Genomic DNA, 115,343 nt, shown 5'->3' on the forward strand with positions numbered 1-115,343 from the left:
CGGCCGCGATCAGGCGCGTGTTCGGCAGCAGCAGCCCGGCAGCACCGATGCCGGACAGGGTGAGGAAGGTACGACGGTCCACGGCGGTTCTCCGTTGAAGGCCAGCGGCACGGCTCCCCGCCGCGCCAGCCCCCGAGACTGGCCCGTGCAGGCGACGGCGGTCAAGGGGGCAGTGCCGGCCTGGCGTCAGGCAGCTCCAACTGCAAAGCGGAGACATCGGCATCGTCGGCAGGGCCGTGGCGCGAAGGCAATGCGGGCATGCCAGGCTCGGCCGCCGTCACCGCAGCGACCGAAACGTCGTTCGCAGATGATCGACAAACACCGGCGGATTCTCCATTGCCGCAAAATGTCCGCCCCGCTCCGCTTCGCCGAAAAAGCGGAGGTCGGCAAAGCGTCGCTCTGCCCAGCGCCGGGAAATGCGCACCTGCTCCCCGGGAAACATGCTGATGCCGGTGGGTGTGGGCATTGGATGCGAAGGCATCTCCGCCATCGCCTCATGCGCGGCTTCCCAATACAGGCGTGCAGAGCTGGGCCCTGCGTTCGGGAGCCAGTACAGCATGATGTCGTCGATGAGGTGGTCCAGGGCGAACACGTTCTCCGGTTCGCCGTCGCTTTGTGAGACGTCCTGAAAGAGTGCATAGATCCATGCAGCCAGGCCCACCGGGGAGTCAGCCAAACTGAAGCCCACCGACTGCGGCCGTGTGCTTTGCAGCTTCATGTAGCCGGAAAATTCCGTGTAGTAGCGCTGGGCGTCTTCCAGCATCTTCTGCTCGGCCGGTGTGGCTTCGGCGATGTCCTGCGTGCTGGGTTCGAACATCACCATGTTCAGATGGAGACCCCGCAAGCCGGGCGGCTGCATGAATCCAAGCGCGGTGGTGATCGCACTGCCCCAATCGCCGCCCTGTGCGGCCCAACGCTCGCCATAACCCAGACGGCGCATCAGTTCGACCCATGCGGCAGCCGTGCGCCCGACGCCCCAGCCACGGGCGGTTGGCTTTGCAGAGAAACCAAAGCCAGGCAAGCATGGGATGATGAGATGGAAGGCGTCCGACGCCTGCCCGCCATGGGCCACCGGGTCGCTCAAGGGGCCGATCACCTCGCGGAATTCGAGCACCGATCCGGGCCACCCGTGCGTCAGCAGCAACGGAAGCGCGTCTGGCTCCGGCGAGCGGACATGCAGGAACTGGATCTCCAGTCCATCGATCGTGGTACGACTGCTGTTCCAGCCGTTCAATAACCGCTCGGTCGCACGCCAGTCGTAGCCAGACTGCCAGCGGTCCACCAGGCGCCGGATGCGCTCGCTCTGTGGGCCTTGGCTGCGGTCCTCCACGGTTTCCTTGCTCGGCCACCGCGTTTGCCTGAGCCGGTGTGCGAGGTCATCCAGCTCGGCTTGTGCAACCTGGATGTGGAACGCTGCAATGCCATCGCGCATCTCAAGACTCCCGTACATAGGTATTGGCCAGTGTCTGGCGGGCTGTTTGCCAGGAGCGCGCACCGTAGCGATCGTTATCCAGTGGGACCAGTTTGCCGCGCCCGCTCATCATGTCGCGCAGGTATTGCATGCCCTGCCAGGGAGGGAAGGGGTCATCGCTTGCGGGCGTGAGTGCACGCACCGCACTGATGATGGCCGACATCGTCCCCAGCCCGCCCGGCCTGAGCGTGCGATAGCGCTGCCCGGTGAGTTGGGTGAGCAGTTGCGCGATGTCGTTGGGCGAAATGCTGTTGCCGGCAATGCGCAGGTCCCGTGGTGCCGTGGAATCCAGTGCGGCCGCCGCCGTGTAGCGGGCAACGTCATCTTTGGCGGTGAAATCGAGCTGCTGGTTGGCGTCGCCAAAATGCATGACGCGACGGCCCGGCACCACGAGGCGCGCACTGCCCTCGAGAAGCTCCAGAAAACCGCCGCACAGAACCGAGGTGGCCGCGATCGGCGCGGCATCCAGTTGGTCTCTGAATCGGCGCCGGAAATCCAGGTTTCGATTGTCGCCCGGCCGCGTCTTCGTATAGTCCAGCGAGAAATCAGACGGGATGAAGCGAGGCACGCCGGCGCTGACCGCTGCATGCAACAGCTTTCCCTGTTGACCCAGCATGACGTCTTCCAGACCGTTGAGCGCGGAAACGACACATGCCGCGTTCCCGACCGCTTCACGCAACGAGTTGGCGTCTTCCATCTCGACGTAGCGGATCGTGATGTTCCTGCGTTGCAGGGCCGCAATACGGTCCTTGCCTGCGCCTTGCCGAACAAGCGCAACCACCGCGGCGCCCTGGTCCTGCAGGGCAAAGGCGATGCGGCAACCCAGGTCGCCGGTGGCGCCTGCAACAACGATTGGGGATCTCACATCTGACGTCACGGCTTGCCTCTCGCTTGGGTCTTTTGCGCCAACGACGGCAACGGGAACTGCAACAGAAGATGCGAGCTGTCTGTCACGCAGCACCCAGGCCATTCGCCGGCTTGGCAGACCACGCAGCGAATAACTGAACGATAACGTTCAGTTGATGGCAATGCAAGCGGCGTGTAAGTTTTCGTGCATGAAAGCGGTCAAGCAAAAATCAAAAGGCGGACGGCCGCCACTCGATAAGGCGGGTGATGTCGAACGGCGCTTACTCGATGCGGCACTGCAACTCTTCCTGGAACGCGGGTTCGAGCACACCTCGTGCGAGGACATCGCGCGGCTGGCAGGCGCGGGCAAGGCAAGCCTTTACGCGCGCTATGCCAACAAAGACGCCATCTTCGAGGCGGTGGTCCGTCGCGATGTCGACACCCAGCCGCTGCCTGCCGCAGCCAGCGTCCCCATGGATCTGGAGGCGCGCCTGAGACACGCAGGACAAGGGATACTTGCGCATGCATTACAGCCCCAGACGGTGGCCATGATGCGCCTGGTCGTCGGCACCTCCATTCGCGCGCCAGCGCTTGCCGCTGAAGTCAACCGTATCGGCTGGGAGGGCGGGCTGCGGCGGGTGCAGATGACGATCCTGGACGGCCCGGATCAACCGGCCAATCCGTCTGCGTTGGCAAGCCACTTCGTCGACCTGGTCTTTGCCCCGCATCAACTGCGCGCGCTGCTGGGCGAGCACCCGGATGATCTGATCGCCACCGCATCGGCGCGTGTGGAGTGGGCGCTTGCACTTCTCAAGGATGCTGGCCAGCTGGAGACCGGAAGTCCTCAGTGACACCCTGGAATTGCAGGAATCCTTGAACAACGCAACGGAACGCCGCGACTTGATGGCGTATTCCGCGTGTCTCCGGCACGCGCATGTTGTCCCTGCTCGCAGCAGCGACGTGGGACTTCTCAATGCTGCGGCATGTGAGGTGATGGATCACTTTTTGAAGTCGGTAGGACGTTCCAGTTGGTAGATCGCCTCACCCAGGTCGTCCAGCTTGCTGGCAACGATGGCCTGCGCATCGTAGACGCCCCGATTGTAGAAATAGGCCCCCACCTCTTCGGCGAAGAAATCCAGCAGAAACTCCGCATCGAAGCGGCCGATCTGCTGCTTCAGTTCCTCGCTGAAATACAGCTGGATCTTGCGCGTGATCGCCGCCCGCTCGCCTTCGGTGAATTTGATTTCGGTCATGGATGCTCTGGTTGGCTCAACTACGGTATCGGGGCGATGTGCGTTGCGACACAGGCAGCTCGGGGCGATGGCTGGCGGTTGAACCCAAGCGCTTGCCTGGTCGGCATCGAGATGAAGGGTCAGATGGCAACCGGCCAACCGGAAGGCCTGCCTGCCCGAAGGTAGTCAAGGTATTCGGACTCGGCAATCCCGAGGTTGGTCCAGCGCGTAGGGTCCGCCGCCAGGAATGTGCTGGCATACGTCACGGCAGCAGCAGCGTCCGCAAAGATGGCGGCAGGGGCACAGGGTCCGTCTGGCTCGAAATATGCGAAGTCATATAGATCCGAATAGTCTTCGCTGCCAACGTCCTCGACGTCATACACCCATACCTCGATGCAATTGTTTGCCGGCCGTAACTCGACATGGCGAATGTATGCTGCATCGACTGGACTTTTTCCGAGGAACTGCTCGACCGACCTGCTGCGCCGCAATGTGGCTGCAAGATCGATCGGTGAAAGATGTCGCATACAGGCTCCCTGCCTTCAAACTGCCGCTGCTCCTCAAATAAACGAGCCGCGCCGCGATGCGGCGTCGGCTCGACCGTGTTCACTTGGACTGACTTGCCGCGCGTTTGAAATACGCCGTGCGCATCACCGGGTTGCCGTCCTTGAAGTACGCTTCAATCTCGGTCATGACCTTGCCGTCGGCACTGACCGTATAGGTGCGTGTGGATGCCGGGACACCTTGATACATCAACTGCATCACCAGCACGCCGGGCTCGGGCATTTTGACTGCGGCGCGATCCACCAGGTAGGTGCCCGAGGCCTTGCCCGGTGTGCCGTCCAGCAACAGCGTGGATTGCGCCTGCAGCGTCTTGTTGTCGTGTTCGATGATCTCGGCGTTGGTGGCCCACTTGTTGCCTGGAACCTGTTTGAACTCCAGGACGACACGTTTGGGTCGTACCGCTGCCGGCATCGGCAGGCTGCTGGTATCCAGCAGCCAGGTTCCGACCAGTGGCGATGGCGCGGTTGATGCGGAGAAGGCGGGTGTGGCCTGCAACATGACGGCAGCCACCAGTGCAACACATGCGGTCTTCATGTGAACTCCCTGATCGATATGTGATCCCTGTGGGCAGTCAGGCGACTGCTTGCAAGGCATTGCGCGTAGAGATCGACTTCCCGTAGACCGTCCCACTCCGGCCCGAGGGCGATACTCACCGCTGCCCGGTGGTGAGTCAACTGACGGCAGGATGTGGCTGCTGGCGCAGTTCTCGTCGCTCTGCAGACCATCATTGATTGCGTGATCAGCCGTGGTCACAAACAAAGACACCCGCACGGGGCGGGTGTCTGGCATGCGTCAGCGCGGCGTGTGGCTTGCGCCGAAAGTTCAGCCCTGCGCCTTGTCGAACTCCACGTGATAGCGCGTGGCCTCATTCACTTCGTTCTTCGAACCCAAGAACACCGGCACGCGCTGATGCAGCTGTGTCGGCTGGAGGTCAAGGATGCGCTCGCGCCCGGTGGTGGCCGCGCCGCCGGCCTGTTCCACCAGCATGCTCATCGGGTTGGCTTCGTACATCAGGCGCAGCTTGCCCGGCTTGGACGCGTCCTTCTTGTCCCAGGGGTAGATGAAGATGCCGCCGCGGGTGAGGATGCGGTGCACGTCGGCGACCATGCTGGCAATCCAGCGCATGTTGAAGTCCTTGCCGCGGGTGCCGTCCTTGCCGGCCAGCAGGTCGCTGACATAGGACTGCATGGCCGGTTCCCAGTGGCGCTGGTTGGACATGTTGATGGCGTATTCGGCGGTGTCTTCGGGCACGCGCATGTTGGCCTGGGTCAGCAGGAAGCTGCCTTCCTCGCGCTCCAGGGTGAAGGCGTGGGTGCCGTGGCCGAGCGTGAGGACCAGCATCGTGCTGGGGCCGTAGATGCAGTAGCCGGCGGCAACCTGCTGGGTGCCCGGCTGCAGGAAGTGCTCGTCGCCGGGCTTCTCGGTGCCCTTGGGCGCGCGCAGCACCGAGAAGATGGTGCCCACCGAGACGTTGACGTCGATGTTGGAGCTGCCATCCAGCGGATCGAACAGCAGCAGGAAATCGCCGCTGGGGTACTGGTCGGGCACCGGCTGGCTGTGATCCATTTCTTCCGACGCGCACGCAGCCAGGTGGCCGCCCCAGGCGTTGGCTTCGAGCAGGATGTCGTTGCTGAGCACGTCGAGCTTCTTCTGCGCCTCGCCCTGCACGTTACCGGTGCCGGCATCGCCGAGCACGCCGCCCAGGGCGCCCTTGCTCACGGCGATGGAAATGCGCTTGCAGGCGCGCGAGACGATGGTGATCAGCTGGCGCAATTCCGGGTCGATACGGCCGGCGTGTTGCTCTTCGATCAGGAAGCGGGTCAGCGAGGGACGCGACATGGGAGCGGGCAGCCTGTGTAGGAAGTGGTCCGCCATTGTCGCCATTGCGCCGTTAGATTTCGATCACTGGATGCGCGTTTTGCAGCAAACCTGATCGAACATGCGCGAATGTGGTGCCCAAGACTGGGGTTGCCGACATGTACCACGAGGTCTTGGCGCAGCTCTGCACATGCGCAGAGGCGGTGAATCACCCACAAAAAAACCGGGAGGCTGGCGCGCTCCCGGTTTGCCGGCGTCGGCCACGGTGGCCGATCGCGATGCGCTACATGCGGCTGACGGTGGCCACGGCCTGTGCCACGTAGTCCAGGTTGCGCTGGCTCAGCGCGGCCACGCAGATACGGCCGGTGCCGACGGCGTAGATCGCGAATTCCTCGCGCAGGCGGTCCACCTGGGTCCTGGTCAGGCCCGAGTACGAGAACATGCCGGCCTGGCGCTGGATGAACTCGAACTCCGGCGCGCCCAGCGTGGCCAGCTTGGCCACCAGGCCCGCACGCAGGGCGTGGATGCGCTCGCGCATCTCGGTCAGCTCCTGCTCCCACAGATCGCGCAGTTCCGGGCTGGTCAGCACGCCGGCCACCAGGGCGGCGCCATGCGTGGACGGGCTGGAGTAGATCGTGCGGATGATGCGCTTGACCTGCGATTGCACGGCCTTGGCTTCGGCCGCAGTGGCCGAGACCACCGACAGCGCGCCCACGCGCTCGCCATACAGCGAGAACGACTTGGAGTACGAGCTGGCGACCACGTAGCTGTCGATGCCTTCGGCAGCGAGCAGGCGCACCGCGTAGGCATCGGCCTCGATGCCTTTGTCAAAGCCCTGGTAGGCGATGTCGACGAACGGGAACAGGTTGCGTTCCTTCAACAGCCCGGCAACCTGCTTCCACTGTTCCTTGCTCAGGTCCGCGCCGGTCGGGTTGTGGCAGCAGGCGTGCAGCAGCACCACCGTGCCGGGTTCGAGTTTTGCCAGGTCGGCGAGCATGCCGTCGAAGTTCAGCCCATGGCTGGCGGCATCGAAATAGGTGTAGTCCACGACCTCGAAGCCGGCCGCGCCGAACACCGCGCGATGGTTTTCCCAGCTCGGGTTGCTGATGGCGATGGTGGAGGTGGGCAGCAGTTTCTTGAGCAGGTCCGCGCCCACGCGCAAGGCGCCGCTACCGCCGACGGTCTGCGAGGTCGCCACGCGGCCGGAGGCCACCAGCGCCGACTCGGCGCCGAACAGCAGCTCCTGGGTGGCCTTGTCGTAGGCGGCCAGGCCGTCGATGGGCAGGTAGCCGCGCGGTTTGGCGTCCAGCGCGAGCTGCTGCTCGATCTTGTGCACGGCGCGCAACAGCGGGATGCGCCCGTTTTCGTCGTAATAGATGCCCACGCCCAGGTTGACCTTGTTGGGGCGGCTGTCGGCGTTGTAGGCCTCGGTCAGGCCCAGGATGGGGTCGCCTGGAACCTGTTCCACGTTTGCAAAGAAGGACACGGCATGACTCGCTGAAGGACGAAAGAGTGAGGGACTTCCGGGATGCTCGGCCGCGGCTGGGCCAAACCACTTCATCGTAGCAGCCCATGGCCGGCGTAGCATGCTTCGTTCCGTACGCAACGATGCGGCCACAGTACGGATGAGGGACACTACGCCCATGCCCAGACTTACCTTGTTGGCCGCCGCCTGCGGCCTGTTCGCCACGAGCGCCGCGCCGCCCGTCCTGGCCGCCGATCCGGTGCCGCCCGCCTCCACGCCGATCCAGCGATTGCCCACCGTGCAGGTGGACGCCGCGCGCGTGCGCGGGGTGGACGACTTCGACCTGCCGGCCTCCTTCACCGTGGTGGCAGCCGACGACGACAATCGCCGCGGCGCGCAGGTGTCCGAGCTGCTGGACGGCATCCCCGGCCTGGTGGCGCGCGATCGCCAGAACTACGCGCAGGACACCCAGCTGTCGATCCGCGGCTTCGGCGCGCGCTCCACCTTCGGCGTGCGCGGCGTGCGCCTGCTGGTCGACGGCATCCCGGCCAGCATGCCCGATGGCCAGGGCCAGCTCTCGCATTTCAACGTGCTGGGCGCCGAGCGGGTGGAAGTGCTGCGCGGGCCGTTTTCGGCGCTGTACGGCAACTCCTCCGGCGGCGTGCTGCAGCTGTGGAGCGCCGACGGCGCGCCGGGCGACCCGTGGCGGCTGCGCGCCACCTACGGCAGCAATGCCACCGTCAACACGGGTGCGCAATTGCTCGGCCAGCAGGGCGCGGTGCACTACAACTTGGCCGCCAATCATTTCGAAACCGACGGCTTCCGCGCCCATAGCCGCGCAAAGCGCGATTCGGTCAACGCCAAGCTCGGCTTCGATCTGGCCGAGGGCCGCCGGCTGGACCTGGTGCTCAACTATCTGGACGCACCCGACGCGCAGGACCCGCTCGGCCTGACCCGCGTGCAGTTCAATGCCGACCCGGCGCAGGCCACGGCGGTGGCCACCCAGTTCAACACCCGCAAATCGGTGCGCCAGTCGCAGGCCGGCGCCATCTTCACCCAGCAGTTCGACAGCCAGACGCTGCGGCTGATGGCCTACGGCGGGCAGCGCAGCGTGGAGCAGTTCCTGGCGATCCCGGTGGCGGTGCAGCGCAACCCGCTGCATTCGGGCGGGGTGATCGATCTGGACAGCAATTACGAAGGTGCCGACGCACGCTGGGCCTGGCAGGGCGAGGCGCTGGGCCGGCCGTTGCAGCTGACCGTGGGCGCGAACGTCGATCGCCAGCGTCAGCACCGCACCGGTTACGAAAACTTTGTTGGCGATACGCTCGGCGTCAAGGGCGCGCTGCGCCGCAACCAGCGCGACCAGGTCGAGAACGTGGACCAGTTTGCGCAGGCGTGGTGGCAGTGGAGCGACCGCTGGTCCGCCTTGTTGGGCGTGCGGCATAGCCAGGTGCGCTTCGACTCGGACGACCACTACATCCTCGGGCGCAACCCCGACGACAGCGGCCAGCGCGATTATTCGGCAACCACGCCGGTGGCCGGCATCGTGTTCCGTGCCGCCGAGGACCTGCGTTTCTATGCTTCGGTCGGGCGCGGCTTCGAAACGCCCACCTTCAACGAGCTGGGTTATCGCAGCGATGGCGGCGCCGGCCTGGCGCTGGATCTGGGCGCGGCGACCAGCCGCAATTATGAGATCGGCAGCAAGTGGCGCGCGCAGAGCGGCGCAGCGGTGGAAGTGGCGCTGTTCCGCGCCGACACCGACGACGAACTGGCCGTGGCCAGCAACACCAATGGGCGCAGCACCTATCGCAACATCGGCGCCACCCGCCGCCAGGGCGCGGAGCTGAGCTGGAATCAACCGGTGGGCACCACCCAGCAGCTGCAGCTGGCCTACACCTTCGTCGATGCTACCGTGCGCGATGGCTACCTCACCTGCGCCAGCAGCGGCTGCGCCACGCCCACCGCACCGGTGGCCAGCGGCGCGCGCCTGCCGGGCGTGCCGCGCCAGCAGCTGTTCGCGCGCTGGCAGTGGCAGCCGCTGCAATGGCAGTTCGCCGCCGAAACGGTGGCCTCCGACGCCACCGTGGTCAACGACCTGGCCAGCGCGCGTGCGCCCGGCTACGCGCTGGTCAACCTGGAAGCCTCCCGGCGCTGGACCACCACGCTGGGTGGGCTGCGCACCTTCGCCCGCATCGACAATGCGCTGGACCGGCACTACATCGGCTCGGTGATCGTCAACGACGGCAATGGCCGCTATTACGAACCCGGTCCGGACCGCACCTACACGGTCGGCCTGCAGTGGGATTTCGGCGGCTGAGCCACCCGCAGGCGGTGCGCATTCAACAACACGCACCGCCCGTAGGAGCGCCCCCGGGCGCGACAAAGCCGTCCCGCCAACGCGCGCGTCGTCACGGCGATGCGCTCCAACAAACGGTCGGCCTGCAGCGTGATTTCGGCGGCTGAGCCACCCGCAGGCGGTGCGCATTCAACAACACGCACCGCCCGTAGGAGCGCCCCCGGGCGCGACAAAGCCATCCCGCCAACGCACGGTCTGCCATCGACACGCCACTGACCACCACACCAGGCCCCACCATGATCGTCATCGATCACGCCCCCGCAGACTGGTTTCTGCTGCGTGCGGACAATCGCTACTGGCTGGACATCAACTGCACGATCTCGGCCACCGGCTTCTCGCTCCTGCTGGCGTTGAACGCAAAAGAGCAGGCCGACGTGCTGGCAGACGGGCATGCCGCCTGCGCACGGCTGGCCGCACAGGTGCAATGGCGGCCGCACGATTTTGCCGCGCGTGATGCCAGCGCCAGCCACGGTGCGCAGGTCATCGCAGCGGTGCGGGCGTGGCGCGCGTCAGACGCCCGCAACGCGCGCGCATGAACCCATCGCGCCGGGCAAACCGCTTGCGCTGTTCGCCACGCGCGGCTGCAATGCGCCGCGTTGATGCAGCGGTGACTGCCGGTGATGCGATGCACTAAGCTTGCAAGCGCACTCCCTGCACAAGGATGTTTCCGTTGAACACGCGCTACGCCCCGATCGATTTCAGCGACAAGCTCGCCCTGCTGTCGCAGCACTGGTCCCCGCGTGTCGTCGCGGAAATGAACGACTACCAGTTCAAACTGGTCAAGCTGCAAGGTGCGTTCGTGTGGCATCAGCATGCGGACACGGACGAGGTGTTCATCGCGCTGGACGGCAACATGACCATCGAGTTTCGCGACGGCGTGGTGGCGCTGTCGGCCGGGCAGATGCACGTGGTGCCCAAGGGTGTCGAACACCGCCCGGCGGCGGAGCACGAATGCAGCGTGCTGCTGGTCGAGCCGCGCGGCGTGGTCAATACTGGCGATGCGGGCGGCGCCTACACTGCAGACAACGACGTCTGGATTTGATGGTTGTGCAATGCGTGCTGGTGCACGGCGGCCGATCCGGCGCCTGGTTGCGGAGCCCTTGCCGCGTGCACGCAATGATGCGCTGCAGCGCAACGTCCACCACGGCACGGGGAAACACGGCTGCGCTGCAATGACGCAGCGCAACAGCGCATGACATGACATTGCGCTAGCGCTCGCGCGGGTATACACGTGCGCATCGGACCACCTCCGCAGGAGACCATGATGAACGCGCTTGCCTCTGCAAAACCGCTCAACACCGACCCGCAGTCCATCTTCAAACCGCGTTATGACAACTTCATCGGCGGCCAGTGGGTGGCGCCGCACAGCGGCCAGTACTTCGACAACACCACGCCGATCAACGGCAAGGTGCTCACCTCGATCGCGCGCTCCAACGCGCAGGACATCGAAGCCGCACTGGATGCGGCGCATGCGGCCAAGGACGCCTGGGGCAAGACTTCCACCACCGAGCGCTCCAATGTGCTGCTCAGGATCGCCGACCGCATCGAACAGAATCTGGAGCTGCTCGCCTATGCCGAGACCTGGGATAACGGCAAGCCGGTGCGCGAGACGCTCAATGCCGATGTGCCGCTGTGCGTGGATCACTTCCGCTATTTCGCCGGCGCCATCCGCGCGCAGGAAGGTGGCATCTCCGAGATCGACAGCGACACCATCGCCTATCACTTCCACGAACCGCTCGGCGTGGTCGGACAGATCATTCCGTGGAACTTCCCGCTGCTGATGGCGTGCTGGAAGCTGGCACCGGCGCTGGCCGCCGGCAACTGCGTGGTGATGAAGCCGGCCGAGCAGACCCCGGCCTCGATCCTGGTGTTGATGGAGGTGATCGGCGACCTGTTGCCGCCGGGCGTGCTCAACGTGGTCAACGGCTTCGGGCTTGAGGCCGGCAAGCCGCTGGCCAGCAACCCGCGTATCGCCAAGATCGCCTTCACCGGCGAAACCACCACCGGCCGGCTGATCATGCAATACGCCAGCCAGAACCTGATCCCGGTGACGCTGGAGCTGGGCGGCAAGTCGCCCAACATCTTCTTTGCCGATGTCATGGCCGAAGACGACGATTTTCTCGACAAGGCGGTGGAAGGCTTCGTGCTGTTCGCCTTCAACCAGGGCGAGGTGTGCACCTGCCCCTCGCGCGCGCTGATCCAGGAATCGATCTACGACAGGTTCATGGAAAAGGCGCTGGCACGCGTGGCCGCGATCAAGCAGGGCAACCCGCTCGATCCCAACACCATGGTCGGCGCGCAGGCCTCCAGCGAGCAGCTGGAAAAGATCCTGTCCTATATCGACATCGGCAAGCAGGAGGGCGCGCAGGTGTTGATCGGCGGCGAACGCAACACACTCGATGGCGAGCTGGCCGAGGGCTTCTACGTCAAGCCGACGGTGTTCAAGGGCCACAACAAGATGCGCGTGTTCCAGGAAGAGATCTTTGGCCCGGTGGTGTCGGTGACCACCTTCAAGGACGAGGCCGAGGCGCTGGCGATCGCCAACGACACGCTGTACGGCCTGGGTGCCGGTGTGTGGAGCCGCGATGCGTCGCGCCTGTATCGCATGGGCCGCGCGATCCAGGCCGGGCGCGTGTGGACCAACTGCTACCACGCCTATCCGGCGCATGCCGCGTTCGGCGGCTACAAGCAGTCGGGCATCGGCCGCGAGAATCACAAGATGATGCTCGACCATTACCAGCAGACCAAGAACCTGCTGGTGAGCTATTCGCCGAAGGCGCTAGGGTTTTTCTGATGCGTAGGCCTGCTACTGCTCGACTGCAATGCGTGATGGATCGGGCACAGGAACGCCGGGCCGCTGCACCGGCTGTTCATGAACCGCGCACGCGCGAATTGACCTCGATCAAGGCACGGCGTCCTCAAGGCGCCTAGGGTGGGCCGCACTATCAGTGCGGAGTGCAGCATGGACACGACAATGAAAGCGGCGGTGGTGCGCCAGTTCGGCGCACCACTGGTGATCGAGGAAGTGCAGGTGCCGCGGCCCCAGGCCGGCGATCTGCTGGTCAAAATCCAGGCCTGCGGAGTCTGCCACACCGATCTGCACGCCGCGCAGGGGGACTGGCCGGTCAAGCCGAATCCCCCATTCATCCCCGGCCATGAGGGCGTGGGCTATGTGGTGGCGGTGGGTGCGGGTGTGCGTCACGTCAAGGAAGGCGACCGCGTCGGCATCCCGTGGCTGTACTCGGCCTGCGGGCATTGCGAGCACTGCCTGGGTGGCTGGGAAACCTTGTGCGAGGCGCAGCAGAACAGCGGCTACTCGGTCAACGGCGGCTTCGCGCAGTACGCGCTGGCCAATGCCGATTACGTCGGGCATCTGCCCGCCACCCTGGGGTTTGTCGAGGTCGCGCCGATCCTGTGCGCGGGCGTCACCGTCTACAAGGGCCTGAAGGTCACCGATACCAAGCCGGGCCAGTGGGTGGTGATTTCCGGCATCGGCGGGCTCGGCCACATGGCAGTGCAATATGCCAAGGCGATGGGAATGAACGTGGCCGCCGTGGATGTGGACGACGCCAAGCTGGCACTGGCCAGGCGCCTGGGCGCCACGGTGACGGTCAATGCGCGCACCACCGATCCGGTGGCGTACCTGAAGAAGGAAATCGGCGGCGCACACGGCGCGTTGGTCACCGCGGTATCGCCCAAGGCCTTCGAGCAGGCGATCGGCATGGTGCGGCGTGGCGGCACGGTGTCGCTCAACGGCCTGCCACCGGGCCAGTTCCCGCTGGACATCTTCGGCATGGTGCTCAATGGCGTGACCGTGCGCGGCTCGATCGTCGGCACCCGGCTGGACCTGCAGGAGTCGCTGGCCTTCGCCGAGCAGGGCAAGGTCGCGGCGACCGTGGCCACCGACACCCTGGACAACATCAACGAGGTGTTCGCGCGCATGCACGCCGGAACGATCGAGGGGCGTATCGTGCTCGACATGGCGGCCTGACCGCGCCGCAGGAGGCAGACGATGCAGGGCACCACCACGCAGACAGACCCGCCGTTGCAGGTGATGGCCACGCTGGCGGCGTTGCAGTTGATCGACACGCTGCGCGCACGCCACGGCGATGTGCTGTTCCATCAATCCGGCGGCTGCTGCGATGGCTCCTCGCCGATGTGTTTCCCGGTGGGCGACTTCATCGTTGGCGACCGCGACGTGCTGCTGGGCGAGATCGGCGGCGCGCCGTTCTACATCAGCCCCTCGCAGTTCGAATACTGGAAGCACACCCAACTGATCATCGATGTGGTGCCGGGGCGCGGTGGCATGTTCTCGCTGGAAAACGGCGAGGGCGTGCGCTTTCTGGTGCGCTCGCGCCTGTTTGCCGATGAGGAGTTCGCCCAGCTGCAGCGGGCAGGCCGGGCGTAACCCTGGCCCGCCTGGCGGTGCTGCCGGGCGGGGAATCAGCCCGCTGGTTTCAGCGGTCTGCCACGGTCGACGGCGCGGTGCCAGGCTTCTTGGCCGGGGTGTCGCCATCGGCGGGAACCAGCGTGTCGGGCGCATCGCCGGCACCGCGGTCTTCATAGTGTTCGGCATCGCGCTTGCCGTGCTGTTCGCCCGGCTGGGTCGGTTGGTCGCGCAGTGGGTCGCGGGACATGCGGTGCTCCTGGTCGTGGGGATGGATGCGCAGTTCACCGCGCGCCTAGTGAAGGGGACGCAGTGGCTGCTGCAGACGCACGGCTCACGCATGGATCACGGTGGCCGCGCTACAGCTATGGGTCAACTCATACAACACCCGGAGTCACACGCCGATGGCACGACCGATCTGGACCGGAACGCTCTCGTTCGGCTTGCTCAATGTGCCGGTGTCGTTGATGTCGGGCGAGCGCAAGGTGGATCTGCATTTCCGCATGCTCGATTCGCGCGACAAGAAGCCGATCCGCTTCGAGCGCGTCAACGCCGACACCGGCGATGAGGTGCCGTGGAAGGAGATCGTCAAGGCGTTCGAGTACGACAAGGGCAGCTATGTCATCGTCGAGGAACAGGACATCCGTTCGGCCTCGCCGGAAAGCCACGAAACGGTGGAGGTGGAAACCTTTGTCGATGCCGCCGATATCGACCCGCGTTACTTCGAAAAGCCCTACATCCTGGTGCCGGGCAAGAAGGCCGAAAAAGGCTATGTGCTGCTGCGCGAGACGCTGCGCGACACCGGCAAGGTGGGCATTGCCAAGGTGGTCATCCGCACGCGCGAATACCTGGCCGCGGTGATGCCGCAGGGCGATGCATTGATCCTGCTGCTGCTGCGCTACCAGCAGGAAGTGGTGGACCCGCAGGACTTCAAGCTGCCGGCCGGCGCGGTGGGCGAGTACCGCATCACGCCCAAGGAACAGGAGATGGCCAAGCAGCTGATCGAGTCGATGTCCGGCACCTGGCAGCCGGAGGATTACCACGACGAGTTCCGCGGCAAGCTCGAGCAGATCCTGCGCAAGCGCATCCAGGCCAAGGGCGGCACCACCACCGTGGATGTCGAGCCACCGCAGCACGAAGACGCCAGCACCAACGTGGTCGACTTCATGTCGCTGTTGCAGAAGAGCCTGCAGGCCAATACGCGCACGCCGGCCAAGAAGAGCAGCACGCCGGCAACCGGGTCGGCCAAAAAGACCGCCACCAAGAAAGTGGCCAAGAAGGCCACCAAGAAGACCGCGGCCAAGGCCACCAAGGCCACCAAAGCCAACGCCAGCAAGGCGGCGCCGCGCCGCAAGGCCGGCTAGGCCCCGCCCATGTCATTGCACGATTACAACGCCAAGCGCCGCTTCGACCAGACCCCGGAACCGGCCGGCGACACGCCGGCGCGCGCCAGCAAGCAGCCGATCTTCGTCGTGCAGTTGCACCACGCCAGCTCGCGCCATTACGACTTCCGGCTGGAAGCCGACGGCGTGCTCAAGAGTTGGGCCGTGCCGAAGGGCCCATCGTTGCGCGTGGGCGAAAAGCGCCTGGCGGTTCAGGTGGAGGACCACCCGCTGTCGTATGCCAGCTTCCAGGGCGATATTCCGCAGGGCCATTACGGCGCCGGGCATGTGGATGTGTTCGACCACGGGCATTGGCAGTGCGAAGGCGATGCGTTGGCGGCACTGGAAGCCGGCAAGCTGGAATTCGAACTGCAGGGCAAGTTGCTGCGCGGCGGTTTTGCATTGGTGCGCACGCAGATGCGCGGCGGCAAACCGCAATGGCTGCTGTTCAAGCGCAGCGATGCGTACGCCGCGGATCTGGATGCCGATGCGCTGGTGGCGCAGCAGGCCGCCGGCGCATCGGCTGCAGTGACGCCGGCAACCCGTGCCAAGGCCAGCCGGGCGCGGCGCGCGCCGGCAGCAACGGCGAGCGCCGAGACAACTGCAGCCGGCAAACGCGCGCGCCCGGTGCGTGCGGACACCAGGCAGTGGCGTACCCGCGCCCTGGCGCTGGACGGCGCGCGCGATGCGCCATGCCCAACCGAGCTGCGCGCGCAACTGACCTTGCTGCGCGAGCAGGCGCCGGATGGCGAGCGCTGGTTGCACGAGATCAAGTGGGACGGCTACCGCCTGCTGGCCGACATGGTCGATGGCCAGGTGCAGCTGCGCTCGCGCAACGACCAGGCCTGGACGCAGCGCTTCCCGGACGTGGTGCGTGCAGTGCAGGCCCTGCCGGTGCGCGATGCGCGCCTGGATGGCGAGCTGGTGGTGCTGGATGCGCAAGGACGCAGCGATTTCTCGGCATTGCAACGCGCGCTCGATGGCAGCGTCACGCAGCCGCTGCGCTACATCGTGTTCGACCTGCTCGGCGTGGCCGGAGTGGATCTGCGCGACACCCCGCTGCTGCAACGCAAGCAGTTGCTGCACGACGTGCTGGGCGATGTGCCGGGCACGCTGGCGTTTAGCGACCATGTGATCGGCCACGGCCCGGAGGTCTTTGCGGCCAGCGCCGGCACCGGCTGGGAAGGCATCGTCAGCAAGCTCGCCGATGCGCGGTATCGCGAAGGGCGCAGCGCCGATTGGGTCAAGACCAAGCACGAAGACAGCGACGAGTTCGTGGTGGTGGGCTACACCGACCCCAAGGGCGCGCGCAGCGGCTTCGGCGCCTTGCTGATGGCGCAACGCGAGGGCAAGACGCTGCGTTATGTCGGGCGCGTGGGCACCGGCTTCGACGATGCCTTGCTGGGCAAGATCACCGCGCTGTTGCAGGCGCTGCACAGCGACACCGCCACGCTGGAATTGCCGACGCACATCCCGGGGCGGCCACGCGATGTGCATTGGGTACGACCGGTCCTGATCGCCGAGGTCGCCTTCCGCGGCTGGGCGAAGGAAGGCCTGCTGCGGCAGGCCGCATTCAAGCGTCTGCGCGAGGACAAACCCATGAGCGAGTTGGGCGGCGACCGCGCCGCGCCGGGCAAGGCGCGTGCTGCAGGTAAAGGCAGTGCTGCGACCACGGCCGCCGCGCCTGCGCGCAAGGCGGCGAGTAAAAAAACGTCGAGAACGACGGTCGACCCATCCACCAGCACTGCCAGCAAGCGTGTGCGGTCCACGGCATCGAAGACGACCGCGACCACGACATCCAAAAAGGCTGCAGCGTCCACGTCCACGGCCTCCAAATCCACGGCGTCCCAGTCCACAACATCCAAATTCACGTCCACGTCGACGGACGGCATCACCATTACCCATCCCGAGCGGGTGGTGTTTCCCGCAGCGGGCATCAGCAAGGGCGATGTGGCCGACTATTACCGCGCAGTGGCGCCGCTGGTGCTGGCAGAGATCGCACGCCGCCCCTTGTCGCTGCTGCGCTGCCCCGATGGCGCCGGTGGCGACTGCTTCTTTCAGAAGCACGAAGGCCGCCACCTGGGCACGCATATCAAGGCGATTCCGCTGCAGCAGAAGAGCGGCACCGAGGATTACATCTACGTCGAGGATGCCGCCGGCCTGCTCGAGCTGGTGCAGATGAACACGCTGGAACTGCATCCCTGGGGCGCGCAGGTCGACGATGCGGAGCATCCGGATCGGCTGGTGTTCGACCTGGACCCGGGCGACGGGGTGTCCTGGGCCGACGTGGTGGCGGCCGCGCGCGACATCCGCGCCAAGCTGCGCAGTGCCGGCCTGGAGAGCGCGGTGCGCCTGTCCGGCGGCAAGGGCCTGCACGTGGTGGTGCCGATCGTGCCGGAAGCGGACTGGGAGCAGGCGCGCGATTTCTGCGAGGCCTTCGCCCAGGCGCTGGCCACGCACGCCCCGGACCGCTACGTAGCCACCATGAGCAAGGCCAAGCGCCACGGCGTGATCTTTGTCGACTGGCTGCGCAACGGGCGCGGCAATACCAGCGTGTGTTCGTGGTCGCTGCGCGCACGCGAAAAGGCCACCGTCGCCGTGCCGCTACGCTGGGAAGAACTCGGCAAGATCAGCGGCCCGGATGCCTTCCCGATGGACAAGGCCCTGCAGCGTGCCAAGCGTCAGCGTGCAGATCCGTGGGAATCGGTGCTGGCGTTGCAGCAATACTTGCCCACCGGCGACGACAACCACTAAGAGCAGCCAACAAGACGACTGCGCCGCCACCAGGCGGGCGCGGTCGAATTTGGGATCGGCATACATCGCGGCTCCTGCGCGCAGCCCGTACTGACCCGACGACTGCTCGCTACGTTCATTCGATCAGACACGCATCACGCACACAGCCTGACCATGCGCACCGACCCTCACGACAGGTCCTTGCCCGCGCACCGTCGCGTAAGCGCCTACATGGACGTACTTGCGGCGTGTCCTGCGAGGGTGGGCGGGCAAGGGCCCTGCAGCCAAGTCGCAGACCACCCGCTCTCAGCCACCAACGCATCCCAAATCCCAAATCCCGCATCCCATCAAGGCGAGACCGCGTTCTCCCGCGTCACCCGGCTCAACGCATCGCTGCTGATCTCGGCAATTGAATGGGTGCCGGTCAGGGTCATCGCCACGCGCATCTCGCGCTCGATCAGGGTCAGCAGATTCTCCACGCCGGCCTGGCCGCCGGCCGCCAGCGCATAGACGAACGCGCGCCCCAGCAGCACCGCATCGGCGCCCAGCGCCAGCATGCGCACCACATCCAGGCCGCTGCGGATGCCCGAGTCGGCCAGGATCTTCAGCTGCCCCTTCACCGCATCGGCAATGGCCGGCAATGCCCGCGCGCTGGACAGCACGCCGTCGAGCTGGCGGCCGCCATGGTTGGACACCACGATGCCGTCGGCGCCGAAGCGCACCGCATCGCGCGCATCGTCCGGGTCCAGGATGCCCTTGATCACCATCGGCCCGGTCCAGAATTCGCGGATCCATTCCAGGTCTTTCCAGGCGATGGACGGGTCGAAGTTGGCGCCCAGCCAGCCGATGTAGTCCTGCAGGCCGGTCGGGCTGCCGCGGTAGGTCGAGATATTGCCCAGATCGTGCGGGCGACCCAGTAGGCCCACGTCCCAGGCCCAGCGCGGATGCGTCACCGCCTGCAGCATGCGCCGCAGCGACGCGTTGGGCCCGCTCATGCCCGAGTGCGCATCGCGGTAGCGCGCGCCCGGCGTGGGCATGTCCACGGTGAACACCAGCGTGGTCACCCCGGCCGCCTTGGCGCGCTCCAGCGCGTTGCGCATGAAGCCGCGGTCCTTGAGCACGTACAGCTGGAACCACATCGGCCGCGTGATCGCCGGCGCCACTTCCTCGATCGGGCACACCGACACCGTGGACAACGTAAACGGGATCCCGCGTGCGGCCGCCGCGCGCGCGGCCTGCACTTCGCCGCGCCGCGCATACATGCCGGTCAGCCCGACCGGCGCCAGTGCCACCGGCATCGCCAGCGTCTCGCCGAACAGCTCGGTGCCCAGGCTCAGGTCCGACATGTTGCGCAGCACCCGCTGGCGCAGCGCGATATCGGCCAGATCCGCGACATTGCGCCGCAAGGTGTGCTCGGCGTACGCCCCGCCATCGATGTAGTGGAACAGGAACGGCGGCAGGCGCGCCTGCGCGGCGGCACGGTAGTCGGAAGCGGCGGAAATGATCATCGAAGACGAACGGCAGCGGCGGGGTAGCCGCTGAGTGTAAGACCATCGGTGTGGCCGGTGGACCGCTGCGCGATCTGCAGGACGCAAGCCCGGCAAGGCCCAGCGCAGTGGTGCTGCGCCGCAGCCTTATCAACTCTCACCACACCAGCGGCAGCAGGCGCCGGCTCTGCGCTGCATAAGCCGGGTAAGCCAGCGGAAACGCACGCTGCAATGCGGCCTCTTCGATACGGATGCGGTGCAGGAAGACCCAGGTCACCGGCACCACGATCGCCGCCACCGACAACGCATTGCCCATGCCCAGCGCCAGCCCGTAGAACGCCATCAGCGCGCCGGTATAGGAGGGATGTCGCAGCCAGCGATACGGGCCGCTGCGCACCAGCTGGTGATCGGGCTGGATGGTCACATCCACCGTGAACCAGCGCGCCAGCACCTGGATGGCCCACACGCGCAACGCCAGCCCACTGCCGATCAAGGCGCAGCCGGCCCATTGCAGCGGCGCGCCCCAACCCTGCGGCCAGTGGGCCAGGCCGCTGTAGGCCAGTGCCACCGCAACGGCCACCGCCGCAGACAACACGCGCCACAGGTGTTGCAGGGTGCCTTGATCGTGCGCGCCACCGTCGCCGGCACGGCGGCGGCGACTGAGTAGCAGTTCGTAGCCGCCCCATAACAGATTGAGCGCAAGAAACAGACTGGAAGCGGACATGGCGTGGCTCCGTGGCGATGGATGGGCTGGTGATGCCAGTGTGCGCACGCGCCGCATGGATCGCAGGAGCCGCAGGTCATCGATCGCACCTGCCGGAAGTCACTTTCTGCAGGCGCACCATTGCCGAGCGGCCACGCGGCCGTCAGCATCGCTGCATGCATTCTTCCCTGAGTCATCTCTCGCATCCGCTGCGGCTGGCCGGTGCGTTCACCATTGCGGCGGTGGCGTTGTCGTTCATGCCCGATGCGTCACCGCAGGGCGCCTGGCGCTGGGGCGTGCTTGCCGGCTTCACCGCCTTGTTCCTGCTGCACACCGTGTTGCCGTCGCTGCATGCCTTGCGCACTGCCGCCACGCTGCTGCAGGCGGTCCTGGCCTTGCTGCTGGTGTGGATGGAGCCGCGTGCCGGCACCGCCCCGGTGCTGCTGGTCATGCTGGTGGCGCAGGCGGGCATGACCTGGCCGCCGGTGCGCGTGCTGTTGCTGGCGCTGGCATTGAACGCGGGCATGTATGCGCTGCTGGTGCAGGCCGGGTTCGAGCGCCCGTGGCTGATCGTCGGCATCTACGCCGGTTTCCAGGCCTTCGCCGCGCTGACCGCGCATTACGCGCGCAGCGCCGAGCGTGCGCGCGATGCGCTGGCCTACGTCAATGCCGACCTGCTGGCCACCCGCGCGCTGCTGGCCGACAGCGCGCGCGATGCCGAGCGCCTGCGCCTGGCGCGCGAGTTGCACGATGTGGCCGGGCACAAGCTCACCGCCATGCGCATCAACCTGCGCCTGCTCGGTGCCGACCCGGTGCTGGCGCGGCGCGACGAGGTCGCGGTGGTGGAGCAGCTGTCGGCCGAACTGCTGTCGGACATCCGCAACGTGGTGCAGTCGCTGCGCGACGATCAGGGCCTGGACCTGCAGACCGCCTTGCGCGCGCTGGCCGCACCGTTCCCGCGCCCGGCGCTGCGCCTGCAGATCGACCCGGCCGTGCGCATCACCGATGCCCGTGTGGCCGAGCTGCTGTTGCGGCTGGTGCAGGAGGCGCTGACCAACGCGGTGCGGCATGCCGACGCCAACGAGGTCGCGGTGCACCTGCAGTGCGTGGATGCGCAGCTGCAGGTGGACATCTGCGACGATGGCCGCCGCGCCGAGCGCATCCGCGAAGGCAACGGCATCACCGGCATGCGCGAACGCCTGGCCGCCCTGCACGGGCAGCTTGAGCTTGGCCGCACGCCCACTGGCGGCATGCACCTGATGGCGAGGCTACCGGCATGAGTGCCCATCGCATCGCGCTGGCCGACGACCAGATCCTGGTTCGCGCCGGCCTGCGCGCGCTGTTGCAGCAACAGGGCGTGGAGGTGGTCTGCGAGGCCGACGACGGCCAGGGCCTGCTGGACGCGCTGGTCAGCACCACCGTGGACGTGGTGCTCAGCGACATCCGCATGCCCGGCGTGGACGGCATCCAGGCGCTGCAGCAACTGCGCGCCCGTGGCGACCGCACCCCGGTGCTGCTGCTGACCACCTTCGACGACAGCGACCTGCTGCTGCGCGCCACCGAAGCCGGCGCGCAGGGCTTCCTGCTCAAGGACGCCGCCCCGGAAGACCTGCGCGAGGCGATCGAGCGGGTGGCCCACGGCGAGACCCTGCTGCAGCCGGTCAGCACCGACCCGGTGCGGGCGCGCTACCAGTTCCGCGACCAGCAGCCCCCGCGCGAGACCTTCAGCGAGCGCGAGGTGGCGATCCTGCGCCTGCTCGCCGGCGGCTATTCCAATAAGGAGATCGCCCGCACCCTGTTCCTGGCCGAAGGCACGGTGAAGAACTATGTCTCCACCATTCTGGAAAAGCTCGGCACCCGCGACCGCACAAGGGCGGTGTTGAAGGCGATCACGTTGCGGGTGATTTGAGGGCGGGGATTGGGGAGTCGGGAGTGGGGAGTGGGGAGTGGTCAGAGCGGACTCGGGAATCGGGAATCGGACACGATCTCATCAGGTTGCATGACGTTGTTTCATAAGGAATTTGCCGGCTTCGGAAGGATTGGGCAACAACCGTAAGGTTGCCGTCAGGTCGTGTGGGCGGCCAGGCGGGAAGGTCGTCCGGCGGCCACCGAGGTCGCTCGGGGACGCGCCGCGCTCCGGTCCGCTGCGGAGTCCGTCATGCGCCTGGTCCGGTATCTGTTCGTGTTGATCGTCGTGCTGTCCACCAGCGCCTGGGCGGCGCCCACCCAGGCCGACTTGCCGAGCGCCTGGGTCCAGGCCGCACTGCACACCCAGTCGCCAACCGAGCGCGACCTGCGCGTCGGCGTGGCGCTTTGCGACCTGACCGCGCAGGGCGCAGTGGCCCGGACCTGCGACAGCTTGTCCGCCCCTACCGACCAGGGCGGTTGCAGCCCGGGCCCGGCCTGTCGGTCATGGGCAGGGCGCGGCGTTGGCAGCATCCATCGCATCGGTACCGGCATGCCCGGCACGTGGTCTAGCCGCGGCCAGTTCAAGGTGGCTTTCAGCAACGGCTCCGAGCGCGATGACCGGCTGCACCCGGTGGCGCCGCACTGCACTACCGGCCTGGCGAACGCGCCGGCCGGCATCCAGCCGCGCGTGCGGGACTGCGTGGGATAAGTAAGAACGTTGCCAGGCGACGCGGGCGACACCACGGCAGGCCTGCCTGCGCCATCTATGGTTGGCCGGAGCGCCCGGCAACGCGTACGCCAGCCAGCTCGCAGCGAGATATATCGCGACCGCCAGGAGTCTCCTCCGTGGCAACTGGTCCAGTGTGCAGGTCGACCTTAGGTACCTGCGGCAGTGGCTTGGCCATCGCTGGCCCAAGTCCCGTGCATGCGCACGCTATGCCGCGCCAACGCACTGCATCAACACACCGCAACAACACACCGCAACAACACACCGTCTGGCGGATAGCCGCCAGACGGTTGTCGACGCAGGGCTTACGGCCGGGGCGGGGTTTCCTGCGGGTTGATCTGCGGATCGTTGCCCACCTGGGGGTCACAGCTGAACCAGGTCTTCTTGTCCTTCCGGCTTTCGTCCTCGACGATGATGGTCAGGAAGATCAGGGTCGGGACGCTATTGGCATTGGTGACCTGCACGCTGCGGCCGTCGGGGCTGATCGTGGGTTGCCCGATCTGTTTCAAGGCATCGGAACTCAGCAGGCTCCTGATCTTGAAATGCCGGGGGACGACGTCTTCATCGAAGTAATAGTGCAGCGTCGATGCCTTGTCGTGCTTGTCCACAATCAGCAGGTCCGGGGCGAAGCTGTAGAAATACTCGCCGGCACCGGTGTTGCCGCCAAATCCCACCCGCGCCACCGTGAGCTTGATCTTGAAGTCCGTCATGAGCTGTCCTGTTCCTTGAAAAGCGGGGCATAGAGGGAGACGAATCCCGGGTGGCGGTAGCCCGCGTGATACAGCCATCCGAGCTGTTGCGTAACGGCGCTGCGCTGGCCCAGATGCACCTGTGCGCGAATCCAGGGGTCCAGCAGGTTCTTGTCGCGGCTGTTGCCGATGTCCTTGCCCAACACCGCCACCGCGCGCTGCCACGCCGCGCGTGCGCCGGCTGCGTCGCCGGCGGCGGCCTGGTGTTCGCCCTGCCAGACCAGCGCCTGGGCCAGCGCGGCCAGGCCGAGCAGATCGTCGGGCCTGGCGCGGTGCAGGGCATCCAGTTGCGCAACGATCGGCGCCAGGCCATTGGCGTGGTTGCCCGCACGCGTGCGCTGCACGCGCTCAAGGCGCAGCGCGATGATGGCGTCCAGCCACTGCCACTCCGGCAGCGGTTGCGCCTGTGTCAGCAACCCGGCCATGGTCTGGCGGGCGCGCTCGAGGTGCCGCACCGCCAGTTCGGGCTGCCCGTCCAGCGCGGCCATCCAGCCAACCTGGGCGTCGGCATGCGCCAGATCGCGGCGCCAGGCGACATTGTCCGGCTGCAAGGCCACCAGCGCCTGCAGCATGCGCAGGCTGTCCTGCGCATCGGTCTGCGCCTGGTGCAGCTGGCCGCGCGCCAGTGCCAGGTTGGAGACGCGGATCAGTGAGCCGGCCAGACGCCTGCGCCAGGCATGCGCGTCGGGATCGTGGTCGACCAGCACACGCAGCATGGCGATCTGCTCGCGGTAGCCCTGCTCGGCGGGAGCCAGCGAGCCCTGCATTTCCTGCGCCAGGCTCAGCCAGGACAGGCTGTCCACCAGCTCGTAGCGCAGCGCCGCGTTGTCCGGTGTGCGCGCCAGTAACTGGCGCTTGAGGGCGATCGAGCGTGCAAACAAGCCGATCGCCGCGCCGGTCCGGCCTTGCTCCTTGGCCAGCGTGCCAAGGTTGTTGAGGGCGTAGGACAGCTCCAGTTGCCAGTGCGGATCCTGCGGCGCGGCGCGCACCAGCTGTTCGCAGGCGGCCAGGTACTGCGACCAGTAGCGTTGTGCCACGGGCAGCTGCTTGCTCCGGTAGGCAAGATCGCCCAGCCAATACGCGGTCTGCCCGGTTTCGGCGTGCGCCTCCAGCGACGCCGGTGCACGTGCACGCGCCTGCTCGGCAGTGGCGGCGGCACGCGTGAATGCCGCCTGCGCCTCGTCCAGCTTGCCCTGGTTCATCAGCACCTCGCCGGTGGTGCGCAACGCACGGGCGTGGTTGATCAGATCGCCTGTCTGCATGCTCGCGCTGGGCAGGTCTTCCAGGTAGCGCAGCGCGCGGCTGCCCACGCTGTCGAGCAGCTTGAGGTTGCCCACCGTGCGCAACTGCTCGGCCAGGTCGCCCAGCATGTAGCTCACCAGTTGCTGGGCCTGGTCGCGCCGTTGTTCGGCCACCTGCTGCGCTTGCCGCGCCTGCCAGCCCAGCAGCATCGAGGCGCTCGCCAGCACCACCAGCAAGGTCGCTGCCGCTGCATACAGGCCGCGGCGGCGCCGTTGCGAGCGCTCGCAGGCATGCAGGAACGCGTGATCCAGCGCATCCAGATCCTGCGGCATGCGCCGCGCCGCCTCGCGCGCTTCGCTCAACGGGCGGCCGCTGTTGAGCAGGTGATCGCTGCGCCGGCCTTCGGCAGCCCAGCGCTGTGCGGCGAGCTGCAACCGCTTGCGCGCCTGCAGCAGACGGCGGTTTTCGTGGATCCACTCGGCCGCGCGCGGCCATTGCCGCAGCAAGGCCTCGTGCGCGACCGCAAACCCCGGCTCGCCGGCCACCAGCTCGCTGACGAACAGGCGCGCCTGCACGAAGGCATCCACCAGCACGCGCGCTGCGCCATGCGCCGGCAGGGCCGACCACAGCGCACGCCGCGCGGTCACCGCATCGCTGTCGGGATGGATCACGCTCAGCAAGCTCAGCACCTGGCCCAGCGCCGCCTGTGCGGCAGCCGGCAGGGCACGGAAGGTGTATTCGGCATGGTGCGCCAATGCGCCTTCCAGCCCGCCCAATGCGCGGTAGGCGGCAAAGGTCAGCAGCCCGTCGTCGCTGCGTTGCGCGTGCAAGGCATGCAGCAGATGCTGCAGCAACGGCAGGGCATCGGGCTGGCGCGCGGTGGCATCGCGCAGCACATCGTCCAGCCGGCTGGCGCTGTCGCGGTCCTCTTCGAAGCGCAGCCCGGCCATGGCCGCCGGCACGCGGATGATCTGGCCGATCTCGCCATCGCGCGGCGCCAGCAGATCCACGTGGCCGTCGCCGCGTTTGAGTTCGACGATCTGCGGCAAGGCGTCGATCAGGCGCGGGTAGAAATCGCTGCGGGTGAGCATCAGCACCGCCACCTGCGCGCTGCTGCACAGCGCCTGCAAGGCCGCGGCCAGTGCGGCGCGGTCGGCATCGGTGATCCCGGGCGTGGCCACCAGCGCTTCTGCGTGGTCGATCACCAGCAGCAGATGGCGCTGGGTCTGTGCGCTGTCGCGCGCTGGTGGGCGTTGACGCATCGCCTCGCCAATGGCCGCATGCAGCGGGGCAGGGCGCTGCAGCCACTCGGGCAACGCCGCCATCTGCGCCGGCGAAAACACCGCGCGCCCACCCGCTGCCCAGTCGCCGAGTGCGCGCGCCAGCGTGTCGAGCACATCGCCGCCACGGCATTGCGCCAGGTTGCAGTACGCCACCGCGCTGGCTTCCAGCCCATCCAGCCCGCCGGGCTGCGCCAGCAACGGCACCACGCCGGCGCGCAGCAACGAGGTCTTGCCGCAGCCGCTGGCGCCGCTCACCAGCACCAGCCCGCGCTGGCTGTGCAATTGCGCGCGCATCGCGCCCAGCACCTGCGCAATCGCATGGCTGCGGCCGAAGAAGACCTCGGCATGAGCGGGATCGAACGCCTGCAGCCCCACATACGGGCTGCCGTGTCCCCACACCTGCGTGCCCATCACCGCACCGCGATAATCGTCGGGAAACACCACCTTGGGCAGCAGCCGGTACCCGCGCTTGCGGATGGTTTCGATGTAGCGCGGTTGGCGGCTGTCGTCGCCCAGCTTGCGGCGCAGTTGGGCGATGGTCTTGTGCACCGGGTTGTCGCCGTAGAAGCTGCCGTGCCACACCTCGATCAGCAACTGCTCGGCGCTGACCACCTCGCCGGCCCGTTCGGCCAGCGCGATCAGCACTTCCATCATGCGCGGTTCCAGCGCGATGGCCTGGCCGTCGTCGATCAGCGCAAGCCGTTCCGGCTCGACCAGCAAGGGCCCAAGCCGAAACCGCGGGACGGAGCCCAGCTGCGTGACGCGCTCGCTTCGAAGAGACATTCGCTCGGATACCGGTCGCACGGTGGGAGGAGCCTCGACGATCGCCATCAGGCGCGGCCAGGCACGGCACGGCAGGCGCAAAAGTAGCACAGGCGCTGACGCAGGAAATCGATGGTGATCGCCGTTCGTTCGCGTCCGTGCGCGGAAGATGCATGCCCGGTCGTGCGGCATGCCAGGCGCTGCAGGCGGGCTTCACGCAGCGCCATACAGCGGCGTGTGGTGTGCCTCAGGCTGTTTCGCCAGCAGGCCAGCGATTAAGATGCCGCCAGCATCTTGCTGACCAGGAGTCCACGTTGATCATCCATCCCAAAGTGCGCGGCTTCATCTGCACCACCACGCATCCGCTTGGCTGCGAGCGCAATGTGCTCGAGCAGATCGCGGCCACGCGCGCGCGCGGCGTCCGCAACGACGGCCCGAAGAAGGTGCTGGTGATCGGCGCATCCAGCGGCTACGGCCTGGCCTCGCGCATCACCGCCGCGTTCGGCTTCGGTGCCGACACGCTGGGCGTGTTCTTCGAAAAACCCGGCAGCCCCAGCAAGGCCGGCACCGCCGGCTGGTACAACTCCGCCGCGTTCGACAAGCACGCCAAGGCGGCGGGCCTGTACAGCAAGTCGATCAACGGCGATGCGTTTTCCGATGCCGCACGCGAGAAGGTCATCGAGCTGATCAAGACCGAGATGGGCGGGCAGGTCGACCTGGTGGTGTATTCGCTGGCCTCGCCGGTGCGCAAGCTGCCGGGCACGGGTGAAGTGAAGCGCTCGGCGCTCAAGCCGATCGGCAACACCTACACCGCCACCGCCATCGACACCAACAAGGACACCATCATCCAGGCCTCGATCGAGCCGGCCAGCGAGCAGGAGATCGAAGACACCGTCACCGTGATGGGCGGGCAGGACTGGGAGCTGTGGATCGACGCGCTGGAAGGCGCCGGTGTGCTCGCCGACGGCGCGCGCAGCGTGGCCTTCAGCTATATCGGTACCGAGATCACCTGGCCGATCTACTGGCACGGCGCGCTGGGCAAGGCCAAGGTCGACTTGGACCACACCGCGCAGCGGTTGAACGCGCGCCTGGCCAAGCGCGGCGGCAGCGCCAACGTGGCGGTGCTCAAGTCGGTGGTCACCCAGGCCAGCGCCGCAATCCCGGTGATGCCGCTGTACATCTCCATGGTCTACAAGATCATGAAGGAAAAGGGCCTGCACGAAGGCACCATCGAGCAGCTCGACCGCCTGTTCCGCGAGCGCCTGTACCGCGAAGACGGCCAGCCCGCCGAGGTGGACGCCGAAAACCGCCTGCGCCTGGACGACTGGGAACTGCGCGACGACGTGCAGGACGCCTGCAAGGCGCTCTGGCCGCAGGTCACCACCGAGAACCTGTTCCAGCTCACCGACTACGCCGGCTACAAGCACGAGTTCCTCAAGCTGTTCGGCTTCGAGCGCGACGATGTGGATTACGACGCCGATGTGGAGACGGACGTGACCTTCGATTGCATCGAGCTGAGCTGAGAGCAGGGATTCGGGAATCGGGATTTGGGATTCGCAAGCGCGGTGGGTGGCTGCATCGTTGATCTTCGCTGGATCCAAATGCGTTGCGGCAAGGACAATCGGCAATCGATGCCGGTTGCCCTCGCTGTTACGAATCCCCACTCCCCAATCCCAAATCCCCGCCCCCAATGGACAAACTGATCGCCTTTCTGGTGCTGGCCGTTGTGGTCAGCGTGGCCTGTGCTGTATTGCTGCGCTTCGTCAGGTTGCACTGGTCATTGAAGGCGATCGCCAATCTGTTGATCACCACGGCCGTCGTGTGTGCCGTGGTGATGCAGGACGGCTCTGCACCGCCCTGGAACCACGCCTTGCTGATCACGCTGTTCTTCAGCGTCCCGGCGTCGCTGTGTGTGGTGCTGCTGAGCGCAGGCTTCAAATGGATCACCAACAAACGCCGCAGCCGTGCGCCCGCCTGAAGCGCGTGAGCGCAGCGAACAACACCTAGCAAGCACCTGCCCGCCGCCCACGGGCGCATCAGCCCTCAGCGCACCACGCTCCGTTAGCAACAAGCCTGGACAGAGCGCCGAAAGCCAGCGCTCTCAAGCTCTTACGATTCCCCAATCCCGATTCCCGATTCCCAGCGCGTCAGCGCCGCACATCAAACCGCGCATCCCCCACGCAGGCCTGCACATCGGCCACCGACAGCGGATTGAAATCGCCGGGGATCGAGTGCTTCAGGCAGCCGGCCGCCAGGCCGAAGCGCACCGTGTCGTCCAGCGACCAGCCTTCGATCAGGCCGTGCAGCACGCCGGCGGCAAACGCGTCGCCGCCGCCAATGCGGTCGATGATCGGGGTCAGTTCCTCGCTGGGCGCGCGCGCCACCGCGCCACTGCGCGGCACCAGCAGTGCGCCCAGGCTGTGGTGGTCCACGTTGTGCGCCACGCGCTGCGTGCAGGCCATCAGCTGCAGCTGCGGGAATGCGGCAAAGGCCTGCTGCGCGGCCGCTTCCACACGCGCTTCCAGCGTGTCCTGCGGGAACTCGCCGCCCAGCACCACGCCGATGTCGCGGTAGTCGGCAAACACCACGTCCGCACAGGCGAACAGCTGGTGCAGGATGCCGCGCGCATCGCCCTGCCAGCGTTGCCATAGCTTGGGCCGGTAATTGCCGTCGAACGAGACCTTGACCCCGGCCGCACGCGCCGCGCGTGCCGCCGCCAGCGTGGCCTGCGCCACGTCCGCACCCAGTGCCGGGCTGACCCCGGACAGATGCAGCCACTGCACCCCGTCCAGCAGGGCCGGCCAGTCGTAGGCATCGGCCGGGGCCAGCGCAAACGCCGAGTCGGCGCGGTCGTAGACCACTTCGCTGGGGCGGTGGATCGCGCCGGTGGTCAGGAAGTACAGCCCCATGCGCCCGTCCACCCGCCGCACATGCCGCGTGTCCACGTCATGGCGGCGCAACTCGCCCAGCACCGCCGCACCCAGCGGGTTGTCCGCCACCGTGCTGACCATGGCCACGTCATGGCCGAAATGCGTCAGCGACACGCCGACATTGGCCTCGGCCCCACCGCAATGCACGTCCAGCCGCGGCTGCTGCAGCAGCAGCTCGTGACCAGGCGCCCCCAGGCGCAGCAACAACTCTCCAAAGCACAGGATACGGGCACGACTCATGCGGCAATTACCTCGGCTGTGTGGTGCGTCACGGTGTGGGGAACCGTCGCGCGTCAGGATGACCATCGGTGTCATTCTAGCCGGCGCCAAACGCGCCGGGCGAGGCCCATGATGCGACGCGCAGTGACCGCTTGCACCCCTTTTGGGCAAATTTGGTGACGTTTTCTGCTGCGCTGCAAGATGTTACGGGAGGATTCAGCTGGTAACGTCGTTTTGACCAGCGGTGTCATTGCCGCTCACAACCAGACTTTCATGTTGTTCATGGACCCTTGGGAGGGGAGGACATGCAATTTCGGACCACCAGCCGGAAGACACCGGTTACCTTGCTGGCGTTGTCGATCGGCCTTGCGCTGAGCGGCCACCTGGCAGCACAAGAAACCACCCAAGCGCCCGCAGAACCGGCCGTCGACCTGGACACCGTCACGGTGACCGGCTATCGCGCCTCGGTGGAAAAGGCCCTGGACATCAAGCGCGGCGAAGCCGGCGTGGTCGATGCGATTGTCGCCGAGGACATCGGCAAGTTCCCCGACCTCAACCTGGCCGAGTCGCTGCAGCGCATCCCCGGCGTGGTGATCACCCGTGAGGCCGGCGAGGGCCGCGCCATCTCGGTGCGTGGCCTGGGCCCGGAGTTCACCCGGGTGCGCATCAACGGCATGGAAGCGCTCACCACCGTCGGTGCCGGCGACCAGAGCGGCGGCACCAACCGCGGCCGCGGCTTCGACTTCAACGTGTTCGCCTCGGACCTGTTCTCGCAGCTGATCGCGCGCAAGACCGCCTCGGCCGATGTGGAAGAAGGCTCGCTCGGCGCCACCGTCGACCTGCGCACCGCGCGCCCGTTCGACTACAACGGCTTCACCTTCGCCGCCAGCGGCCAGGCCGCCTACAACGCCATGGCCGAGAAGGCCAACCCGCGCGTGGCCGCGCTGATCGCCAACACCTGGGCCGACAACACCTTCGGCGCCCTGCTGTCGGTGGCCTACACCGAGCGCGAGGTGCTGGAAGAAGGCGCCAACACCGGCCGCTGGGCCAACGGCCCCAGCAACGGCAACTTCAGTGCCGCCTCGCCGTACGCCGCGGCGCGCTCGGCCGATGTCTACCACCCGCGCTTCCCGCGCTACACCCAGCAGATCCACGACCAGGAACGCCTGGGCGTCACCGGCTCGCTGCAGTGGAAGCCCACCGACCGCACCACGCTGTCGCTGGATGCGCTGTATTCCAAGATCGACGCCAAGCGCGACGAGCACTACATCGAAGCGATCTCCTTCAGCCGCAACCGCGACGGGCTCACCCCGCGCCGGCCGGAGCGCGACGGCAAGCCGGGCACCATCGTGCGCAACAGCGAGATTCGCAACAACGCGCTGGTCTATGGCGAGTTCGACAATGTCGACATCCGCTCGGAAAACCGCCACGACGAGTGGAACACCAAGTTCACCCAGGTCAGCCTGGACCTGGAGCATCGTTTCAACGACGACTTCAGCATCAATGCCCGGGTCGGCACCTCGCGCTCTGCGCACGAGAACCCGGTGCAGACCACCATCATCATGGACAAGTACGACGTCGACGGGTACAGCTACGACTACCGCGGCAACAGCCGCGCGCCGGTGTTGAACTACGGCATCGACCCGACCAACCCCGCCGGTTGGGAACTGGCCGAAATCCGCCTGCGTCCGCAGTCGGTGGACAACGACTTCGACACCGGCCAGATCGACTTCAACTGGAACATCAGCCCCGGCTTCCGCCTCAAGGGCGGCGTGCTGGCCAAGAACTACAGCTTCAGCACCGTCGAGCTGCGCCGCGCCAACGAACTGTCCGTGCCCACCTTCGCCAACGGCAGCACCATCGTGCCGGCCGACCTGACCGAACAGGCCGGGCTCAAGGGCATCAACGGCAGCCCGTCCAGCTGGGTGGTGCCCAACCTGGATGCGGTGGCCGACCTGTTCGGCATCTACAGCAACAGCGGCACCTTCGCCGTGGCGCCGCGCGTCAACAACAGCCGCAGCGTCGAGGAAAAGGACCGCGGCGTGTGGTTGATGGGCGAGTTCTCCACCGACCTGGGCTCCATCCCGCTGTCGGGTAACTTCGGCGTGCGCTATGTGCGCACCGAGCAGGAATCCACCGGCTATGCGCTGATCAACAACGCACCGGCGCTGACCACCGTGGGCCGCAAGTACAACAACACGCTGCCCTCGTTCAACCTGGTCGCCGAGCTGGCTCCGGACCTGCTGCTGCGCCTGGGCGCGGCCAAGGTCATGAGCCGCCCGGGCCTGGGCAGCCTCACCCCCGGCGTGACCGTGGCGGTGGCAGGTGGTGCGCGCACCGTGGCCGGCGGCAACCCGGACCTGGACCCGATCGAAGCAACCAACGTTGACCTCGGCCTGGAGTGGTACTTCAACGAAGGCGCCATGCTCGGTGTCGGCCTGTTCTACAAGGACATCGAGAGCTTCATCCAGACCGCGCGCGAAGTGCGTCCGTACTCCAGCAGCGGCCTGCCGGCCTCGTTGCTGGAGGGCACCGGCGCCACCGTCAACGATGACTTCGCCTTCAGCATCCCGCTCAATACCCCGGGCGGCGAATTGAAGGGCGTGGAAGCCAACTACACCCAGCCCTTCACCTTCCTGCCGGGCAAGTGGGCCAACCTGGGCGTGCAGCTCAACTACACCTGGGTCGATTCGCAGATCCAGTACCTGGCCAGCAGCGGCGCACCGGTGATGAAGAACGACCTGCTCGGGCTGTCGCGCTCGTCGTGGAATGCCACGCTGTTCTACGAAGGCGAATCCTTCGCCGGGCGCGTGTCGGCCACCAACCGCGACGACTACCTCACCCAGGCACCGGGTGCGGAAACCGGCTTCAACGTCGACGGCGTGCACGGCATGACCGGCACCACCATCCTCGACGCCTCGCTGCGCTACAAGATCAGCAAGCAGCTGGAGCTGAGCCTGGAAGGCATCAACCTCACCAACGAAGCCTCCGACGAATGGGTGTCTTCGCCGCGGACCGGCCAGCTGCCGCTGCAGTATGCCGAAACCGGCCGCCAGTACCTGCTGGGCCTGCGCTACAAGTTCTGACCCGCTGTCTGCCCGCTGCGCACACGCGCAGCGGGCCCCGATTCGACGCCTGATCGCTGCGCATGCGTTGCCGTTGCTGCACGCGTGCAACGCGGTGGGCGTGATGTTGGAAGCGTCAGGCACCACGCAGCGGACAGTCGCCCGACGACTGCGCAGCGGTGCTGTCGGTCGCTCATGTCGACGCCGGTGGCCCATGGGGAGGCTGAGCGCGTCATTGCAGCCAGTGCCATTGGAGTGAGTGCATCATGCAAGCCCGTTTGCGTCGTCCCGCCGCCGAGGCAGGCGTCCGCCTGTCCGCCGCACGTCTGTCGGTGGCCATCGTCCTGGCCTTGCACGGTGTGAGCGCTGCGGCGCAAACCGTCGGCCCGCCGGCCACGCCCACCGATGCGGTGGATCTGGACCGCGTGCAGGTCAAGGCCACCTACCGCGAAAGCCTGCAGCAATCGCTGGATGCCAAGCGCTACAGCGTGGAGCAGGTGGATGCCATCTATGCCGAAGACATCGGCAAGTTTCCCGATCTGAACCTGGCCGAATCGATGCAGCGCATCGCCGGCGTCTCCATCGACCGCGAGGGCGGCGAGGGCAAGCAGATCTCCGTGCGCGGGCTGGGTTCGGACTTCACCCGCGTGCGAATCAACGGGCTGGAAGCGCTGGCCACCGCCGGCAGCGGCAGCGATGGCGTCAACCGCAGCCGCGGTTTCGACTTCAATACCTTTGCCTCCGAACTCTTCAGCCGCGTCACCATCAGCAAGACCCAGTCGGCGCAGATGGACGAAGGCTCATTGGGTGCCACGGTCGACCTGCGCGGCTCGCGCCCGTTCGACTTCGACGGCTTCGAAGCGGCCGCGTCCACGCAATACGGCTACAACGATCTCTCGCGCGAAAAGGACCCGCGTTTTTCCGGCCTGATCAGCAACATCTGGGCCGATGGCCGCGTCGGCGCGCTGATGTCGGTGTCCTACAGCGAGCGCCACCTGCGCGAAGAGGGCTACAACCCGGTGCGCTGGGAGCACGGCAACTACCGCAACTCCAACCAGAGCACCGCCACCAACAACGGCACCTACGGCTTCTGTTCGCCGGTGGGCTACAACCCGCAGACCCCGCGCAACCCGCTGGCCAACGAAACCCCTGCCGGGGTCGGCTCGCAGGCCAACCAGGACCGCAACAACGGCTGGGGCAGCTATGGCATCAGCGCCACCAACTGCGGCACCGGCATCGCGCGCCCGGCCAACACGCCGGAGAACATCCAGGCCTACGAAACCGCCACCAACGCCTGGATTCCGCGCTACCCGCGCTACATCCGCACCGACCACGAGATCAAGCGCCTGGGCGTCACCGGCGCGCTGCAATTCAAGGTCAGCGACGACACCCTGCTGAACTTCGACATGCTGTATTCCAAGCTGGACAAGGACCAGCGCGAAGACTCGGTCGGCGCCAACCTGCACCGCACCGCCAACTTCGGCGGCAAGACCCAGATCGCCGTGCGTGAAGCGCAAGTGGACGACCAGAACCGCCTCACCTACGGCGTGTTCGACAACGTCGACTTCCGCACCGAATCCAGCAACATCGAAGAATCCACCGAGTTCAAGCAGTTCAGCCTAGACCTGCAGCACCGCTTCAACGACCAGGTGCGCGTCAACGCGTTGGTCGGCCACTCGACCTCGGACTACGAACGCCCCGAGTTTTCGATGGTGAGTTTCGACAACACCAACCTGGACGGCTTCGTGCTGGACCGGCGCGGTGGCGGCGACTACCCCAGCATGAGTTTCCCGTTCGATGCGGGCAACCCGAATAACTGGCAGTGGCTGGGCTACGGCGCAGTGCCGGTCAACAGCAACGGCACCGCGCGCGGCACCAACATCAGCGAGGTGCGGCTCAACCCGCAGTCGGTGGGCAATACCTTCGACACCGCCAAGGTGGATCTGGAATTCAACATCAGCCCCACCTTCACCTTCCGCACCGGGCTGGCCTACAAGAACTACGACATGGACACGTCGGAGTCGCGCAACATCTCCTACGGGCGACTGGCGCAGGCATTGCCGGCCGGTGTGGGCGTGGGTGACCTGAGCACCAACCTGGACGGCTTCGGCCGCAGCTTGAACGGCAGCTTCCCCACCACCTGGGTGATTCCGGATTTCCAAAAGGTCGCCGACCTGCTCAACATCAATTGCGATTGCGACACCGGCGTGCCCGGCGGCGACTACCGCCTGGCCGATGTCGGCCACTTCGGCTCGTCCAACAACAATTTCGCCGTCAACGAAAAGAGTCTGGGCACCTACCTGCAGCTGGATTTCAACACCGACCTGTGGGGCCGCGCGCTGCGCGGCAACCTGGGCGTGCGCTATGTGCAGACGCAGATCGCCGCCAGCGGCTATGCGCCGTGCACGGCCACTGCGGCCGGTGCGATCTCGCCCAACTGCCAGTCGTTCTTCGGCGTGGCCAGCGCCACCGCCGCGGCCGGCGAGCGCCTGCTGGTGCCCACCACCGTCAACCACAACTACCGCGACATCCTGCCCTCGTTGAACCTGTCCTGGGATGTCAGCGACGAGGTGGTGTTGCGCTTCGGCGCGGCCAAGACCATGGCGCGCCCCACGCTGGCGTATCTGTCGCCCAGCGTCAGCGGTGGGCCCACCCAGTACTTCGACGACGGGCGCTTTTTCTCGATCAACCTGGGCAACCCCAAGCTCGACCCGTTCCGCTCCACCAACTACGACCTCAGCGCCGAGTGGTATTTCCGCGAAGGCTCGCTGCTGTCGGCGGCGGTGTTCTACAAGGACATCGACAGCTACGTGCAGCGCACCCGCGTGCTCAGCACCTGGGAAGCGATGGGCTACTCGCTGGACCTGCTGCCGGCCGGCTTCACGCCGGACACCATCTTCAACGTGCAGAGCTACTTCAATACGCCCGGCGGCCCGCTCAAGGGCTTCGAGCTGACCTACCAGCAGGCCTTCGACTTCCTGCCCGGCTTCTGGCGCAACTTCGGCGTGCAGCTCAACTACACCCAGGTCGATTCCAAGATCAATTACCTGTTCAGTACCGCCGGCAGCAGCAATACCAGCATCACCACCACCGCTACCGAGCGCGACCTGCTCAACCTCTCGCCGCAGTCCTACAACGCCACCGTCTATTACGACGACGGCCGCTTCAGTGCGCGCGTGTCCACCAGTTATCGCGATGGCTACATCAACAACATCCTCGCCCAGGAAGACGTCTACGACCTGGATGGCAAGCGCCTGGCCACGGCCGACGTGACCGGCAAATACAGCGTGGAAAACGTGGATTTCAACATGTCCTACAAGCTCAACGACCAGCTGTCGCTGACCTTCGAGGCCATCAACCTGCTCGACACCCCCGACCGCCGCTACGTCGATTCCACGCTGGAACTGCCCGACAAGTACACCGTCACCGGGCGCCAGTACTACATCGGCGCGCGCTACAAGTTCTGACAGGAGCAACGCATGCAACCGCATCGCAGGATCGTGTTACGTACTCTCGCTGCCACCGCCTTGCTGGCGGGGCTGTCGCTCGGCAGCAACGCCGCCATTGCCGCCGACCCGGTCTACACCGTGGCCAAGCAGGGCAGTGCCGGCTACCGCACCGTGCAGGCCGCCATCGACGCCGCCGTGCAGGGCGGCAAGCGCGCGCAGATCAACATCGGCGCCGGCACCTACCAGGAACTGATCGTGGTGCCGTCCAACGCACCGGCGCTCAAGCTCACCGGTGCCGGCGCCACCCAGACCGTCATCACCTACGACAACTATGCCTCACGCATCAATCCGGCCACCGGCACCGAATACGGCACCTCCGGCTCGTCCAGCGTCATCATCGCCGGCAACGACTTCACTGCCGAGCAACTGAGCTTCGGCAATCACGCCGGCCCGGTGGGGCAGGCGGTGGCGGTGCGCGTGGATGGCGACCGCGCCGCATTCCGCAACGTGCGCTTTCTCGGCTACCAGGACACGCTGTACCTGCGCGGCGCCAAGCTGTCGTATTTCCTCGACTGCTATGTCGAAGGCACCGTGGACTTCGTGTTCGGCGCCGGCACCGCGCTGTTCGAGAACGTGCAACTGCACTCGCTGGGCGATGGCTATCTCACCGCTGCCTCCACCCCGCAGGAGAGCGCACGCGGCTTCGTGTTCCGCAATGCGCGCGTCACCGCTGCCAGCGGCGTGAGCCGCGTGTTCCTGGGCCGGCCGTGGCGCCCGTATGCCAGCGTCAGCTTCATCGGCAGCCAGCTCGGTGCGCACATCCTGTCCGAGGGCTGGAACAACTGGGGCAACACCGCCAACGAGGCCACCGCCCGCTACAGCGAATACCAGAGCAGCGGCGCCGGCGCCAACCCGTCGCGCCGCGTGAAGTGGTCGCGCCAGCTCACTGCTGCGCAGGCCGCCGCGCTGGACCGCAACACCATCCTCGGCAGCTGGAGGCCGTTCTGATGCGCAAGCTCACCACCTTCGCCCTCGCCACCGCGCTGCTGCTGGCACCGCTGTCCGCACTGGCCGACAAGATCGCCGACAACATGCTGTTGCTGCAGACCGCCTCCGGTGGCTGGTCCAAGCAATACAAGGGCGTCGCCGTCGACTACAACCGCACCTTCACCGCTGCGGAAATCGCCGAGCTGCAGCAACCCGGGCGCAAGGACGACGCCACCATCGACAACAAGGCCACCACCTACGAGATCGGCTATCTCTCCACGCTCTACAAGACCGAGAAGAACGCCAAGTACGTGGCCGCCGCCAAGCGCGGCGTGGACTATCTGCTCACCGCGCAATACGCCAACGGCGGCTGGCCGCAGTTCTACCCGGACCTGTCGTCCTACCATCACCAGATCACCTACAACGACGATGCGATGGTGCGCGTGCTCAACCTGCTGCAGGACATCAGCGAGGGCAAGGGCGACACCGGCGCGCTGCTGCGTGCCAGCCACGGCGCACGCGCGCGCCAGGCGGTGACCAAGGGGCTGGAATGCGTGCTCGCCACCCAGGTCAGGATCGGCGGCACGCTCACCATCTGGGGCGCGCAGTACGACGAGGTCACGCTCAAGCCGGCCAAGGCGCGTGCGTATGAGCTGGCCTCGCTGGCCTCCAGCGAGTCGGTCAGCATCGTGCGCTTTTTGATGCGCCAGCCTACCCCGTCCGCACAGATCAAGACCGCGGTCGAGGCCGCTGCGCGCTGGTTCGACACCCACCGCATGCGCGACCTGGCCACCAAGAAGATCGACGACCCCACCCAGGAAACCGGCCAGGACGTGATCCTCGTCGCGCAACCGGGTGCGTCACTATGGGCACGCTTCTACGACCTGCAGAATCAACGCCCGCTCTACGCCAATCGCGACGGCAAGGCCTTGACCGAGTACATGCAGGTGCCAAACGAGCGCCGCGTCGGTTATGCCTGGCACGGCACCTGGCCGGACAAGCTGTTGAAGGACGACATTCCCAAGTGGCGTACCGCCAACGGTCTGTAAGTGCGTCGTCGCCACCGCGTGCAAGCGCGGTGGCTGTTTTACGTTTTGGAATTGACGAGGTGAGCGTGTCGAAGTTCTTGTTGGGAATGCTGTGCCTGATCGCGCTGCCGGTGAGCGCGGCCACCACCACCGCGCCGGAGCTGTTTTTCCGGGTGTCGGCCGACCGCGACCTGCAGGCCGATGTGGCCCGCGGCGACGGCGTGCCCAACTTCCGCGACAAGATCACGCTGGTGCCCACCGGCAAGCGTGGCAATGCCATCGAATGGGCCGACGACGGTGTGCTGTCGTGGAATGCGCCCGGCAACCTCTACACCCAGCGCGGCACGCTGAGCTTCTTCTGGCGCGCGCGTTATCCCGTGGGCGAAGCGCCATTCGTGATCTTCCGCGTCGGCTATGCCGACCACACCAGCTGGGACATGGCCTGGCTGCGCATCGACTGGAACGGCCACGGCTTCGATGCCTTCGTCACCGACGCCAACCTGGCGCGCACCCGCGTCTCCTTCAAGCTCGACAAGAACCCGGCCGCCAGCGACTGGACCCACATTGCGTTTGCCTGGGACGAAACCCGCGGCGTGCGCCTGTACGTGGACGGTAAGGAAGCCGCACGCGTGGACTGCGGTGCGCCTTGCGCCAACGGCGGCGCGCTCGACTTCGACGCCGCGCTGGACCAGTTCGGCCTGGCCGGCCGCGTGATGTCGCCGCACCAGGTGCAGAGCCGCTACAACTTCCTGCGCGGCAGCGACTTCGACGAGATCCGCATCTACGACCGCATGCTCGACGCCAGCGGCGCCGCCGCACTGGCACGCCTGCAGGAGCCCGCCACCGCCGAGCCGGCCACACCGGCATCGCAGCACGCCGCCTTCCTGCACCGCTTCGGTTGGGACAACGGCCACGCACCGCCGTTGCTGGACGCACCGGTCACCCGCATCCGCAAGGTGGAGTTCACCGACGCGCGCGACCTCAAGCAATGGATGTGGAAGGCCACCGACGGCATCGCCGAAACCACCTGGCCCGGCGTCTACAACCGCTCGCGCCTGCCCGGGCGCGACGACTACTTCCAGCTACCGGACTGGAACACCTACGTCGAAGGCGGCAAGGCGCTGGACCTCACCCTGCCGGACGAGGCCTTCAACCGCATCGAGCTGCGCGGCGCCGCCTACGGCCAGGCCAGCTACACCGCGCCCAACGCACAGGCACAGCCGCTGTTCGCACGCAGCCAGGGCGTGGTGCGCAGCGTGGACCAGTTCCCCGAGCGCCGCAGCGGCACCCTGCGCTTTGCCAACACCGCGCAGGAAACCCCCATCCAGGAAATCTGGGCCTACAACGTGCAACCGGGCGAGGTACCCAAAGGCAGCGCGCAACTCAGCTACACCGTGCGCAGCGACATCCAGCCCGACTACGACAACCTCGCCCCCCTGCGCGATGTCATCGCCGGCCGCTACCCGCCAGGCGAGCGCCAGACCGTCATCGCGCTGCCCACCAAGGCGCCGGCGCGCAAGCGTCCCAGCGACAAGGCCGCAGCAAGCGCGCAGCAGCCCATCGTGCACATCCTCGTGCCGTCCAGCCTGGGCAACCCGCCGCCGGACCAGGCGCTGATGCGCAGCTGGTCCTACGGCTGGGAGAACATGCACGACGGCCTGGACGGCATCGCCATCACCCTGCCGGCGCTCAATCTGCCGGCCACCCACAACGGCAGCATCCCGCTCAACATCCGCATCAAGGACCCCATCTGGCCCGCGCGCGACATGATCGATGTCTCGGTCGCGGTCGCCCCCGGCCAGGCCCGCACGCTGTGGCTGGACCTGCGCGACCGCATCCTCAGCAACGACAGCCTGATGCTCAGCATCGCCGCCGCCGCGCCCGGCTTCGATGCCAACGCGCTCGATGGCACCCAGCTGCAGCTGGTGTTCAAGCCGCGCGTCGAGGCCATCAAAGAGCACGTCGCCGACCGCTTCAACCAGGTGAAAGACAACTGGGGCTTTCTGGTGGAAGAGCACACCACCTCCAAGCGCCAGCTGCTCTACAAGCGGCTGGACGCCGACATCACCGACCTGCTGCGCGTCGACCCGGACCACGCGCTCGGCCGCGAATACTGGAACGACATCAGCTACGCCAACCAGGGCGCGTTGCCTGTCGAACTGCCCAGCGTGCCCAAGGGCGTGCCCGCCTGGGCGTTCTGGCAGCTGCAAAACCTCAGCGCCACCCGTCGCTATATCCGCTGGTGGATCGAGCAGCGCCAGGTGGCCTACGGCGATTTCGGCGGCGGCATCTCCGACGATTCGGACCTGGTGCAGCAATGGCCCGGCGTCGCCCTGATGGGCGTGGACCCGGACATGCTCAACGCCTCCATGCTGGCGCTGTCCGATGCCAACTACCGCAACGGCATGTTCACCAACGGCCTGTCCACCATCGAAACCGACGAGCTGCATTCCTATGAGGAGGGCATCAACCTCAACAGCGCCCTGCTATATCTCAACTGGGGCGACCCGCGCACCGTCGAGCGCCTGATGCAGACGGTCAAGGCCTTCGACACCATCATCCAGGTCAACCCGCAAGGCCACCTGCTGTTTGCCAGCAACTGGTTTGGCGGCCGCAAGGTCTACCACGAGCCCAACTGGCAATGGCAAAAACCGTACTCCTTCCCCATCGTGCACCCGGCCATCCTGCTGGGCGGCTATAACGCCGACCCCAACAGCCGCCGCATCGTCACCGGGTTAGCAGATGGCTACCTCGCCCACGCCTACACCAACGCCAAGGGCAACTGGGCGCTGCCCAACGAGATCAATTGGCAAACCGGCAAAACCCGCGGCGGCGAACTGTTCGAAGGCAGCGGCGGCGCCGACACCTTGCACACCTTCTGGGCCGCCTACCGCTTCACCGGCGAAGATCGCTATCTCAAGCCGATTAACTATCGCGTGGCCAACAGCGGCCCCAACGGCCTCTCCCTGCTCAACGAAAACTTCCTCGACGTCATGGGCAAGCGCAGCGACTGGAGCGGCAAGCTCATCGATGCCGCAAACAAGGACGACGGCAGCGCCCCGGACTTCCCGCATCACGTGGCCTGGGAGCAAACCGGCAATCTCGAGTATCTCGCCGCCATTTACCGCAGCGAGGCGCGGGAGAAACTGCAGAACTTCTACATGAACACCGAAGGCCACTGGTGGAGCGACCGCGTGGAATCCCCCACGGTCAACCTGCAACGCGCACGCCTAGGCGGCGTGGCCCTCAAGCGCAACCAGACCTACCCCGGCCACACCGTCAGCTGGCGCTTCGCCGATCCAGAGGCCGCAACCCAGGTCGCCATCGCCATCCCCGCACCCCAGCAAGACCGCTTCACCGTCATCGCCTACAACACCTCCCACAAGGCGCAGCGCGCCAGCATGACCGGCTGGAACGTCGCCCCGGGCCAATGGCGCATCACCCAAGGCGTGAGCAAAGGCAATGACGGCAAGCTCGACAGCGCGGGTAAAACGCAAGAGGTCGCTTTCGAAAAAAGCGCGGCCATCGACATCGACTTCCCCGCAGGCCGCACCACCGTCCTGCAGCTCGAACGCATTGCAGCCACCACCCCGGTCGAACTGCGCCCGGACCTGGGGATTGGTCATGGCGATGTGCGCGTGACCGCCGATGCCATTGAGGTGACCGTGCACAGCCTCGGCCATGCCGATGCACCGGCGGGGTTTGTGGTGCTGGAAGATGCGCGTGGCAAGGAACTGGCAAGAGCTGCATTCCCGGCACTTGCGGCACCACGCGATCTGCAGCCAATCACCGCCCAGGTACGCCTGCCACTAACCAACGCGGCAAATCAAAAAACCGCGCAATTGCGTGTAGTGATCGAAAGCAACGCGCCAGAGATTACCGACCTCAACAATAATCTCGCTCTACCCACTCCAGCCAAGCCGGCAACCGCAGAAAACAGCCAATAACCCGATAAACCAAGCCCTTCTCACGTACGAGGGAGAAGGTGCCCGCAGGGCGGATGAGGATAAGGCCGACAAAGCCAACGACCACTCGCGCAACCGCATTGACGCAACCCAAAAACTCGGCGAGGATCAAGTCACGCAGTATGTAATGCAGCCGCAAAGCCACACATTTCTTCAGGGGGAAGAAACAATGTTGAGCAAGGCATGGAGCATCGTGGCACTTAGCGTGGCCGCACTCGGTTTGTTTACCGCAACAGCGCAAGCGCGCGTCAGGGCCGCCGGCACGCACCACACCACCAGTCACGGCGGTCACTACAGCGCAGGCCACGGTGCTTCGCACAAGGGTGGCAGCTACCGCAGCACCAGTACCAACAACCACTATCGGCGTCACAAGTCCTAGCAAGCCTCAAGCCAACGCCACTCGGAAGTGCTGCGTAATGCTGGAACTAGGACGCGAAGAATGCATTATCAAAAACTCCTGAAGCTGCTCGCCGGCCTTGCCGGCGTCATGCTCGCGGCGACAGGCGCACTGCTGGTGGCGCTGGTTGCAGTAGGCCAGGTACGTGAAGGGCAGACGGGCGCATTGATCAGCGGAATTGGATTTCTAGTAATGGCCGCTCCCGCGCTGGCAATGCCGTTTTCCTTACGCGTCGCCAAGCGATTGCTGATGCTGACACTGTGCTGCCTCGCGGCACTCGCGATCTGGCTTTTGTTCTGGCCGAAAGAGGGTGTGATGCCGACGCTTCAGCTGCGAGTCGCCGTCCTTGCGTTCCCGGCACTTCTGATACTCCGCATGCTGCTGGCTCGCCATCGCAATATGACGAAGCTTAGTACTGACAATTGATCCAAGCGGCAGCCACGATGTAGTCCCACTCAATTCAAGCGCTAGGAAAATCGATGGATATGATTCGCGTAGCCTCGTCAGCCATCAGCGCTATTGGCTACGACCCGGCCAACATGCGTATGAAAATTCAGTTCGTGCAGGGCCACACGTACGATTTCTGCGGTGTGCCCTTGCACGTGTTTCAGGGGCTTCTCAATGCGGGCTCAAAAGGCGGTTACTACAACGATCACATCCGTGACCGCTATCAGTGCTAGCCGCTTGGATTCGGGGTGTGTCATAGCAATTCATTCGAGCCGAAGCCGCCTCACGGCTCGGCTTAATTCAGGCGTCAGCTGACAGGGAGGGGGGATGTCGTTTTCCGAAAGAATGGGCCTTAGGCAGGTTAAAAGTCTGATCCAGACGGACGACATTGACCTACCGCTGCGAAACGCGCTATGGGATGCGCTGCACATTATCGTATGGTCAAATTTCGAAAATCGACTTGAGTATCAGCAAGTCGAGAGGTCGAACCTCCAGATGCTCGTCTATCAGCTTTGGCACCGATTCTTTAACCTACCAATTGATCGCTCGCCTAAGTACATAGAGGAAGCGATCGCGTACATCCGAGACTGGTATTTCAAAGCGCGCTGGAACGAATGCTATGACTTAATCGAGTTTATTATTGCTTATGCGCCTGAGCAGAGTGATACTTCTCTTCAAAAGTTCGCTAATCGCGTACTCGAAGAGCACCTATCCGGCTATCGGATAGTCGAAGGGTGTGTCACACCAATTACGGCGCCCGAAGAACTTGATAGTATTGAGCAAGCGCTAGGCAGCCGCCAACTCAATGCGGGTGCTGTCAAACATTTTAAGACGGCATTGGAAATGTTGTCAGACCGGGCAGCGCCAGACCACCGCAACTCGATCAAAGAGTCCATTAGTGCAGTTGAGTCGCTTTGTAAGGATTTAACAGGAGACTCGTCCGCCACACTGGGTCAAGCACTCAAGCCTCTTGAAGAAAAGGGTATAATTCACCCTGCACTACGTTCTGCACTAGCGAAGCTTTACGGCTACACGTCTGACTCAGGCGGAATTAGACACGCGATGTTGGATGAGCCGTCGCTTACCTTCGCCGACTCCAAGTTTATGCTCGTCGCCTGTACGGCGTTTGCGAACTACCTCATTGATAAGTCGAGAACGTAGGCTGTCAACTAAAAATTGGTCCAAGCCGGCGTAGCTTCGCGGCGCGGCCTAACTTAGATGCGAAACCCGACATGGAGAGTTCATGAACGCCCCGCGAATAGTGCTCAAAGGTCAGATCGATGGCGAGCTTGAGGGCTTCGATGAAGAATTTTTATTTAAGCTTACAAACGGAACTTACTGGGTTCAAGATGAGTATAAACACTGGTATTACTACGCTTACATGCCTCGAATTCAACCCGTAAGTGCAAACAATCGGCTGTACTTGCAAGTGGTGGGACAGACTGAGTCTGTTGCGGTCCGTGAAATCCATGACGTCATCGAAAGTCAAATCAATGATGAATTTCTTGGCTGGGAAGGAGAGTCGAGGTACCAACTAGTGAACGGGCAGGTTTGGGAACAAGCCCGATACAAGTACGAGTACAAATACGCGTACAGACCCGGGGTCCTGATCTTTGATGCGGGTGGTGGACACACCATGCAAGTTGCGGGAACTTCTGCTCACGTCCGCCGTGTCAGCTAGGGCCTAACAATCATTCAAGCCGACTTCGCTTTGCTGCGCGGTTTGATTCAACTATTTAGCGTATAGAACCAACAATAGGGAGTCCGGATGCCTTACGAGCTAGACAATCGACTGGTCATTGGTGTCGCTTCTAGTGCCGTCTTCGATCTTAGAGACTCAGATGCGATCTTTAAGCGCGATGGAGAAGAGGAGTATCGAAAGTTTCAGGAGAAGAACCTCAACGTCGCCCTGCCGAAGGGGATTGCCTTTCCTTTCATCAAACGCCTGCTGTCCCTAAACGATTTGAGCGCCGATCCCTCAGATCCTTTTGTCGAGGTCGTGCTGCTATCTCGAAATGATCCGGACACTGGGTTGCGTGTTATGAAGACTATCGAGCACTATGGGCTCGGAATGACCCGGGCAATCTTCATGCAGGGGCGCTCCCCGTACGAGTACATTCCGGCGCTAAATATTTCACTCTTTCTTTCTGGAAATAAGGAGGATGTGGACGCCGCCATCAAAGCAGGTCATCCCGCCGGGCAAGTATTGGATTCCCAGTTCAACGACGATGAGGAGGACAAAACCCTCCGTATTGCATTCGACTTCGATGGAGTCCTGGCGGGCGACGAATCCGAGTCCGTCATGCAGAAATCGGGGCTAACTGAGTTTCATGCGCACGAGGTGCTGAATGTAATGCAGCCGCACAATCCGGGGCCGCTTAAGGAATTTCTGATCAGAGTATCGAAAATTCAGTCGATCGAGGAAAATCACAAGGTAACCCACCCAGATTACGAGAACCGTATTCGCGTCTCGATTGTTACGGCCCGCAATGCGCCTTCACATGAGCGAGCACTAAATACGCTGAAGGATTGGGGTGTTATGGCGAACGACGCATTCTTTCTTGGGGGTATCGAAAAAGGGAAAGTGCTGGGGGTTCTGAAGCCTCATATCTTCTTCGACGATCAGTCGGGTCATCTGAAATCCGCTAGTGCTGTTGTTCCGTCCGTCCACATTCCGTTTGGTGTCATCAATCAGCGTAGGCTGACCGAATGATCGGCCAGCGCGCTACCGATTACTCCAGCCGAAGCAAATTTACTGCGTAGCTTAACTTGGTTTAGGAATAATTACGTGACTTTTCCAAAATACGGACATACAGATAGTCAAGAACGCCTTGGAGTAAATTCCGTAGCTGAAGCAGTTGCGCGAATGGGTTTGATATGGCGCGAAATATTTTCTGCCGAGTAACGCGGTCAGGTTCACTTAAGGAACCTCTGAACAAAGCACAGCAGATGCGCCACACTATTGTCACAGAGTGAAGAATCATCCATGCAACTGACGTTCGGTGACGCTGAGGGCCTGGAGGAACGAGGTCAAGTCACTTAAGAAGTCAACCTGACCCCGTTTCGGGACACCCCAATGGATGACCTGGCAACTCGAGCAACGAAGATGCTCCGAACAGACGAACCCTTCCGTCTCGTTGGAACGAACCGATCGCTCCACTTCCTGAGAGGTGTATTCTCACGCGCCAGCATGTGTATTCCCGCGTTCTACTACTTTTTGGGCTCAGCTTCAGCGCGTGGGGTGGCAAAAACAACAAGTGATTACCCATTCAAGATCGCGCAGACCTACTCCGAGTTCTCTGACCTAAATACGCTCACCTTGGCATGCCGAAAGATGTTCGATCATGCGGCGAAGCCTGATCTCACAGGAGCGAACTTTGGTAAGATTTCGGATCAAGTACTCTCAGAGCACGCGAAACACTGGGAAAAGTATTCCGATAAAAATGCAGATGAGTGTTTGAGTGCATTATTATTCTTGCGTAGTTTTTTCTCTGAGTATTCCAAGAGTGATAGCGTTCTCCTCAAAAAGAGCGGCTGCCTGCATAAGCGGATTGGACTGCTCAAGCAGCACGCTGATCGAGCTGCCGCTCACCTTTCGCTTGAGGACTATGCACTCGACATCATCGACCTGGCCCACTTCACTGCATCTGTAACAATTGTGGGTGAGATAGTTCGCAGCTTCGATAACCCAGGGGTAGGAGAAGAATACTTCAATGAAATAGACGAAGGATCGCACGCAGCCGCGAAAAGGGTTTTCCCACAGATTGCAGAATTTCGGCTTTTTGCCCATATGAAAGTGCATCGGCAAGCCCGCTTCTACTGGAAGCACCAAAACTATGAGAATATTGAATATTATTTTGACCAGTTGCAATACGCGCTCGGTTAATTTGATCAGGCAGCCATCTAAAATTAATTTAATCCGAATTAATTTGCGGCGCGACTTCGAAAAACGAATTTTGAGCGATAATTTTTAATTATAAATGAATGAGTGTGCCCTGGTAGTAAGCCCCTTACCAATAATTCAGGCAAATGGGATCAAATCTATTTTTTAGGAGCCTTGCGCGGTCCACGACACTTAAAAAAATGAAAATTAAGCGGTTGCGGTGCAACTTGTTAGCTTCAGCCTTAATGGGGAAATAGGTGTTACTCGACGATCTTTATCGGCACGCTATGTTTACTGCCGTGACGCAAGACAATGCAGAATTGCAGAAAGCGTTTGGCATAGGGCTTATGGACGACCTTGACGATTCAATCCCCGTCGATGAGCTTCAGTTCTATGTAATGCGCGTCGGGTTTACTCTCGCACACGTGATAGGTTGGGTGGAGCAGCTCTATCAAGCCGTGCACTTTATGACCGACTTTGGATACGGTAAGAAAGCAAGAGATCTAGGAATCAAACGACCCGCCCATCTGCTTTACAACATCGAGAATTATCTCATCAGGTTGCAGTCGGTATACGACCGTTGCCTGCAGCTGACAAACGCTGTCTTCCATCTTTGCGTGTCAGATGAACTGGCTACACATGGTTTGATTGTCAGCAATCTTCATGTCTCCCGCACGCCAGTACCGAAGCTGTTGAAGGCCGTCAAAAAAACAATCGAGAATCACGCGCAAGATCGACACAAGCTGATTCACAGGCACTCTCACATGGATCCTCAGCTTCGAAAGATCGAATTGCTATACATGTATTCTAAAGAGACGTGGAAGGATGATACGAACTTGACCTATGACCGTCTGACGCTACATCGCGCCGAACGAATCAGAACTTTCACCACCAAGCGTAAGGCCGAGTTTGTGAAGATCAACTCAGTACTTGTATCTGCGCTCTGCCCACTCTTTGACGAGCTGTTGCTTCAGTACAAACGGCAAAAAATTCGACTGGAAAATTTTATTTAAAGAATGCGGTTTGAGTGAGGGTTAAACATAAAAATGAATGAAAGAGCTGAGTTAATTTATAAAGCAGGCAGCTATATCTCAGAGGTAGGTCTCATTTGACCTGTAGGTTAGGCATCAATAATTGGAGGCAATATGCCGGTTGTAATTCTTGGAACGCAAATGGAACGTGGTCCCGTAAAATGGCGTGTTGTCACATCGGGCCTTGAAGGGGCGGGGCCTGCTGATAAGACACTTGTAATCAAATTCCAAGGCAATCCGGCCGAGCTTGCGGGATTTAATGGTAATGAATTAAATATCGCCGATTTCCGTCAAAATTGTAGCTTGGCGAAGCAAGATTGGATTCCTGAACAGGGGGTATTTAGCTGTTCATTGAACGTAGGTATACCTCCTTACATTACAGTCTCTTTTAAGTAAAGATAACGCATCAGAGCCATTTTATACCTAATCTGAAACGATGACGACCTTGTTGGCTTTCGAGCAGTGCTTTACCGCGCAAAGCAGTTGACATCCCAACCAACCCGCAGCAATCTCTACCACAAGGAGCGTAGAAACTCCTCTAAGAGCGGTACCCACCTCCGTCAAACCGGTGGGTTTTTTGTGCCTGCAGCGTCTTGCGGGTGCAACCGACGCGATGCCTGCGTCGGGAGGGTGGCTAATACAACACCCCTCGGGGAAATACGCCCGCCGACTCTTAGCGGTTTCTAACCTCCCGACATCCCGTCGCCACCCGGCGGCGGGGCCTGTTCGTCAAGGAGGGCTTTGCCATGCGTCGATCCACGTCTAGTCCCAAGCCAGCGCGCAAGCGCGCCACGGTACCGCCGCCCACCGAAGTCGGCTGGCACTCGCTCGACCCCTCGATCCCACCGCGGCCCTACCTCGAGCGCACCCCCATCCCCGAGCCCCGCCCCGATCCCAGCAAGCCGCGCCGCCCAGGCCACCCGCGTGCCCCGCAACACTGCACCGTCGGCTACGGCTACTACCCCGACAGCCACCAACGCATCCCCACCCTGCGCCTGCGCGGCCGCTGGCTGGAACAACTCGGCTTCACCATCGGCAGCAAACTCAACATACGCATGCGCAACGGCGAGCTGGTCGTCACCGTGGCACCTACGGACTAACGAGTAGGTGTCACGGACGCGCAGCACGCACCCCTAACGTCCCTGGATCGCGCACAACACGCCGATCGCCTCGCCGTGCTCGCCCACTGCTCCCCGCGCGGAGGAGCACACAGAGGGAGCACCCCTCCGTCATCCTGCATCCCGCGTTGGACCAACCCGATCACCTGCTAAGCACCCCATCTCCCCCGCTTTGGGCGAGCCATCTTCGACGCCGGCGAGGGCGCGTCCTAACACATTGCGTCAGAGTAGGGGCGCAGCTAGAAGGCGGTGAGCTTTGAGCCCTTGTGGCAATTGACCGTAGTCAGACAGTCAACGAGGATCATCTTGTCCCGCGCTTAGGCGCCCCAACAGAACTAGGGCTGGTTTATGCAATCTGTCTATGTCTACGTCGATGGCTCTGACAATAAGGCGACGGAAGGGTTGCTGATATCTGCGTTTAGCCAGCTTGTGGGCAGGTGGTCAGACCTCGGTGCGTTTGTCGTAAATCAATTGCATGAACGCACGCCGGACCTTCAGCCTGACGATTTCCCTGATTGGTGTATAGGCCTCAACATTCCTCTCGATCAGTTTGGCCCCACCCAAGCGGCTGAGCTTGTGCCATTCGCGAAAAACCTAGCACGGGCGACCGGCCAAGAATTCGTCGTTGGCATTGCGTCATTGTCTGGAATCACTGAGGACTTGATCTTCCTGGGACCTGAGGCTGGGGAGCGCGAGTACCGTAATTTGCTTCAGCACGTCGCCGGTCCCTAGCAACTCGCTCAAAGCGAACCCGGAAATATGGGGTGGCTCAACTTGACCCTTTTCCACATCTTGAGGAACATCCGTGCTTAGCCTAGAAAGTCCACGCTGGTCTGAACTTCAGCACGCATATGGAGCGGCTTCTGACATCCCGGCCATGCTCGCTCAACTGAAAGCGCTATCCACATCGGAAGGCAAGAGTGAACCATGGTTCTCACTGTGGAGCGCCCTTGCCCACCAAGGAGACGTGTACAGCGCCTCTTTCGCAGCAGTGCCGCATGTGATCAATGTGCTCGCCACAGCGCCGCACACAGTTGAGGCGGTCTTCTTCCAATTCCCCGCATGGGTCGAGATCTGTCGCAAGAAGGCCGGGCTGGAAGTGCCCAAAGATCTGACCGCGTCGTACTTCGAGGCGCTGTCAAGGCTGCCAGCGCTTGTAGCGGCGGCATCATCGCGCGAATGGAGTGAAGAGTTTCTCCAGTGCGCACTATCTGCGATAGCGGCCGCAAAGGGGGCGGCGGAGGTGGCCGAGGCGGTGCAGGAGATGTCGGAGTCCGTCGCAGGAGAATTCCTAGAGTGGTTCTATGAGCACTGAGACGTCCAACCCTTCAATCAACAGGACATGTCCCGGCTAGCCGAGTCATGCCGGTTATCTCAAACGTTAGGGTCCACATGGAACGTATGTTGCGAGTCGGACTTTGCATGGGAGGCGCCTGGATCGCGGCCATGGCCCTATCGCTCGTCACGTACTTTGCCTATTGGCCATCCCGCTGGAACATTACGACCCCAGACAGCTTTCTTTGGATTGGCTTTCTGGGTGCACTGTTCACGGCTTTTCTGCCATTGCTTACGTTAGGTATGCTGAGCATTCGTAGGGCTCCAACTCCAGCTACATCCGCTGCTATTTCTGCTGGCTGGCTGGCTATTGGCAATCTGCCCTATTCGCATGTCCAAGCCATGGCGCTACTATGGTGACTTTCCCGCCTGGATGCTCTACCGGGACTTTTTCCAATCCGCCGCAGCTGCTGCCATTGCGTGCCGCGTTGTACGGGCAGGGACAGTTGCCGGGATATGCATTGATCGATTGTTGAATCAGCAGCGTCCTGATGTTGGCATCAGACAACGCTGTAGAAGGTTCTTTGGCAAGTGCGTGTGGCGCAAATGCCATTGCTAACGCAAGCAAGCAGAACTTCAGTCGCATGGGTTCGTCCTAATGTCGCACGTTAGGTGCGCAACCGAACATGCAAGGCTTGTTCCCGCGTCCTATCGAGTTCGCTCTCACATACGCTATAAATGGTTGTGCTCGCTTTCCGCCGTATTCAAACGCCTACACCGCGATCGTCTGAAGGTGGAAGCTAGCGAACTCTTCAAAAGCCAGGACCAAACATGACCCCAGATGACTTTGTTAGCGGGCTGAAGACCCAATGCGCGGATGCAGCCGTTCACGACTGCGTGGAACTTCTTAACGCCCCGCCGGGCCGTAGGCCCCAACAATCTTTGGTTAGCTTGTCCGTCTGGTATCGCGGTCTCGCTCCTGCCGACAAAGCCAACGTTGTCGCCGCATTACAAATCGTGGTCGATGCAACGCTGTTCGGCGTCTTGTGCGTTATCGACGGTGTTCGCGCTATCGAGGATCAATCAACCAAGTCCAAGTTCAGACTCACAGCCACATGCAACGGTTCAACGTCACTCATAGCGCCCGGACCCGAAGATCTTCATGCTCTTCTACAGACAGATTCTCTGTAAAAAACGAAGTGCGCAGCGCACATGCAGCAGACACTGTCTAGCTCTGGCGTAGCGCGCCGCAGGTGAGCTGGGCTGTACCTTACACAAGGCGATGAGACCACAAGAAGTGGGGTCAGGTTAATCTAATGAGTCGACTTGACCTCTCATCCCTTCATGATGCATCCGCAATACAAACGTGGTTGCGATTTTTATGCTGGACTCGATACCGTTGAATGATTGACCAAGAGCCCAGAGTGCGGGAATATCGTACGGTAGTAGTCTAACGCTCACTGCGGATTACAAAGGACTTCATGGATGAATAAGAAGATGCGCCCTTCTCTTGGGGGCCTGATCAATCCTTATAGCAAAATCGGACTCATATTATTGGCGGTGGCCGCATTGGTTTTCTTGAGGGGCCTAATCAAGGCTCCTTCGCCCAGCGATGAGATCCGGCAGTTGGTTGTCATTGGCCTTGCCGTGATGGGTGTCATCCTGTGTACGCTTGGCTTTCTTACGGTCAAGCAGCCTGATGGCAGATAGGCTTTGTCTAACTCTGGCTTTGATAGATGTCCATTGACAATCTTCCATCAACGCAGCTTGCTATGAGAGTTGGCTCACGCCGCTTCATTTCAGTGTGCTGAGGTCTCTAATCTGCACGACATTGACCGGGCCAATGAAAAGCAAGAGAGCGATGGATGAGCAGGCGCTGTCGCGCCACGGGACTGGACTAGCTACCAGTGCATCTCTGCTCGGCGCCAACCGGCGGTGTCTAGCCCTCACACCGCGCGCGGTCGACATGCTACCCTGACGACCGCCATTCTGGCGAAGACGGAACATCAGGTGACCCAGCCGACACCATTGCAAGCGGTGTCAGGGCTTTCTCGCTGAGCTACGCTTAACGCAGGTCGCCCAGAGACAAGCACGTCATTTCAATCACTACCAGGGACGTATTCATCATGAAGCTACGTAGCATTGCCACCACTTTCGCATTGGCTGCAGCTTTAAGCCTTGGCTTGAGCGCTCCAGCGCGCGCCCAGGCGCCTGATCCTTGCTCGGTCTTTCTTTGCATGGCAAGCGTGTCCGGCTTCGGTGCTCCGACTCCAGAATGTGCAGCGCCGATCGCAACCTTCCATTCCATCCAGGTATGGAGCCCGGCCTTCAACCCGTCAGCCACGGCGGCGGCACGCCGGGCATATCTGATGACATGTAAAGGCGCGAGCGTACCGAATCAAGCCATCTTGGAAGCCATCATCGCGCAGTGGGGCTACACACCTTGACGTAAATTGCCCGCTGACTCAGAAATTTGCTTTTAGTCAGCGGGAATGGCGCCACGCCCCTGTTTGCCGTGCGCATCGCGCAAGGCCTTTCGATACCACTGTGCTTCGATGAGATAAGTGTTGCCTTGGCTCCTTCATCTCTCAAGATGATCGTGCGAGTCCGGCGCTAAAAGCGCTGGCGATGCCGGAAGACAACAGGTATGCATTTGATCTCATCTCCTGATGTTGCTTCGCGCCGTGGATGGCGAATTCCAAGACCATGAGCAATTGACGGCAAGCAGCGCCTCGACGACGATCGTCCGACGCAATTCGTCTGGAGCTGCAATGCCGCCCGAAGTACAAGAACTGCAAGACGCCATTGCGTCCATTCCCGGCATTACCGATGCAGCGGTGGACAAGGTGGATCTTTCTGATGTCACGGAAAGCGATTTCAGTCTTCTTCCGTATGCCGACCTGCCGCTCGGCGCGTTGAGGCGCACAAAGGGAGGCTTGGACAACGAGCTTGTCATCTCCGTTAACTTTGGTATCACGCGCGATCCGAAAGGTCTTAAGGCACTCGAGTTCCTTTCCTGGTGGGTACGCGATTCGGCGCGAGCGGGCGAGCCGATGCAGATCAGGTGCGTTGCGCTTCCACCCATCGGCGATCAGTTTGGCACGTCACTTCGCTTTTGCATCGATTATTTCTACGCTGATCCTGAGCAGGATATCGGCAAACTACTGTCCAAGGTAGGGAAGTTGGCCGTTGAGCTCAACAGCGCAAAGGGCTTATATCCCCAGGTCGTTGCGTCCTGATAATGCAGTCAAGCCAAACCCGCCACCGCGGATGTCCTCGCGCAGCTGCCGACGCAGCGGGCAAGTGGGATTGCCGAGTGTCACCGCACAAACAGGGCTGCCTGTTACTGGCCTTGGCCTGATCTCAAACTAAGCTGAAGACGCTCGCTTTTCCGGTCCCCGTGTCGTACGCCACCAATGCCTCCTGGGAGGCATCAGCGCTGCAAACGAGCTCACCGTTACTGCTCCAGATGGCAGACCGACCCGCTCCTATGAAGGTATCGGCGGGGCCTACACAGTTCGCCATCAAGACAGTCATGGAATGCGTTTTTGCAATCGTCGGATAATGACTATAGGCCGATGCCACGCCCCTTTCCGATTTGGCCACGCTTGCCAGATACACGCCAGCACCTGACGCTGCAGCTTGTTCTGCATGGCTTGCCTGCAGTGACTCGTAGCAAATGGCAGGCGCTAACACCTGACCTGCGTGTCTGAGCACAAGCTGCTCGGTACCTGCGGTGAAGAACGGTAACTCGTCGGGGTGTAACTGCTGTTTGGAGTAGCTTGTGCGCTCCAGCCCCGGTTGGAAGCAGAGCATGCTGATTTCGGTGCCTTTTGCTCTTTTCGTGGGCGCGCCAACGGCGATGAGCATGCCGTACCGGTCACTTGCCAGCTGAAATTGATCAAAGCGCTGATCAGCGGGCTGCACCGCCAGCGCCTGCGCCAATCCGGGTTCGTAACCGGTGAGGGAAAGCTCGGGAAAGACCAGCACATCCGCACCCTTGCTCGCCGCCAGGCGAATGACATCGAGGTGCTTACTGATGTTCTCTTCGATTTGGCCAGGCGTCGAAAGGATTTGCGCAGCTGTCAGCCTCATTGCCTGTCTCGTGTCCACGTGTTGGGGTTTGAGCGTAGCGGATTCCGAAAGGCGGGTAACCAGAACGCGCTTGAAAGCCCGGATATGCTGCTCGAACGCCTACACTTTTGAAAGCGAGACGTCTTGCCTGGATGCCCATCTTCAGCGCCGGTCTCAGGAGGATAGGTTGCCCGGATGGTTACCGGTCGTCTCCAGCGTGATTGGTTGTAGATCAGGGTGCGCCGCACTGAAGCAGGGACTCATTTGTTGAGCACCTTGGTTGTCCACACCTGGTCGTAGTCGGCATTGTGTGCCTTGGTGAATCCGTTGGCATCGCTGCGTCCATCGTCGACTTTCTGGCCATCCTTGTAGATCACGTAATGGCGCCCGCCGGCAGCCTGGTCGCCGTGGTAATGCAACTGCATCCGGTACACCAACCTGCTCTCTTCCGCTGCCGGTGTTGCCTGTTGAGGCTCACCGTTGCTGGCCATTGGCTTTATCTGCAACAGCGGCGTCGTCTGCTGCGGATGGGTCACGACCCAGCGCCTGAAATTGGCCTGGTCCTGCGCTGACGCCTGCCTGGACGCTGGCCAGATGTAGAGAAAGGTTGCCGGCGTATTGGATGCTGTACTGACGGCCGGCATGTGCCACTCGTAGACCTGTTGCTTGCCGTCGGCTGTCGTCATCTCAAGCAGGCGGGCACTGCCTTGCGATGGGTTGCCGGCGGCACCCGACAGTTCACTGATCGGTGCCAGGCCGGAGTCCGGTACGGCGCCCGCCAGTGCCAGTAGCAGATCGCGCTGGTTCGTCACTTCCTGCTCGTTCAACGACAGCGAGCGCAGGTAGCGCGAACGCAGACTGAAACGGTAGCGTGCCCCCTGCAGGGTGAATTCTCCCTCGACCCTGGAGGCTTCGTGCCAGTCGTGTCCGGGTGCCAGATTGACGGTGCCGTGCATGACGCAAAACCCCTGCTGGGACTGTGCCGCTGGCGGGAAGGGCGATGCGCTGCCGGTGATCGAGGCCAGGATTTCCCTGGTGCGCCGTTCGGTGATGTCTTGCAGGCGGCTGATGGCCGTCTTCTGGAAACGAAAGGTGGTGCCATCGCGATGGGCGAAACCGGTGACCTGTACGACATTCGGGTCGAGCGGCAACGCGTCTTCCGCGTGTGCGACGATGACCCTGCCATCGTCCTGTGCCAGCCTTTCCACCGGCTTGATCAGTTGGCGCACCTTGCCATCGCTGGCCGATGCTTGTGCGCTCAGCAGGCGCTGCTCGTAGCCGGCGGCGTCTTCGCGGTAGGTATCGATGTCGCCCCAATAAAACTGCGCGGAACTCCCCAGAAAGTGCAGGGGCACATCGGTCGTCACGGCAAGACGCCCGATGCAGTAACTGGTGTTGACGGGATTGTCCGCCGACGGCGGCAACGATTTGTTGGTGGTGTTGGTTGTGCTGCAAGCGGCAAGCAAGGCCATGGCAGCAAGCAGCGGTGCGCGCATCAAACGCGTGGCGGAACGTCTCAACGCAATTCCTTCAAAACAGCAATCGGCAATGATAGATGACGCCGGTCTACGCGGTGCGTCACCCCTAACAAGGTCCTCTGGCGCGTCCTGCTGCTATCAGCATCCACCGTACCGCTGCGGGATCGAGCGAGCCGAATTCGTTGTGGTCGTTGCGGGCCACCGTAAACCGCACTGCACCGCTTGGCATCGGCTTTTATGTCGCGCGGTGGTCGATGGCGTGCCTGCCTCGATGCGCCTGCCACTGCAGGCGTGCGGCGCACCGGGGGGCTAGGCTTGCGATTACTTCTTTCGGTACACCCCGCCGAAGGAAACGTTCATTCCGCCGCATTCCAGGTTGTCGTCGGCCAGCAGCATGTCGCCCAGCAATTGCAGGCGCACCTTGCACGTGTCTTCGTTGACCTCGACGCGGTTGCCTTCTGGATAGCCGCGCGCGGTGACCGAGCCCGTGTGCGGACCGCCCGGCGTCTGTTCCGGGTCGGGAAAGGCGCTGGGCCAGTACGCATCGCCGTTGACGGTGATGCTGCCGTCTGCGTTGGTGGTCAATTGCAGCGTGTTGTCGCCGTCGTGCCAGTGGCCGTTCCACGCCTGCGCTGTGGGCGTGGCCGCGCTTGGCTGCATCTGCAGGCTGGACTGTGCGACCCAACCAGCATTGCCGCCTCCCTTGTTGGGATAGAGCACGCAGACGTAGGCATTGCGGCGCTGCGCCGTCAGGACGATATCGTTCTTGACCACGTAGGCGCGTCCCTGGCATGCGGCCCCGCCCGTGTCCGGGCAGCCATCGGTGTCCTTGAGCAGGTACAGGCGCGGCGGGATGACCTTGCCGAGTGAGAACGCCACCGGCGCACTGGTGAACAACCCATTGCGGCAGGTGGCATCGTCGTCGGCAGGCGCGGCGTGGACCAGCGGCGAAACGCCCAACAGGGCAAGCATCCAGGCCTTGTGCATGGCTATCACTCCAAATGTGGCGCGGTAGTGTGCGGCAAACCAGGCCGTCTTTCAGCAGGAAAGTGCCACCACACGCCACGCATGCCACAGCTGCGCTGACCACGTCCAGGTCCACGCCCGCGCGCAGGAGCGGGCCGCCGATTGCGGCGCGGTGACGCGTGTGGTGCGGCGTTGTGCATTCGCCTCCGGGAGATGCGTATGTCTGAATCACGCAGTGGACGTGTATGAGCCTTCTTCACCTGGGCAGGCAGATGCTGCTGTCTCCAATCGAGAGGGAGTGGAGCATGAAACAGTCACTGTTGGTCCTGTCCATCGTCGCGGCGCTGGCGCTCGCTGGCTGCAAGCCGAATGCCGACAAGGAGGCCGCAGCGCCTGCCGCGTCCACCGAGCCGACGCCGACCGGTGGCGCGGCGACCCCGACCACGCCGCCTGTCGGCGAAGCCAGCCCGGCGCCTGAAGGCGCGGCACGCGCGAGTTCCGGAGACGACATCGCCCTTGGCTTGCTCGGGGCGGTGGACAAGCACGAGATCGCCGCAGCGAAGCAGGCGCAGGACAAGAAGGTCACCGGCGCGGTGCTGGACTACGCGAAAATGATGGAGAAAGAGCACACCGAGAATCTGGACAAGACCAAGGCGCTGGGGACGCTGGCCGAAACCCCGGACGTCAAGAAGCTGGAAAGCAAGGGCGAGCAGGACCTGTCCACGCTGGGGCAGAAGTCCGGCAAGGACTACGCGGCGGCCTACATCGATGCAATGATCGCCGGGCACAAGGACGCGCTACAGCTGATCGAGACGCAGATGATGACGGTGGCGTCGACCGAGCCGGTCAAGCAGCACCTGACCGAGACCAAGACGCACGTCGAGCAGCATCTGGCAAAGGCGGAAGCCATCAAGAAGGCGATGTGAGCGTGGGCGTGGGCGTGGCAGATCGCCGGTCTGCCACGCCTGGTCTGCAAGCGGCGAGTGAGCGTTACGTCGCCATCTTGAGCTCTAGGGACCTGCGCGGACGTCGATCAAACGTGCTCTGGCAATGCGTTCGAGCCCACGTCGCGTTGCCGTAAACGTGATGGCAACCGACCTTATGCTCAGCGGCAACGATCGAAGGTTCTGACACCCGAGCAATACGAAGAACTCAGATAGACGATCTCATCGACTCCATCCTTGTCCAGGTCGACGACCTGGACGAAGCCGGCGTAGTCCTCCTTGACGATGTCGTCGTTGACGCTGACGTGTTGCCAAAGCCCTACGATCTCTCCGGCACGGCTCGGGCTCAGCCTCTGATCCTTTGCCGTTGCAATTGTGGTGATGGCCAGCAGCGCTGCCATGACGTAGCTCCGCATCCTTGCTCTCCCTGCAGGTTGAGGCCATAGCCTACAACCCTTGGGAGTTGGCCAGCGCTGCCTGAGCCCTCACCACAGCCGGGCTTGTTTGATTTTCGTCAATTCCACCGACACATGAAATTCGCAGTGGGGGTGCTTGACTGCATGGGTCAAGAATCGTTGCGGAGTTGCGCATGAGTGCAGTCACGGTAGGAAGGGTCGACCAGGCCTTGAGTAGGCAGGGGTCGATCCGGACGGGAGTTGGACTGGTGCGTCGTGACCGAGCGCCGGCGGATCTGCGGGGTGGGTCGGCCCGCGTCGTTTCCTTCGTCACGGTGCGTGCGCGCGCCGTGGTCTGCTGAGGGGGCGCCATGCGGATCTGTGTTCTCAATGAGGCAACCGGCGAGCAGGCCGGGCTGGAGCAGCGCTGCAGGTCGGCGCGTGAGGCCGGCTTTGACCATGTCGTGCTCGCGCCGCCGTTTGCACGCGACGCCGAAGGCCGGCTGAGCGAGGTCGCCACCACCGGCGAGGAAGACGCGCAGCGTCTGCGCGAGGTGGTGCAGGTCGCGCACCGGGCCGGCGTGAAGCTGCTGCTCGATGTGCGCCTGGATGAAGTGGGCGGTGCCAGCGCCGTGGTGCGCGACAACCCGCAGTGGTTCCGGGCACGCAGCACGGCGGTGCCGGACCCGCGCCAGCCGCGCGCCACGCCCGAAGTGGCCGAGGCGCGCTTTACCTATGCGCAGGAAGGTGCGGCGCTGGTGGAGTGGTGGAGCGCGCGCTTGCTGGACTGGGCCTCGCAGGGCGTGGCCGGCTTCCGCCTGTTGCAGCCGCAGCAGGTGCCGGCGCAGCGCTGGCGCGAGCTGATCGCGCGCGTGCATGCGCAGGCACCGGAGGTGGTGTTTGCGGCATGGACGCCGGGCCTGGGCATCGAAGCCTTGCAGCAGCTGGCCGGTGCCGGATTCGATGTGGCGTTCTCCTCGCTCGCATGGTGGGACGGCCGCGGCAGCTGGTTCTTCGACGAAGACACGGCGCTGCGCGCGTTGGCGTCGCAGGTTGTCGCAGTGGTGGGTGCGCCCGATGGCAAACGTGTGGCCACTGCCGGGCAGCACTGGCAACTGGCCCAGGCGCTGGGCGGTGCGTGGCTGCTGGACGAGACCCAGCTGGAGACGTTGCCCTTGTCGATCAGGGCCCGCGATGGCGTGCCGCCCAGCAGTGCCGGCTTGCGGTTGCGTCCGCTGCTGCGCGAGGGCACCGGCCTGACGGCGGTGGCGATCGAGCCGCTGGGCGGCTTGCCGTCGCTGCTGTTGATCAACGGCGATGCCGATCATGTGGTGCCGGTCCCGGCGCCGGATCTGCTGCGCCTGCTCGGCGATGCCGAAGCGCTGGTGGGCGAGGACGGCAGCACGCTCTCCGGCGCGACGCTGGAAGCATTGGAGCCGGGCGAGGTGCGGGTCTATCGCAGCGTGCCGGCCCGGCACGTGCTGGCGGTGCCGCGCATGCGCCCGCGCCCGCAGACCGCGGCCGCCTGGCCGCGCGTGTGCATCGAGTCGGTGACCCCGTCGGTCGATAACGGCCGCTTCCCGGTCAAGCGCACCGTGGGCGACCGTATCTGCGTGGAAGCCGATGCGTTCTGCGATGGGCACGACCGTATCGCAGTGGCGGTGCTGTGGCGCCCGGCCGATGCCAAGACCTGGGCCAGCGCGCCGATGCGTGCGTTGGGCAACGATCGCTGGCGTGCGGAGTTCCCGCTGGAGCGCATCGGCACCTATGAGTTCCGGGTGGAAGGCTGGCGCGATGTGTTCGCCACCTTGCATGCGGATCTGGAAAAGAAGCGCGCCGCCAACACGGTGCTGCCGGTGGACGTGCAGGAAGCGGTGGCCGTGGTGCAGGCCGCGCATGCACGCAGCAGCGGTGCCTTGGCCGAGCGCCTGCAGGCCGTCCTCACCCGCATCGGTGCGCAGAGCGAGCCGCTGCAGCAGCTGGCGATTGTGCTGGAGCCGGATACCGCGCAGGCAATGGCAGCGGCCGACGACAAGCCGTTCCGCTCCGAGACGCCGGTGACCTTCCGGGTGGAGTCCGAGCGGCGCGCGGCGCATTTCGCCAGCTGGTACGAATTGTTCCCGCGCTCGCAAAGCGGCGATCCGCAGCAACACGGCACCTTCGACGATGTGATCAAGCGGCTGGCGCATATCCGCGCGATGAACTTCGACGTGCTGTACATGCCGCCGATCCATCCGATCGGCGCGAAGAACCGCAAGGGCCGCAACAACTCTGTCACTGCGGTCGACGGCGAGCCGGGCAGCCCGTATGCGATCGGCGCGGCCGACGGCGGGCACACCGAGGTGCATGCCGAGCTCGGCGGGCTTGAGGGCTTCCGCCGCTTGATCCAGGCCGCACGTGCGCATGGGCTGGAAGTGGCGCTGGACTTCGCCATCCAGTGCGCGCCGGATCACCCGTGGTTGAAGGACCACAAGGACTGGTTCACCTGGCGCGCGGATGGCTCGATTCCGTATGCGGAGAACCCGCCGAAGAAATACCAGGACATCGTCAACGTCGACTTCTATGCCAGCGGTGCGGTGCCGGATCTGTGGAACACGCTGCGCGATGCGGTGCTTTTCTGGGTTAACGAGGGCGTGACGCTGTTCCGCGTCGACAACCCGCATACCAAACCGTTCCCGTTCTGGGAGTGGTTGATTGCCGATATCCGCGGGCGCCGGCCGGATGTGGTGTTCCTGTCGGAGGCCTTTACCCGGCCGAAGATGATGTACCGCCTGGCCAAGTGCGGTTTCTCGCAGTCCTATACCTACTTCACCTGGCGCAACCACAAGCACGAGCTGCAGGAGTATGTGGACGAGTTGAACCAGGGTGTGCCGCGCGAGTGCTTCCGTCCGCATTTCTTCGTCAACACGCCGGACATCAATCCGCTGTTCCTGCAGACCAGTGGGCGCAACGGGCATCTGATCCGCGCCGCGCTGGCGACCACGCTGTCGGGGCTATGGGGCATGTATCAGGGCTTCGAACTGTGCGAGGCCACGCCATTGGCGCCGGGCAAGGAAGAATATCTGGACTCGGAGAAGTTCCAGCTGCGCGCCTGGCCCGAGCGTGCGCCCGGCGACATCGTCGATGAGATCACCCGCTTCAACCAGCTGCGCCGCATGCACCCGGAGCTGCAGTCGCACCTGGGCACGCGCTTCTACCAGGCGCACAACGACCAGGTGCTGTACTTCGGCAAGTTCCTGGATGCCGGCTACCTGTCGCGCAGCCGCAGCATGGTGTTGGTGGCGATCAACCTGGACCCCAACGCTGCGCAGGACGCCGCAATCGAAGTGCCATTGTGGGAGTTGGGCCTGCCCGATCACGCCAGCGTGGCGGTGGACGACCTGTGGGACGGCCATCGCTTCACTTGGCAGGGAAAACAGCAACACATCCGTTTAGAGGCGACGCGGCCGTTCGCGTTATGGCGCATCCGCGCAGGAGAGGTCGCATGAATGCAGTCCCATCGTTACAAGCCGACGCGGAACAGTCCGCGGTGGTTGCAGACCAGCTTTGGTACAAGGACGCGATCATCTATCAGGTGCACGTCAAGTCGTTCTTCGACTCCAACGACGATGGCATCGGCGATTTCCCGGGGCTGATTTCCAAGCTGGACTACATCGCCGAACTCGGCGTGGACACCATCTGGCTGCTGCCGTTCTACCCCAGCCCGCGCCGCGACGACGGCTACGACATCGCCGAATACATGGCGGTGCATCCGGACTACGGCAGCATCGAAGACTTCGAGCAGCTGGTGGCGCAGGCGCATGCACGCGGCATCCGCATCGTCACCGAGCTGGTGATCAACCATACTTCCGATCAGCACCCGTGGTTCCAGCGCGCACGCAACGCGCCGGCCGGTTCGCCGGAGCGCGACTTCTATGTGTGGTCGGACACCGACCAGGAATACGAAGGCACGCGGATCATTTTCTGCGATACCGAAAAATCTAACTGGACCTGGGATCCGGTGGCCGGGCAGTACTTCTGGCACCGCTTCTATTCGCACCAGCCGGACCTGAACTTCGACAACCCTGCGGTGCTGGAAGCGGTGCTGGAAGTGATGCGCTTTTGGCTGGACCGCGGTGTGGACGGCCTGCGTCTGGATGCGGTGCCGTACCTGATCGAGCGCTCCGGCACCTCCAACGAGAACCTGCCGGAAACCCACGCGATCCTGCGCAAGATCCGCGCCACGCTGGATGCCGAGTACCCGGACCGCATGCTGCTGGCCGAGGCCAACATGTGGCCGGAAGACACCCAGCAGTACTTCGGCCAGAACGCCGACGAATGCCATATGGCGTTCCACTTCCCGCTGATGCCGCGCATGTATATGGCGATCGCACGCGAAGACCGCTTCCCGATCACCGACATCATGCGCCAGACCCCGGAAATTCCGGAGAGCTGCCAGTGGGCGATCTTCCTGCGCAACCACGATGAGTTGACGCTGGAAATGGTCACCGACTCGGAGCGCGATTACCTGTGGCAGACTTATGCCGCCGACCGCCGCGCACGCATCAATCTCGGCATCCGGCGCCGGTTGGCGCCGCTGCTGGAGCGCGACCGCCGCCGCATCGAGCTGATGACCTCCCTGTTGCTGACCATGCCCGGCACGCCGGTGCTGTACTACGGCGACGAGATCGGCATGGGCGACAACATCCATCTGGGCGACCGCGATGGCGTGCGCACGCCGATGCAGTGGTCGATCGACCGCAATGGCGGCTTCTCGCGCGCCGACCCGGCGCAGCTGGTGCTGCCGCCGGTGATGGACCCGTTGTACGGCTTCCAGGCAGTGAATGTGGAAGCGCAGATCCGCGACCAGCATTCGCTGCTGACCTGGACCCGCCGCGTGCTCAGCGTGCGCAAGCGCTACCAGGCCTTCGGCCGCGGCAGCCTGCGCTTTCTGTATCCGGGCAACCGCCGCATGCTGGCCTATCTGCGGTGCTACCAGGACGAGACGGTGCTGTGCGTGGCCAACCTGTCGCATACGCTGCAGGCGGTGGAGCTGGACCTGTCCGAGTTCGAGGGCCGCGTACCGGTGGACATCATCGGCGGCGGCAGTTTCCCGCCGGTCGGGCGGCTGACCTATCTGCTCACCGTGCCGCCGTTCGGCTTCTACGCATTCCAGCTGGTCAGCGAAGGCACCTTGCCGGACTGGCATGTGCCAAGCCCGGTGCCGTTGCCGGACTACCGCACGCTGGTGTTGCGCAGCGACACCGACGAGAGCAATGCGCTGCTGCCGCATCTGCCCACGCTGGAAGCGGAGATCCTGCCGGCCTGGTTGTCGGCACGGCGCTGGTTCTCTGCCAAGGACCAGGCACTCAAGCACGTGCGCATCTCGCGCCGTACGCCGCTGCCGGGCGCCGAGCCGATGAGCCTGCTGGAGCTGGAAGTGGAGCTGGAAGACGGCCACCACGAGAGCTACATGTTGCCGGTCGGCATCGTGTGGGAGCGCGACCAGCCCAGCACCCTGGCCGAGCAGCTTGCGCTGGCCCGCGTGCGCCAGGGCCGCGAGGTGGGTTACCTCACCGATGCCTTCGCGCTCAAGCCGATGGTGCGCGGGGTGATCGACGCCTTGCGCGACAACGCCGCGCTGGAGTTCTGCGATGGCGACGATGCCTCGCAGCAGGGGCAGGTGCGCTTCGAGGCGACACCGGCGCTGGCCACGCTGGAAATACCGCAGGATCCGGAGATCCGCTGGCTGTCGGCCGAGCAGAGCAACAGTTCGCTGGTGGTGGCCGACAAGGCGGTGTTCAAGCTGCTGCGGCACGTGGCCAACGGTGCCAACCCGGAGATCGAGATCGGCCGTCGCCTGACCGAGATGGGCTACGCCAACGCCGCGCCCTTGCTGGGCAGCGTCAGCCGTATCGATGCGCAGGGCACCATCACCACGATCGCGCTGCTGCAGGGCTTCATCCGCAACCAGGGCGATGCCTGGCGCTGGACGCTGGACCATCTGGCACGCAGCTTCGACGAGTACGCCACCGCGCAGACCGACGAATCGCGTGCCGAAGCCATCGCCGGCTACGATGCCTTTGCCGCGGTGGTCGGCAAGCGCCTGGCCGAGTTGCACGAGGCCTTGTCGCGCGACACTGACGATGCCGACTTCGTCCCGCAGCGCATCGACCTGCCCACCGCCAACGATGTGGTGGCTGGCGTCGCACGCCAGGTCGAAGAGATGTGGGACACCGTCAATGCACGCCTGGCCGGCAGCGACGATGCCACCGAGCGCGAAGCGCTGCAGGCGGTGCTGGCCGAGCGCCCGCAGCTGGATGCCTTGCTCGCCCAGGCACCGAGCGTGCTGGCCGACTCCTTGCTGACCCGCGTGCACGGCGACTTCCACCTGGGCCAGATCCTGGTGGCCTTCGACGATGTGGTGCTGATCGACTTCGAAGGCGAGCCGGCCAAGCCGCTGTCCGAGCGGCGCGCCAAGGCCAGCCCGCTGCGCGATGTGGCCGGCTTCCTGCGCTCGCTCGATTACGCTAGCGAAGTGTCGGCGCGTGGCGAGGAAGGCACCGCCGCCCGTGCGGGCGTGGGCGTGGACACGCATCTGGACGAGTTCCTGGTGCAGTTCCGCCGCCGTTCCACACAGGCGTTTCTGGACGCGTACCATGCCGTGCTCGATGCCAGTACGCACCCGTGGATCGCACCGGCAGCGTTCAACGCGGCCACCTTGCTGTTCCTGGTGGAGAAGGCCTGTTACGAGGTGCGTTACGAGGCTGCCAACCGCCCGGGCTGGCTGATGGTGCCGATCGAGGGCTTGCGACGCATCCTGCACCGCGCGCGCGCTGGTGCGGGAGACACATGATGAGTGGAGTGATGACAGCAGTGACCAATCGATGGGATCCCGGCGCAACCCGCGCCCTGGCCGAGGCACGCCATGGCGACGCATTCGCCATCCTGGGCGCGCACCCGACCGACAGCGGTCGGCTGCTGCGCACCTATCAACCGGGTGCCAACTACGTCAATGCCGTGCTCGACGATGGCCAGGTCATCGCGCTGGAGGCAGGCCCGGAGCCAGGCCTGTTCGCCGGCGCGTTGCCGGCGCAGGGCGGATACCGCCTGCGCATCGGCTGGCCCGGCGGCGAGCAGGACACCGCCGACCCGTATGCGTTCGGCCCGCAACTCAGCGACTTCGATCTGCACCTGATCAGCGAAGGCCATCATCTGCAATTGGCCGATGCACTCGGCGCCAACGCGATCGAAGTCGATGGCGTACGCGGCACGCGCTTTGCGGTGTGGGCGCCCAATGCCACGCGCGTGGCGGTGGTGGGCGATTTCAACAGTTGGGACGCGCGCCGGCATCCGATGCGGCTGCGGCACCAGTCCGGCGTGTGGGAGCTGTTCGTGCCCGACGTCGGCCCGGGGGCGCATTACAAGTACCAGCTGCGCGGCCCGCATGGGAACGAGTTGCCGGCGAAGGCCGACCCGGTGGCGCGGCGTGCCGAGCTGGCGCCGGGCACCGCCTCCATCGTGGCCGACCCCACCCCGCATCAGTGGAGCGATGACGGCTGGATGGCCACGCGTGCGCGCCGGCAGGCGCACGACGCACCGATGAGCATCTACGAGATTCATGCCGGCTCCTGGTTGCGCGAGGAAGGCGTGGACCTGGACTGGGATGGCCTGGCCGACCGCTTGATTCCGTATGTGGCCGATATGGGCTTCACCCATGTCGAGCTAATGCCGGTGACCGAGCATCCGTTCGGCGGCTCGTGGGGTTATCAGCCGCTGGGCCTGTTCGCGCCGACCGCGCGCTTCGGCTCGCCGGATGGCTTTGCCCGCTTCGTCGATCGCTGCCACCGCGAAGGCATCGGCGTGATCGTCGACTGGGTACCGGCGCATTTCCCCACCGACGCCCACGGCCTGGCGCATTTCGACGGCACCGCGCTGTACGAACATGCCGACCCGCGCGAAGGCTTCCACCGCGACTGGAATACGCTGATCTACAACCACGGGCGGCGCGAGGTGTCCGGGTTCCTGATCGCCAGTGCGCTGGAGTTCCTGCAGCGCTTCCACGTCGACGGCCTGCGCGTGGATGCGGTGGCCTCGATGCTGTACCGCGATTACAGCCGCAATGCCGGCGAGTGGGTGCCCAACATCCACGGCGGGCGCGAGAACTACGAGACCATCGCCTTCCTGCGCCGGCTCAACGAGGTGGTGCGCGAGCACACCCCGGGTGCGGTGATGATTGCCGAGGAATCCACCGCGTTCCCCGGCGTCACTGCCGATGTGGCGCACGGCGGCCTGGGCTTCCACTACAAGTGGAACATGGGCTGGATGCACGACACCCTGCATTACGCGGCGCTGGATCCGATCTACCGCCGTTACCACCATGGCGAGCTGACCTTCAGCATGGTCTATGCGTATTCGGAGCGCTTCGTGCTGCCGATCTCGCACGACGAAGTGGTGCACGGCAAGGGCTCGTTGCTCGGCCGCATGCCGGGCGACGACTGGCAGCGGTTCGCCAACCTGCGCGCCTACCTGGGTTACATGTTCACCCACCCGGGGCGCAAGTTGCTGTTCATGGGCTGCGAATTCGGCCAGCCCACCGAGTGGAACCACGACGGCGGCATTCCCTGGCATCTGCTGGATGACCCGCGCCATCGCGGCGTGCAGACCCTGGTGCGCGATCTGAATCGGCTGTATGTCGAATACCCCGCGCTGCACGCGCAGGACGATGACCCGGCCGGGTTTGCGTGGGTGGTCGGCGATGACGCGGCCAATAGCGTGGTGGCGTTCCTGCGCAAGGCAAAGCGCGGCGATGCGCCGGTGCTGGTGGTGATCAACTTCACCCCGATCGTGCAGCACGGCTACCGCATCGGCGTGCCGCAAGGCGGCCAGTGGCGTGAGGTGTTCAATAGCGATGCCGGCATCTACGGCGGCGCGAACCTGGGCAATGGCGGTGTGGTGAGCGCCGAGCAGCAGTCCATGCACGGCCATGCGCAATCCCTGCCGCTGTTGCTGCCGCCGCTGGGCGTCATCGTGCTGACGCCGCAGGGCTGATGCAGCACACACAGCGCCGGACCGCTGGTCCGGCGCTGTAGCACCTGTTAGATTGCGCGCCGTAGAGCGGCCAACACCTCGCTGCGCGCGCCCCACCGGGCGGTGCAGCCGGGGTGCCACCCGCTACGTAGGCGGCCCGGAGAGGGCTGCCGGGCACAGCCGCCGCCATGCCTTCCGTCGACCGTGTGTACGGGAGTGTTGTGCGTGGGCGTTTTGATGGCTGTGGTTTCTTCGATGGTTGAGCCGTTTATCCATGGTGTGCGCATCGCTGGATGCGCGCATGCACTGGTGCGGCCTGCACGTTCTCCGTGTGTCGGCGCGCAAGGTGGCGGCATGTGGCCAGCGCAGCTCGGTGTGTTGCCGTTCTCCGCTTCGGCGCAGGCGCAGGCATGAGCGGTTTGATGACCTGGTGTTATCTGCTCGGCGCTGCGGCGTCGGCGCTGGCGTTCTATCTGGCAACACGGCATCAACGCCTGTGGCCGCAGCGCCGGCTGTCCGCACGCGCGCTACGCATCGGCGCCAGCGCATTACTGCTGCTATCGCTGGGCTGCGCCATGCAGGCCTTGGGCACCTGGGCCGGCATCTTCGCCGCAGTGACGGCGCTGATGCTGGTGGCGGTGGCGCTGCCCTATCTGGATGCCTGGCGGCAGGCGCGCACGCAACGCAGGCAGGTGCGCCATGTGGGCTAGGTGGCTGGCCGCAGTGGTGCTGGGCCTGCCGCTGGCGGTCGGCGTGGTCGGCCTGTGCGCCCTGTTGCTGCCGGGGCCGCAGCAGAGTTACACGCTGGCATGGCTGCTGCTGATGTTTCCGGCCTGGGTGGGTGCGATGGCGCTGCCGTTCGTGTTCCGTCGCGCATCGCGCGCCTGGGCCGTGCTCGGCGGGCTGACGCTGCTGTGCTACCTCGCGCTTGCAGGCATCAAGGCATTGGGCTGGACGGAGTTGGGCGCATGAAAGCATCGACCTTGCGCGCGTTTCTGTCGGTCCACAGCTGGATGGGTCTGTTGGCGGGCATGGCCTTGTTCATCGCCTTCTACGCCGGCGCCATCACCGTGTTCACGCATGAATTGAGCGGCTGGCAGGCCACGCCGCCTGTCACACAGCGTGCGCCGGCAGATCCTGTCGCCGCCGCGCAGACCTTGCTGGATACGGTGATCGCCCGGCATCCGCAGGTGGCCGAATCCTTCCTGGTGCTGCTGCCCGGCGAGCACGGGCCGACTCCGCGGCTGTACTGGTATGGGCCGCAGGCCGAGGCCAGTGGCGGCATGCGGCAGTATCAACAGGCCGCCGATGGCCGCCTGCTGGAATTGCCGCAGCGCGTGGGCTTTGCCGATTTCCTCTACGACCTGCACTTCACCGCCGGCCTGCCACGCGTGTTCGGCACCTATCTGTTCGGTGTGGTGAGCGTGCTGTACGGGCTGGCGTTGCTCAGCGGGGTGGTGCTGTACGCGCCGGTGTTCTTCAAGGACCTGTTCGCGCTGCGGCCGGGGCACAACCTCAAGCGCCTGTGGCAGGACGCGCACAATGTGGTCGGCATGTTGTCGCTGCCGTTCCATGTGATCTTTGCCTGGTCCGGCGCGGTGTTGTGCCTGGGCGTGCTGTTGCTGGCGCCATTCCAGTTCCTGGTGTTCGACGGCAAGCTGATGCAGATCCTGGCACCGGAGTTCGAACTCACCCCGCATGTGCAACCTGCCAGGCGTGCGGCGCCGGTGTTGCCGGTTGCGGTGCTGCTGGACAAGGCGCGCGCAGCCAGCCCGGGCTTGGTACCGGAGAGCATCGGGTTCCATGATGCAGGCGATGCCCATGCACGCGCGGAAGTGTATGGCCACAACGATCAGCGCCGCCTCAACACACTCGGTGGCGTGGCATTGGACGCGGCAACCGGCCAGGTCCTGCGCGTGCTCGAACCAAGGACGATGTCACCAGGCACCTCCGCCTTGCGCGGGCTGCAAGGGCTGCACTTCGGCAACTTTGGGCATGCGCCGGTGCAGTGGCTGTATTTCCTGCTCGGGTTGGGCGGTGCGTTCCTGTTCTACAGCGGCAACCTGCTGTGGATCGAGACACGCCGCAAGCGTCGGTTGCTGGATCAACCGCGCCGCACCCACGCGATGGCGCGCCTGACCATCGGCGTCTGCCTGGGCAGCGTCGCCGGCATCTCGGCCTTGTTCATCGTCGCACGCTTGCTTGCGCAAGGACAGGAGCGTTATGTCTATTACGCGGTCTTTGCGGCCGTGCTGGTGTGGGCGCTGGTCCGCCCCACCGCACGTGGTGCGTACGAGGCGTTGCTGGCCTGCGCTGTCCTCACGGCGCTGATTCCGCTGGCCAGCTGTGTTTCGGCACATGGCCTGGTGCTGCCGTGGCAGGACGCGACGGTGCTGGTCGTGGATCTGATCGCCTTGGTGTTGGCATGGGCGTACTGGCAACTGGCGCGTGCGAGCAGGCGGCGCGGGCTGCAGGGCGATCCCAACAGCGTCTGGGCGTGGAAGCGCGCGCAACGCGCTGAGTCGACGCACTGACGTGATTGATGCCTGGCACGCTACGGTGTGCCGGGCATCAGCTGCGGCGGAGCACTTGTCGCTGACCATGCGGCTGGCCCCGAGACCTGGCCCGTTGACGCGACGGCCTCGCCGGGCAGTGCATCCTGATCGCCCGCCACCTTTACCCACACCCGATGACGGCTGCCGTCTTACGCATTGGCCTGATCTCCGACACGCACGGCGTGCTGCGGCCCGAGGCCGTGGCTGCGTTGCAGGGCTGCGCGGCGATCATCCATGCCGGCGATGTGGGCAAGCCGGATATCCTCGCCGCGCTGCAGGCGCTGGCACCGTTACATGCGATCGCCGGCAATATTGATAACAAGCCCTGGGCAGCGCAGCTTCCGCAAACGCTGGATCTGCTGATCGCAGGCGTGCGCATCCATGTGTTGCACGATCTGAAAACGCTGGCAGCGGATGTTGCTGCCGATGTGATCATCAGCGGGCATTCGCACAAGCCGTCGATACACACGCACGACGGTGTGCTGTACATCAATCCGGGCAGCGCCGGTCCGCGTCGCTTCAGCTTGCCGATCAGTGTGGGCACGCTGTGGCTGGGCGATGGCCCGCCGCGTGCGCAGCTGCAACTGCTGGAAATACGCTGACGGAAGTTGGATCCGTGCAACAGAGACGTGTGCAGGGATCTGGAGCGGCCAGCAAAAAACGACTGCACAGCCGTCATGCGTGCGCGGTCGCTGCTCGGAATCGGCGTGTACCACGCGTACTCCCCGGTTCTTAGCGTGCCGTCCGCACACATCTGACCACCGCTCGCGACGCTGTGTTGGCCACTCTTAGGCAATGCCACGCGCCGAAGTACATCGGCCCGGTACACCTGCCACTTCCGCATGTCGTGAGCATGCGGTGCATGCGATGACCGCCAGCACCGACCGCCGACAACCTGTGCTGACGTGCCTGCTTGTCCAAACCTGCCCGTGAGTCGTTCGTTGCCTGCATGTGTACGCTCGCGACCCCTGCGCTGACCTTGTCTGCACGCAGGCGGGACCATCCTTGTGCATCGAGTCGCTGCAAGGATTTTCCCCATGAATACCCGTCGCCAGTTCCTCTCCGCCGCCGCTGCCGGCACCGCGGCATTGGCCGCCGCCCCGTTGTTGGCACAGACTTCCGCACCGGGCAGCGTGATGCCCACGCGCGGCAAGGCCGCCGCATCCGCATTGCCGACCAATCCCGCAAGCAAGGGCGCACGCTATCGGCCCTCGAGTCGACTGGGCTTTGGTGGCGTGGCGATCGGCAATGGCTTTGCGCCGACCAGCGATGCGCAAAGCGAAGCGACCCTGGCTGCGGCGTGGGAGTCGGGCGTGCGGTATTTCGATACCTCACCGTGGTACGGCCTGGGCCTGTCCGAGCGCCGTACCGGCCACCACCTGCACAATCACGCTGCAGACGACTACGTGCTGTCGACCAAGGTCGGGCGCCTGCTGACCGCTACCGACAAACCGCCGAAGACGATGTGGCAGCAGCCGTCGCCCTTCGACTACCGCTACGACTACAGCGCCTCCGGCGTGCGTCGCTCGATCGAAGACAGCCTGCAGCGCCTGGGCGTGTCGCAGATCGATATCGCCTACATCCACGACCTGTCACCGGAGAACGAGAAAGACCTGGGGATGCCGTGGGAACAGCGCTTTGCCGAAGCGGTGAAAGGGGCGATGCCCGAGCTGACCAAGATGCGCAAGGAGGGCCTGATCAAGGCGTGGGGCTTTGGCGTCAATCGCCCTGAGCCGGCCCTGCGTGCGATCGAGGAGGCCGATCCGGATATCTTCCTGCTGGCCTGCCAGTACTCGCTGCTCGACCACGCGCAGGCGCTGCACGACACCTTCCCGAAGATCGCAAAGCATGGCGCGTCGGTAGTGGTCGGTGCGCCGCTGCTGGCGGGCTATCTGGCCGGGCGCGAGCGATATCTCTACGACGGCACCGTGCCGGAATGGGCGCCGGCCAAGCGCCAGAAAGCACTCGCCATCTGCGAGCGCCACGGCGTGGATCTGCGCACAGTGTCGCTGCAGTTTGCCGCCGCGCCCAAGGTGGTGTCCGCAGTGATTCCGGGTGCGCGCACGGCCGAGCAGGCGCTTGCGAATGCGGCCTCGATGCGCGTGGCGATTCCGGCAGCGGTATGGGAAGAGCTCAAGCGCGAGCAGGTGATCGAAGCGGATGCACCGGTGCCTGTGCTGGGCTGAGCTGAGGCTCACGCGTGGTGGGTGCATCGCAAACGCCTGCGCTTGCGATGCATCACGTCACACTGCAGGCATCACCTCACCCATCACGGAATCAACAGCGGCCGCAACGCAGGCACTTGCCTGGCCAGCTCGTCGGCGACAATCGCCGCGAACAGATCGGCACCTTCGGCACCCAGATGGGTGTAATCGAATGCCAGTTTGGCCTGGCCCATCGGCTCGGCACTGGCGTTGTCCTGTGCACGCGCAGTGGCGACAGCAGGCGTGGCGGGCGTCGATGTGGTTTGCGCCGGGGTCTTGCCGATGGTGGTGCCCGATTGCGCGGCTAGCACCTGCTCCGGGTCGGCCGGCCGCTGCGCCAGGCGCATTGCCAGCACCGGGCCCATGCCTTGCACCAGGGCGCGGCTGCGCGCGTGCAGGTCGATCAACGGCACCTGCAATTCCTGCGCGAGCGTGCGCGTGGCCTCGGCCCAGGGCGCCAGATCGTCCAGCAACTGACCGCGCGCGAACTGCCGCCGCGTCAATGGCGTGACCAGCACCGGAATCGCACCGGCAGCACGCGCTTCGTCTACATAGCGGCGCAGGTTGGCGGGGAATTCGGTCGCCAGGTCGGTGGAACGCCCCGGCTTGCCCGGTTGATCGTTGTGGCCGAACTGGATCAGCACATACACCTGGCGATACCCGCCGCTGCGCAGCTCGTGCAACGCGATCTCCCACGAACCTTCGGCACGGTAGTTGGACGTGCTGCGGCCGCCGCGCGCCAGATTGAGGCAGCTCAGAAACGAGCTCACATGCTGCGCGCAAAAGCTCGGTCCCCAGCCGCCCTGCACGGCGGTGGTGGAGTCGCCGACCAGCACGATCTTGCTGGCGGCAAGCGCGGGCGCAGCGGCGGTGGTGGTCGATGCCCTGGATGCGCGCGGCGTACCGACCTGCGCGGCAGCGGCCGCATCGGCACACGTCAGGCAGGCAGCGGCCAGCGCTGTCAGCAGCATCGGTGCAACAACAGAGTACTTACGCATGCATCACCTCGAAAACGACTGAACCACGGCTGCGCGCTCGCCGGAATAGGGGGCGGCCAGCGCTGCGGAATTGGCGTGTCCTGCGCAGACCTGCCAGTCTGGAAAGTTCGCACCCGTGCGTCGACCGCGCACCACATGCTGATCGCCCCGCCGGAGCGAAAGCGCTCAGAACGTACCGCGCTGGATGAAGGGCGCCTGCTGGTAGAGCCGCCGTTCGCCACCACGCGGGTCGTTGTCCATCCGGCTCGGCACATCGAACAGCAACGTGTCGCGGTGCTGCAGCGAGTACTGGCGCCAGCGCGGCAGGCCGCGATGATTCGGGTCGCCACTGCGTGCGAAGGCGAGCAGCGCCTCGCTCATCTGCTCGGCCATGCGCTGCGCAGCGGCGCCGTTGCCGGTGCGCGAGCCGGGCTGCGCAATGGTGTCGAAGACCAGCGGGATATCCAGCGTGTGGAAGGCGCCGAACTTGCCGCCGTCCAGCGGCGAGCCCCAGTCCAGCTGATATACCCAGGTCGGTGCGCCCTGGCGTGCACGCGCTTCGGCCTCCTCGACCGCGCCGCGCCACGAGCGGCCCGCCGTGGTCGCGGCAAAGAACACGTCCGAAGGCGAGTACTGCGGATACAGCCGGCGATATTCGGCAATCACCACCTGCGGCAGCAGATCGACGTACTGCTGGCTTTCCAGCCTGGCCGGCAGCTCGTCCCAGCTCAACGCGAAGTTCTTCGCGTCGTTGCCGAGAAACGCACGCGTCTCGTCGCGGGTGTTGCCGATCACCAGCGGAATCCTGGCCGATTGCAGTGGCGCGGTCGGCCAGAACGGATGCACCGGCACATTGCGTGCATCCAGCACCGGGCCGAAGTACAGCGCGCTGTTTTCCACCCGCGAGGGATCGCGCAGCTGCGCGGCAGCCAGCAGCTGCGCAACCGGCAGCGTGCGGATGCGCGCAAGCTCGCCGGGCGCCAGTTTCAAGGCATCCAGCAGCAACTGCGCGCGCTGCGTGGCCGCACGCGGGCCGGCCACGGTGACCTGCTGCCCGCTCATGGTCCAGGCGCGGTGGAACAGGCCGCGCGCGGCCGGCATCGCCATCAGGGTGGCGATCTTGGCGCCGCCACCGGACTGGCCGAACACGGTGACATTGCCGGCATCGCCGCCGAATTCGCCCGCGTGCTGGCGCACCCATTGCAGTGCCTGGATCAGGTCCAGCTGCCCGACATTGCCGGAGTCGGCAAAGCCGGCATCGCCCAGCTGCGCCAGCGACAGGTAGCCGAACAGGTTGAGCCGGTGATTGACGGTGATCACCACCACATCGCCGCGTCTGCACAGGCGTACGCCGTCGTACAACGGGTCGCTGCCGGAGCCGGTGGTGTAGCCGCCGCCGTGGATATAGAACAGGATCGGGCGCTTGCCGCCATCGCGCAGGCCCGGCGTCCATACGTTGAGGAACAGGCAGTCCTCGCTGGTGGGTTCGCTGGCCTTGAGCTGGGGCGCCGCCGCCGCATAGGCGCTGGCATCGCGCACGTCCTGCCATGGATTTTCCGGCACGGCTGCCTGGAAGCGCCGCGCGGCGGTGTCGCCGCCGTACGGGATGCCCTTGAACACGCAGATGCCCTGGTCGCGATGACCGCGCAAGGCGCCGCCACGCACGCATGCCAGCGGCGCGCTGGCGTCGCGTGGCGGCGGCGGAGCGGCGGCGCCAGCAAAGCCGGGGAGCGCTGCGGCGGCAGTGGCGAGCAGGCCGCCACGCAGCAGCGTGCGTCGGCGCGCGTCGGGCGCGGACGGCGCTGTCATCGCGCCACGTCCTGCGCCGGTCCCGATGCAGGAGCCGGCGGCTGCTTCTTGGTGACATGCGCGATCCAGGCCTGCGCCAGTTGCGGCCAGGCGGCCACGGTCAGGCCGCTGCCGCTGGCGGTGCCAAAGCCATGGCCGCCCTGCGGAAAGACGTGCAGCTCGCTCGGCACGCCGGCGCGCAACAGCGCGTCGTGCATCAGCAGGCTGTTGCGCACCGACACCACGGTGTCGTCCTGCGCATGCAGCAGAAAGCTGGGCGGGGTGCGTGCATCCACATGCAGTTGCGGCGAATACGCACGCACCTGCGCATCGGCTGGACTGCTGCCGAGCAGGCGCTCGCGCGAGCCCGGGTGCGCGTTGGCGCTGTCCATGTCGATGACCGGGTAGATCAGCAGCGCAAAATCCGGCCGCGCGCTCAGTGCATCGGCCGCATCCATCTTGGGGTAGACCTGCGCGGCGTAGCGGGTGGCCAGGCTGGCGGCGACATGGCCGCCGGCCGAGAACCCCATCACCCCGACCCGCTGCGTGTCGATGCCGTAGCGGGCGGCGTTGGCGCGGATCAGCCGCAGCGCGCGCTGTGCATCGGCCAGCGGCACGTCGGCGCCGTTCGGGTGGCCTTCGCCGGGCAAGCGGTAACGCAGCACGAACAGGGTAATGCCGGCCTGGTCGACGAAGCTGGGCGCCAGTGCGCTGCCCTCGTTGTCGAGCACGATGCGCTGGTAGCCGCCGCCGGGGGTGACCAGCAGGGCGGTGCCGTTCGGCCGCTTGGGCCGGTAGACCACCAGGTACGGCGTGCTGATCTGCTGGATGTAGCGATCGGGCAGGGCCGGGTCGCTGCTGCGTTGGATGATGCGCTGTGGCTGCGGCAGCGGCTTGTCCCCCGGTGCCATCCCCTTGGGCCACAACAGGATCCGGCTGGCCTGCTCGGCTGCGGTATCGGCGCCGGGCACCTCGGCTGCCAGCACTGGCGTGGCCAGCAGCGCTCCCACCATCACCACCGCCGTCATGCACCGGCGCATGACGTTCGAAAACGCGGCAAACACACGCGTTTGGCTTGTCTGTTCCATCCACCCCTCCCAGGGTTGCTTCGTTGCTGCGGCCAGTTTTGCCGCACTGCACATTGCCAATGACACCGGTTTACCATATACAGCACACCGTGCCACTGTCGATTGGCAGTGCAACAAAAACACCTATCAGGGAGACACCCTTGAGCAACGACGCCGCCACCCCACCATCCTCCACATCCTCGCTGTCGCAGATCGCCCAGCGCTTTGTGGAGGCACGCCGTGCAGGGGCATCGCTGCCGGACTTTCCAGGGCAGATCCCCGACGATCTGCTCACCGCCTACCAGGTGCAGGATATCGCCATCAGCCAGTGGGACGACCAGGTGGTCGGCTGGAAGGTGGGCTACATCGCCGCCGAGCGCCGCGACGCATCGGGCGACGAGCGCCTGCTGGGCCCGATCTTCTCGCACAAGCTCTGGAATGCTACCGGTGGAACAACCGAATTCCCGATCTACGAAGGCGGCTTCGGTGCGGTGGAGGCCGAGTACGTGCTGCGCCTGGACGCGGACGCGCCGGCCGACCAGACCCACTTCACTCCTGACCAGGCGGCGCAGCTGCCGGCCACGCTGTTCATCGGCGTGGAAATCGCCAGCAGCCCGCTGGCGACCATCAACAAGCTGGGCCCGCGCGTGGTGATCTCCGACTTCGGCAACAACAACGGCCTGATCCTGGGGCCGGAAGTGACTGATTGGCTGGCGCGCGACGAATCCGCGCTGACCGCCGAAACCCTGATCGACGACCAGCTGGTCGGCACCGGCGGGGCCACCACGTTGCCGGGCGGCTTGCGCGCGGCCTACGCATTTGCGCTCAGCCGTTCGGCCCGGCGCGGGCGTCCGCTCAAGCGCGGTGATCTCATCGCCACGGGCAATGCCACCGGTATCCATGACATCGAAGTGGGACAGCATGCCCTGATTCGCTTCGCCGGCATCGGCGACATTTCCTGTACGGCTGTGTCCGCCAAGTAACGCCGGACCCAGTGACCAGACGCTTGGGAGGGCGCCAATGATCACACGCAGACATTTCCTCGGTGCCGGGCTCGGTGCCGCCGCGGCCGGCCCCTGGCTGGGCGCGCGTGCCACCACGCCGATTGCCGGCGGGCAGCTGCTGACCGCCACCGATGTGCATGTCGGCGACTACCCCACCGTGGAGGCGGTGCGGTGGTTCGGCAAGCAGCTGGAGCAACGCAGCAACGGCCGGCTCAAGCTGCGCCAGTACCACTCCGGCCAGCTGGGCCGCGAGTCGGAGGCGATCGACATGGCGCGCTTTGGCGCCATCGACATCACCCGGGTGTATTCGGGCGCGTTGAACAACGCCTTTCCGCTGACCCAGGCGCTGTGCCTGCCGTACGTGTTCGACTCGGTGCCGCACCTGCGCCGCGCCATCGACGGCCATGTCGGCGACAGCGTGCTGCGCAGCTTCGAGCAGCGCGATCTGGTGGGCCTGGCGATCTACGATTCCGGTGCGCGTTGCTTCTACAACACCAAGCACCCGCTGCACCGCCCGGAAGATCTCAAGGGCCTGAAACTGCGCGTGGCCTCGTCGGACATCTTCCTCAAGCTGATGCGCATGCTGGGTGCCAACCCCACCCCGATGTCGCTGGGCGAGACGTTCTCGGCGATGGAAACGCACATGATCGACGGTGCGGAAAACAACATGCGCAGCTTCCAGTCCAGCCGGCATTTCGAAGCCGCGCATTACTGGTCGCAGAGCGAGCATTCCTATGCGCCGGACATCCTGGTGATGTCGCGGCAAAGTTTCGAATCGCTGCGCCCGGACGATCGCGCCCTGGTGGTGGAACTGGCACGCGCCTCGGTACCGGTGATGCGCAATCTGTGGGATGCCTCGGAGACCGTCGCGCGCAAACAGGTGATCGATTACGGCGTCAAGCTCAATCAGGTCGACATGCCGGCGTTCCGCGCCGCCGCCGCGCCGCTGCTGGCCGAATACCGCAAGCAGCCGGAGATCGAAGCGCTGTACCGCCGCATCCGCGATTTTGCATAGAGGTGACCCGATGACCGAACCCGAGACCGTCGCCGTCCCGGTCGCGCCGTTGCAGCGCGCGCTGGACCGCGTTTCCGATACCGCCGTTGGCGTGGCATCCATCGCGCTGCTGGGCCTGGTGGTCGTGCAGGGCTGGCAGGTGTTCACCCGCTACGTGCTCAACAACTCGCCCAGCTGGACCGAGCCGGTGACGCTGCTGTTGCTCAGCACCGCGCTGAGCCTGGGCGCGGCCGCCGGCGTGCATACCAACCGCCACTTCGGCTTCTACCTGCTGGGCGAACACGTGCCGCCGTTGGTGCGCAGGGTGTTCGACCTGATCCGTCCGTTGATGATCATGTCCATCGGTGCGGTGCTGGCGTGGTGGAGCGCGGCGCTGCTGCTCGATGGCCTGGATATCAAGATGGCCGGCGCGCAGATGCCGCAGAGCATCAACTACCTGCCGCTGTCGATCGGCGGTGCGCTGATGGTGATCTTTGCCTTGTACAAGCTGTGGCGTGTGCTGCGCCCGATCCAGGCCGGAGGAGTGCGCTGATGGGCATTGCGATGTTGTTGGGAACCTTCGTGGTGCTGCTGCTGATCGGCGTGCCGGTGGCGTATGCGCTGGGCGCGGCCGCACTGGCCACGCTGCTGTATCTGGACCTGCCCACGGTGGTGCTGGTGCAGCAGATTTCCGCTGGCAGCGGCTCGGCCTCGTTGATCGCCATCCCGTTGTTTATCTTCGCCGGCGAACTGATGCTGCGCGGCGGTATCTCAGAACGCCTGATCGCGCTGGCCTCCTCGCTGGTGGGGCGCGTGCGTGGCGGCCTGGGCCAGGTCAGCGTGCTGTCGTCGCTGTTCTTCGGCGGCGTGTCCGGCTCGGCGATCGCCGACGTCTCGGCGGTCGGCGGCACCATGATCCCGCAGATGATCAAGCGCGGTTACGACCGCGACTACGCGGTCAATGTGAGCATGACCGCCGCGCTGGTGGCGTTGCTGGTCCCGCCTTCGCACAACCTGATCCTGTTCTCGGCCGCGGCCGGTGGCGGGCTGTCGATCGCCGACCTGTTCGCGGCCGGTATCTTCCCGGCGCTGTTGATGACCGCGGCGATGATGGTCACCGGCTATGCGGTGGCCCGCCATCGCGGCTACGGCACCGAGCCGTTCCCCGGCTGGCGCGCAGTGGCGCTGCGCCTGATCGGCGCGTTGCCGGGCCTGGGCCTGGTGGCGTTGATCTTCATCGGTATCCGTGCCGGCATCTTCACCGCGGTGGAGAGCGCGGCGATCGCGGTGGTGTACGCCTTGATCGTCACCGCGCTGCTGTATCGGCAGCTACGGTGGGCCGAGTTCTTCGCCGCGGTGACGCATGCGGCGCGCACCACCGGCGTGATCCTGTTCGTGATCGCCACCGCTGCGGTGTTCGGCTGGCTGCTGGCCTACCTGCAGGTGCCGGCGGCGGCGGTGAAGTTCCTGCAGGCCATCGCCGACAGCAAGAACACGGTGCTGCTGATGATCGTGGTGATGCTGTTGCTGCTGGGCATGTTCATGGACCTGGCGCCGAAGATCCTGATCTGCACGCCGATCTTCCTGCCGGTGGTCAAGGCCTACGGCATCGACCCGATCCATTTCGGTCTGGTGATGGTGCTGGCTGGCGGCATCGGCCTGATCACCCCGCCGATCGGCTCGGTGCTGTTCATCGGTACCTCGATCGGGCAGATCACCATCGCCCAGAGCATGCGCACCATCTGGCCGTTCTGGCTGGCGGCCCTGGGTGTGCTGCTGATCGTGGCGTTCTTCCCCGAACTGTCGCTGTGGTTGCCACGCGCGCTGCGCGCGTAAGTGCCCGCGATCCCGACTGCGTCCGTCAGGTGGGCGTCGTCGGTGCGTGGCAGCGGCCTGCACGGCGCGTGCGATGCGATGTCCGCACGCCGCGCCTCGCTCGACAAACGCCTGCCGACGTTAGCGGCGCGCTGCCCAGCGTGGCTGCTGGCAGGTAGTTCCGCCTTCATCCAGGCGGCCGACGCTCCAGGCGCTGGCCGTCGCATCGCCCCGCCGTGCGGGGACTAGGAGCAAGCATGCGTGTGCGTATCGCTTCAACCCGTTTGCGTTGGCTGCTGGCCGGCGGCCTGCTGCTGTGTGCCGGGCTCGCTGCCGCGGCCGACTGGAAGCGCGGCCTCGAACACCAGCGCATCGCCGACCAGGGCAATGGAACCTTCCTCAACCCGGTGCTGGCTGGCGATCACCCCGACCCGTCGGTACTCAAGGACGGGCAGGACTACTACCTCACGCTGTCCTCGTTCGACGCCTACCCGGGCCTGCCGATCTGGCATTCGCGCGATCTGGTCAACTGGCAGCCGCTGGGCCATGCCATCACCCAGAACGTCGGCGCGATCTGGGCGCCGGACCTGATCAAGCACGGCAAGCGCTATTACATCTACTTCCCGGCGCGCCGTGGCGACCAGGGCGAGCGCAGCAACTTCGTGGTCTGGGCCGACAACATCAAGGGCCCGTGGAGCGCGCCGATCGACATCGGCCTGGGCAAGTACATCGACCCCGGCCACGCAGTGGGCGAGGACGGCAAGCGCTATCTGTTCCTGAGCGGCGGCGACTACGTGCAGCTCTCCGACGACGGCCTCAAGGTGGTCGGCACGCCAAAGCACGTCTACGACGGCTGGAAATACCCGGAAAGCTGGGACGTGGAAGGCTACGCCCAGGAAGGCCCCAAGATCACCCGCCACAACGGCTGGTACTACATGACCACCGCCGTCGGCGGCACCGCCGGCCCGCCGACCGGACACATGGTGATTACCGCGCGTTCGCGCTCGATCCACGGCCCCTGGCAGAACGCGCCCAACAATCCGATCACCCGCACCAGGAGCGCTGACGAGCCGTGGTGGTCGCGCGGCCACGCCACGCTGGTGGAAGGCACCGACCAGCGCTGGTGGATGCTCTACCACGGCTACGAACACGGCTACTGGACGCTGGGCCGGCAGGCCTTGCTGGACCCGATCGAATGGACCCCGGACGGCTGGTTCGTCGCCAAGGGTGGCGACCTGGGCACGCCGCTGAAAAAGCCCAGTGGGCAGGCCTTGCCGCACGGGCTGGCGCTGTCGGACGACTTCCGCGCCAGCACGCTGGGCCCGCAGTGGGCGTTCTTCAACCCCGCCGCCGACGAGGCCAAGCGGCTGCAGGTCGGCGATGGTGTGTTGCGCCTGCAGGGCAAGGGCAGCGCCCCGCGCAACGCCTCGCCGCTGACGGTGATCGCCACCGACCAGGCCTACCAGTTCGAGGTGCAGATGACCGTGGCGCCGGGCGGGCAGGGCGGGGCGCTGCTGTTCTACAGCGACAAGCTCTATGCCGGCGTGGGCAGCAATGGCGAGAACTTCGTCATGCACCGCTACGGCGAGGAACGCCCCGGCACGCTGGCCCCCAGTGCGACCGGTGGCACCCTGTGGCTGCGGGTCACCAACAACCGCCACATCGTCACCATCCACAGCAGCACCGACGGCACCACCTGGACCAAGTACCCGGTGCAGATGGAAGTGTCCGGCTACCACCACAACGTGGCCGGCAAGTTCCTGGCCTTGAAGCCGGCGCTGTATGCCGCCGGGCAGGGCCAGGTGGAGTTCCGCAACTTCCGCTACCGCGCCCTGGACTGACCGTTCTGCATCGCCGGGCATGCCGCGGCACTGCCGGCTGCGGCGTGTCCTGCACGGCGGGTCCGGGGTGGCGGCAGGCTTCGCTCAGGTCTGCCGGCCGTCTGGCCGGTAGAATCCAATCAACTTCACTGGTTGACCGCTATGCCCGCCCGCAAGATGCCTGAAGAGGGAATGCCCGGCCTGCCGAAGGGCAAGGTAGCCACGATCAACGACATCGCGCGGATGTCGGGCGTGTCCAAGAAGACCGTGTCGCGGATCATCAACAACTCGCCGCTGGTGCGGCAGGACACCCGCGAGAAGGTCGAGGCGCTGATGCGCGAGGTCGGTTACGCGCCCGATCCGCTCGCGCGCGGGCTGGCGTTCCGGCGCTCGTTCCTGATCGGCATGGTCTACGACAACCCCACCGCGCAGTACATCGTGGACATGCAGTACGGCGCGCTGGACGCGCTGCGCGGCTCCAGCTTCGAGCTGGTGGTGCACCCCTGCGACAGCCGCAGCCCCGGCTACATCGAAGGCGTGCGCCGCTTCGCGCAGGCGCAGAAGCTGCACGGCGTGATCCTGGTGCCACGCGCCTCCGAAGACCAGGCGCTGGCCGACATGCTGGCCGAGATCGGCTGCCGCTACACCCGCATCGCCTCGGTGGCGCTGGACACCACCTCGCAGACAGTGATCACCCACGACCGCGACGGCGCCGCCGAGGCCGCCGATTACCTGCTCTCGCTCGGCCACCGCGACATCGCCCTGGTCACCGGCCCCAGCGCCTACCGTTCCTCGATCGAGCGCACCTCCGGCTTTGCCGACGCGCTGACCCGGCGCGGCATCGAACTGCCACCCGAGCGAATCGTCGAAGCCGGCTATACCTTCGAATCGGGCGTGGCCGCGGCCGAAAAGCTGCTGCTGGGCAAGAAGCGCCCCACCGCCATCTTCACCGGTAACGACGAAATGGCCGCCGGTATCTACAAGGTCGCGCTGCGCGCCGGCATCAGCATCCCGCGCCAGCTGTCGGTGATCGGCTACGACGACAGCTCGCTGGCCTCGCGCCTGTGGCCGCCGCTGACCTCGGTGCGCCGCCACACCCGCGACACCGGCCGCACCGCCGCGGCGATGCTGATCCAGCCCGACAACGCCCCGCAACTGCCCACCGCCAGCGTGCGCCCGCACCTGATCGTGCGCGACTCCTGCCAACCGCCGGAGGATTGAGCGCGTCAAGCCCCTCCCGCTAGGGAGCGCGCGCAGCCTCGTCCCCTCATCCGGCGCTGCGCGCCACCTTCTCCCGCAGGGAGAAGGGACGAGGCCGGCGCACCGCCATGCGGCTATCGTGCACTGCGCAATGACACCGGTTAACCAGAGCCGGTAGAATGGCCCGGTGCAAGCCAATCCCCCCGCGCTTGGCACCGGAGATCGCGCATGTCCCTGTACTGCAAGACCCACTACGCCACCCATCCCGACGCCATCAAGGGCGCCAGCAACGACGACCTGCGCGAGCTCTATCTGCTCGATGGCCTGTTCGTCGACGATGCGGTCACGCTCAAATACACCCACTACGAGCGCTTCGTGCTCGGTGGCGCAGCACCGCTCGGCACCACGCTGGAATTGCCCAGGCAGACCGAACCGGCGTCTGCCGCCGGCCATCCGTTCCTGGAGCGCCGCGAGCTGGGCATCCTCAATGTCGGCGCCGGCACCGGCAGCGTGACCGTGGACGGCACCGTCTACACGCTCGGGCCGAAGGACGGCCTGTACGTGGCGATGGGCAGCACCGATGTCAGCTTCGCTTCTGACGATGCCGCCAACCCGGCCAGGTTCTATCTGGCCTCGACACCGGCGCATGCGCGTTTCGAGACCAAGCAACTGTCGATCAAGGATGCCGTGGCGCTGGAGCGCGGCGCGCTGGAAACCAGCAACGAGCGCACCATCTACCAGTACATCGTGCCGACCACCTGCCAGTCCTCGCAGCTGTTGCTGGGCCTGACCGTGCTCAAGCCGGGCAGCGTCTGGAACACCATGCCGCCGCATCTGCACGACCGCCGCAGCGAGGTGTATTTCTACTTCGATCTCGGCGCCAACGACCGCGTCTATCACTTCATGGGCGAGCCGGACGCGCAGCGCCACATCGTGATCCAGAACAACGAAGCGGTGGTGTCGCCGCCGTGGTCCATCCACATGGGCGCCGGCACCAGCAATTACGCCTTCATCTGGGCGATGGGCGGCGAAAACCTGGATTACACCGACATGCATGTGCTGGACATCTGCCAGCTCAAGTAAGGCCATGCATGCCGGCCAGCACCGCACTCACCGCGTCGATGCGCTAGCGCCATCAACGCGCCAGCTCCACCCCATGCCAGCGGCCGCGCATCGCGCGGACGCACGCACTCATCCAACGTGGCACACCCAGCAGGAGCGATAAGGTAATGAGCAATCCGTTCAGTCTCGAAGGCAAGGTCGCACTGGTCACCGGTGCCAACACGGGCTTGGGCCAGGGCATCGCGCTGGCACTGGCGCAGGCCGGCGCCGACATCGCCGCCGCCGGCATCCAGGCGCCGACCGAGACCGAGGAACTGGTCAAGGGACTGGGCCGCCGCTTCGTCGCCATCCAGGCCAACCTGATCAGCATCGAACCGGTCGAACGCATCCTCAAGGAAACGCTGGACGGCCTGGGTCGCCTGGACATCCTGGTCAACAACGCCGGCCTGATCCGCCGCACCGACGCGGTGGATTTCAGCGAGCAGGATTGGGACGACGTGATGAACGTCAATCTGAAATCGGCCTTCTTCATGGCGCAGGCCGCCGGCCGCCATTTCATCGCCCAGGGCAGCGGCAAGATCATCAACATCGCCTCGATGCTGTCGTTCCAGGGTGGCATCCGCGTGCCGTCCTACACCGCCAGCAAGTCCGGCATCGCCGGCATCACCCGCCTGCTGGCCAACGAATGGGCGAGCAAGGGCGTGACCACCAATGCCATCGCGCCCGGCTACATGGCCACCGACAACACCGCCCAGCTGCGAGCCGACCAGGACCGCAACAAGGCCATCCTGGACCGCATCCCGGCCGCGCGCTGGGGCGTGCCGGCCGACCTCGGCGGCACCGCGGTGTTCCTGGCCAGCAGCGCCTCGGACTACGTCAACGGCGCCATCATCCCGGTCGACGGCGGCTGGCTGGCACGCTGAGTCAAACCCACGCGGTGCCTTCTCCCTCAGGGAGAAGGTGCACGAAGGGCGAATGAGGACCGGCAGGCACGTACATGACCAGACGCGTGCCGCAGCTCCGACAAGACCTTCAGCACCTGATCGCCCACCGACAAGGCACCTGAAAAGCGAAGCAAGACCGCATCCAGGCGCGCACACCAATCACCTCCACAGTCGACACAACTTCCCCAAACCAATCGGAGCATCCCCATGAAAATCGCACTCATGAATGAGTTCAGTCAGGCCGGCAAGAACCCGGTGATCCTGCAGCAGCTCAACGACGTGGCCGGCGAGCAGGGCCACAGCGTCTTCAACGTCGGCATGGACGGCGACAACGACCACCGCCTGACCTACATCCACCTGGGCATCGTCGCCAGCCTGCTGCTGAACTCCAAGGCCGTGGACTTCGTCGTCGCCGGCTGCGGCACCGGCCAGGGCGCGATGATGTCGCTCAATGCGCATCCGGGCGTGTTCTGCGGCTATTGCATCGAGCCGACCGACGCCTACCTGTTCGCCCAGGTCAACAACGGCAACGCGCTGTCGCTGGCATTTGCCAAGGGCTACGGCTGGGGCGCGGAAATCAACGTGCGCTACATCTTTGAAAAGGCCTTCAGCGGCGAGCGCGGCATGGGCTACCCGGCCGAGCGTCGCGAATCGCAGGCCGCCAATGCCGGCATCCTGACCCAGGTCAAGCAGGCCACTGCCAAGTCCTACCTCGACGGCCTGCGCGCCATCGACCCGGAGCTGATCAAGCAGGCCGTGGGCGGCGAGCGTTTCCAGCAGTGCTTCTTCGATAACGCGCAGGACGCCGAGATCCGCAACTTCGTCGCCGGCGTGCTGGGCAAGCCCGAAGCCGCCGCCGCAGCAGCATAACGGCCTAAAGCCCTCCTCCCGCGGGGTGAGAGGGCACTGTTCGCGCGCCACTGGCGCGCGTGCCTTGGAGCCCGCGCTGCCGGCGCGGGCCGGGGCGCGGAGCGGGGGAGTGAGGCCGCGGCGGAAGACAGCTGCCCTGAAAGGGGAGGCTTGAAAGGCTTGAGACGACAGTACGGCCGTCCAACGTTTCCTGTGCCGCCGCACCCTCATCCGCCCTTCGGGCACCTTCTCCCGATGGGAGAAGGAACAGCGTCGCGTCCTTAGCATTGTTCCCGGAGCCCACCATGCGTCTGCTGCTGTTCGCATTGCTGCTGCTCTGCGCAAATAGCGCCCGCGCCGAACCACACCGCATCTTCATCGCCGGCGATTCCACCGCCGCCGAATACGGTGCCGAGCGTGCGCCGCAGGCCGGCTGGGGCCAGATGCTGCAGGAGTGGTTCGACCCGGCGCAATGGCAGGTGCGCAACCACGCCAAGGGCGGCCGCAGCACCCGCAGTTTCATCGCCGAAGGGCGCCTGGACGCCATCGCCAAGGACCTCCGTGCCGGCGACGTGGTGTTGATCCAGTTCGGCCACAACGACGCCAAACACGAAGATCCAACCCGCTACACCGACCCGCAGGGCGACTATCAGCAGTTCCTGCGCCGCTATATCGCCACCGCGCGCGACAAGGGCGCCACGCCGATCCTGATCACGCCCGCCGCCCGTCTGCTCTACGATTTCGGCGCGCTGCTCGACACCCACGGCCGCTACACCCTGGCCATGCAGCAACTCGCTGCGCAGGAACACGTGGGCCTGATCGATCTCAACGCCAGTTCCAGCGACTGGATCCGCGCCCTCGGCGAACAGGCGGCCAGGGCGTACTTCCTGTTCGTTCCCGAACAAGGCAAAGCCGACGGCACCCACTTCAGCCGCGCCGGCGCCACTGCCGTGGCGTGCCTGGTCGTGCATGGCTGGGTGCAGCTGCAACCCGCTCTCATGTCACAGCTGCGCCGCGATGCCGATTGCGGCGCCGCTCCCGACACCGCCGCACAACGCGCGGCGCAGGCGCATCCCTCACTGGTGGTGCACGAACGCGATCTCGCACGCCCGCAACCCGGCCCGCATGGCGGCGCCGGGCCGACCACGGCGTATCCGTTCTTCGCCGACGCACCGCAGTTGCCGTTCGTGCTGCGCAAGCGCGTGCTGCACAAGGGCGCAGGCATCGGCCTGCATCTGCACGACAAGGACGAGATCTATTACATCGTCAGCGGGCGCGGGCTGTACGCGCTGGATGGCAAGCAGTACCAGGTCACTGCCGGCGATGCGCTGCTGACGCGCCCGGGCAGCACCCATGCCTTGCAGCAGACCGGCGATGAGCCACTGGTGCTGCTATTGGCCTATCTCGCCAAGCCGGCAGGCTGAGACAGGCCCGGTGCATCGGGAGCGCGTTGCGGGTATGGACGATGCGCAACGCCGGCTGTGAGCCATGCGCGTCATTGCACGCGCGCTTACGCCTTGTCGACCCCGTAGTGGGTCAGGCCCAGCCGGGCCAGTTCGCCGGAGCGGCGGTAGTAGACCTCTTCCCAGCCATCCACGCGCTGGCGATCGGTCTCGCTCATCGCGTCGAGAATGTCTTCGATGCTGAGCAGGTTGGGGTCTTCTTCCAGGCGTTCGAATACCGTGCCCAGGCCTTCGATCGCCTGGCGCGCCTGCGCCGCGCCCATCGCGCCCAGCCCCTGCAATGCATCGCGCCGGGTGGCGGCGTCCCAGCGGTCGAAGTAGCGTGCATAGCCGCTCTCGCTCATGTCCGCATCCAGCCGCGCCAATGCCACCAGCTCGCGCTCGCCGGGCGACAGGGCATCCATGCGTCCGCGCAGCGCGGTCAGTTTGGTTTGCGCGCGTGCGCTGCGGCGGCGCCACAGCAACTCGGGCATGTTGAGCAGCCCCTCATCCGTGGGCGGCGCCACCGCCGGCCAGTTCACCCCGAAGCCGTCGTCGGTGAGCTGCCATTGCGCACGCTGCGGCGGCGTTGCCTTCAACAACAGCCGCTGCGCCTTGATCGGCTCGTCAATACGGATGCCGTTGGCCAGGGTGAACAGCAGGCGGGTGTCGTCCAGCTCCAAGCGCCGGATGCGAAGCTGCGTCAGGTCCATTGAGCGAAGGCGGTATGGGGAGGTTTGACCATAGTCTGCGTCGGCGATGGTGTCGAGTCGGTGCGGCCTCACACGTCGCCGTCTGTATTCCAGCCTTCGCCGCTGCCGCGCTGGATGACCCGATCCGTGTCCAGCACCTCGCCGGCCGGCACCTGCGCCTGCTGCGCAAGATCGGCATAGATCGGGGTGAAATCCGGCGCGGTGGCGCTCATCAACTGCGCAAAGCTGTCGATGACGAAGTAGGTCTTCTGGAAGCTGTCGATGCGGTAGCGCGTGCGCATGATGCGTTGCAGGTCGAAGCCGATCCGGTTGGGCGCCGGCGATTCCAGCGAGTGCAGCGATTCGCCCTTCGACGACACGATGCCGGCACCAAAGATGCGCAGCCCCTGCGGCGTGGCGATCAGGCCGAATTCCACCGTGTACCAGTACAGGCGGGTGAGGTTCTGCAGCGCGTCCGCGCCGATGCCGTGCGCCTTGACCCCGCCACGGCCATAGGCCTGCATGAAGTCGGCAAACAGCGGATTCATCAGCAGCGGCACGTGCCCGAACAGGTCATGGAACAGGTCCGGCTCGGCGATGTAGTCGATCTGATCGGGGCGGCGGATCCACCATGTCACCGGGAAGCGCTTGTTGGCCAGGTGCTCGAAGAAATCCAGCTCCGGCAGCAGGCCCTGCACGCCGACCAGGGTCCAGCCAGTGGCCGCCTGCAGCACCGCATTGAGCGCATCGAAACGCGGAATGTGGGTCTCGCCCATGCCCATCGCATCCTGCGCCTGCAGGAACTCGTCGCAGGCACGGTCGATCAGCAGCGCGCGCTGGCGGCGATACAGGGTGCCCCAGGTGGCGTGGTCGTCGGCGCTGTAGCCATCCCACGGCTGCTCGACCACGGCGGTGGTGTAGACCGGCACATAGCCCTTGTCGGTGAGCTGATTCTCGACGCGTTGCGGTGCGATGTTCATGCGGCGGCGGTTCCCGATGATCAGCGCTCACCTTAGCCGGATGGTCGCGCAACGGGATTGCGAATCTTGCGTGTCCGATGCTTCCGGGCGCAAGATTCGTGCGTCATCCTCTGCTGCTGCGCAACATATGGACCAGCCAATCGCCCTGGACCGCACCGATCTGCGCCTGCTCGCCCTGCTGCAGACGCAGGGCCGCAGCAGCAATGCGGAGCTGGCGGTGCAGGTCAATCTGTCGGCCTCGGCCTGCCTGCGCCGCACCCAGCGGTTGGAGGCTGCCGGCATCATCGCCGGCTACGGCGCGCGCCTGGATGCCAAGGCGCTGGGGCTGGGGCTGCAGGCCTTCGTGCGGGTGCAGCTGGAGCAGCACGGCCAGGCCGATATCGAACATTTTGCCGACGGCGTGCGCGGCTGGGACGAGGTGGTGGCCTGCTGGGCGCTCACCGGCGACATGGATTACCTGCTGCAGGTGCAGGTGCGCGACCTGGAGCATTTCTCGCGCTTCCTGCTCGACCGCCTGCTCAATGCGACCGGCGTGTCCGACGTCAATTCCAGCTTCGTGCTGCGCACGGTGAAAGCACCGGAAGGCCTGCCGCTCTCGCATCTGGGCTGATCCGGCAGGCTGTGAGGCAGGCACACGTGCACTGTGACTTGCCTCTCAAACGATAACGATTTACATTTGCGTAACATCCGGCTGCGCCCGGCATGTCTTCTCGTCGATCCGCCAGCCCGACAGGGCCAGCCAGCTCGTCGCCCGAGTGGGACGCGCCGCGCATGCCTGCGTTTTTTTGCCCGGTGACGCCGCGCGTCCCGCACCGATCGACGAGAACCCTCCAATGCCCGCGATTTCCGCCCCCCTGGCCACGTTGTCCGCTGCCTTGCTATGCGCGTTGGCGCTGACGCCCTGCGCTGCCCGTGCCGACAATGCCGCCGCCGATGCAAGCGATGCCAAGACGCTGGACCAGGTCAACGTCAACGGCGCGGTGAGCCGCGCGCAGCCGGCCACCACCACACGCCTGCCGCTGACCCTGCAGGAAACGCCGCAGTCGGTGAGCGTGATCGGGCTGCAGCGGCTGGAAGAGCAATCGCTGTTCAGCATCGACGATGTGATGCGCAACGTCACCGGCGTCAACGTGTCGTTCTACGACACCCAGCGCCCGCTGTATTTCGCACGCGGCTTCCAGATCACCGACTTCCAGGTCGATGGCCTGCCCACCTACAGCGGTGCGACCAACCAGGAATACGACACGGTCTTCTACGACCGCATCGAGGTGATCCGCGGCGCCAACGGCCTGCTCACCGGCGCCGGCATTCCCTCGGCCACGGTCAACCTGCTGCGCAAGCGCCCGGGCAAGGACTTCGATGCCTCGTTCGCAGTCAGCGCCGGCACCTGGGATTTCCGCCGCATGCAGGCCGACGTCAATGCGCCGCTGACCGAAGACGGGCGCTGGCGCAGCCGCGTGGTCGCGGCCTGGCAAGACCGCGATTACTACTACGACCGGTACCACGACAACAAGATGTCGGGCATGGCGGTGCTGGAAGGCGACCTGACCGACAGCACCACGCTCACCGTCGGCTATCAGCGCCAGGACAACACCCCCGTCGGCTCGACCTGGGGCACGGTGCCGTTCTTCGCCGCCGATGGCTCGCCGGCCAACCTGCCGCGCTCGACCAATATGGCGCCCAAGTGGAGCCGCTGGCAGCGCGAGACCAGCACCGCCTTCGCCAACCTGGAACAACGCTTCGGCGAGGACTGGCTGCTGCGCGTCAACTACGCGCACACCAAGGGCGATGTGCAGAGCCTGCGCGTCTACGGCACCGGCTATCCGGCCGCCGATGGCAGCGGTATCTTTCTGCGCACTGGAGCCGGCGAAACCAGCGACGCGCGCGATGGCGTGGACGTGTACCTGTCCGGCGGTTTCTCGTTGTTCGGCCGCCAGCACGATGTGGTGGTCGGCGGCAGCTGGCAGGATCTGCAGTCGACCTCCTACGGCGTCTCCCAGACCTATCCCGATGACTGGGCCACCTGCGGCAGCGAACGTTGCTATTTCATCCCCGACATCCGCAACTGGGATGGCGATATTTCCGAAGTGACCTATGCGCGCAACGGCCGTCGCAACGAAGCGCGCACCACGCAGCGCGGCGTGTATGCCTCCACCCGGTTGCGTCTGGCCGACCCGCTGTCGCTGATCGCCGGTGCACGCCTGAGCTCCTGGGAAACCCGCACCCAGGCTTTCAATGCCAGCGGCGCCTACACCGGCACCAGCGGCCGGTATGAGGTGAGCGACGAAGTCACCCCGTATGTGGGACTGGTCTACGACATCGTGCCGGATGTGTCGCTCTACGCCAGCTATACCGAGATCTTCAACCCGCAGAATTACCGCGACAAGGACAACAACCTGCTCGCCCCGGTGGAAGGTTCCAACCTGGAAGCCGGCATCAAGGCGCAGTTGTTCGACGGCCGTGCGATGGCCACCGCCGCCGTGTTCGAGGCCAAGCAGGACAACTTTGCCGTGCGCGACATGACCCAGCCGGAATCCTCGCTGCCGGACGGCAACTCGGCCTACATCGGCATCAACGGCACCAAGAGCCGTGGCTGGGAAATGGACTTCAACGGCGAACTCCTGCCCGGCTGGACCGTCAATGCCGGCTTTACCCACGTCAAGGTGACGCGCCCGCCCACCGATGCGATCTACGCCAACCTGCCCGAGGATTACCTGCAGCTGTCCACGCAGCTGCGCCTGCCCGGCGCCTGGGAGCGCCTGAGCATCGGCGGCGGCGTCAGCTGGCAGAGCGCGGTGCGCGGCTTCAATATCCAGCGCCCCACCGGCGACGGCACCGGCGCCACCACGCCGGTGACCGTGGTGCAGAACCCGTATGCATTGGTGCACTTCAACGCCAACTACCGCATCAGCGAGCAATGGACCGCCACGCTGGCGGTACGCAACGCCTTCGACAAGACCTACTGGGCCAACCTGGATTACCAGAACTACGGCGAGCCGCGGTTTGTCAGCCTGTCGTTGCGTTGGCGCTATTGAGGCGTTGCCGATGAAGCGGTTGCGTTACCGGTAAGGCCTCGCGGCCAGGGCCGCTCCTACAAGAGCGGTGCTGGCCGCGCCGACATAGCCGATACACCCGCACCCGGTAGGAGCGGACCCGGCCGCGACCCGATCCCGCCTCAGCGCACCTGAAAAAAATGCCCCGCCGTCGTAGGAGCGGCCCAGGCCGCGACCCCCTCCGCGACACATCTCAGCGCACCCGAAAAGAACCGCCGCCCCGGCCGCGACCTTGTCCGGCACACCCTCGGTGCATCAACCCAAGGCATCAACAACGCAGTCGCCCCACGCATCGGCTTTAAAAAACGCGCGCGTCTCGAAACAGGCGCCCACGCCCGCTCAGCTCGCAGGAACCTCGCGCGGCACCCGCATCAGCTGCGCATCAGCTGCACATCGCCTCGCACCGCCTTTGCCTCACGGCGCCACGCAGGCCTCGTCCTTGCCGCGCAGTTTCTGCCAGCGCGAGCGCTCTTGCAGGCAGCGCCGATACGCTTCCGCCTTGGCAGCGGCAGCCTGCTCGGCGGCGGTGCGGGTGGCACTGCTGCGCTGCGCCTGCAACTGCGCGATCTTGGCGCGGATCTGCGGCATCGCCGCCATCGCCGCACGCTCGCCTTCCAGGATGGCCGCGCCACGTTGGTTGAAATCGGCCGAGCCGATGTCGTTGACCTTTGGGCGGATCACCACATCGGCACGCTTGAGTTCGGCCTCGCCCAGGCGCTGGCCCATGATCGAGATCGATTGGTTGACGGTGCCGAGCAGATCGCCGGGATTCTTGCCGCTGGCCTTGCTGGAGATATCCACTGCCACCACGAATTCCGCACCGAGCTGGCGCGCCGCATCCACCGGCACCGGGCTGACCACGCCGCCGTCCACATAGTGGTATTGGCCGATGGTCACCGGCTCGAACACGCCGGGAATGCTGCTGGACGCGCGCACCGCCTGGCCGGCATTGCCGCGCACGAACACGGTGCGTTCGCCGTCTTCCAGCCGCGTGGCGACCGCCGCGAACGGCTTGCGCAACTTGTCGATCGGCTTGCCGCCGAGCTGTTCGTTGACGTAGTCCTGCAGCTTCTGGCCCTGCACCAGGCCGCCGGAGAAGATCCGCACATCGCGGATGCTGGTCTGGTCGAGCGCGACGGCCTTTTCCTGCATCTGGAACGCATCCATGCCGCTGGCATACAGCGCCCCGACCACGCTGCCGGCGCTGGTGCCCGACACCACCACCGGCGCAAAGCCATTGGCCTCGAGCATCTTGATCACGCCGATATGCGCAAAGCCCTTGGCCGCGCCGCCACCGAGCGCCACGCCGATCTTCACCGGTTTGACCGCGCCGGCAGACGGTGCCTGCACCACCGGCGCCGGTGCTGCCGGGCGCGGCTCGCCACCGCAGGCCGAGAGCAGACCGAGCATGGACAACAGGGCAAGCGAGCGGGGGCGGCGGAGCGCAGTCATGGCGAAAACGTCGATGGGAAAGGCGAGGGAGAATACACGCGTGCCGTCACGGTGGCGCTGATGGTTGGCGTGCGTGGAGATTGTTCAGAACGGCATCGTTTGCAGGCGTTGCACTACCTTGTCCCGGCAAGAAGGGCGAGCCGTTCATTCGGGCGATGACCGCAGCCACCTGCACGGGCAGGGGGCGCGGAGCGGGGGGTGAGGGTAAGGAGCGAGGCCACATGGGATCGCAGCAGGCTTCGCCGGTCCCCTCATCCGGCGCGGCGCGCCACCGTCTCCCGGCAGGAGAAGGGTGTCCGCACACCCGCCTGCCGCATCACCAAATCAAAACCGGTTGTCGCCATCCAGCAACCTTCCCAGGCCGCCCAGCACCGAGCCTTCGCCGCGTTGCTGTCCACCGGCCTGCGGGGCGGCCTGCAGCATGCGGCCGGCCATGCGCGAGAACGGCAGCGATTGCAGCCACACCTTGCCGGGGCCGGTGAGGGTGGCCAGGAACACGCCTTCGCCGCCGAAGAACATGCTCTTCAGCCCAGCGACGCGGCGCACGTCCATGTCCACACCGGCGTGGTAGGCGACCACGCAGCCGGTGTCCACATCGATGCGTTCGCCAGGGGCGAGTTCGCGTTCCACCACGGTGCCGCCGGCATGCACGAAGACCCAGCCGTCGCCTTCGAGCTTCTGCATGATGAAGCCCTCGCCGCCGAACAGGCCGGTGAGGATCTTGCGTTGAAACGCGATCCCCAGCGACACGCCGCGCGCGCCGGCCAGGAAGCTGTCCTTCTGGCAGATCAGTTGCCCGCCATGCTCGGACAGGCGCAGCGCCAGCACCGTGCCCGGATAGGGCGCGGCGAATGCGACCCTGGCCTTGCCGCTGCCGGCATGGGTGAACACGGTGGTGAACATGCTCTCGCCGGTGACCACGCGTTTGCCGGCCGACAGCAGCTTGCCCATCAGCCCGCCGCCGCCGCTCTGGCCGGCATGCGAGCCGTCGCCGAACACGGTGTCCATCTGCACCGCGGCGTCTTTGTACATCAGCGCGCCAGCCTCGGCGATGGCGCTTTCGCCCGGGTCCAGCTCGACCTCGACGAACTGCATGTCGTTGCCGACGATGCGGTAGTCGATCTCGTCGGCGCGCCCGGCCGCGCCGGTCAGCGGCGGCGGCAGGCCGCTGCCGCCCTGCAGCTCGGCCAGCTGGCGGGCCGGCGTCCAGCCATCGATTCCGTCGCGCCAGGCCAGCGCGTCGGGCTGGCGCTGGGCATGCGCGCGGGCGCTGGCATCGTCGAGCGGGCCAATGCGATCGGCCTGTCCGGGAACATGGAAATACCACTGGGCCATCGGGACGACTCCTGTCTGTGCGTGCGCCGAGTCTAAGCGCAGCCGCGGTGACGGCGTCCCGTGTCCAAGGTCATGCCCGGAAGGTGCGGTTGGGCGCGGTTGTGGGCTGTAAGGAGCGCGTGGCTGCCGGCTGTCGCCGCGCAGCTTGCGCAAGACTCCGGGCTGCGTGCGCGGTAGGGCGGATGGCGCTTACTCGCCCACCGTCGCCCAATAGCGCTCGCCGTCGCGCTGCACCCGCACCGGGCCGCCGAACACGTCCGACAGGCTGGCGTCGGTGAGCAGCGCATCGCGCGGACCGTCGGCCACGACGGTGCCGGCACGCAGCAGGATCACCCGCGCGATCTCCGGCACGATTTCCTCGATGTGATGGGTCACCAGGATCAGGGTGATGCCTTGCCGGGCCAGGTGACGCATGGTGTCGAGCAGGTGCTGTCGCGCCACCAGGTCCAGGCCGGTGGACGGCTCGTCCAGCAGCAGCGCCTGAGGGCGGTTGACCAGTGCGCGCGCGATCAGCACGCGGCGGGTCTCGCCGGCCGACAGTTCGGCAAATTGCCGGTCCAGCAACGGCAGCGCGCGCGCCAGGGCCAAGGCCTCCCGTGCCCGCGCGCGCATGTCGTCGCTGATCTCCCGATGTGGTGGCACCACATAGCTGGCGAAGAAACCGGACAGCACCGCGCTTTCCACATCCAGCCCCGGCATGTCGGCCAGGTTGACGCTGAGGTCGCCAGTGACGATACCCAGCTGCGAGCGCAAGCGATCCACCTGCCAGCGCACCTGCCCGAGCACTTTCACCGCGGCCTGGCCGTCGGCGCGCACCAGCGGATACAGCTCGCGGGTGATCAGCTTGATGAAGGAGGATTTGCCGCAGCCGTTGGGGCCGAGGATGGCGGTGTGCTGCCCCAGCGCGATGCGCAGGCTGAGCGCATGCAGCACCGCACCTGGCCGCGCATCACGCTGGCCTGGTCGAGCTCGATCAACGGGATGGCGTTGGCAACAGCAGCAGGATCGGTGGACATCTCGGCAGTAACCGTCATACGGGTGACATCAGGCGCAGTGGGGAAGGGGAGCGTGTGAACCGCTTTAGAAATGTAGGGCGCACCCTACGCATCCGGAGGGTGAAGTTTGCCGCCATCGCCCCCATCATGTCTGCATCGACCCAACCCGATGGCGCCGCTGTGGAAATGCCGATGTTGTCCGACCCGATCATCGACCTTCTGACTTCCGGCGTGGCCGGGCTGGGCGTATGGGGCATGCTGGCGGTGCTGCTGGTGTTCACCCAGCTCACCATCTTCGCGGTGACCTTGTACCTGCATCGCAGCCAGGCCCATCGCGGTGTGGACTTCCATCCGGTGGTGGCGCACTTCTTCCGCTTCTGGACCTGGCTGACTACCTCGATGATCACCCGCGAATGGGTGGCGATCCATCGCAAGCATCACGCCAAGGTCGAGACCGAGGAAGACCCGCACAGCCCGCAGACCAAGGGCATCAGCCAGGTGTTCTGGCGTGGCGTGGAACTGTACCGCGAAGCGCGCGCGCAGCGTGCCGACATCGAGCAGTACGGCAAGGGCGCGCCCACCGACTGGATCGAGCGGCATCTGTACACCCCGCATGCCAATGCCGGCCCGATCGCGTTGCTGGTGATCAACGCGGTGCTGTTCGGTTTGCCCGGCATCGCGCTGTGGGCGATCCAGATGGCGTGGATTCCGTTCTGGGCCGCCGGCGTGGTCAACGGCCTGGGCCACTGGTGGGGCTATCGCAATTTCGAGTCGGCCGACACCTCCACCAACCTGACGCCGTGGGCGCTGTGGATCGGTGGCGAAGAACTGCACAACAACCATCATGCGTTCCCGAGCTCGGCGCGGTTTTCGATGCGGCGCTGGGAGCTGGATATCGGCTGGGTCGCCATTCGCGGGCTGCAGACGATCGGCCTGGCCAAGGTGCTGCGGGTGGCGCCGTCGCTGGACATCCGCCCCAACATCGCCGTGCCCGATGCCGACACGCTCAAGGCCCTGCTCTCGCATCGCTTCCAGGCGATGACCGATTACCAGCGCAATGTGTTCACCCCGGCGCTGCGCGAAGAGGCCGCGGCCACCGGCGCCAAGTTGCGGCAGCTGTTGCCGCGGCGGCTGCGCAAGGGCCTGGTCGATGACGGGCGGTGGCTCAAGCCCGATGCGCGCGCGCAACTGCAGCACTGGGTGGCCGAGCGCCCGCGCATGCGCACGCTGGTCGAGTACCGCGCACGCCTGACTGCGGTGCTGGAGGCGCGCAGCCACGATGCGTCCGAACGGCTCAAGCACCTGCAGCAGTGGTGTCACGAAGCCGAAGCCAGCGGCAATGCCGCCTTGCAGGCCTATGCGGCGCGGCTGAAGGGTTATGCGCTGAGTGGGTCGTAATCGTCGGGGCACGCGTGCTGCTGTGCGCGTGCGTGGATCGTATGGCTTGATCGCGCGCGGCCTGCTGCTGGCATGTTGTGTGTGCGGGCCGGCTGTGTTCGCGCAGGCGCACGCCCAGGTGCAGGACAGCCAGCAGTATCTGCAACGCATGGATACCGATGGCGATGGCCGGGTCAGCCGCGACGAATATCTGGCCTGGATGAGCTATGCCTTCGAGCAGCGCGACCTGGACCATGACGGCGTGCTGCAGGGCGATGAGCTGCCTGGCCGGCGCGGCAAGCCGATCACCCGTGCCGCGCATCGTGCCACGCTGATCGAGCGCTTCGCGCGGCAGGATGCCGACGGCGACGGCTACCTGAGCGCGCGCGAGTTGCTGGCGCCGCCGCGCTGATGCCTACCTTCGCGCGCGTCTGACGCTGCGTTCGGCAAGCTCGAGCGCATGTTCACTCTCGACCAGGTCAGCCGGCGCTACGGCCAGGCCATTGCCCTCGATACCGTCTCCCTGCAGTTCGCCAGCGGCGTCACCACCGCCTTGATCGGCCCCAGCGGCGCAGGCAAGTCGACCGTGTTGCGGATGCTGGTGGGGCTGGAGTGGCCGGACAGCGGCACGGTCGCCTTCGATGGTGCGCCGCTGCAACGCGCCGGCCTGCAGGCGCAGCGCCAGCGCATCGGCTATGTGATCCAGGAAGGCGGGCTGTTTCCGCATCTGGATGCACGCAGCAACGTGGTGTTGCTGGCGCAGACGCTGGGCTGGAAGCGGCAGCGTATCGACCAACGCCTGCAGACCCTGTGCGCGCTCTGCCAGTTGCCGCCGGAGTTGCTGGCGCGTTATCCGGCCGAACTGTCTGGCGGTCAACGCCAGCGCGTGGGCTTGATCCGTGCGCTGATGCTGGATCCACCGGCCCTGCTGCTGGACGAGCCACTGGGCGCACTCGACCCGATCGTGCGTTACGACCTGCAGGCGCAGATGCGCGCGCTGTTCGCCCAGCTCGGCAAGACCGTGGTGCTGGTGACCCACGACGTTGCCGAAGCCGCCTACCTGGCCGACACCCTGGTGCTGATGCGGGCCGGCCAGGTGGTGCAGCAGGGCAGTGCACGCAGCCTGCTGGAACAGCCGGCCGATCCGTTCGTGCAGCGCTTTCTCACTGCGCAGCGCAGCATCGGCGACGCCGCATGATCGCGCGCGTGCTGCTCGCCGTGGCACTGCTGATCGCAAGCGTCGGTGCGCAGGCCGCGCAGGTGACGATCGGCTCGAAGAACTTCACCGAGGCCGTGCTGCTGGGCGAGATCGCCACCGCCGCCGGGCAGCGCGACGGAGTGGACGTGCAACACCGCGCGCAGCTCGGTGGCACGCGCATCCTGTGGCGCGCGCTGGAGACCGGGCAGATCGATGCGTACGCCGAATACACCGGCACGCTGGCGCAGGAACTGCTGAAGCTGCCTAAAGCCAGCCAGGCCGAACTGCGCGCCGCACTGAATGCGCGCGGGCTGGCGATGACCGACTCGCTCGGCTTCCAGAACACCTATGCCTTCGGCATGCGCGTCGAGCGCGCGCAGGCGCTTGGCATCGCATCGATGTCGGATCTGGCACGGCATCCATCGCTCAAGATCGGGCTGAGCAACGAATTCATGCAGCGCGCCGATGGCTGGCCGGGCGTGCGCGCCGCCTATTCGTTGCCGCAGACCGCGACCGGGCTGGATCACGATCTGGCCTATCGCGCGCTGCAGAGCGGGGCGATCGAGGTCACCGATCTGTACAGCACCGATGCGGAAATTCCGTATTACCGGCTGCAGGTGCTGCGTGACGACCGCCATTACTTTCCCGATTACCAGGCGGTGTTCCTGTATCGCAAGGACCTGGCGCAGCGCTCACCGGCGATGCTCAAGGCATTGCAGGGGCTGCAGGGGCGCATCGACGAGGCGACCATGCAGCGGCTCAACGCACAGGTGAAGCTGGAGCGTCAGTCCGAGGCGGCGGTGGCTGCGCAGTGGCTGGGCGTTGCGCCGGCATCGGCAGCCGACTCGCGTGTGGCGCGTCTGCTGCGGCATACGCGCGAGCATCTGGCCCTGGTCGGCATCTCGTTGGGCTTTGCCTTGCTGATCGCGTTGCCGCTGGGCGTGCTGGCGGCCCGGCGGCCGCGGCTCGGGCAGGTGGTGCTGTCATTGACCGGCGTGCTGCAGACCTTGCCGTCGCTGGCAGTATTCGTCTTCATGATTCCCTTGTTCGGCATCGGCGCCAAACCGGCGATCGCCGCGTTGTTTCTCTACAGCCTGCTGCCGATCGTGCGCAACACGCATGCCGGGCTGACCTCGATCCCGCGCGAGTTGCGCCAGACCGCCGAGGCGATCGGGCTGCCGGCATGGACGCGCCTGTGGCGGGTGGAACTGCCGCTGGCGCGTCGCACCATCGTGGCCGGCATCCAGACCGCGGCGGTGATCAACGTGGGCACCGCCACGCTGGGCGCCTTGATCGGCGCAGGCGGCTACGGCCAACCGATCCTCACCGGCATCCGCCTGGACGATATCGGCCTGATCCTGGAAGGCGCGATTCCTGCGGCGGTGCTCGCGCTGATCGTGCAGGCGCTGTTCGAAGGCCTGGAGCGCTGGGTCACCCCGCGCGGGCTGCGCATCCGCCAGCGCGGCTGAGCCCGTAGGAGCGGACCAGGCCGCGACGTGGCGTTACCGGCTAAGCCCGGTCGCGACCTGGTCCGCTCCTACGGTTACGAGGCTGGCAGCGCTGCAATCAGGGCTGAGAGTGCATCCTCGGTGACATTGAGGTGCGGTGCGATACGTAGACGTCCGTGTCGGCGTGTGCAGATCGCCCTGCGCGCGCCGAACGCCGTCGCCACCGCATCCAGCTGATTGGCTGGCGGCTGCAACGCGGTCAGATGCGCCGCGTGGGCGGGCGTGCACCAGCTGCGCAGGCCGCGTGCCTGCAGCGCCGCGTCCCAGCGCGCGGTAAGCGCGCCCAGCGCCTGCGCGATGCGTGCCGGTTGCCAGGCAGCGACCTGCTGCAAGGCCACCGTCGCCATCGCAATCCGCAATGGATCGGCAACGCCGCCGGCATCGAACCGGCGCGCACCGCTGCGATAGGACGGCGCCTGGGCGACCGGAAATTCCCAGCTGCTGCCGGCATCGCGGCCGATCCAGTGTTCTTCGATCGGCACGCCGTGCACCCGCCATTGCGGGGCCACCCACAGCCAGGCCAGCCCCATCGGCCCCAGCAGCCATTTGTGGCCGACGCTGACCACGAAGTCCGGCCGCCAGCGCGGCAGGTCGGTCGGCAGCACGCCCAGGCTCTGGCTCAGATCCAGCACCAGCGCCGCACCGCGTGCGTGCACCGCGGCGCTGATGCGGTCCAGATCGAGCTGTCGTCCATCCAGCCAGTACGCATGCGGCAAGGTGACGATGCGCAAGGCCGGTGTCTGGGCGATGGCCTGCAGCACCGCCGCGGTCAAGGCATCGCCGCCGGCCGTGGACACCGCCACGATGTGCGCACCCACCTCGGCACAGCGGCGTTGCCAGATCAGCAGGTTCGAGGGGAACTGGCCTTCCAGCAACAGCACCGCCTCGTCGCGCTGCAGCGGCAGGTTGCGTGCGGCAGTCGCCAGGCCGTGCGCGGCCGAGGGCAGCATTGCCACGCCGTCGGCATCGTCGTCGAACAGGCCTGCAGCGAGCGTGCGCAAACGCTCGATGTCCTGCAGCCAGGCATCGAACGGCAGCTGCCACGGGGTGGCCAGCGCATCCACCGCCTGATGCGCGACCGCTTGCACCGCGCGCAGCAGCGGGCCGCGCGAGGCGGCATCCAGATAGGTGATGTCGGCAGGTAACGCAAATGCCTGCTGGCGGCGTTCCCATTCGACGGGCGCGGGGAGCAGGCTGGACAGGGAAAAAGAAGACATGGCGACAGCTTACCGCTGGCTGCCACGCTGCCGACACGGCGCGTTCACAGGCGCTCCTCAAGCATATGGCGATGTCTGCACTCTCATCTCTGCTGGGCCACCACCAGCAACAGCAGCTAACGCTGCTGGAACGCTACGCGCAGACCCGCGCGCTGAGCGATCGCCTCGCCGCACCCCTGAGCGCTGAAGACGCGATGGTGCAGAGCATGCCCGACGCCAGCCCCAGCAAATGGCATCTGGCACACACCACCTGGTTTTTCGAACGCTTCGTGCTGCAGGCCGATCCGGCCTACCGTGTGTTCGACCCGGCCTGGGATTTCCTGTTCAACAGCTACTACCAGAGCGTGGGCCCGATGCACGCGCGCGCGCGTCGCGGAGTGTTGTCGCGGCCGTCGTTGCAGCAGGTGCGCGACTACCGGGCCGCAGTCGATGCGCAGATGCAGCAGCGCCTGCGTGACGGGGTGTTGGACGCGCAGGCTTGCACCATCGTGCAGCTCGGCATCCAGCACGAGCAGCAGCACCAGGAATTGCTGTTGACCGATATCAAGCACGCGCTGTGGAGCAATCCGCTGCAGCCGGCGTACCGCGATGCGCCGGCACCGCCTGCGGCCGTCGCCAGCACGCTGCGCTGGCAGGCACGCGACGAACAGATCGTGGAGATCGGCGCAGCGGCATGGCCGCAGGCCGACACCTTCGCCTACGACAACGAGTCGCCGCGCCACCGCGTGCTGGTCGGTGCGCATGCGTTGGCGCATCGGGTGGTCAGCAACGCCGAGTTCCAGCAGTTCATCGACGCCGGTGGCTACCGCAGTGCCGGTGCCTGGCTCAGCGATGGCTGGGCGATGGTGCAGGCGCAAGGCTGGCAGCACCCGCTGTATTGGGACGCGGACGGACGCGAATTCACCCTGGATGGCTGGCGCCCGCGCGATGCGCATGCGCCGGTATGCCACCTGAGCCTGTTCGAAGCCGATGCGTTCGCGCGCTGGGCCGGCGCGCGCCTGCCCACCGAAGCCGAGTGGGAACAGGCCGCCACCGGTGTGCCGGTGCAGGGCAATTTCGTCGATAGCGACACCTTGCATCCGCGCGGTGCCGACGCGGTGGATACCGGCCTGCAGCAGTTGTTCGGCGATGTCTGGGAATGGACCGGCAGCGCCTACCTGCCGTATCCCGGCTTTGCGCCGTGGCCCGGGTCGCTGGGCGAATACAACGGCAAATTCATGAATGCGCAATGGGTGCTGCGCGGTGGCAGCTGTGCCACGCCGGCTAGCCACGTCCGCGCCAGTTACCGCAACTTTTTTCCCTCCGATGCGCGTTGGCAGTTTGCCGGCGTGCGCCTTGCCAAGGATCTGCCTTGAACGCCGCCGCCCATGCCATGCAACGCGCGCACGCCGCGCTGACCGACCTGCGCCCGCAACCGGATGACATCACCGCCGACGCGCTGGCCGGGCTGCAGCAAACGCCCAAGACGCTGCCGTCGAAGTATTTCTACGATGCGCACGGCTCGCAGCTGTTCGAGGCGATCACCCGGCAGCCGGAGTACTACCTCACCGGCACCGAACTGGCCTTGCTAGAGGCCAGCATGGCCTCGATCGCGCAGGCGATCGGCGCTGGTGTGCACGTGGTCGAATACGGCAGCGGCAGCGGGCGCAAGACCGAATTGCTGCTGCAGGGCCTGCGCGATGTGGTGGCCTACACGCCGCTGGAAATCTCGCGCACGGCCTTGCTTGAGAGCACCGCGCGGCTGGCGCAGCAGTTCCCGCAGATCCAGATGCTGCCGGTATGCACCGACTTCACCAAGCCGCTGCAGCTGCCGCAGGCGCAGCGCCCGGCGCGCCGGCATCTGGTGTTCTTCCCCGGCTCAACGCTGGGCAATTTCACCGATGATGCCGCCGTCGAGTTGCTCGATGCAATGCGCCAGACCATGGGCAGCGACGGGTGCGCCCTGATCGGCATCGATCTGGACAAGGATGCCGGACTGATCGAGGCCGCCTACAACGATGCGGCCGGCGTCACTGCCGAGTTCACCCTGAATCTGCTGGCGCGGCTCAACCGCGAGATCGGTAGCGACTTCGATCTGGACGGCTTCCGCCACCACGCGGTGTATGCGCGCGAACGCGGCCGCATCGAAACCTTCCTGATCAGCCAGCGCGCCCAGCGCGTGCAGGTGGGCGGCAAGGCATTCGAATTTGCCGAAGGCGAGGCGATGCAGGTCGAATACAGCTACAAGTACACCGACGCACGCTTTGCCGAACTTGCCGCCGCTGCGGGGCTGAAGGTCACCCACGGCTGGAACGATGCCAAGGACTGGTTCGGCCTGCGCGTGTTGCGCCCGCTCTGAGTTCTGGCCTCTGGCGTGCAACGGATCGACGATGCGCAGATCGTCGCGACCATCCGCGCGCTGCTAACGCGCCGGCGGCCGGAGCAATCGATCTGCCCGTCCGAGGTCGCCCGCGCGCTCAGCGATGACGAAATGCGCTGGCGCGCGCTGATGCCGCAGATCCGCAGCGTTGCCGCCGATCTGGCCGGCAGCGACGTGGTGCAGATCACCCAACGTGGCGACGTGGTCGATGTGCGAACTGTGCGTGGGCCGGTCCGCCTGAGGCGCGGCCGGCATTTCGAATGACGGGTGGGGCGCTGCATGCGCAGCGCCGCTCGCGTGCGCGGCAGGAGCGCCTTTGCGAGCCGATCGTGACGCCGGCAGCCCATCGCCCCAGCCGGCACTGACCGCCGTCATGCGGCAGCGCGATCAGTCGCCGCCGCAGCGGTCGTTGCGCGGCATCTGCGCCACAACACACCAGCCCGTCACTGCTGCACTACCGGCAACGCTCCACCCGATCAGCGCGCAACGCTTTAACGCTGCAACGCCGCTCAGCCAGACCTACGCCGCCTGCACCACATGCAGGGCCTTGGGATTGCGCCACTGCACCAGCAGCGCCGCTTCGCGCGCCTTGGCTTCTTCCAGACGCGCGTGCTTGATATGCCCGTAGCCGCGGATATGTTCGGGAATGCTGGCGATCTGCGCGGCCAGGCCGACGTTGTCGGCATCCAGCCGTTGCAGCAGCGTGTCCACTGTTGCCACGTAATCGGCAATCAGCTGACGCTCGCCACGCCGTTCGGCGCTGTAGCCGAACACATCCAGCTTGCCGCCGCGCAGGAACTTCAGCCGCGCCAGCAGCTTGAAGACAGTGAACATCCACGGCCCGTATTCGCGCTTGATCGCGTGGCCTTGCGCATCCTTCCTTGCCAGCAGCGGTGGTGCCAGGTGGAAGCGCAGCGTGTAGTCGCCTTCGAACTGCTGCTGCAGCCGGCGCTGGAAGTCGCCACGCGTATACAGCCGCGCCACCTCGTATTCGTCCTTGTAGGCCATCAGCTTGAAGAAGTAACGCGCCACTGCCTCGCTCAACGCGCTGCTGCCGGGCGCCTGTTGCGCTTCGTGCGTGCGTACACGCTCGACCAGGCTGCGATAGCGCTGTGCGTAGGCGGCGTCCTGGTAGTCGGTCAGAAACGCCACGCGCCGCGCGATGGCTTCGTCCAGCGACTGCGCCAGCTGCTCGTCGTCGAGCGGATGCGTGGGCGCATCGACATCGCCATGCAGCGTGTTGCCGTCGCTCTGCGCCAGCGCATGCGGTGCGGTCTGTCCGCCAAGATCGTGCTCTTCCCAGCTGCCGGGTGCGCGCACTGGCGGCGTATCGCCCTGTGCATGCGCACGCTCGCCACCCTTGCGCAGTCCTGCGGCCTGCTGCACAGCCGGCAGGTCGATCGCGGCCAGGCGCCCCCACGCAAACGCCTGCTGGTTCATCGCCACCGCCGCGCCATTGAGCTCGATGGCGCGCATCAGCGCCGCATGCGACAACGGCACCAGCCCGTGTTGCCAGGCATAGCCGAGCACGAACAGGTTGCTGGCGATCGCATCGCCCAGCAGCGCCGTCGCCAGGTGCGTGGCATCCAGCAATAGCGGCTCCTGGCCGCCCAATGCGGTGCGCACGCCGGCAATGATCTCGGCGGCGGGGAACTGCAGGTCCGGCTGGGTGGTGAAGTTGCCCGGCATCGCTTCGTAGGTGTTGAGCACCACCTGGGTGCGGCCGTCGCGCACCTTGGACAAGGCCCAGTAATCGTTGACCACCACCATGTCGCAGCCCAGCACCAGATCCGCTTCGCCGGCCGCGATGCGCACCGCGTGGATATCGGCCGGCCGGCGTGCGATGCGGATATGCGTGGTCACCGCGCCGCCCTTCTGCGCCAGGCCGGTCTGGTCCAGCACCGTGGCACCCTTGCCTTCCAGATGCCCGGCCATGCCGAGCAATGCGCCGATGGTCACCACGCCGGTACCGCCGACGCCGGTGATCAGGATGTTCCAGGGCTGTTGCAGCGTAGTGCGTTGCGGCGGCGCGGGCAGGTTGCCCAGCAGGGCGCTGGCATCGCGCTGTTTGCCCTTGCGCGGCGCACCGCCATGCACGGTGACAAAGCTCGGGCAAAAGCCCGACACGCAGGAATAATCCTTGTTGCAATTGGATTGGTCGATCTGCCGCTTGCGGCCGAACTCGGTCTCCTTGGGCAGCACCGACACGCAGAAACTCTTTTCGCCGCAATCGCCGCAGCCTTCGCACACCAGCGAATTGATCATGACGCGCTTGGGCGGGTCGACCAACTTGCCGCGCTTGCGGCGGCGGCGCTTTTCGGTGGCGCAGGTCTGGTCGTAGATCAGGATCGACACGCCCTTGACCGTGCGCAACTGCTGCTGCACCGCATCCAGTTCGCTGCGATCGTGGAACGCCACCTCGCTGGGGAAGCGCTCGCGCCGGCGCGTCCATTTGCCAATGTCGTCGCTGACCACCGCGATGGTGTGGATGCCTTCGGCGCGCAGCTGCTGCGCGATGTCCGGCACGGTGAGCGTGCCGTCCACCGGCTGGCCGCCTGTCATCGCCACCGCATCGTTGTAGAGGATCTTGTAGGTGATGTTGACGCCGCTGGCGACCGACTGCCGGATCGCCAGCGAGCCGCTGTGGAAATAGGTGCCGTCGCCCAGGTTCTGGAACACGTGCGGCGTTTCGGTGAACGGCGCCTGCCCCGACCAGGTCACGCCTTCGCCGCCCATATGGGTGAAGGTGTCGGTGGAGCGGTTCATCCAGGTCACCATGTAATGGCAACCGATGCCGCCCAGCGCACGCGAGCCTTCCGGCACCGCGGTGGAGGTGTTGTGCGGGCAGCCGGAGCAGTAATGCGGCACGCGCGGGAACAGCGCGCGCGGCAAGGCCATTTCGGCCTCCTTGCTGTCCATCCAGCGCAACCGTTGTTCGATCGACTCGGTCATCGCGCTGGACGGCAGCGCAAAGCGCTGGATGCGCTTGCCGATCACTGCGGCGATCGTGGCCGGGGTCAACTCGCCGGTGGACGGCAGGATCCATTCGCTCTGCTCGTCGTATTTGCCGACGATGCTCGGCCGCGCACCGGCGCTGGCCGGCCAGTTGTAGAACAGCTCCTTCATCTGGCGCTCGATGAACGCCTTTTTCTCTTCCACCACCACGATGTCGTCGAGCCCGCGCGCGAACGCGCTGATGCCCACCGGCTCCAGCGGCCAGGTCATGCCGACCTTGTACACGCGGATGCCGATCTGCGCGCAGGCCTGCGCATCCAGGCCCAGGTATTCCAGCGCCTGCAGCACGTCCAGATAGCTCTTGCCGGTGGTGACGATGCCCAGCCGCGCATGCGGCGAATCCAGCACCACCTTGTCGATCTGGTTGGCGCGTGCGAAGGCCTGTGCGGCGGCGATCGCATAGCGGTGCAGGCGCATTTCCTGGTCCACCGGCGGATCCGGCCAGCGGATGCTCAGGCCGCCCGCCGGTAGCGCAAAGTCCTCCGGCAACACGATGCTGCGTGCGAACGGATCCACATCCACCGAGGCCGACGACTCCACCGTCTCGGCAATGGTCTTGAAACCGACCCAGCGCCCGGTATAGCGGCTCATCGCCCAGCCGAGCAGGCCCATGTCCAGGATGTCCTGCACCCCGGCCGGGTTGAGGATCGGCATCATCGCGCTGACGAATTCTTCTTCCGAACCGTGCGGCAGGGTGGAGCTGCGGCAGGCATGGTCGTCGGCGGCCAGTGCCAGCACGCCGCCATACGGCGAGGTGCCGGCGGCGTTGCCGTGCTTGAACACATCGCCGCTGCGGTCCACGCCTGGGCCCTTGCCGTACCACATGCCGTAGACGCCCTGCACCTTGGCACCGGGGAACAGGTTGGTTTGCTGGGTGCCCCAGACCATGGTGGCGGCCAGGTCTTCGTTGAGGCCGGGGGTAAAGGTCACCCTGGCCGCGTCCAGATGCTTGCGCGCACGCCACAGCTCCAGGTCGAAACCGCCCAGCGGGCTGCCGCGATAGCCGCTGATGAAGCCGGCGGTCGCAAGGCCGGCGGCGTCATCGCGCAGGCGCTGCATCAACGGCAGCCGCACCAGCGCCTGCACGCCGGACAGGTAGATGCGCCCGTCGGCACGCGTGTACTTGTGCTCCAGCGTGTAATCCGCATCCACCTGGCCGAGCTCCGGCGTGTTGGCAGAGTCGGGAGAAGAGAGTGCAGCAGTACTGGTCATGGCGTGCCCGGAAAGGGTGGCTGGGACCCGGTGCGTGTCATCTGAAACCAATGACCCGCCCGACGGATTCCAAAACGGCGGTACAAAGTGTAACAGTCGCCCTTCACGCGCCCGTTGCATGCGGATGCACAGCCGTCGCGCTGCGGTTACGATGGGGACGGGAAGGGTCGTTTGCTGTCAGGGGATAAAGCCAGTGAAAAGGAAATACGCATGGGCCGCGATGTTGGCCTTGCTCGGGGGCGTGTGGTCGATGGCGCAGGCGCAGAACCTGCCCAAGCCCAAGGAGTTCTATTTCGACGAAGATCGCGGCACCACCAAGGCCGTGGTCGCGGTACAGGGGCAGGGCGATGCGGTGGTCGACCGCCTGGCGGCGATGGTGCAGCGTGACGCCCGCGCGGCCGAGCCGCGCGCGCAGCTGGCATCGCTGGCCTATGCCGGGGGACGCACGCAGTTGGGCGACGAGCTCTACCAGGGTGCCCTGGGGCTGGTCTCCAACGGCAGCCAGCAATACCGTGCCATCACCTGGAACTACGGCTGGGATCTGTTGCGCGCCGACCAGCCCGACAAGGCCTTGCAGCAGTGGGCCGGCCTGGCCAACGGCCGCCCGGCCGCGCCGGCCTGGTTGCCGACGACCGCGGCGCTGGCGCTATGGCGCAGCGGGCGTAAGCAGGAAGCGGTCGAGTGGTATGCCGCCGCAGTGCGCACCTGGCCGGATCGCTGGAGCAGCACCGCCAGCTACGCCACCTTGCTGCCGGATTGGCGCGAGGCCGAACGCGCCAGCCTGGCCGAGGTCTTTGCGGCATGGCAGGCGAACCCGCCGGCGTTTCCGTAACTCGGCGGCGGGCGCGCTGCAGAAAGTCCCGTAGCGCGCTGCTGTACATCACGTCGCACGGCGTTTTTGCGGCCGGCACCAGCAGGGCAACGCAGCCACCGCTCCAAGTCATTGCTTTGGGTGTCGTGCTTGGAAGGATTGGTCAGCGCTGATGGACCAGTTGCAGAGCGGATGATCTGCAGCTTGGTTGCAGGGCCCTCGCCCGCCCACCATCGCGGGACACGCCGCGAGTACGTCCCTGTAGGCTCTTACGCGGCATCCATGCCGCGTAAGGTCCCGCGACGGTGAGCGGGCAAGGACCCGTCGAGATGGTCGGTGTGCACGGTCAAGAGCGGTGCTCGATGTGCATCGCTGGAGAATGATGGGCCGGCTCAATGGCTCAATGGTCGATGCATCGAGCAAGCAGTTTTTCATTCGGCCACCGACCAACTTCCTAGTGCGGTGAGGGCGCCGAGCCCTCGACTGACTAGCTTTGGCAACATCCCGGAAGCGGCAAGCCTCGACATGCTTGTCGCCAGGCGTTGAGCGACCGATCTGCGCCACGCGTAGGCATGCTTGCCGATTTAGCCCGTCGCCGATCCAGCCCGTCACTGATCCAGGCACGACACGCCCACTATGCGATGCTGAGTGTCGCTTTCCCACGGACCTGACCACGCCATGGCGGTGGATGCATTTGCGTTGATTCTGGCGATGTTGGGGCTGGGCCTGCTGTTCGCGCGCTTGCGGGTGCTGCCGGACAACAGCGCCGATGTACTCAATCGCATCGTGTTGTACATCTGCCTGCCAGCCTCGGTGCTCACCTATGTGCCGCGGTTGCACCTGGATGCCTCGCTGGGTGGAGTGATCGCCACCCCGTGGCTGCTGACCGCAATCATCGTGCCGCTGCTGTGGGGCTGCAGCCGCCTGTTCCGGTTCAAGCGCGAGGAATACGCCGCGCTGCTGATGTGCGTGGTGTTCACCAACTCCAGCTTCATCGGCTTTCCGATGGTGCGCGCGTTGATCGGCGATCACGCCCTGCCGTATGCGGTGGTCTACGACCAGTTCGGCACCTTCGTGCTGTTATCGACGTTCGGGCTGTATGTGCTGGCCCGCTACAGCGGCGACACTCCGCCGACCGCGAAGCTGATCCTGTTGCGCGTGCTGCGCTTCCCGCCGCTATGGGCATTGCTGTTTGCATTGACGATGATGCCGGAACAGCCGCCGACCTGGATTGGCGCGGGCTTGAAGAGCCTGGCCGACGCGATGCTGCCGCTGGTGATGCTGGCGGTGGGCTTTTCGCTGCAGTTGCGCCTGCCTGCGGACGAACTCAAACCCTTGGCCGTGGGCCTGGCCTTCAAGTTGGCAGTGATGCCGATCCTGGCGTTGCCGCTGTCGTTGGCGCTCGGCCTGCATGGCGCGATGCTGCAGACCAACGTGCTCGAATCGGCCATGCCCACCATGATCACCGCCGCCGCGCTGGCCATCACGCATCGGCTGGCGCCGCGCCTGGCCGCAGCGATGGTCGGCTACAGCATCCTGCTGTCGCTGCTGACCCTGCCTGCATGGGCCTGGCTGTTGGCACGCCTGGTGGCTTGATAGGGCCTGGTCCGTATGAAATGCTGGCCCGCAACACTGCGCGCCCATATGGACAGGAGCAACACATGCACGGATATCGCTTGATCACCACGGCGCTGCTATGGCTTGGCAGCGTCTGCGCGGCACATTCGGCAATGGCGGCAGCGCCTGCGAGCACAGCGGCTGCGGCCAACGATCCGCTGGTGGATCAATGGGCACGCCAGGTCGGCCAGACCATGCAGGCACGCCTGCGCAGCATGGCGTCCAGCGGCGAGCCCAGGCAGCTGTATCTGGCCGGTCTGTTGTGGGTCGATGCCGAGGACGACGCGGCGTCGGCCGCAGACGGAGGCTATGCCCCCATCCAGCGGGTCTGGCTGCAGCGTGCCCTGGACGCGCGGCCGCGAGACCCGTTGGTAGCGCGCATGGAATCCGCCGGTTGCGCACCTGCGTTGCGCTGTGACCCAGGCGCTGCGCTGGCGTTCCTGGAGCAGGCCGATGCCGGCAACGCCAGTGTGCATCTGCGTGCCTACACGGCTGCGCAGCGCCGCGGCGACCAGGCGGCTGCCGAGCGCGCCTGGCAGGCGGCCGTGCAGTCCGATCATTTCGACAGCGGTGCGCTGGCATTCGGCAAGGCCCTGCATGCCAGCTACGACAGCGTGCAATGGCCATCGCTGGCCTCGGTCAGCCTGCGCGCGCAACTCGACGCGCAAGGCATGCCTTCCACGGGCGCGGACATGGCGGCGATGTTCGTGATGGGTGCCTGGTCTGCACATGCACTTCCCGCGCTGGGCGATCTGATGCGGCGCTGCAGCCCCACCGGTGTCACGGCCGCGTTACGCGACGAGTGCATGTCCGTGCTGAACAACGTGGCCAATGACGAGTCCACCTTGGCCATCGCCATGATCGGCAGCAAAGGCATGGCGGCACTGAGCAGCGGCGCCGATGCCACGCGCTGGCAGGCGCGGGTGCGGGAACTGCAGTGGCTACAGCAGCAGGAGCAGCTCCGCGCGTCCGGCGTCGATGGCATGTCCGACAAGCTGGAGGCCGTCCTGACGCAGGGCGAAGTGCCGGCGTTGCGTGCGCAGTTACAGCGTCAAGGCCTTGCAGTGCAGCCGCCAGCGGGTTGGCAGCCGGGCGCACCGGGCCACCAGACCCGCTGATCCGCTTGGCCGGCGCATGTCGCCTCGGCCATTCGCCAGCGGACGATGCTGCAGTGCGAGAGCGATCACGGTGGACGTTTAACGCCTTTCGACTACTTCCTCACTTCGTCGCGGTGTACGCTGCCGGCTTGCTCCCGGAAGCGAGGCGTGCATGAAGACAGTCCTGGTGGCCGGCTCCAAAGGCGGCGTCGGCAAGACCACGATCGCCACCAATCTGGCCGCCCATGCGGCCTTGCAGGGCCAGCGCACCGTGCTGGCGGACGCCGATCCGCAAGGCTCGTCCACGCGCTGGGCGCAGCGTCGCGCCAGCCTGGAAAGTGCGGTGTTGCCGATCGACGCCACCCGCCGGCGCAACTGGCAGGCCGCGGTGCCCGATGGTACCGACCAGCTGGTTATCGATGCTCCGGCCGGTGCGATGGCCGACGACCTGAGCGGCTTCCTCGACCACGTCGATGCCATCGTGGTGCCGGTATTGTCCTCGGCGCTGGATATCGAAGCGGTGGTCGGCTTCCTCAACACGCTGGCCAAGGTGCCGCGCGTGCATCAGCGCAAATTGCCGGTGGGCCTGGTGCTCAACCGCGCCCGTCCCTGGACCCAGACCTCGCAGCAAGCTGCCGAGATGATCGGCGCCTGGCCCTATCCCCTGGTAACCCAGCTGCGCGACACCCAGGCCTATGTGGTGATGGCCGGGTTGGGGCGCAGCCTGTTCGATTACCGCTCGGCGCAGGTGCGCGACCATCAACAGGACTGGGAGCCGCTGTTCAAGTGGCTCAAGAAGTCCTAGACCGGAGTGTTTTCATGCGCGAACTGATACTGCTGCGACACGCCCACGCCGAACCGGCCGATACCGGCCAGGCCGATCTGGATCGCCCGCTGTCCCCGCACGGCATCGCCGAGGCCGAATCTGCCGGCCGCTGGCTGCGCGAGCAGCGCCTGGTGCCCGACCGCGTGCTGTGCTCGCCGGCGCGACGTGCGCGCGAGACGCTGGAAGCGGTGCTGGAACTCACCGGCTACATCGAACAACGCCTGGACGAGCGGATCTACGACGCCACGCCGGGCACCCTGGCCAGCCTGGTGGACGAACACCGCGATGCCGAGCGCCTGCTGCTGGTCGGCCACAACCCAGGCCTGGAACGGCTGGCCGCCTTGATGCACAGCGGCCAGACCGGCGACTACCGCGGCATGCCGACCGCCGCGATCGCCCTGCTGGCACTGCCGCTGGATGCGGCCATCGAACCGGGCATCGCCCGCCTGACCGCCTTCTGGTGGCCTTGATCCGTGTCATCGTCGCTGCGCTGGTTTGCCTGGCTCGCGCTCTGGGTCGCTCTTCCCTGCATGGCGCAGCAGAAGCTGCATTCCATCGATCCGGTGCAATCGCGCTTCGGGTTCGAGATCAGGACGCGCTTCGGCATGAAGATCGAGGGGTTCTTCCCGCGCTTTCGGGGTGAATTGGCGGAATTGCCTGACGGGCGCCAGCAGGTGCGCTTCCGTCTGGATGCCACGCAGGTGGAAATTCCCGGCAAGGACCGCTACACGGCGTGGATGCGCGGCGAGGATTTTTTCGACGTCGCGCAGTATCCGGTGGTGGAATTCGAGTCGTTTCCCTATACCGCGGAGGTGGTGAAGAAGGGCGGCGACATCACCGGCAACCTGACCATTCGCGGAATCACCCACATCGAGACCCTGCACGTGGTGCCGGCTGAATGCGCGCGTCCGGGCTATGATTGCGATGTAATCAGTCGAGGTACGGTCCTGCGTGGACGTTACGGAATGAATGCGTGGCAGATGGCCCTGGGCGACAGGGTGACGTTCATTCTGCGTGGGCGGTTGCAGGAGGCGCGGCGCCCGTGAGGTTCCTGTTGAGGGTGCTTGTGCTGGCAACGCTGTTGCTCGGCACCGGATGCGCCGGCCTGTCGCAAATCGAACGCAACCGTGCCGCCGGGGTGGCGGCCGCTGCCCGCAGCACCGTGGTCAGCTGCACGCAGGCCAATCGTTGCGCCCAGCTCTCGCCGCTGCGCGCGCTGGGTGGCGAGGCGATCACCGCCTCCACGCCGGCCGCGCCGCGGCATTACGCCACCATCGTCGATCACGGCGAAGAATCGCTGGTGGCGCGGCTCAACCTGATCCGCAGCGCTACCCGCAGCATCGACCTGCAGACCTACATCTTCGACAAGGACGACAGCGCGCGGATGGTGCTGGATGCGTTGACCGATGCGGCGCAGCGCGGGGTCAAGGTGCGCATCCTGATCGATCAGCTTTCGGCGATCGCCGATCTGCAGATTCTCGGTGCGCTGGCCAGCACTCACGAAAACCTGCAGCTGCGCATCTACAACCCGACCTTCGGCAAGGTCAAGCTCAATTACTTCGACTATGCCGGCAGCGTGGTGTGCTGTTTCCGTCGCTTCAACCAGCGCATGCACAACAAGCTGCTGGTGGTGGACGACGTGCTCGGCGTGGTCGGCGGCCGCAATTATCAGGACGACTATTACGACTGGGACAGCGAGTACAACTTCCGCGACCGCGACGTGATCCTGGCCGGGCCGGAAGTACGCGCGATGGCCGCCAATTTCGATGCGTTCTGGCGCGCGCGCCGCAGCGTGCCGGCCGAGCGTCTGAACGATGTCGGGCGCCTGCTGCTGGAGCAGGGCGCGCCCAAGATGCCGCCGGCCACGTTCCGCCGCCCCGATCGGGTGGAGCGGGTCGATCAGGAGGCGCGCGATCCGCAGTTCGTGCGCGATGCGTTCGTGACCCCGGCCATGCCGGTGCAGCGCGTGCTGTACGTGGCCGACCTGCCGCAGAAGCATCGCAAGGAGCACGCCGCCAAGGCGGTGTCCACCGCGCCCGAGCTGGACGGCCTGATTGCCGGCGCGCAGCAGGAAGTGCTGCTGCAGACGCCGTATCTGGTGCTGTCCGACGAGGCGCAGGCGATCTTCCGCGCATTGCGCCAGCGCCCGCAACCGCCGCGGATCGTGGTGTCGACCAATAGCCTGGCCGCCACCGACAACCCGATCGTGTATGCGCTGTCGTACAAGTTCAAACGCCGCAACATGCGCGAGCTGGGCTTCAACGTCTATGAATTCAAGCCGTTCCCGCTGAACGCGCCGGTGGAGTACGCCAACCTGGTGCCCGATCCGCTCAATCCCGCGGCGGCCGAGCCGGCCGAAGACGATGGTCGGGTCAACCGGGTGATCGGCGGCAGTGCGGCCGGCAACGCCATGCGTGGCAGTGGTGGCGGTGGCGGTGGCACGGCCGGCACTGCGATCCGCGGCAGCGGGGGTGGCGCAGGCCGTGCGCCCGGCGGCAGCGAGGTCGATCGGCGCGTGTTGCGCACCGAGACACGGCCTTCGTTCCTGGGCACGCGCGCGGTCAACAGGCCGCTGCCGGTGACCCGTGCCGGTGCACGCATGGGCCTGCATGCCAAGTCGTTGGTGGTGGACCGCCGCATCGGCGTGATCGGCACGCACAACTTCGATCCGCGCAGCGAGAACTACAACACCGAAGCGGCGGTGGTGATCGACGATGCGCGCTTTGCGCAGGCGCTTGCGGCCAGCATCGAGCGCGACATGGCGCCGGAAAATGCCTGGACCGTGGCCCCGCGCGAAAAGCCGCCGGTGCTGAGCGGATTGAACTACAGCGTGGGCAAGGTGTCCGAAGCCTTGCCGGTGCTGGATTTCTGGCCCTGGCGCTACGCCACCAATTACGAGTTTCAGCCGGGGCCGGGTTGCCCGTTCCCGCTCAAGCGCCAGGACCCGCAGTTCCGGCAGTGCTATGTGGCGGTAGGCGATTTCCCCGAGGTCAATGTCGGCCCGAAGTGGCTGCTGGTGCGGATGCTGACCGCCTTCGGTGCGGGATTGGTGCCGATCCTCTGATCGCAGCGGTGCCGGCCTGGGGCCGGCATCGAGACGGCG

Annotated in this window: 97 protein-coding genes, 1 other RNA gene and 1 pseudogene (1 of these 99 running past the window's edge); 70 read left to right on the forward strand and 29 right to left on the reverse strand. The window is 65.4% G+C overall.

Annotation, left to right across the window (positions count from 1 at the left end):
• From DGN21_RS00470 to DGN21_RS00480, 3 genes are all read right to left on the reverse strand, one after another.
• Positions 1-82 carry the 5' end (the start) of a TldD/PmbA family protein gene (locus DGN21_RS00470; RefSeq protein ID WP_160955246.1) on the reverse strand. The gene continues 1,547 nt to the left of window position 1, outside the view, so only the first 82 of its 1,629 coding nucleotides appear in the window; the start codon lies at positions 80-82; its stop codon lies beyond the left edge, outside the window.
• Positions 83-277: 195 nt separating this feature from the next.
• Positions 278-1,432 (reverse strand): epoxide hydrolase family protein, encoded by a 1,155-nt coding sequence (locus tag DGN21_RS00475; protein ID WP_126966854.1) that lies wholly within the window; start codon positions 1,430-1,432, stop codon positions 278-280.
• A gap of 1 nt (position 1,433) precedes the next feature.
• The gene (locus DGN21_RS00480; protein ID WP_126966867.1) at positions 1,434-2,348 is read right to left on the reverse strand and encodes an NmrA family NAD(P)-binding protein; all 915 of its coding nucleotides are present in this window, start codon (positions 2,346-2,348) and stop codon (positions 1,434-1,436) included.
• Between the two features lie 178 nt (positions 2,349-2,526).
• On the opposite strand from DGN21_RS00480, the gene DGN21_RS00485 reads away from it, so the two are divergent.
• Positions 2,527-3,168, forward strand: coding sequence for a TetR/AcrR family transcriptional regulator (locus DGN21_RS00485; RefSeq protein WP_065033235.1), 642 nt, complete (start codon positions 2,527-2,529; stop codon positions 3,166-3,168).
• A gap of 147 nt (positions 3,169-3,315) precedes the next feature.
• Here DGN21_RS00485 and DGN21_RS00490 read toward each other — a convergent pair whose 3' ends face one another.
• The 5 genes from DGN21_RS00490 to DGN21_RS00510 form a co-directional block, all read right to left on the reverse strand.
• Positions 3,316-3,570: a DUF2164 domain-containing protein gene (locus tag DGN21_RS00490; protein WP_039509942.1), complete on the reverse strand. Its 255-nt coding sequence runs from the start codon at positions 3,568-3,570 to the stop codon at positions 3,316-3,318.
• Positions 3,571-3,689: 119 nt separating this feature from the next.
• The gene (locus DGN21_RS00495) at positions 3,690-4,076 is read right to left on the reverse strand and encodes a hypothetical protein (protein WP_065033234.1); all 387 of its coding nucleotides are present in this window, start codon (positions 4,074-4,076) and stop codon (positions 3,690-3,692) included.
• Positions 4,077-4,155: 79 nt separating this feature from the next.
• Complete coding sequence (locus tag DGN21_RS00500) at positions 4,156-4,623, reverse strand: hypothetical protein (protein WP_050570510.1); 468 nt, start codon at positions 4,621-4,623, stop codon at positions 4,156-4,158.
• Positions 4,624-4,935: 312 nt separating this feature from the next.
• Complete coding sequence (locus tag DGN21_RS00505) at positions 4,936-5,952, reverse strand: class 1 fructose-bisphosphatase (RefSeq protein WP_016903904.1); 1,017 nt, start codon at positions 5,950-5,952, stop codon at positions 4,936-4,938.
• A gap of 262 nt (positions 5,953-6,214) precedes the next feature.
• A complete protein-coding gene (locus tag DGN21_RS00510) occupies positions 6,215-7,417 on the reverse strand; it encodes an amino acid aminotransferase (RefSeq protein ID WP_016903903.1) in 1,203 nt (400 codons plus the stop codon).
• A gap of 157 nt (positions 7,418-7,574) precedes the next feature.
• Here DGN21_RS00510 and DGN21_RS00515 point away from each other — a divergent pair, with 157 nt between their 5' ends.
• The 6 genes from DGN21_RS00515 (at position 7,575) to DGN21_RS00540 (ending at position 14,160) form a co-directional block, all read left to right on the forward strand.
• Positions 7,575-9,713 (forward strand): TonB-dependent receptor, encoded by a 2,139-nt coding sequence (locus DGN21_RS00515; RefSeq protein ID WP_160955247.1) that lies wholly within the window; start codon positions 7,575-7,577, stop codon positions 9,711-9,713.
• Positions 9,714-9,988: 275 nt separating this feature from the next.
• Positions 9,989-10,288 carry a hypothetical protein gene (locus tag DGN21_RS00520; protein WP_102255271.1) on the forward strand — a complete coding sequence of 100 codons (300 nt, stop codon included), beginning with the start codon at positions 9,989-9,991 and terminating at the stop codon, positions 10,286-10,288.
• 125 nt (positions 10,289-10,413) lie between these two features.
• Positions 10,414-10,794, forward strand: coding sequence for a cupin domain-containing protein (locus tag DGN21_RS00525; protein WP_126966856.1), 381 nt, complete (start codon positions 10,414-10,416; stop codon positions 10,792-10,794).
• A gap of 222 nt (positions 10,795-11,016) precedes the next feature.
• On the forward strand, positions 11,017-12,546 hold the full coding sequence (gene adh / locus DGN21_RS00530; RefSeq protein ID WP_126966857.1) for an aldehyde dehydrogenase: 1,530 nt from the start codon (positions 11,017-11,019) through the stop codon (positions 12,544-12,546).
• Positions 12,547-12,714: 168 nt separating this feature from the next.
• Positions 12,715-13,743 (forward strand): alcohol dehydrogenase AdhP, encoded by a 1,029-nt coding sequence (adhP, locus tag DGN21_RS00535; protein ID WP_054591795.1) that lies wholly within the window; start codon positions 12,715-12,717, stop codon positions 13,741-13,743.
• 21 nt (positions 13,744-13,764) lie between these two features.
• Positions 13,765-14,160, forward strand: coding sequence for a DUF779 domain-containing protein (locus tag DGN21_RS00540; protein WP_016902914.1), 396 nt, complete (start codon positions 13,765-13,767; stop codon positions 14,158-14,160).
• A 49-nt stretch (positions 14,161-14,209) separates the two neighbouring features.
• On the opposite strand, the gene DGN21_RS00545 is transcribed toward DGN21_RS00540, so the two are convergent.
• Positions 14,210-14,389 carry a hypothetical protein gene (locus DGN21_RS00545; RefSeq protein WP_039529303.1) on the reverse strand — a complete coding sequence of 60 codons (180 nt, stop codon included), beginning with the start codon at positions 14,387-14,389 and terminating at the stop codon, positions 14,210-14,212.
• Positions 14,390-14,543: 154 nt separating this feature from the next.
• On the opposite strand from DGN21_RS00545, the gene DGN21_RS00550 reads away from it, so the two are divergent.
• Positions 14,544-15,503: a Ku protein gene (locus tag DGN21_RS00550; protein ID WP_104569349.1), complete on the forward strand. Its 960-nt coding sequence runs from the start codon at positions 14,544-14,546 to the stop codon at positions 15,501-15,503.
• A 9-nt stretch (positions 15,504-15,512) separates the two neighbouring features.
• Positions 15,513-18,275, forward strand: a complete 2,763-nt coding sequence (ligD, locus tag DGN21_RS00555; RefSeq protein WP_126966858.1) for a DNA ligase D — start codon at positions 15,513-15,515, stop codon at positions 18,273-18,275.
• A gap of 326 nt (positions 18,276-18,601) precedes the next feature.
• Here the strand turns inward: ligD and lldD are convergent, their stop codons facing one another.
• Positions 18,602-19,762, reverse strand: a complete 1,161-nt coding sequence (gene lldD / locus DGN21_RS00560) for an FMN-dependent L-lactate dehydrogenase LldD (protein ID WP_046345257.1) — start codon at positions 19,760-19,762, stop codon at positions 18,602-18,604.
• Positions 19,763-19,898: 136 nt separating this feature from the next.
• Positions 19,899-20,465, reverse strand: coding sequence for a PEMT/PEM2 methyltransferase family protein (locus tag DGN21_RS00565; RefSeq protein ID WP_104544221.1), 567 nt, complete (start codon positions 20,463-20,465; stop codon positions 19,899-19,901).
• A 59-nt stretch (positions 20,466-20,524) separates the two neighbouring features.
• On the opposite strand from DGN21_RS00565, the gene DGN21_RS00570 reads away from it, so the two are divergent.
• The 3 genes from DGN21_RS00570 (at position 20,525) to DGN21_RS00580 (ending at position 23,061) form a co-directional block, all read left to right on the forward strand.
• Entirely contained in the window at positions 20,525-21,724 is a 1,200-nt protein-coding gene (locus DGN21_RS00570) for a sensor histidine kinase (protein WP_184578511.1), read from the forward strand.
• On the forward strand, positions 21,721-22,353 hold the full coding sequence (locus DGN21_RS00575) for a response regulator transcription factor (RefSeq protein WP_024939865.1): 633 nt from the start codon (positions 21,721-21,723) through the stop codon (positions 22,351-22,353). The genes DGN21_RS00570 and DGN21_RS00575 overlap by 4 nt, the downstream gene beginning before the upstream one ends.
• A 249-nt stretch (positions 22,354-22,602) precedes the next feature.
• Positions 22,603-23,061: a hypothetical protein gene (locus DGN21_RS00580; protein ID WP_245229927.1), complete on the forward strand. Its 459-nt coding sequence runs from the start codon at positions 22,603-22,605 to the stop codon at positions 23,059-23,061.
• Between the two features lie 323 nt (positions 23,062-23,384).
• On the opposite strand, the gene DGN21_RS00585 is transcribed toward DGN21_RS00580, so the two are convergent.
• Together DGN21_RS00585 and DGN21_RS00590 are read right to left on the reverse strand one after the other, a co-directional pair.
• Positions 23,385-23,789: a hypothetical protein gene (locus DGN21_RS00585; RefSeq protein ID WP_024939867.1), complete on the reverse strand. Its 405-nt coding sequence runs from the start codon at positions 23,787-23,789 to the stop codon at positions 23,385-23,387.
• Positions 23,786-27,136, reverse strand: coding sequence for a winged helix-turn-helix domain-containing protein (locus tag DGN21_RS00590; protein ID WP_184578465.1), 3,351 nt, complete (start codon positions 27,134-27,136; stop codon positions 23,786-23,788). The genes DGN21_RS00585 and DGN21_RS00590 overlap by 4 nt, the downstream gene beginning before the upstream one ends.
• Before the next feature lie 293 nt (positions 27,137-27,429).
• Here DGN21_RS00590 and fabV point away from each other — a divergent pair, with 293 nt between their 5' ends.
• Positions 27,430-28,638: an enoyl-ACP reductase FabV gene (fabV, locus tag DGN21_RS00595; protein WP_215825067.1), complete on the forward strand. Its 1,209-nt coding sequence runs from the start codon at positions 27,430-27,432 to the stop codon at positions 28,636-28,638.
• A 167-nt stretch (positions 28,639-28,805) separates the two neighbouring features.
• Positions 28,806-29,093 (forward strand): hypothetical protein, encoded by a 288-nt coding sequence (locus DGN21_RS00600; RefSeq protein WP_054591801.1) that lies wholly within the window; start codon positions 28,806-28,808, stop codon positions 29,091-29,093.
• A gap of 169 nt (positions 29,094-29,262) precedes the next feature.
• Here the strand turns inward: DGN21_RS00600 and DGN21_RS00605 are convergent, their stop codons facing one another.
• Positions 29,263-30,285, reverse strand: a complete 1,023-nt coding sequence (locus DGN21_RS00605; protein WP_184578462.1) for a sugar kinase — start codon at positions 30,283-30,285, stop codon at positions 29,263-29,265.
• Between the two features lie 284 nt (positions 30,286-30,569).
• Here DGN21_RS00605 and DGN21_RS00610 point away from each other — a divergent pair, with 284 nt between their 5' ends.
• The 19 genes from DGN21_RS00610 (at position 30,570) to DGN21_RS00700 (ending at position 52,619) form a co-directional block, all read left to right on the forward strand.
• Positions 30,570-33,350, forward strand: a complete 2,781-nt coding sequence (locus tag DGN21_RS00610) for a TonB-dependent receptor (protein ID WP_184578458.1) — start codon at positions 30,570-30,572, stop codon at positions 33,348-33,350.
• Positions 33,351-33,595: 245 nt separating this feature from the next.
• Positions 33,596-36,796 (forward strand): TonB-dependent receptor, encoded by a 3,201-nt coding sequence (locus DGN21_RS00615; RefSeq protein WP_102255260.1) that lies wholly within the window; start codon positions 33,596-33,598, stop codon positions 36,794-36,796.
• Between the two features lie 12 nt (positions 36,797-36,808).
• A complete protein-coding gene (locus tag DGN21_RS00620) occupies positions 36,809-37,786 on the forward strand; it encodes a pectinesterase family protein (protein WP_215825068.1) in 978 nt (325 codons plus the stop codon).
• On the forward strand, positions 37,786-38,814 hold the full coding sequence (gene pelA, locus DGN21_RS00625) for a pectate lyase (RefSeq protein WP_215825069.1): 1,029 nt from the start codon (positions 37,786-37,788) through the stop codon (positions 38,812-38,814). Before DGN21_RS00620 ends, pelA begins: the two co-directional genes overlap by 1 nt.
• Before the next feature lie 59 nt (positions 38,815-38,873).
• Positions 38,874-42,740, forward strand: coding sequence for a LamG domain-containing protein (locus tag DGN21_RS00630; RefSeq protein WP_215825070.1), 3,867 nt, complete (start codon positions 38,874-38,876; stop codon positions 42,738-42,740).
• Between the two features lie 187 nt (positions 42,741-42,927).
• Entirely contained in the window at positions 42,928-43,137 is a 210-nt protein-coding gene (locus tag DGN21_RS00635; protein WP_161962112.1) for a hypothetical protein, read from the forward strand.
• A 60-nt stretch (positions 43,138-43,197) separates the two neighbouring features.
• Positions 43,198-43,581, forward strand: a complete 384-nt coding sequence (locus DGN21_RS20115) for a hypothetical protein (RefSeq protein ID WP_252374677.1) — start codon at positions 43,198-43,200, stop codon at positions 43,579-43,581.
• A 53-nt stretch (positions 43,582-43,634) separates the two neighbouring features.
• Positions 43,635-43,835, forward strand: coding sequence for a KTSC domain-containing protein (locus DGN21_RS00645; RefSeq protein ID WP_215825071.1), 201 nt, complete (start codon positions 43,635-43,637; stop codon positions 43,833-43,835).
• A 94-nt stretch (positions 43,836-43,929) separates the two neighbouring features.
• Positions 43,930-44,763 (forward strand): hypothetical protein, encoded by an 834-nt coding sequence (locus tag DGN21_RS00650; protein WP_215825072.1) that lies wholly within the window; start codon positions 43,930-43,932, stop codon positions 44,761-44,763.
• A gap of 82 nt (positions 44,764-44,845) precedes the next feature.
• On the forward strand, positions 44,846-45,283 hold the full coding sequence (locus DGN21_RS00655) for a hypothetical protein (protein ID WP_215825073.1): 438 nt from the start codon (positions 44,846-44,848) through the stop codon (positions 45,281-45,283).
• Between the two features lie 87 nt (positions 45,284-45,370).
• A complete protein-coding gene (locus DGN21_RS00660; RefSeq protein ID WP_215825074.1) occupies positions 45,371-46,315 on the forward strand; it encodes a 5'-nucleotidase in 945 nt (314 codons plus the stop codon).
• 363 nt (positions 46,316-46,678) lie between these two features.
• Complete coding sequence (locus tag DGN21_RS00665; RefSeq protein ID WP_215825075.1) at positions 46,679-47,488, forward strand: hypothetical protein; 810 nt, start codon at positions 46,679-46,681, stop codon at positions 47,486-47,488.
• 254 nt (positions 47,489-47,742) lie between these two features.
• Entirely contained in the window at positions 47,743-48,498 is a 756-nt protein-coding gene (locus DGN21_RS00670) for a Cthe_2314 family HEPN domain-containing protein (protein ID WP_215825076.1), read from the forward strand.
• Positions 48,499-48,630: 132 nt separating this feature from the next.
• A complete protein-coding gene (locus tag DGN21_RS00675; protein WP_215825077.1) occupies positions 48,631-48,912 on the forward strand; it encodes a hypothetical protein in 282 nt (93 codons plus the stop codon).
• A 350-nt stretch (positions 48,913-49,262) separates the two neighbouring features.
• On the forward strand, positions 49,263-49,616 hold the full coding sequence (locus tag DGN21_RS00680; protein ID WP_215825078.1) for a SymE family type I addiction module toxin: 354 nt from the start codon (positions 49,263-49,265) through the stop codon (positions 49,614-49,616).
• 366 nt (positions 49,617-49,982) lie between these two features.
• Positions 49,983-50,366: a hypothetical protein gene (locus DGN21_RS00685; RefSeq protein ID WP_184432638.1), complete on the forward strand. Its 384-nt coding sequence runs from the start codon at positions 49,983-49,985 to the stop codon at positions 50,364-50,366.
• Between the two features lie 145 nt (positions 50,367-50,511).
• The gene (locus DGN21_RS00690) at positions 50,512-50,949 is read left to right on the forward strand and encodes a hypothetical protein (RefSeq protein ID WP_215825079.1); all 438 of its coding nucleotides are present in this window, start codon (positions 50,512-50,514) and stop codon (positions 50,947-50,949) included.
• A gap of 77 nt (positions 50,950-51,026) precedes the next feature.
• Entirely contained in the window at positions 51,027-51,329 is a 303-nt protein-coding gene (locus DGN21_RS00695; protein WP_215825080.1) for a hypothetical protein, read from the forward strand.
• Positions 51,330-52,394: 1,065 nt separating this feature from the next.
• Positions 52,395-52,619, forward strand: a complete 225-nt coding sequence (locus DGN21_RS00700) for a hypothetical protein (protein WP_046345278.1) — start codon at positions 52,395-52,397, stop codon at positions 52,617-52,619.
• A 355-nt stretch (positions 52,620-52,974) separates the two neighbouring features.
• Here DGN21_RS00700 and DGN21_RS00705 read toward each other — a convergent pair whose 3' ends face one another.
• The gene (locus DGN21_RS00705; protein ID WP_181121014.1) at positions 52,975-53,217 is read right to left on the reverse strand and encodes a hypothetical protein; all 243 of its coding nucleotides are present in this window, start codon (positions 53,215-53,217) and stop codon (positions 52,975-52,977) included.
• Positions 53,218-53,578: 361 nt separating this feature from the next.
• Here DGN21_RS00705 and DGN21_RS00710 point away from each other — a divergent pair, with 361 nt between their 5' ends.
• Positions 53,579-54,148 carry a hypothetical protein gene (locus DGN21_RS00710; RefSeq protein WP_228911851.1) on the forward strand — a complete coding sequence of 190 codons (570 nt, stop codon included), beginning with the start codon at positions 53,579-53,581 and terminating at the stop codon, positions 54,146-54,148.
• Positions 54,149-54,272: 124 nt separating this feature from the next.
• On the opposite strand, the gene DGN21_RS00715 is transcribed toward DGN21_RS00710, so the two are convergent.
• The 3 genes from DGN21_RS00715 to DGN21_RS00730 all read right to left on the reverse strand — a co-directional run bounded on the left by DGN21_RS00715 (position 54,273) and on the right by DGN21_RS00730 (position 57,448).
• Positions 54,273-55,004, reverse strand: a complete 732-nt coding sequence (locus DGN21_RS00715; RefSeq protein WP_215825081.1) for a carbon-nitrogen hydrolase family protein — start codon at positions 55,002-55,004, stop codon at positions 54,273-54,275.
• 239 nt (positions 55,005-55,243) lie between these two features.
• Positions 55,244-56,479, reverse strand: a complete 1,236-nt coding sequence (locus DGN21_RS20120; protein WP_237474945.1) for a hypothetical protein — start codon at positions 56,477-56,479, stop codon at positions 55,244-55,246.
• Between the two features lie 303 nt (positions 56,480-56,782).
• Positions 56,783-57,448 (reverse strand): hypothetical protein, encoded by a 666-nt coding sequence (locus DGN21_RS00730; RefSeq protein ID WP_039529228.1) that lies wholly within the window; start codon positions 57,446-57,448, stop codon positions 56,783-56,785.
• A 284-nt stretch (positions 57,449-57,732) separates the two neighbouring features.
• Between DGN21_RS00730 and DGN21_RS00735 the strand changes: the two genes are divergently transcribed.
• A complete protein-coding gene (locus DGN21_RS00735; RefSeq protein ID WP_126965351.1) occupies positions 57,733-58,353 on the forward strand; it encodes a DUF4142 domain-containing protein in 621 nt (206 codons plus the stop codon).
• Between the two features lie 179 nt (positions 58,354-58,532).
• On the opposite strand, the gene DGN21_RS00740 is transcribed toward DGN21_RS00735, so the two are convergent.
• Positions 58,533-58,772, reverse strand: coding sequence for a hypothetical protein (locus DGN21_RS00740; RefSeq protein WP_126965350.1), 240 nt, complete (start codon positions 58,770-58,772; stop codon positions 58,533-58,535).
• Positions 58,773-59,137: 365 nt separating this feature from the next.
• Between DGN21_RS00740 and DGN21_RS00745 the strand changes: the two genes are divergently transcribed.
• The 9 genes from DGN21_RS00745 (at position 59,138) to DGN21_RS00785 (ending at position 72,516) form a co-directional block, all read left to right on the forward strand.
• Positions 59,138-62,254 carry a maltotransferase domain-containing protein gene (locus DGN21_RS00745; RefSeq protein WP_126965349.1) on the forward strand — a complete coding sequence of 1,039 codons (3,117 nt, stop codon included), beginning with the start codon at positions 59,138-59,140 and terminating at the stop codon, positions 62,252-62,254.
• Positions 62,251-65,601 carry a maltose alpha-D-glucosyltransferase gene (treS, locus tag DGN21_RS00750; protein ID WP_126965348.1) on the forward strand — a complete coding sequence of 1,117 codons (3,351 nt, stop codon included), beginning with the start codon at positions 62,251-62,253 and terminating at the stop codon, positions 65,599-65,601. The genes DGN21_RS00745 and treS overlap by 4 nt, the downstream gene beginning before the upstream one ends.
• Positions 65,602-65,612: 11 nt before the next feature.
• Positions 65,613-67,796, forward strand: a complete 2,184-nt coding sequence (gene glgB, locus DGN21_RS00755) for a 1,4-alpha-glucan branching protein GlgB (RefSeq protein ID WP_039518359.1) — start codon at positions 65,613-65,615, stop codon at positions 67,794-67,796.
• Between the two features lie 389 nt (positions 67,797-68,185).
• Positions 68,186-68,485, forward strand: coding sequence for a hypothetical protein (locus tag DGN21_RS00760; protein WP_054592004.1), 300 nt, complete (start codon positions 68,186-68,188; stop codon positions 68,483-68,485).
• Positions 68,475-68,747, forward strand: coding sequence for a hypothetical protein (locus DGN21_RS00765; RefSeq protein WP_026064062.1), 273 nt, complete (start codon positions 68,475-68,477; stop codon positions 68,745-68,747). Before DGN21_RS00760 ends, DGN21_RS00765 begins: the two co-directional genes overlap by 11 nt.
• Complete coding sequence (locus DGN21_RS00770; protein ID WP_126965347.1) at positions 68,744-70,309, forward strand: PepSY-associated TM helix domain-containing protein; 1,566 nt, start codon at positions 68,744-68,746, stop codon at positions 70,307-70,309. Before DGN21_RS00765 ends, DGN21_RS00770 begins: the two co-directional genes overlap by 4 nt.
• 155 nt (positions 70,310-70,464) lie before the next feature.
• Positions 70,465-70,932 carry a metallophosphoesterase family protein gene (locus tag DGN21_RS00775; protein WP_065033194.1) on the forward strand — a complete coding sequence of 156 codons (468 nt, stop codon included), beginning with the start codon at positions 70,465-70,467 and terminating at the stop codon, positions 70,930-70,932.
• Positions 70,933-71,037: 105 nt separating this feature from the next.
• Positions 71,038-71,114, forward strand: a non-coding RNA gene (locus DGN21_RS00780) — sX9 sRNA.
• Between the two features lie 253 nt (positions 71,115-71,367).
• Complete coding sequence (locus DGN21_RS00785; RefSeq protein WP_104554675.1) at positions 71,368-72,516, forward strand: aldo/keto reductase; 1,149 nt, start codon at positions 71,368-71,370, stop codon at positions 72,514-72,516.
• Positions 72,517-72,599: 83 nt separating this feature from the next.
• Here the strand turns inward: DGN21_RS00785 and DGN21_RS00790 are convergent, their stop codons facing one another.
• From DGN21_RS00790 to DGN21_RS00800, 3 genes are all read right to left on the reverse strand, one after another.
• Entirely contained in the window at positions 72,600-73,532 is a 933-nt protein-coding gene (locus DGN21_RS00790) for a rhamnogalacturonan acetylesterase (RefSeq protein WP_160955000.1), read from the reverse strand.
• Between the two features lie 165 nt (positions 73,533-73,697).
• Positions 73,698-75,320, reverse strand: a complete 1,623-nt coding sequence (locus DGN21_RS00795) for a carboxylesterase family protein (RefSeq protein ID WP_160954999.1) — start codon at positions 75,318-75,320, stop codon at positions 73,698-73,700.
• Positions 75,317-76,387, reverse strand: coding sequence for an alpha/beta hydrolase (locus tag DGN21_RS00800; protein WP_160954998.1), 1,071 nt, complete (start codon positions 76,385-76,387; stop codon positions 75,317-75,319). The genes DGN21_RS00795 and DGN21_RS00800 overlap by 4 nt, the downstream gene beginning before the upstream one ends.
• A gap of 140 nt (positions 76,388-76,527) precedes the next feature.
• Here DGN21_RS00800 and DGN21_RS00805 point away from each other — a divergent pair, with 140 nt between their 5' ends.
• From DGN21_RS00805 to DGN21_RS00850, 10 genes are all read left to right on the forward strand, one after another.
• A complete protein-coding gene (locus DGN21_RS00805) occupies positions 76,528-77,349 on the forward strand; it encodes a 2-keto-4-pentenoate hydratase (protein WP_126965346.1) in 822 nt (273 codons plus the stop codon).
• Positions 77,350-77,386: 37 nt separating this feature from the next.
• Positions 77,387-78,385 carry a TRAP transporter substrate-binding protein gene (locus tag DGN21_RS00810; RefSeq protein WP_126965345.1) on the forward strand — a complete coding sequence of 333 codons (999 nt, stop codon included), beginning with the start codon at positions 77,387-77,389 and terminating at the stop codon, positions 78,383-78,385.
• Positions 78,386-78,395: 10 nt separating this feature from the next.
• Entirely contained in the window at positions 78,396-78,917 is a 522-nt protein-coding gene (locus DGN21_RS00815; protein ID WP_160954997.1) for a TRAP transporter small permease, read from the forward strand.
• Complete coding sequence (locus DGN21_RS00820; RefSeq protein WP_016901232.1) at positions 78,917-80,200, forward strand: TRAP transporter large permease; 1,284 nt, start codon at positions 78,917-78,919, stop codon at positions 80,198-80,200. Before DGN21_RS00815 ends, DGN21_RS00820 begins: the two co-directional genes overlap by 1 nt.
• 236 nt (positions 80,201-80,436) lie before the next feature.
• Positions 80,437-82,020: a family 43 glycosylhydrolase gene (locus tag DGN21_RS00825; RefSeq protein WP_065033190.1), complete on the forward strand. Its 1,584-nt coding sequence runs from the start codon at positions 80,437-80,439 to the stop codon at positions 82,018-82,020.
• A 141-nt stretch (positions 82,021-82,161) separates the two neighbouring features.
• Positions 82,162-83,220, forward strand: a complete 1,059-nt coding sequence (locus DGN21_RS00830) for a LacI family DNA-binding transcriptional regulator (RefSeq protein ID WP_024939515.1) — start codon at positions 82,162-82,164, stop codon at positions 83,218-83,220.
• Between the two features lie 207 nt (positions 83,221-83,427).
• Positions 83,428-84,282, forward strand: coding sequence for a 5-dehydro-4-deoxy-D-glucuronate isomerase (kduI, locus tag DGN21_RS00835; protein WP_016901229.1), 855 nt, complete (start codon positions 83,428-83,430; stop codon positions 84,280-84,282).
• Positions 84,283-84,428: 146 nt separating this feature from the next.
• Complete coding sequence (gene kduD, locus DGN21_RS00840) at positions 84,429-85,184, forward strand: 2-dehydro-3-deoxy-D-gluconate 5-dehydrogenase KduD (protein WP_126965344.1); 756 nt, start codon at positions 84,429-84,431, stop codon at positions 85,182-85,184.
• A 228-nt stretch (positions 85,185-85,412) separates the two neighbouring features.
• On the forward strand, positions 85,413-86,075 hold the full coding sequence (locus DGN21_RS00845) for an RpiB/LacA/LacB family sugar-phosphate isomerase (protein ID WP_054592012.1): 663 nt from the start codon (positions 85,413-85,415) through the stop codon (positions 86,073-86,075).
• Between the two features lie 284 nt (positions 86,076-86,359).
• On the forward strand, positions 86,360-87,478 hold the full coding sequence (locus DGN21_RS00850) for a GDSL-type esterase/lipase family protein (protein ID WP_160954995.1): 1,119 nt from the start codon (positions 86,360-86,362) through the stop codon (positions 87,476-87,478).
• 86 nt (positions 87,479-87,564) lie between these two features.
• Here DGN21_RS00850 and DGN21_RS00855 read toward each other — a convergent pair whose 3' ends face one another.
• Both DGN21_RS00855 and phhA read right to left on the reverse strand, forming a co-directional pair.
• Positions 87,565-88,209 carry a DUF4375 domain-containing protein gene (locus DGN21_RS00855; protein WP_039510571.1) on the reverse strand — a complete coding sequence of 215 codons (645 nt, stop codon included), beginning with the start codon at positions 88,207-88,209 and terminating at the stop codon, positions 87,565-87,567.
• Positions 88,210-88,277: 68 nt separating this feature from the next.
• Positions 88,278-89,168 (reverse strand): phenylalanine 4-monooxygenase, encoded by an 891-nt coding sequence (gene phhA / locus DGN21_RS00860; protein ID WP_160954994.1) that lies wholly within the window; start codon positions 89,166-89,168, stop codon positions 88,278-88,280.
• A gap of 127 nt (positions 89,169-89,295) precedes the next feature.
• On the opposite strand from phhA, the gene DGN21_RS00865 reads away from it, so the two are divergent.
• The gene (locus tag DGN21_RS00865; RefSeq protein WP_016901223.1) at positions 89,296-89,778 is read left to right on the forward strand and encodes an Lrp/AsnC family transcriptional regulator; all 483 of its coding nucleotides are present in this window, start codon (positions 89,296-89,298) and stop codon (positions 89,776-89,778) included.
• 223 nt (positions 89,779-90,001) lie between these two features.
• Positions 90,002-92,203 carry a TonB-dependent siderophore receptor gene (locus tag DGN21_RS00870; protein WP_126965342.1) on the forward strand — a complete coding sequence of 734 codons (2,202 nt, stop codon included), beginning with the start codon at positions 90,002-90,004 and terminating at the stop codon, positions 92,201-92,203.
• Between the two features lie 432 nt (positions 92,204-92,635).
• Here DGN21_RS00870 and DGN21_RS00875 read toward each other — a convergent pair whose 3' ends face one another.
• From DGN21_RS00875 to DGN21_RS00885, 3 genes and pseudogenes are all read right to left on the reverse strand, one after another.
• Positions 92,636-93,673, reverse strand: coding sequence for a patatin-like phospholipase family protein (locus tag DGN21_RS00875; protein ID WP_016901221.1), 1,038 nt, complete (start codon positions 93,671-93,673; stop codon positions 92,636-92,638).
• Positions 93,674-93,997: 324 nt separating this feature from the next.
• Positions 93,998-95,008 carry a TIGR00266 family protein gene (locus DGN21_RS00880; RefSeq protein ID WP_126965341.1) on the reverse strand — a complete coding sequence of 337 codons (1,011 nt, stop codon included), beginning with the start codon at positions 95,006-95,008 and terminating at the stop codon, positions 93,998-94,000.
• 189 nt (positions 95,009-95,197) lie between these two features.
• A pseudogene (locus tag DGN21_RS00885) lies at positions 95,198-96,042 on the reverse strand (ATP-binding cassette domain-containing protein).
• Between the two features lie 153 nt (positions 96,043-96,195).
• On the opposite strand from DGN21_RS00885, the gene DGN21_RS00890 reads away from it, so the two are divergent.
• The 4 genes from DGN21_RS00890 to DGN21_RS00905 are packed head-to-tail and all read left to right on the forward strand — an operon-like array spanning position 96,196 to position 100,047.
• Positions 96,196-97,401, forward strand: a complete 1,206-nt coding sequence (locus DGN21_RS00890; RefSeq protein ID WP_126965359.1) for a fatty acid desaturase — start codon at positions 96,196-96,198, stop codon at positions 97,399-97,401.
• 46 nt (positions 97,402-97,447) lie between these two features.
• Positions 97,448-97,792, forward strand: a complete 345-nt coding sequence (locus DGN21_RS00895; RefSeq protein WP_126965360.1) for a calcium-dependent protein kinase 21 — start codon at positions 97,448-97,450, stop codon at positions 97,790-97,792.
• Between the two features lie 48 nt (positions 97,793-97,840).
• On the forward strand, positions 97,841-98,578 hold the full coding sequence (locus DGN21_RS00900) for an ATP-binding cassette domain-containing protein (RefSeq protein WP_126965340.1): 738 nt from the start codon (positions 97,841-97,843) through the stop codon (positions 98,576-98,578).
• A complete protein-coding gene (locus DGN21_RS00905) occupies positions 98,575-100,047 on the forward strand; it encodes a glycine betaine ABC transporter substrate-binding protein (RefSeq protein WP_126965339.1) in 1,473 nt (490 codons plus the stop codon). The genes DGN21_RS00900 and DGN21_RS00905 overlap by 4 nt, the downstream gene beginning before the upstream one ends.
• Before the next feature lie 74 nt (positions 100,048-100,121).
• Here DGN21_RS00905 and DGN21_RS00910 read toward each other — a convergent pair whose 3' ends face one another.
• Positions 100,122-101,303, reverse strand: a complete 1,182-nt coding sequence (locus tag DGN21_RS00910) for an aminotransferase class V-fold PLP-dependent enzyme (RefSeq protein ID WP_126965338.1) — start codon at positions 101,301-101,303, stop codon at positions 100,122-100,124.
• 65 nt (positions 101,304-101,368) lie between these two features.
• On the opposite strand from DGN21_RS00910, the gene egtB reads away from it, so the two are divergent.
• The 3 genes from egtB to DGN21_RS00925 are packed head-to-tail and all read left to right on the forward strand — an operon-like array spanning position 101,369 to position 103,926.
• Complete coding sequence (egtB, locus tag DGN21_RS00915; RefSeq protein ID WP_054592027.1) at positions 101,369-102,658, forward strand: ergothioneine biosynthesis protein EgtB; 1,290 nt, start codon at positions 101,369-101,371, stop codon at positions 102,656-102,658.
• A complete protein-coding gene (egtD, locus tag DGN21_RS00920) occupies positions 102,655-103,641 on the forward strand; it encodes an L-histidine N(alpha)-methyltransferase (protein WP_039529166.1) in 987 nt (328 codons plus the stop codon). The genes egtB and egtD overlap by 4 nt, the downstream gene beginning before the upstream one ends.
• A gap of 15 nt (positions 103,642-103,656) precedes the next feature.
• A complete protein-coding gene (locus DGN21_RS00925) occupies positions 103,657-103,926 on the forward strand; it encodes a DUF3253 domain-containing protein (protein WP_126965337.1) in 270 nt (89 codons plus the stop codon).
• A 255-nt stretch (positions 103,927-104,181) separates the two neighbouring features.
• Here DGN21_RS00925 and DGN21_RS00930 read toward each other — a convergent pair whose 3' ends face one another.
• Positions 104,182-107,889 carry an indolepyruvate ferredoxin oxidoreductase family protein gene (locus tag DGN21_RS00930; protein ID WP_215825082.1) on the reverse strand — a complete coding sequence of 1,236 codons (3,708 nt, stop codon included), beginning with the start codon at positions 107,887-107,889 and terminating at the stop codon, positions 104,182-104,184.
• A 193-nt stretch (positions 107,890-108,082) separates the two neighbouring features.
• Here DGN21_RS00930 and DGN21_RS00935 point away from each other — a divergent pair, with 193 nt between their 5' ends.
• The 7 genes from DGN21_RS00935 (at position 108,083) to DGN21_RS00965 (ending at position 115,304) form a co-directional block, all read left to right on the forward strand.
• Positions 108,083-108,721 (forward strand): hypothetical protein, encoded by a 639-nt coding sequence (locus DGN21_RS00935; protein WP_046345310.1) that lies wholly within the window; start codon positions 108,083-108,085, stop codon positions 108,719-108,721.
• Between the two features lie 657 nt (positions 108,722-109,378).
• Positions 109,379-110,296: an AEC family transporter gene (locus DGN21_RS00940; protein WP_104609355.1), complete on the forward strand. Its 918-nt coding sequence runs from the start codon at positions 109,379-109,381 to the stop codon at positions 110,294-110,296.
• A gap of 65 nt (positions 110,297-110,361) precedes the next feature.
• Positions 110,362-111,435, forward strand: a complete 1,074-nt coding sequence (locus DGN21_RS00945) for a hypothetical protein (protein ID WP_160954993.1) — start codon at positions 110,362-110,364, stop codon at positions 111,433-111,435.
• A 151-nt stretch (positions 111,436-111,586) separates the two neighbouring features.
• The gene (locus DGN21_RS00950) at positions 111,587-112,219 is read left to right on the forward strand and encodes a ParA family protein (protein ID WP_016904235.1); all 633 of its coding nucleotides are present in this window, start codon (positions 111,587-111,589) and stop codon (positions 112,217-112,219) included.
• Positions 112,220-112,233: 14 nt separating this feature from the next.
• A complete protein-coding gene (locus tag DGN21_RS00955) occupies positions 112,234-112,710 on the forward strand; it encodes a histidine phosphatase family protein (protein WP_016904234.1) in 477 nt (158 codons plus the stop codon).
• A 3-nt stretch (positions 112,711-112,713) separates the two neighbouring features.
• Positions 112,714-113,286: a YceI family protein gene (locus DGN21_RS00960; RefSeq protein ID WP_024939492.1), complete on the forward strand. Its 573-nt coding sequence runs from the start codon at positions 112,714-112,716 to the stop codon at positions 113,284-113,286.
• Positions 113,283-115,304, forward strand: a complete 2,022-nt coding sequence (locus tag DGN21_RS00965) for a phospholipase D family protein (RefSeq protein WP_126965334.1) — start codon at positions 113,283-113,285, stop codon at positions 115,302-115,304. The genes DGN21_RS00960 and DGN21_RS00965 overlap by 4 nt, the downstream gene beginning before the upstream one ends.
• The last annotated feature ends 39 nt before the right edge of the window (positions 115,305-115,343 follow it).

The sequence above is a fragment of the Xanthomonas sp. MLO165 genome, assembly GCF_018831305.1.
GTDB lineage: Bacteria > Pseudomonadota > Gammaproteobacteria > Xanthomonadales > Xanthomonadaceae > Xanthomonas > Xanthomonas arboricola.

Excerpts from the sequence above, each read along its gene's own strand:
- DGN21_RS00940 (WP_104609355.1), top strand. The coding sequence starts at position 109,379 with ATGGCGGTGGATGCATTTGCGTTGATTCTGGCGATGTTGGGGCTGGGC.
- DGN21_RS00605 (WP_184578462.1), bottom strand. The coding sequence starts at position 30,285 with ATGAGTCGTGCCCGTATCCTGTGCTTTGGAGAGTTGTTGCTGCGCCTG.
- DGN21_RS00645 (WP_215825071.1), top strand. The coding sequence starts at position 43,635 with ATGGATATGATTCGCGTAGCCTCGTCAGCCATCAGCGCTATTGGCTAC.
- DGN21_RS00870 (WP_126965342.1), top strand. The coding sequence starts at position 90,002 with ATGCCCGCGATTTCCGCCCCCCTGGCCACGTTGTCCGCTGCCTTGCTA.
- DGN21_RS00675 (WP_215825077.1), top strand. The coding sequence starts at position 48,631 with ATGCCGGTTGTAATTCTTGGAACGCAAATGGAACGTGGTCCCGTAAAA.
- DGN21_RS00505 (WP_016903904.1), bottom strand. The coding sequence starts at position 5,952 with ATGTCGCGTCCCTCGCTGACCCGCTTCCTGATCGAAGAGCAACACGCC.
- DGN21_RS00880 (WP_126965341.1), bottom strand. The coding sequence starts at position 95,008 with ATGGCCCAGTGGTATTTCCATGTTCCCGGACAGGCCGATCGCATTGGC.
- DGN21_RS00825 (WP_065033190.1), top strand. The coding sequence starts at position 80,437 with ATGCGTGTGCGTATCGCTTCAACCCGTTTGCGTTGGCTGCTGGCCGGC.
- DGN21_RS00705 (WP_181121014.1), bottom strand. The coding sequence starts at position 53,217 with ATGGAATGGAAGGTTGCGATCGGCGCTGCACATTCTGGAGTCGGAGCA.
- DGN21_RS00800 (WP_160954998.1), bottom strand. The coding sequence starts at position 76,387 with ATGGAACAGACAAGCCAAACGCGTGTGTTTGCCGCGTTTTCGAACGTC.
- DGN21_RS00660 (WP_215825074.1), top strand. The coding sequence starts at position 45,371 with ATGCCTTACGAGCTAGACAATCGACTGGTCATTGGTGTCGCTTCTAGT.
- DGN21_RS00930 (WP_215825082.1), bottom strand. The coding sequence starts at position 107,889 with ATGACCAGTACTGCTGCACTCTCTTCTCCCGACTCTGCCAACACGCCG.
- DGN21_RS00485 (WP_065033235.1), top strand. The coding sequence starts at position 2,527 with ATGAAAGCGGTCAAGCAAAAATCAAAAGGCGGACGGCCGCCACTCGAT.
- DGN21_RS00615 (WP_102255260.1), top strand. The coding sequence starts at position 33,596 with ATGCAAGCCCGTTTGCGTCGTCCCGCCGCCGAGGCAGGCGTCCGCCTG.
- DGN21_RS00745 (WP_126965349.1), top strand. The coding sequence starts at position 59,138 with ATGCGGATCTGTGTTCTCAATGAGGCAACCGGCGAGCAGGCCGGGCTG.
- DGN21_RS00695 (WP_215825080.1), top strand. The coding sequence starts at position 51,027 with ATGGAACGTATGTTGCGAGTCGGACTTTGCATGGGAGGCGCCTGGATC.
- DGN21_RS00830 (WP_024939515.1), top strand. The coding sequence starts at position 82,162 with ATGCCCGCCCGCAAGATGCCTGAAGAGGGAATGCCCGGCCTGCCGAAG.
- DGN21_RS00790 (WP_160955000.1), bottom strand. The coding sequence starts at position 73,532 with ATGCGTAAGTACTCTGTTGTTGCACCGATGCTGCTGACAGCGCTGGCC.
- kduI (WP_016901229.1), top strand. The coding sequence starts at position 83,428 with ATGTCCCTGTACTGCAAGACCCACTACGCCACCCATCCCGACGCCATC.
- DGN21_RS00710 (WP_228911851.1), top strand. The coding sequence starts at position 53,579 with ATGTTGCTTCGCGCCGTGGATGGCGAATTCCAAGACCATGAGCAATTG.
- DGN21_RS00490 (WP_039509942.1), bottom strand. The coding sequence starts at position 3,570 with ATGACCGAAATCAAATTCACCGAAGGCGAGCGGGCGGCGATCACGCGC.
- treS (WP_126965348.1), top strand. The coding sequence starts at position 62,251 with ATGAATGCAGTCCCATCGTTACAAGCCGACGCGGAACAGTCCGCGGTG.
- lldD (WP_046345257.1), bottom strand. The coding sequence starts at position 19,762 with ATGATCATTTCCGCCGCTTCCGACTACCGTGCCGCCGCGCAGGCGCGC.
- DGN21_RS00715 (WP_215825081.1), bottom strand. The coding sequence starts at position 55,004 with ATGAGGCTGACAGCTGCGCAAATCCTTTCGACGCCTGGCCAAATCGAA.
- DGN21_RS00525 (WP_126966856.1), top strand. The coding sequence starts at position 10,414 with ATGTTTCCGTTGAACACGCGCTACGCCCCGATCGATTTCAGCGACAAG.
- DGN21_RS00945 (WP_160954993.1), top strand. The coding sequence starts at position 110,362 with ATGCACGGATATCGCTTGATCACCACGGCGCTGCTATGGCTTGGCAGC.
- DGN21_RS00540 (WP_016902914.1), top strand. The coding sequence starts at position 13,765 with ATGCAGGGCACCACCACGCAGACAGACCCGCCGTTGCAGGTGATGGCC.
- DGN21_RS00890 (WP_126965359.1), top strand. The coding sequence starts at position 96,196 with ATGTTGTCCGACCCGATCATCGACCTTCTGACTTCCGGCGTGGCCGGG.
- DGN21_RS00520 (WP_102255271.1), top strand. The coding sequence starts at position 9,989 with ATGATCGTCATCGATCACGCCCCCGCAGACTGGTTTCTGCTGCGTGCG.
- DGN21_RS00950 (WP_016904235.1), top strand. The coding sequence starts at position 111,587 with ATGAAGACAGTCCTGGTGGCCGGCTCCAAAGGCGGCGTCGGCAAGACC.
- DGN21_RS00730 (WP_039529228.1), bottom strand. The coding sequence starts at position 57,448 with ATGCACAAGGCCTGGATGCTTGCCCTGTTGGGCGTTTCGCCGCTGGTC.
- DGN21_RS00865 (WP_016901223.1), top strand. The coding sequence starts at position 89,296 with ATGGACCAGCCAATCGCCCTGGACCGCACCGATCTGCGCCTGCTCGCC.
- DGN21_RS00680 (WP_215825078.1), top strand. The coding sequence starts at position 49,263 with ATGCGTCGATCCACGTCTAGTCCCAAGCCAGCGCGCAAGCGCGCCACG.
- DGN21_RS00845 (WP_054592012.1), top strand. The coding sequence starts at position 85,413 with ATGAAAATCGCACTCATGAATGAGTTCAGTCAGGCCGGCAAGAACCCG.
- ligD (WP_126966858.1), top strand. The coding sequence starts at position 15,513 with ATGTCATTGCACGATTACAACGCCAAGCGCCGCTTCGACCAGACCCCG.
- DGN21_RS00850 (WP_160954995.1), top strand. The coding sequence starts at position 86,360 with ATGCGTCTGCTGCTGTTCGCATTGCTGCTGCTCTGCGCAAATAGCGCC.
- DGN21_RS00575 (WP_024939865.1), top strand. The coding sequence starts at position 21,721 with ATGAGTGCCCATCGCATCGCGCTGGCCGACGACCAGATCCTGGTTCGC.
- DGN21_RS00495 (WP_065033234.1), bottom strand. The coding sequence starts at position 4,076 with ATGCGACATCTTTCACCGATCGATCTTGCAGCCACATTGCGGCGCAGC.
- DGN21_RS00765 (WP_026064062.1), top strand. The coding sequence starts at position 68,475 with ATGTGGGCTAGGTGGCTGGCCGCAGTGGTGCTGGGCCTGCCGCTGGCG.
- kduD (WP_126965344.1), top strand. The coding sequence starts at position 84,429 with ATGAGCAATCCGTTCAGTCTCGAAGGCAAGGTCGCACTGGTCACCGGT.
- DGN21_RS00545 (WP_039529303.1), bottom strand. The coding sequence starts at position 14,389 with ATGTCCCGCGACCCACTGCGCGACCAACCGACCCAGCCGGGCGAACAG.
- DGN21_RS00815 (WP_160954997.1), top strand. The coding sequence starts at position 78,396 with ATGACCGAACCCGAGACCGTCGCCGTCCCGGTCGCGCCGTTGCAGCGC.
- pelA (WP_215825069.1), top strand. The coding sequence starts at position 37,786 with ATGCGCAAGCTCACCACCTTCGCCCTCGCCACCGCGCTGCTGCTGGCA.
- DGN21_RS00475 (WP_126966854.1), bottom strand. The coding sequence starts at position 1,432 with ATGCGCGATGGCATTGCAGCGTTCCACATCCAGGTTGCACAAGCCGAG.
- DGN21_RS00740 (WP_126965350.1), bottom strand. The coding sequence starts at position 58,772 with ATGGCAGCGCTGCTGGCCATCACCACAATTGCAACGGCAAAGGATCAG.
- glgB (WP_039518359.1), top strand. The coding sequence starts at position 65,613 with ATGACAGCAGTGACCAATCGATGGGATCCCGGCGCAACCCGCGCCCTG.
- DGN21_RS00600 (WP_054591801.1), top strand. The coding sequence starts at position 28,806 with ATGGACAAACTGATCGCCTTTCTGGTGCTGGCCGTTGTGGTCAGCGTG.
- DGN21_RS00875 (WP_016901221.1), bottom strand. The coding sequence starts at position 93,673 with ATGACTGCGCTCCGCCGCCCCCGCTCGCTTGCCCTGTTGTCCATGCTC.
- DGN21_RS00700 (WP_046345278.1), top strand. The coding sequence starts at position 52,395 with ATGAATAAGAAGATGCGCCCTTCTCTTGGGGGCCTGATCAATCCTTAT.
- DGN21_RS00550 (WP_104569349.1), top strand. The coding sequence starts at position 14,544 with ATGGCACGACCGATCTGGACCGGAACGCTCTCGTTCGGCTTGCTCAAT.
- adhP (WP_054591795.1), top strand. The coding sequence starts at position 12,715 with ATGGACACGACAATGAAAGCGGCGGTGGTGCGCCAGTTCGGCGCACCA.
- DGN21_RS00515 (WP_160955247.1), top strand. The coding sequence starts at position 7,575 with ATGCCCAGACTTACCTTGTTGGCCGCCGCCTGCGGCCTGTTCGCCACG.
- DGN21_RS00690 (WP_215825079.1), top strand. The coding sequence starts at position 50,512 with ATGCTCGCTCAACTGAAAGCGCTATCCACATCGGAAGGCAAGAGTGAA.
- DGN21_RS00735 (WP_126965351.1), top strand. The coding sequence starts at position 57,733 with ATGAAACAGTCACTGTTGGTCCTGTCCATCGTCGCGGCGCTGGCGCTC.
- DGN21_RS00855 (WP_039510571.1), bottom strand. The coding sequence starts at position 88,209 with ATGGACCTGACGCAGCTTCGCATCCGGCGCTTGGAGCTGGACGACACC.
- DGN21_RS20120 (WP_237474945.1), bottom strand. The coding sequence starts at position 56,479 with ATGCGCGCACCGCTGCTTGCTGCCATGGCCTTGCTTGCCGCTTGCAGC.
- DGN21_RS00590 (WP_184578465.1), bottom strand. The coding sequence starts at position 27,136 with ATGTCTCTTCGAAGCGAGCGCGTCACGCAGCTGGGCTCCGTCCCGCGG.
- DGN21_RS00585 (WP_024939867.1), bottom strand. The coding sequence starts at position 23,789 with ATGACGGACTTCAAGATCAAGCTCACGGTGGCGCGGGTGGGATTTGGC.
- adh (WP_126966857.1), top strand. The coding sequence starts at position 11,017 with ATGAACGCGCTTGCCTCTGCAAAACCGCTCAACACCGACCCGCAGTCC.
- DGN21_RS00905 (WP_126965339.1), top strand. The coding sequence starts at position 98,575 with ATGATCGCGCGCGTGCTGCTCGCCGTGGCACTGCTGATCGCAAGCGTC.
- DGN21_RS00565 (WP_104544221.1), bottom strand. The coding sequence starts at position 20,465 with ATGTCCGCTTCCAGTCTGTTTCTTGCGCTCAATCTGTTATGGGGCGGC.
- DGN21_RS00795 (WP_160954999.1), bottom strand. The coding sequence starts at position 75,320 with ATGACAGCGCCGTCCGCGCCCGACGCGCGCCGACGCACGCTGCTGCGT.
- DGN21_RS00620 (WP_215825068.1), top strand. The coding sequence starts at position 36,809 with ATGCAACCGCATCGCAGGATCGTGTTACGTACTCTCGCTGCCACCGCC.
- DGN21_RS00810 (WP_126965345.1), top strand. The coding sequence starts at position 77,387 with ATGATCACACGCAGACATTTCCTCGGTGCCGGGCTCGGTGCCGCCGCG.
- DGN21_RS00760 (WP_054592004.1), top strand. The coding sequence starts at position 68,186 with ATGAGCGGTTTGATGACCTGGTGTTATCTGCTCGGCGCTGCGGCGTCG.
- egtB (WP_054592027.1), top strand. The coding sequence starts at position 101,369 with ATGGCGATGTCTGCACTCTCATCTCTGCTGGGCCACCACCAGCAACAG.
- DGN21_RS00635 (WP_161962112.1), top strand. The coding sequence starts at position 42,928 with ATGTTGAGCAAGGCATGGAGCATCGTGGCACTTAGCGTGGCCGCACTC.
- DGN21_RS00685 (WP_184432638.1), top strand. The coding sequence starts at position 49,983 with ATGCAATCTGTCTATGTCTACGTCGATGGCTCTGACAATAAGGCGACG.
- DGN21_RS00610 (WP_184578458.1), top strand. The coding sequence starts at position 30,570 with ATGCAATTTCGGACCACCAGCCGGAAGACACCGGTTACCTTGCTGGCG.
- DGN21_RS00785 (WP_104554675.1), top strand. The coding sequence starts at position 71,368 with ATGAATACCCGTCGCCAGTTCCTCTCCGCCGCCGCTGCCGGCACCGCG.
- DGN21_RS00775 (WP_065033194.1), top strand. The coding sequence starts at position 70,465 with ATGACGGCTGCCGTCTTACGCATTGGCCTGATCTCCGACACGCACGGC.
- DGN21_RS00955 (WP_016904234.1), top strand. The coding sequence starts at position 112,234 with ATGCGCGAACTGATACTGCTGCGACACGCCCACGCCGAACCGGCCGAT.
- DGN21_RS00910 (WP_126965338.1), bottom strand. The coding sequence starts at position 101,303 with ATGTCTTCTTTTTCCCTGTCCAGCCTGCTCCCCGCGCCCGTCGAATGG.
- DGN21_RS00580 (WP_245229927.1), top strand. The coding sequence starts at position 22,603 with ATGCGCCTGGTCCGGTATCTGTTCGTGTTGATCGTCGTGCTGTCCACC.
- DGN21_RS20115 (WP_252374677.1), top strand. The coding sequence starts at position 43,198 with ATGCATTATCAAAAACTCCTGAAGCTGCTCGCCGGCCTTGCCGGCGTC.
- DGN21_RS00820 (WP_016901232.1), top strand. The coding sequence starts at position 78,917 with ATGGGCATTGCGATGTTGTTGGGAACCTTCGTGGTGCTGCTGCTGATC.
- DGN21_RS00900 (WP_126965340.1), top strand. The coding sequence starts at position 97,841 with ATGTTCACTCTCGACCAGGTCAGCCGGCGCTACGGCCAGGCCATTGCC.
- DGN21_RS00650 (WP_215825072.1), top strand. The coding sequence starts at position 43,930 with ATGTCGTTTTCCGAAAGAATGGGCCTTAGGCAGGTTAAAAGTCTGATC.
- phhA (WP_160954994.1), bottom strand. The coding sequence starts at position 89,168 with ATGAACATCGCACCGCAACGCGTCGAGAATCAGCTCACCGACAAGGGC.
- DGN21_RS00770 (WP_126965347.1), top strand. The coding sequence starts at position 68,744 with ATGAAAGCATCGACCTTGCGCGCGTTTCTGTCGGTCCACAGCTGGATG.
- DGN21_RS00655 (WP_215825073.1), top strand. The coding sequence starts at position 44,846 with ATGAACGCCCCGCGAATAGTGCTCAAAGGTCAGATCGATGGCGAGCTT.
- DGN21_RS00665 (WP_215825075.1), top strand. The coding sequence starts at position 46,679 with ATGGATGACCTGGCAACTCGAGCAACGAAGATGCTCCGAACAGACGAA.